The sequence below is a fragment of the Clostridium sp. FP2 genome, from assembly GCF_011065955.2.
In the GTDB taxonomy this organism is placed as follows: Bacteria; Bacillota; Clostridia; order Clostridiales; family Clostridiaceae; genus Clostridium_AD; species Clostridium_AD tagluense.
Window position 1 is genome coordinate 1,326,446 of the sequence record NZ_JAAMNI020000001.1, and the last position, 115,343, is coordinate 1,441,788.

The following is a 115,343-nucleotide window of genomic DNA, read 5'->3' on the forward strand; positions in this document are numbered from 1 at the left end:
GGAAGGTTTGAAGTTCCTATAGTACCAGTTAAACGACCAGAAACTATAACAAATAGTAATGATAAGAATAATGATAAAATAGAAGCAAATATAGCCATTGCTATATTACCACCAGATACCACGAAACCACTTATGAAACATACTACTACTCCACCAAATAACATTAGGGTTCCAACAGATGAGCCACTACCACTATTTGAATCCTTAGCATTCATAGTTTCTTTTATGGAAGATATTATAGTAGGTATAAGTTTTATAGCACCTATTAAACCACCAGAAAGCATCATACCAGCACCGATATATTTTACATAACTACCAGCGATATGTTTAACTTGCATAGCGTTTATAGCAACACTCGGATTATTCCATACAGTTGCACCATCTCTTCCAAGGGTTGAGAAGTAACCTATTAAAGGCATAATACCGAAGTTAGATAATAAAGAACCAGCAAACATAGCTACAGAAACCTCTAAACCAACTATGAATCCTATACCTAATAATAGAGGGTTAACTTCAACTTCAAATTTCCACTTGTAGAAAGTTTCGTTTACATAACTTATAACGTTATTAGCTACATTCAAAAATGAACTGGTTACAACAGTTATAATACCACCTATTCCGAAACCTATTCCCATGAACTTCATTGATTCTCCAGCACCTTCTGAAGCGACAAGTGTTTCAGATATAGCCATTGACTCAGGGTACATTAATTTACCGTGTTCTTCAATCATTAAGTAATTGTAAACAAGAGAAGCTCCTCCAATACCGAATAAAACTCCACCTACACCAACAACAAAACCTTCTAAGAAAGTAACTTTAGCACCTATTAAAAGAATTGCTGGTAAAACGAATATTATACCACTAGCAACAGATTCTCCACCGCTTGCCATACCTTGAACTAAGTTTTTGCCAAGGATACCTTTTTGTTTAGCAAATGCAGCTATAAATGCGGAACCTATTATAGAACCTGGTATACCAGCGGCAACTGTAAGCCCTGATTTCATACCTGAATAGGCAGTTGATGCTGAAAATATTACAGCTAAAATAATACCGATTATTAGTACGGCAACGTTTCCACCAGATTTAGAACCACTTGAAACGTAGGGAACGTAGTCTTTACCAGCTACGCCACCATATGCATTTTTTGATAACTTATTATCCATAAGTCATACCTCCTTTTGTATTTTATAATTACAATTATAACACGATTTAGACATAAAACGATTTTTCTCAATTTTGCGAATAAAGGAATTTACCTATTTAGTAATTTGCAATAGTTCCAATAAATATACAATTTATTACCTATACATTTTTAGAATTATTCAGCGTTTCAAATAAAGCAGGATTTAAATTTGAAACCCTCGGAGATGTCATAGGCTATCTTCGCAATAAAAAATGGGTTAATATTATATATTTACCTTAGAACATAATGTTGTTATTGATCCATTCTTAGTTATAGGATTTAAAAAGAAAAGAGTACAAATGATTTTTAATGAATATAAAAATGTTACTCCTAAGAATTGAAGATATTCAGAAGGGGATTTAAGGAAAAAAGAAGAGGTCTATGAAAGATTTATGGACATAAAATAAAGGCCAGCTATTGCTGACCTTTTTATCTATTTTTTACTCTGTGTAATTTGAAAGTGTATCAGTAGCTGTCTGTAATGCGGATTGCACAGCATTAAGAGTATTCTGAATTTGTTGTCTGTTTTCTTCCTTTTCTACTGTGCTTATGGCTTCAGTAAGACTAGTTCTTGAAGTTTGAAGTTTGTGATATACATCTTCAACGTGTTGTCTTGCATTCTTTTCCATGATAATTCCTCCTTTAATCTTTAATAATACGCTTATAGTATTTGAACTTAACTTAAAAAAATACTTGAATATTAAAATTTATATAGTCTATAAAATTAAGCTGGAATTAAGGTTAGCTAAATAATAACTTAAACTCCGACAGTTAATATAAGTACATAAGGTAATTGAGAGGAAAAATTAAAATGAAAAAAATATTTAAATCTTTAATAGCGGGAATATTAATGGGGTTTAATGATAAGAAAGTACAAGCTAAATAATAACTTAAGGGATAGAAAGATTAGAGCGGGGGTATGGAAGTATGAGTAATTATATTGTAGAGACTAAGGACTTAATAAAAAGCTTTAAGAATTTTAAAGCGGTAAATGGTATAGATTTAAAAGTTAAAGAAGGAACGATTTATGGATTCTTAGGACCAAATGGAGCAGGGAAATCTACTACTATAAGAATGTTATTAGGACTTATTAAAGCAACTTCCGGTGAAGTAATGGTTTTTGGGAAAAATATTAAAGGTAAGCGGGAGGAAATTTTAAGAGATATTGGTGCTTTAGTTGAAACGCCTTCTTATTATGAATATTTAACCTCTTATGAAAACTTAGAAATAACTAGAGTGGTTTTAAAGCTTAATAAAACAGAGATTGATAGGGTGCTAGCTCTTGTGGGTTTATCTGAAGTTAGAAATAAGAAAGTAAAGGAATTTTCATTAGGTATGAAGCAGAGATTAGGAATAGCACAGGCTTTAATGGGAAATCCAAAGCTCATAATAATATTTGGCTTCAAGTTTTAGATAGCTCTAATAAAGAGGTTTATAAGATCAATAAGCCAAAGGAGATTCCAATGGAGTATTTGGCAGGGGAGCTTGTAGACTATACTCTTAATGGATGGAAAATGCCAAAACCTTCTACTATTTATTCGCAGGTATTTAATAAGAATGGACAAAGGTACAGTTTAATTGTAGGATTTCCAGTAGGGAAAATGTATAGACTTCCACTTTCATTAACGCAGGAGAGTATTATATTTTATATTGCACTTATAATTTTAACGTTTATTTTAACTATATTAGTTGGTTATTTATTTAGCAGAAAGCTAGCAACTCCTATAGCAGATATTATAGATAATATTAAAAATCTATCACAGGGTAAATTTAATGTTAAAAACGTTAAAAGAATAGGGGTTTACAATGAGGTAAATAAAAACATTAATAAATTGGCTGTGAATTTAGAAGAAAATCAGAAGGAGCGAACAAATCTTGAGAACGCAAAGGAAGCGTGGATTGCAAATATTGCACATGATTTAAAGACTCCACTATCATCAGTTAATGGATATGCCCAGCTTTTATTAAGTGAGGATTATCAGTTAGATGATGGTGATGTTAAAAGATATGGAGAAATCATTATAAACAAAACAGAGTATATTCAAGAATTAATTAACGATCTTGCGCTAATATATAAATTCAAAAATAAAGTAATTCCACTTAAGATAGAAAGAGAAAACATAATTGAGGTTGTACGAGAAACAGTAATTGATATTTTGAATAATCCACTTTATTGTGATAGAAATATTAATATTGATTATGATTTAGAGAAAATATATGTAAATTGCGATAAAAAATATATAAAAAGAGCATTAAATAACTTTCTATTTAATGCATTAGTTCATAATCCTAAAGACACTATAGTTGATATAAATATAAGTGAAAAATCAGGGGTGATAATAGAAATTAAGGATAATGGAAATGGAATTACGCAGGAAGATTTAAAATCTCTGTTTCATAGATATTATAGAGCTACAAACACAGGTGAAAGCCACAAGGGATCTGGTCTTGGAATGGCTATAAGCAAAGAAATTATTGAAATTCATAGCGGCGAGATAGAGGTATTTAGCAAGGTTTCAGAAGGAACAAAGATAATAATAAGGTTATAAAAAATATTTTGAAAATATACTTGTAAAATATAGAAAGTATGCTATAATTTACTTTAATGTGAGAGTGTATCTAGGGTTCCGGTTTGAAAAAATGTCTGGTCCGAGCGATACAGGATGATATCTACACTTTTAGGGAAAAAGCCTGAAGGACGAGTCTCAATCTAGAGATTTGTTTTTGGGGCTTTATTTTTTTTAAAAAAAAGGAGATGTTAAAAAATGAGCATAATAAAAGTTGATAATCTTTATAAAACTTTTAAAGTATGTCATTTAATGAGGTGAGAATATGATAAATAAAAAATCAATTGAAGAGGTTGGAAAAAGCAAATATAAGGAGTTTACTATACCTTTATATGATAGTTATTGTTTTTCTAATATTTTTGGAAGTATAAAACACTTATTTGATATTCCTTCAAATAAAAAATTACCTAAGGATACTCTAGGAAATTCAAAGGATTCAATCAGTAAGATAGTTTTCTTTCTTGTGGATGCTTTTGGCTGGTGTTTTTATGAGAAATACAAGAAGTCTTCTAGCTTCCTACGCGAAATAGAAAAAGGCGGGATTGTTTCAAAGTTAACTTCGCAGTTTCCGTCTACTACAACAGCTCATGTAACCACGGCTTTAAGTGGAGAACCCGTATATGAACACGGTCTCTATGAGTGGTTCTATTATGAGCCAGAAGCCGATGATATTATAACAGCCTTCTTATTTAAAGAAGCAAGAAAAAAGGGTATAGAAACTTTAAAGAATAGAAATATAGAGCCTAAAAGCTTTTTACCTGAAAAAAGTTTTTTTAAAAATTTATTAGAAAATGGAATTAAAAGCACTGTTTATCAGCCATGCTTTATAAATGATAGTACTTATTCGAGTATAATGTGTAAAGATGCAACAGTGAAAGGGTATCATGAATATGAAGATTTATTTGAATCGCTATCAGTGGATTTAACAAAAAATAATGACAAAGAGTACTATTACGTAAACTTTCATTTATAGGAGTCCATGGTGGGGCAAGTAAAAATGAGATGGAGATACCACTGTTATTTTATAGATTTTAGCAGTCACGGTTACTGGTCATTTTATGATAGAATGCTAAAAATTACTTGATTAATGTACTTAAAGTATGGTAGAATAACTTTGTAAAATTGAATATGTAAAAATAGGTTTAATAGGTATTTAATATCTGTTAATTAAAAGGGAAGTGGGTTTTAATCCCACGCGGTCCCGCCGCTGTAATAGAGGAGTTCTTGCATTATGCCACTGGGAAACTGGGAAGGTTGCAGGAATGTTGATACTTAAGCCAGAAGACCTGCCTATTCTAATATACTGAGAACTCTACGAGCGATAGGGGTGGTAAATGTTTGAAAAATACTTTTTTGAATTTACAGCTTTTTAACTATTGTTAAAAGGCTATTTTTTTGCGAAAAATAATTTGATTTATAGGAGGTAAAAATGAAGATAGCTATTGGAGTATGTGAAAAAATAAATGGAATATGTACAACCATGGGATGTTTTAAAGCTTTAAACAATAAAGAGAAACATTTCAGTATGTATGGAAATGAAAAATTAGAGCTTATGTCCTTTTTCACCTGTGATGCTTGCTCAAATAATTCTGCTGAAAATTTGATGAATATTGCTGGGAAATTAGAGAAGGAAGGGGTTAAAAAACTTCACCTTGGTGTTTGTATTGTTAAATGCGAAACGCAAAGAACTAAGGAAATAAAGGAGATATTTGAGAAATATCATATAGAAGTAGTAGAAGGTACTCATTAAATCATCATCTGCGGTGATGTAATATTAATAAATGTATCATAGTATATAAGAGATACACAAAGGAGAGAAAATTCAAATGAAAAAGATAATAAGTATAATTTTAGCAGGGTTTATGGTATTTGGAACAACTGGATGTGGAAATAAAGATGCAGCAACTGCAGCAAAAGCAGAAACTAAAGTAGAAAATAGTAGCAAACAGTCCTCACATTATCCTGTTACAATTACAACATATAATTATGCTAAAAAGCCTGTTAAAATTACTTTTAAAAAATCACCAGAGAAGGTTGTTGCAGTATATCAGAATTCAATAGAAACATTACTGGCATTAGGATTGCAGGATAAAATAATTGCAGCATCCGGCTTAGATCATGACGTTAAAGATGAATATAAAAGTGCTTTTAGCAAAGTAAAGTATTATGAAAAAAAACTAATAAAAGAAGAGGTCATTGGATTGCAACCTGATTTCATATTGGGCTGGTATTCTCTATTTGGTGAAAAAAATCTTGGGGATGTAGGGTTTTGGCATGAAAGAGGTGTAAATACATATATGGCGCAAAATAGTAGTGTTGTTAAACCAGATAGTTTGCAAAATGAATATGATGATATTTTAAACATGGGTAAAATTTTCAATGTAGAAGATAAAGCAAGTGAGATAGTTAACAATATGAAAAAGGAAATTGAAAGAACAAAGGCTTTGGTTAAAGGAAAACAAGCTGTTAAAGCAGTAATTTTGGAAGTGGAAAAAGACGGCGTATATAGGATTTATGGAGAAGATAGTATTGGTGGCGATATTGCAAAAGGCGTTGGAGCAAATTTAGTAGCAAATAAAGATGGTAAAATAGGAAATGAAGATTTGATAAAGCTTAATCCTGAGGTAATTTTCACTGTTTATTACGGCAAAGAAATTGATAAAGAAGCTGCATTAAAAAGCATTATGAATAATGCCGGACTTTCAAGCATTTCAGCAATAAAGTCAAAACGGGTTCATCCTATAATGCTAGGTGAAGTTTATGCTAGTGGTATTAGAACCTTAGATGGTATAAAAACAATTGCTAAAGGATTATATCCTGAATTATATGGAAACAAGTAAAAATGAAAAGAATTTATAAAAGTAATACACAAAGTGCTTTGCTCAATGGAACACCTATTTATATAGGTGTTTCCGTTGTGCTTGTAATTATCTTGATTTTTTCTATTTTAGTAACTGTAACAATGGGTTCTGTCCATATTTCTATAAAAGATGTATATGAAATCATAGGGTACAAGCTACTTAATATTGGTGATGGGAAGATTTTGGGAAGTGGGCCTGCTTATGATATTGTTTGGTTTATAAGGCTTCCAAGAATTGTTTTAGCAGTTTCTGTAGGTATAGGTCTTTCAGTATCCGGAGTCATTATGCAGGCAATTGTGAAAAACCCCTTAGCAGATCCATATATATTAGGAATTTCTTCAGGAGCATCCCTAGGGGCTACCTTAGCGATTTTGCTTGGTGTTGGTGTTTTTTTTGGAAGCAATTATGTAGGGATCTGTGCTTTTTTAGGAGCATTTGCAATATCAATACTTGTATTAACCCTTGCAAATGTAAATGGAAGAGCTAATTCCACAAAGCTTTTGCTTTCGGGTATGGCATTAAGTAGTGTTTGCTCAGCATTTTCAAGCTTTATTGTGTACCTTGCTAATGATAAAGATGGTATGCAGAGTATAATATATTGGCTTATGGGAAGCCTTGCAGGTGCAAACTGGCAAAATATAAGAATAATTCTTCCCGTTGTAATAGTAGCTACATTATTTTTTATTACTCAATATAGAACTCTTAATTTGATGTTACTTGGTGATGAAGTTTCTATAACTTTAGGTACAGACCTTCAAAAATATAGACAAGTTTATCTCATAATCACATCCGTTGTAATTGGATTCATAGTATATGCATCAGGGGTGATTGGATTTGTGGGACTTATCATCCCTCATCTTGTACGAATGATATTCGGAACAGATCATAAGAGGATTATTCTACTATCCGCATTAGTAGGAGCTATATTTTTAGTTTGGGCAGATGTTTTATCTAGAATTATAATACCAGGAAGTGAACTTCCAATAGGAATATTAATTTCTATGATAGGTGCTCCAAGTTTTATATATCTTATGGTAAGTAAATCCTATGGATTTGGAGGGGATGCTTAATGGAGCTAAAGACAATAGACGTAGAAGCTTATTTAGGTGGGAGCCATATTTTGAAAGGCTTAAGTATTCATGCAAAGGAAAAAGAATTTGTAGGAATTATAGGACCGAATGGCAGTGGTAAAAGTACGCTTTTAAAATGTGTGTACCGAATCTTGCAGCCGTCTACAGGAGCCGTATTTTTAGATGATAAAAATATTAAGGGTTTTTCTATGAAAGAAAGTGCAAAAAAAATGGCTGTGGTGTCTCAACATAATAATTATAATTTTGATTTTACTGTTTCCGACATGGTTCTAATGGGAAGAGCACCACATAAAAAGTTTATAGAAAAAGATAATGCACAGGATTATAAAATCATGAAAGAATCTTTAGAAAAAGTAGGTATGACAGATTATTCTAAACGAAGCTTTTCAAGCCTATCAGGTGGAGAAAAGCAAAGAATAATTCTTGCAAGGGCTTTAGCACAAAAAACGGAATGTCTTATTCTAGATGAACCTACAAATCATCTAGATATAAAGTATCAACTTCAGTTTATGGCTATTATAAAAGAGCTGGGGGTCACAGTTATATCTGCTATTCATGATTTAAATATTGCTGCCTTATATTGTGATAAAATTTATGCAATGAAAGCAGGTAAAATTCTTAAGTTTGGAACTCCAAAGGAGGTTCTAACGGAAGAATTAATAAAATCTTTGTACGAGGTTGATGCTAAAGTTATGGAAGATGAAGAAAATGGGTTTTTAAATATAATTTATAAACCCTATCATGTAAAATAATAGGATGTAAGACATTATGTAGACCAGCAAATTAATTTGCTGGTCTGTATTGTTTTAGTATTACATTTTATAATATGTTATTATGTGAGTAATTGCTAAAATATTAAGATAAAGGAGAGTTTGGAAAATGAAAATACTATTTGTTGAGGATGATAAAATAATTGCATCGGGACTTTGCTACTCTCTGACGCAGGAGGGATATTTTGTAACCCACTGCTTGAATGTGGAGTCAGCAAAAACTACGATAGGTGATAATAGCTTTGATCTTGCAATACTTGATTTATCCCTTCCAGATGGAAGTGGCTACGATATTTGTAAAATAATTAAGGCAAAAGAAGATATGCCAGTAATATTTTTAACGGCAATAGATGATGAGGTAAATGTAGTTATGGGTCTTGATATGGGGGCAGATGATTATATAACAAAGCCATTTCGTATAAGAGAATTTCTATCCCGGATTAAATCTGTACTCCGTAGATATGACAAGACAGAATTCACAAAAACACTGTTTGAATTTAGTGGTATAAAAATAGACACAACGAAGGCAAAAGTGTATAAAGGAGAGCAGGAAGTTATATTAACATCTCTTGAATACCGACTACTTCTAATCTTTGCAAATAATCAGAGGCAAGTTCTTAATCGTAATCAGCTTTTAGAAGGGCTATGGGATTTTGCAGGGGACTTTGTAAATGACAATACTTTAACTGTATATATTAAACGTTTGCGTGAAAAGATTGAGGATGACAGCAAAAATCCAACAATCATAAAAACAATTCGTGGAATTGGATATAAGGGTGGCGACTAATATGTTACGAAACAAAGAAATAAAAATATATTTAACTCTTTTGGTTTCAATTTCACTAATGGGATCTGTTGCCTGCTTTTTCGTTAATATAATTGCAGGAATTATAGTACTTTCAGCTTTACTTTTAGTGATTGTTATATCTTTCATTTTTACTAAGTGGAGATATAAGCAATTAGACCAATTATCTGAGTATCTAAGGAGAATTACAAGTGGCGAGTATTCCCTTGATATTAGAGATAATGATGAGGGCGAGCTTAGTATACTTAAAAGTGAAATATATAAAGTAACAGTAAGCCTACATGAACAGGCTGAGCTATTAAAGAAAGACAAGCTTTTTCTTGCGGATTCAATTTCTGATATTTCCCATCAACTTAAAACTCCAATAACTTCAATGTTTGTTATGACAGAACTTATATGTGATGAAAGCCTACCCCAGGATAAACGCCAGGAATTCACCCAAAATATTCGGTCACAACTTGAAAGACTTAAGTGGCTTGTTGCGTCACTACTAAAGTTATCTAAGCTTGATGCAGGTACAATTGAGTTAAAAAAAGAGAATGTAAATGTGCGAGAGCTTATCAGTAGGGCTACTCAGCATCTGCTAATTCCTATGGAAATCAAAGAGCAAATCCTTGAAATTAGCGGTGATGATAATGCTAAATTTATTGGTGATTTTAATTGGTCATCTGAGGCTACTTCAAATATCATAAAAAATTGTATTGAGCATACACCTTGTGGTGGGAAGATAGTTATTGATTTTTGCGAAACAACAATATATACAATGATTAAAATAGTTGATAGCGGTGGAGGCATCAATAAGGAGGATTTGCCATATATATTTAATAGATTTTATAAGGGCAAAAATGCAGACAATAACAGTATAGGTATTGGGCTTGCCATGACAAAAAGTATTTTGCAAAAACAAGGTGCCATAATTGAAGTTACCAGTGAAAAAGGTAAAGGAACACAGTTTACTATAAAGATTTATAAAAGTGTTGTGTGACAAAATAGTCACACAAATAGTCACTGCAAAGTCATATTAGGGAGATATACTAAGGTTATAAACTAATAGAGGAGTGAGCAGAAATGGAGATATTAAGAGTAGAAAATCTGTCTAAAATATACGGCAGGGGTGAATCAGCCGTAAAGGCTCTAGATAATGTTTCGTTTTCAGTGAATAAAGGGGAATTTGTTGCAATTATTGGACCATCAGGGTCAGGCAAATCAACACTTTTGCATATATTAGGTGGCGTGGACACCCCAACTACTGGCAAGGTTTTTGTAGAGAATATTGACATTTATGCTCTTGACGAAACAAAGCTTGCTATATTTAGACGCAGGCAAATCGGTCTTATATATCAATTTTATAATTTAATACCAGTTTTGAATGTGGAAGAAAACATTACCCTGCCGCTATTACTGGATGGCCAAAAGATAAAAGAAGGGCAACTAGATGAGATAATAAGCACACTGGGCCTTGTAGATAGATTAAACCATTTGCCTAATCAGCTTTCAGGGGGCCAACAGCAACGTGTATCAATAGGAAGAGCACTTATTAGTAAACCGGCGCTTGTACTTGCAGATGAGCCTACGGGGAACCTTGATAGGAAAAACAGTGGGGAAATAATAGAACTTTTAAAGTTGTCAAATAAAAAATACCATCAGACTTTAATAATAATCACTCATGATGAACGCATTGCTTTGCAGGCGGACCGAATAATTTCAATTGAAGACGGTCATATTGAAAGGGATGAGGTGATTCGTAGATGAATATTATAAATTCTTTGACCCTTCGTCATATGAAACTAAATAAAAAACGTACTATTGTTACTATTATTGGTGTTATATTATCAGTTTCAATGATAACAGCCATACCTACCTCTGTGATGTCTTTCATTAGTATGATGCAGCGAAATACCATAGAGGATACAGGGGATTGGCATGTACGGTATAATAATTTAAGCAGTAAAAACATTAATGTAGTGATGAATGATAAAAATACGGGGAGAGTAGCACTAAGCAGGAATATAGGATATGCAAAGCTTGAAGGCTCTAAAAATAAGAATAAGCCCTATATTTTTATAGAAGAATATGATGAGCAGGGCATGGAAAGCTTTAATTTAAATTTAGTTAAGGGCCATTTCCCTAAAAACTCAAATGAAATAGTTATATCTTCTCATATTTCAGAAAATGCTGGAGTGGCATATAAGGTTGGTGACATTCTTAAATTGGATGTTGGAAAGCGTTATGAAGATGGAAATAAGGTAGCCCTTGGACAAGATTACAGCTTTGAAAAGCAAAGCAAAGATAAAAAAGGTGAAAAATTCATTACAAAATCTAAAAAAGAATATACTGTAACAGGAATTATAAGTAGACCCAATTTTGAACCCTACTGGTCACCGGGCTATACAGTGATATCTTATCTTGATAAAAAGCAGCTTACTCCTAATGATACTGTTAATATGTTGGTAGTTTGGAAAAATGTTAGCAAAAAGGTAAATACAGAGGCAAATGAGCTTTCGGAAAGAGTAGGTGTTTCTAGTGATAGTAAAATCTATAATAGTGAGCTTTTAAGGTACTATGGAATTATTAATGATGATGTACTCTTAACGCTATATGCTCTTGCAGGTATAATGATAACTATTATAATTATAGGTTCCGTAGCGCTTATATATAATTCCTTTGCAATTTCAATCTCGGAGCGTAGCCGTCATTTAGGAATGATTGCAAGTGTAGGCGCAACAAAAAAGCAAAAAAGTAAATCTGTATTTTTTGAAGGTTTTGTTGTTGGTGTTATTGGTATCCCTATAGGTGTATTTTTGGGTACGGTAGCAATGGGTATAACCTTTAAGCTTGTGCAGCCACTAATAGAAGGCTTCAGAGCAGGCCTTAAACTAAAGCTTGTAATATCTCCAGGCGCAATAGTAGTTGCTATATTACTTTCTATTATTACTATTTTAATATCAGCTTACATTCCCGCAAAACGTGCCTCGAAGATATCCCCTGTTGATGCACTTCGTCAATCACGAGACATAAAGCTCACCAGTAGAACTCTAAAAACATCTAAACTGACAAGACTTATATTTGGATTTGAAGCAGAACTTGGGCTTAAAAACTTAAAGCGCAATAGTCGTAGATATAAATCTACCGTATTTTCCCTGGTTATTAGTATTGTCTTGTTTTTATCAGTTTCATCCCTATCCTTGCTGTCTCAAAAATCAGCAGAAAGTGCAGTTAATAATACGACCTATGATATTAATTTGTATGTAACATCCTCCGCCACATCACAAGAGAAAAAGGATTTTTATAAGGCAATATCAAAAATGAAATATATGGATGAAAGTATTATCCAAGAAACTGTGAATGAGATTGTAGTAGATGTTAAAAGTAGTTTAATTCCAGATGAAATTAAAGCAATTATTTCACCAAATAATAAAAAAGAAAAGGCTAAAACCTATGAAACACATTTTCAGATAAAATCTATTGATGAGGCAGCACTTAAAAGATATGCTAAAGAAACCGGAACTGATCTTACTGGTTTAAAAGATATTGTAAATCCATCTGGCATACTCATTAACAATGTGTCTATGAAAGTAAATAATAAATATCTGCGTATGAATCGCTTTAATATTAAGCCAGGAGAAAAATTGAAACTTACGTATCCTGTTAATAAGTCTAATAAATATAGTGTTTTGCTAGAAGTAGCAGCCATTGCAGATAAGACGCCTATTGGTGAGACCATGTTAACTAACATAAAAGAACCTATGATTATAGTATCAGAGCAGGTATATGCTAGTATAAAAGGGAAGCTTCCAAAAATATCTGAGAGTAACAATTTGGATATGCTTATTAAAAGTTCTAATCATTTAAAGCTTGTGGAAAGCATCAAGGAATATCAAAATAAGACCTCAATTGCAAGGGTAGATATTATTGATTTTGCAATGCAAAATAAACAAGGAAGGCAAATGTGGATTTTTATCCAGGTGTTTTTATACGGATTTATAGCAATTGTTACTGCTATTTGCGTAGCCAATATTTTTAATACCATAGCAACTAGCATATCCCTACGTAGACGGGAATTTGCAATGCTTAAATCTGTTGGAATGACACCAAAGAGTTTCAATAAAATGATTAATTACGAAAGTTGCTTTTATGGAATGAAGGGATTGCTCTACGGACTTCCCATTAGTTTTGGAATGATGTATTTGATTTACAGGGTTTTGAGCCACTCATTCGATGCTGAATTTGCTGTTCCATGGGGTAGTGTTATTGTGACTATAATTGCTGTATTTGCAACTGTCCGTTCAACGATGCTATATGCAACTTCAAAGATTAAGAAAGAAAATATTATTGATGTATTGAAAACAGAAAATATATAGTAAATACGTCCTGGTTTGGCATTTTGTAATATTATTACCATTAATCAAAGGCAAGCTAGGCATATTATCATATATCTGTTATAATAGAGAAAAATATCTGAATTTTCTGAAAAAATACAGACAAAATACAGTCTAATGCTGAAACACTTTTATTCAATGAAAAGAAAAAGCAAATATTTAGACGATTAACAGTATAAAAGCCAGTATTTACAGCAAGAGGGGGATTATTATGAAAATTCAATTCTACGGAGCAGCAAAAACTGTTACAGGTTCATGCCATATTTTACAGATAAATGGAAAGACTGTTTTGCTTGATTGTGGTTTATATCAGGGCAGAGGTGAAAAGGAATTTAAAAATGATAAATTTGATTTTAATCCTGAAGCGATAGATTATCTTATTTTATCACACGCTCATATAGATCATAGTGGAAGAATACCGCTACTTTATAAGATGGGCTTTAAGGGAAAAATTTTCTCCACTGAAGCAACAATGGATTTATGCAGCATTATGCTTCCAGACAGTGGGCACATTCATGAATCTGAGGCTGAGTGGAAAAATAGAAAAAGAGCACGTCAGGGTTTAAAACCTATAGAACCGCTATATACATCTAAATTGGCTGAGCTGTCTCTTTCTCTTTTTAGAGCATTTCCCTATAATGAGATGATAGAGGTTTTTGATGGATTAAAGATAAGATTTAGAGATGCGGGGCATCTGTTGGGTTCTGCTATTATTGAATTGTATATGACGGAAAAATATCAAGAAGAAGTAAAACTAGTGTATAGTGGTGATTTGGGCAATATAAATAAGCCAATTATAAAAGATCCAACCATCATAAATTATGCGGATTACTTGATAATAGAGACAACTTACGGAAATAGGGTCCATCCTGAGATCAAAGAAAATTTAAAGGAGTTATTAAAAATAATTAAAGAGACCTTTGCAAGAGGCGGAAATGTTATCATCCCTTCATTTGCAGTGGGTAGGACGCAGGAGATTTTATATGAATTAAATAAATATGTAGAAAATGAAGATTTGAAGGATATTAAAGTTTATATCGATAGTCCTTTGGCTATTCAAGCAACAAGGATATTTGAAAGTCATAATGAGGATTATGATGAAGAGGCCAAAAAACTTGTAACTAAGGGAGAGTATCCATTTAGATTTGATGGCTTGAGATTCTCAATTTCTGCAAATGATTCATCAGAGATAAATAAAATTCAAAGTGGGGTAATAGTTATTTCTGCAAGTGGTATGTGTGAAGCAGGTAGAATAAAACATCACCTTAAGCACAATTTGTGGAGAAAAGAATCATCAATTGTTTTTGTAGGATATCAAGCAGTAGGTACATTGGGACGAAGTATACTAGAGGGTGCAAAAGAAGTTAAGATATTCGGAGAACCTATTGCTGTTAAAGCTCATATTTATAACCTAGAGGGATTATCAGGGCATGCTGATAAAAATGGGTTATTAAATTGGATAGATAGCTTTATGGAAAAACCAAAGGAAATTTTGCTTGTTCATGGAGATGCAGAAGCACAAGAGAGCTTTCAACAGTTATTGGACTCTAAGGGCTACAACTCTAGAATAGTTGAAAGTGGAGAGGAATTCTATATCAACAAGAAAGTTGATAAAAATGATGAAAATCTAAGGGATAGATTGATAAAACAGATTAAATCAATAAATAATATTGAAAGGTTAGAAAAGGGGGAATTGCTTGGTATTATAGAAGAGTTTATTTACGACGAAGAGGAATCTAAATAAAATTTCTTCCAATATTTTATATTTCATTTCACTTTTGCAAATGTAATTTATAGTACCATAATTGTTTAAATATATAAAATTAAAAATATGTAATTATTCCTTTTATAGAAAAAGGTAGGGGTAACCCTATCTTTTTTTATTTTTTACAAAAAAATATGTCAATTAATCTATTGATAGGAGACTTTCTTTCTTAAATGTCATTAGGAGAATAAGGATAACTTAACCATACTAAGATATAAAATGTTTAAATTTATTCCGAGTAATAGTAATTTATGGTACAAAATGGTATGATATTATGGAGTTGTAAATAGTATTGTTAAATTGAAATCATATTTTGATAAAAAATGGAAACTATTAAAACTGAAATTAAGAAATATATTATGACTTTTATATAAAATATTGGAAGGACGTGACCTTAGAATGAGAGTTAAACGAATTAATCACTCAGTACAGTTGAAATAATCTGTAAGCAGATTGTACTGAGGTTAGACTTATTTGCTGGCAGTCTCGACTGTACTAATTTTTGATAATATATTAAAAATTAGGGGGAGTAGAGTTATGAAACATTATTTAGAAATTTTAAAAAAGAAGAAATTATTGGTTGTCATTTATATATTATTGGGAATAGTAGTGGCTTTTTTGAATGCTTTTAGTGCTAGCTATTTTCAAAAGGTATTAGATGATTGTGGAGATAAGTCCCTTTCTATAACCACAGTATGTATTTATGGGTTTGTTTTAGTATTGATATGTTGCCTTAATTATTTCCATGAATATCCAAGTTGCGAATTGTCCCAAAGTATATACTTGGATTTTAAGTTAAAAGCATTGAGAAAAATGAGTACCATAGACTATAGGTACTATCAATTATTAGGGACAGGCAATTTAATTCAAAAGATAGAAAATGGAGCTAATGCAGGTAAAAGTATATTATTTGATTTTTACTTTAGATTATTTAGTGAATTGGTTCCAAGTATAGTTTTCAGTTTGATTTTCATTGCCAATATTGACAAGAATATTATGATTTATATTGCATTTGGTTATGTACTTGTCTTTGTGGTAACCAATATTTTGCTGAAATATTTATATGAAATTAAAGCACATATTTTAAATAATGAGGAAATTTTTAATAAATATGTAGTTCGTGGCTTTATGGAGTTAATTGTATTTAGAACTAATAAAAGATTTGAGCATGAGATATACAAAACAACTAAATCATCTGAAGAAATTGTAAAATCAAAAATCAAAATGAAGATGATTCATGAAGCATTCTTTGCTATTTTTGCATTGTTTATAATACTAATAAAAGTGATTATTATATATATTAGTTGGGAAAACAATTCATTGTCAGTAGGTGATCTAGTTGCGTTACTCATCTTGATTGATAAAGCATATTCACCCATTGCTATATTTAATGTATTGTTCGTACAATATAAATTAGATATGAGCGCATTTAGAAGATATACAGATTTATTGGATATGCCAGATGATGTTAGATTAAATTCTGGAAAGATAGTAAATTCCATAGAAGGAAATATCCATTTTAGGAATGTATGTTTTTCTTATGAGGATAAAAACATCTTTAAGGATCTATCCTTTGATATTCCTGCTGGAAGCTCAGTTGCATTCGTGGGAGAAAGTGGTTCAGGAAAATCAACAATTGTTAAGCAAATCATGGGTCTAATTAAGCCAGATGCAGGGAGTATTTATGTTGATAGAAATGATTTGTCAGAGCTTAACTTAAATAAATTTTATAATTATATTTCTTATACTTCACAGGAATCTCCTGTTTTTGATGGAACCCTGCGAGAAAATATTGTTTTCGATAAGGATATTTCCGATGAGGCAATTATTGAAGTATTAGAACGTGTTGGACTTACACCATTTTATTCTGCTCTACCAAAAGGACTACATACAGAAGTTGGCGAAAGCGGTGTTATGCTTTCGGGTGGAGAACGCCAAAGATTGGCATTAGCAAGAGTGTTCTTTGGAGATGCAAAAATTGTTATATTGGATGAAGCTACTTCAGCTATGGATAATATTACAGAAGAATTGGTAATGGAAAATGTCATGCAATTTTTAAAAAACAAAACAATTATAACTATTGCTCATCGTCTTGGTACAATAAAAAATGTTGACAAAATCTATGCATTTAAAGAGGGACAAATTGTTGGTGAAGGTGGATTTAAAGAACTTTTAGACAGTAACCAATATTTTGGGAACTTATGGAACGCAACAATGGAAAAGTAGAGAAAGAATTTGGTTAGGGCATTAGCTTGGATATTTGCTAATGCCTTTTTTATTTTATTTGAATTTATTCAAAGTACTTTGGTGTAATAAATACATTTCTAATAGGTTCCATCTTTTATATCTTAACATTATACAGTATTTCTATGATTCTATTATATATAAATTCTTGAAAATTAGTAATTTCTGACAATTAAAGTCTACAATAACATAATTGCCACAATTTTGCCTAACTTTTGCGGAGATTTTCACTAGGATAACAAGGTATACTTTAATCTTAAGAGATAAAGAAAACTTACTTATGAAGGAGTAGACTAAAATGATTAAAAAGAAAATGTTAGCAATTGGAATGGGTTGTTTAATAAGTATGGCAAGTATTATACCTGCTTTTGCATCAGAAAATGTTGTAAAAGACACTGAAGTAAAACAATTTAAAGGTGAAAGAGAACGAGACAATACACCTGAAAGACGTTTGAGGCTTCAAGAAACGGCAACAAAATTAGGGTTGAATATCGAAGGATTATCATTAAGTGGATTAACAACAAAAATGGAAGAATATTACAACGCTAAGCTTGGAGTAGATACATCAAGTGTATCAAAAGAATTTGATACAGTTAAGCAAGAAAAAAGAAGCGAAAAACTTAGAGAAAAAATAAGCGAAAAACTTGGAGAAGAAGCTACAAAATTAGGTATTGATATTAGCGGACTTAACAATACAGAGGCAGCTGCTAAAATAAATGACGCAAAAGCAACTGAACAGGCAGAATAGACTGAGAAAAAAGCAACAAAGCCTTATAATAATTAATCTAGTGAATATATAAGGTTGAAGTAGGGAGCGTTTATTATGACGCTTCCTTATTTATTGTTGCGGAATAAATTTTAAAAAGTGTATCAGAATAATTTAAGCATAGATAAGTATTAAAAAAACTAGTCACTATCTTAGTTTTTTTAAGATGCATAAATAGAGGCACAATGGTATAATCATAATAACTAGAGAGTAGAGTAAAGGCGGCGCTGCTATGGAAACAAAGATTATATATATTGCTGATGATGAAAAAAAAATACAGGACCTAATAAAGATGTTTTTAAAAAAAGAAGGCTATGATGTTGAGGTTTTTTCTGATGGAAGCACACTACTTGAAGCTTTTAATAAAAAACCAGCAGATATGCTAATTATAGATATAATGATGCCAGGGCTTGATGGTTTAACGTTATGTTCAGAGATTAGAAATGAAAGTAATGTTCCAATTATAATAATATCAGCTAAGGATAGTGAAGGCGATAAGATAGCAGGACTAACCCTTGGAAGTGACGACTATATGACAAAACCATTTAGTCCAGTAGAGCTTGTATTAAGGGTGAATAGTATATTCCGGCGCATGGAATTTCAAAATATTAAAAGTACAGAACAAGATATTATAAATGTCTCAGATGTTACTATTTATCCAGAAGGAAGATCTGCTTCTTGCAATGGTAAAGACCTTAAGTTAACACCTATTGAATTTAGTCTCATTTTATATCTTGCTAAAAGGGTGAATAAGGGAGTAAGCAGAGAAGAACTTCTTAATAGAGTATGGGGATATGAAAGCGAAGTAGATACGAGAGCAACTGATGACATGATAAAAAGAGTTAGAAAGAAGTTGATAAATTTAGGTTCTTCATTGAAAATTGAAACTTTATGGGGATTTGGATTTATGGTATCAAATAAGGAGTAATAGGAGAGGTGCTATTAATGAAAACTTCTAAAAATACTATAAGAAAGCAGATTTTCTTTTCACATATAACTGTAATAACTATCTCTCTATTACTAACTTTTGTGAGTTTTAATTTGTATCTGAATTTTTATGTAGAAAAACAGACAAGTAAGCAGCTTATAGAAGTAGCTAAATATATCGAAAAATCAATGCTTGAAGCTTCAATGGATTGGAATGATATTCAGAAATTTAAGACGTCTAGTAATACTGATAAAAATTTATCCATAATTAATAAGGATTTAAAAAGTACAGAATCTTTCTTGGCTGTTAACTATGCAATAATAGGAGCGAACATGGATTTGATATATCCAGAGAAAAGAAATGATGAAGAGTATACGTTCGTGCAAAATAATATAATGTCTATAATAAGTAAAAAAAAGGGGCTCTTATCAGAGGATAGTAAAAAGACTGTATTTTATTTCAATGCTTCAGAAAGAAAGTATGCAGCTATAGTACATCACTTAAAATTATCAAATAAAACTAAAAATGTTAATTTAGTAGTGTACTCAGATCTCTTTAAAAGCAAGGGATTTATAAAAATTGTAAACGATATTCTTTTGTTAATACTTATTATAATGATAATAAGTTCAGTGATAACATCAAAGAATGTATCTAAAAAAATATCTAGGATTATTTTACTATTAAGTAATTATGCAAAAAAAATTGGTGAAAGACAATACTCTACTGAATTTATAGAATATGATAAGAATTATGAAATTGCTAAATTTGCAGAAACAATGCAATCTATGACCAAAAAATTATATACTTATGACCGTACAATGAAAGGATTTATGCAAAATGCCTCTCATGAGCTACGCACCCCGCTAATGTCCATACAAGGATATGCAGAAGGTATAAAGTATGGAGTTGTTGATGAACAAGATAAAGCCATTGATATTATAATAGAAGAAAGTAAAAGACTATCTAATTTAGTGGAAGAGTTATTATACCTATCAAAAATAGAAGTTATGCAGTGTGAACTGAATCTTGAAGAAATAAATGTAGAATATATTATAAAAAGCAGTATTGAGAGAATTAATGGAATAGCTATAAAGAACAAAAAAACAATTGAATTTACTACCAATGATAATAACACAATCATTATAGGGGATGAAGAAAAACTTACAAGGGCAATTATAAATATACTTGGAAATTGTTTGAGATATTGCAGCGAAAATATAGAGGTTATATTGAAAAATGAAGGATCAAAAGCAATTATAATAATAGAGGACGATGGTCCAGGTTTTGAAGAAAAAGATTTAGATAATATATTTGAAAGATTCTTCAAAGGTAAAGGTGGAAACTATGGTCTTGGGCTCGCTATAACTAAAAGTATTATAGAAAAGCATGGTGGAAATATTGTAGCTGAAAATAGAATTAGAGGGGGAGCACGTTTTATAATAACAATTCATGGACAGTAATAATAGTATAATTAAATAAATGATTTGTGTTGTATGGTAAAATATCACCAAGGAGGAGAATGTGCTTCACTTTCAAAAAATGGTTTGCCAGATTATAAGATAATTAATAATAGTTTAAACTGCATAAAAAAAGTATTGTTATGTTGTGAAATATCAAGAGATATAGTAGCTCTTGATATTTTTTTGCTTTTTATATAAATAAGTTTTCCGTAGATTATGCTTATTTTCTTCACTTTAGGATCGCATTAACATAATAAAATTTTTGTCTTCGATGGTTATCCGGGTTGAAATCACTGTAGAAATACTCTGTATGTTTTATGAGTTCTATCTTGAAATTTGCTAAAAGTTCTTTGATATCATTTAAGTCAGCGTAGAAATGAGGTACACCTTTTTCAAATCCATCTCGGCTTATAAGAGTATTTTTGTCTAATTTGTTAGATCTATTCTCAATAAATTCTGTACTTTCTTTTGAGCAAAATGACAAATATACCTCACCATTTGGTTTGAGCACCCTTTCAATTTCTGCAATTGTTTTTTTTATGCCAATTGAATCGGTATGAGAAATAACATGATAAGCAAAGATACAGTCAAAGGATTGATTGGAGTAATTGAGAGATAGCATATCACCAACCTCTGCATTTATAAGCTGATTTTCTTTTGCAGCCCATGTTTTTAAGTATTGAACACCATAATCAGAAATATCCATTGCTGTTACGTTAAACCCTTGTTTTGAAAAATAAATGGCATGGCGACCAAGTCCAGTTCCTAAATCTAAAAGATCAACATAACCTGATTCCCTCCATTTATTTGCTAAGTAAATGCAATTATCTACAGGCTTAAGATGTGGCGATTGGTCAATAGTCCCCCAATTATATCCTTTAAGGTTGACAATTTGCTCACTTTTGTTATCCGTTTTGTAATCCATTTCAACATCTCCTTTTACTGTTAGTAGAAAAGTGATACGTGGAAATAGATTAAGATGAACCCCTTTCTTACGTGCTGCTGATGGTGATATCCCATGAATCTCTTTGAAAGCGCGCGTAAATGACTCTGGAGATTCATAACCATATTTCAAGGCTACATCGATGACCTTTATAGAATTTGTTTGAAGTTCAATAGCAGCCAATGTCATACGCCTTCTGCGAATATATTCATATATTGAGATATTCATAAATATAGAAAATGTACGCTGGAAACTAACTGTAGATTGACACATTATATTTGCAACTTTAGCTAAATCAATGTTGCTATCTAAGTGATCTTCAATATAGTCAAATGCTTCGTTAATTCGTTCATACCAATTCAAACGTATCCCCCCTCTCTAAAAACATTATAGTAGATGAATAAATAAAATTCCTTGCACTTTTGGTTTCACTCCTGCAAGGTTATTGCTCGAAATATAAATAATTGACAGTTCGCGTTATTTTACGCTGTCGTCTTAACTAATGGTAATTATAGCATGTTTATATATATATATAATCACTATTTTTGTAAAATATAGCAATCATTCTTATTTTTCAATACCGTATTATTCAATTTTCAAAGAGCATTGTTCGTACTTTCAATTTCAATAGTTACGTCGTCTAATTTTCAAAGTTTAAAACAACCTATCCTATTAATAAACACCTCGTATTTTATATTTCTTTATAAAGAAAATGATAAAAACTCCTAATGGCATATCTAAGAAACCTCTTAACATTGCTCTTTTATTTTCAAAAAAAATCGGGAATCTATATTTAGCATAACTACATATAATTTGTTCTAATTAGAATTAGAAAGTCATATATAATACATTTCCCCCTACAATACAGTAACTGCAGTCATTTACAACATATCAAAAAATATCAAGAAAAGTAAATCACTAGATGATATACTATATTCAAAGGTTGGTGATGGATTATGTCTGACTATTTTAATGAGCTCCAAAAGACATTAGATTATATAGAAGAACATATTAAGGAAGATATTACACTTGAACAATTATCAGCGTTATGTTTTTATTCTACGCATCATTATCATCGAGTATTTCAATCAGTTATAGGAATTCCTGTAGCGGATTATATAAAGAAAAGAAAATTATCTGTGGCAGCTGGGGAAATTATAGGAACAGATAAGAAGATAATTGATATTGCATTGGACTTTGGATTCAACTGTCATGAAACCTTTTCTAGGGCATTCAAGAGAATATTTGATATTACGCCTAATGATTATAGGAAGCTTAATACGCATGCTATCCCAACGGATTTTTGGAAAGTAAGTTTTGCCAGTAGCGATTTGCAAAAACGATATATGCAGGCAGTGGAAACATTGTGCGAAAGACTGAAGATGGACAGCAATGTCATAGCTGTGATTTTAGAAGGAAGTCTATCCTATGATCAGGTATGGGAGAAATCAGATATTGATATGGAGATTATTGTTAATGACAATAGTAAACCTACTCCTTGGATTTGTCTCATAGAAGATGATATATACATAAATGGAAATGTAAAGACCAGAAGCGAATTTAGACAGAGTGTAGCAAGGGTAAGAAGGGGTTCAGGCGCACATTCATACTTTTCATTAGGAACTATGGTCTACTGCAAGGACGAATCTGTAAGAGAGATTTTCGAAAGCGTCAATGCGGATGATGAAATAGGTGAAAGGGATAGATCTTATGCTTTAATGGAAAGAACGGAATGGGTTCTTTGGAGACTATATAAGGCAGAAAAATGGCTGAAAGTTAAAAGTGATGTAAGGTATTCCTATTTATGGATAACCGAAGCGTTAACATATATAGCAGCCATAGAGGTGCTGTTAAATAATAGTATTCCGTCAAGAGAGGTTATATTACAAGCATTAAAGTATAATAGTCCAATTATTGAAAAATTATATGTGGGGCTTATGGATGAGAAAAAAAACAGCATAAATATATCTCAATCTATTGACATGATTTATGAGTATTTAAGACAACGTATGGATATTATATGCAAGCCTATTTTGGACTATTTTAATAAGGCAAATGAGATGAAACCACTTTCTACAATAGTACAGGATTTTAATAATACTTTGGAGAGTCATATAATCTGTGAAATTTGTGAATGGCTCTGCGAGGAGGGGGTACTACTTAAAGATATTTCACAAACCTATTTAACCAATAAAAGTAGTAGCATTGTGTCGAACCAGCCTATTTCAAGGTTGATAGTGATATGGATGTATTAATCTAGAAAAGTTTAGTCAGTTGAAGAAATAGTAACTTATTAGTTCTTTCAGATAATTTAGTAAGCTTCATAGATAGAGGAGGGGTTTTTAGTGCTAGTAAAAAAAAATATAGAGATAAAGGGTGCAAGACAAAATAATCTTAAGAATATTGATGTAAATATTCCACGAGATAAGATTACAGTGATTACAGGTGTAAGCGGATCAGGTAAGTCATCCCTTGCTTTTGATATTATTTACGGAGAGGGTCAAAGGAGGTTTCTTGACTCATTACCTACTTTTTCACGAAGTAGAATACCACAACTGAAGAAACCAGAAGTAGATTTTGTTTTTGGTTTATCTCCAGTTATAGCTATAGAACAAAAAAGAGGCCTTGTTAATCCAAGATCTACAGTAGGGACTATGACAGATATTTACGATTATATGAGATTATTATATGCCACCGTTGGTACAGCTAAGTGTCCGTATTGTGATGAAAAATATCAGATTAAGACATCAGGACAAATAGTTGAATCTGTATTATCTCTACCAAAGGGGACAAAGATTGAATTTTTGACACCAGTACATAAGCTATATGGAGAGGATTATGCATATCTTTTTGATGACATAAGACAGAAGGGGTATAATAATCTGATTATAGATGGGAATAGAGTGGATATAAGCCAAGAAATAGAGATCGATGAATATTGTGAGCATGATATTAAAATAGTCATTGATAGATTTGAAATAAAGGGTAATATTGAAAAAAATATAACTAATTCTTTAGAAACTTCACTAGAGGTTATTGGAGAACATGTCCTTATAGCGGAGATTCTTTCAGAAGATGCACCACAAGAGATAAAAGATAGATTCTACAGCAGCTTTGGTTGTCCCAAACATCATATTACTATGGCTAATATAGAATCACAGTATTTTGCATTTAATAACATGGCTAGTTCCTGTAGAACCTGTGGGGGCATAGGAGCTACGAAAAAAGCAGATCAAAGGCTTATGGTGCTCAATCATGAAAAGAGTATAAATGAAGGAGCTTTTGATCCAAGTGTATATAACCCTAAGGGGGAAATTACATATAAGCATATTATAATGTACAACCTTTCAAAGCATTATTGTTTCAGTCTTGATACACCTTTTAGAAATTTATCTAATGAAATTAAAGATATATTGTTTTATGGAACAAAAGGTGAAAAAATTATGATGGAAGCACCGCCAAATATAAAGAATAGAAATTGGCTTGTTGGTAGAACAATTCAATTTACTGGATATATAAATCAAATTGAACATTGGTATAGGGAAGAAACTAGAAAAGATAAGGTAAATGAAGTAGCTTTTGAATGGTTCAAAAAGAAGATGGTGGAGTATACATGTCCAGATTGTGGTGGCAAGAAGTTAAAAAGACAACGCTTCGATATTCTCATTGAAGATAAGAATATACATGAATTATGCTGGATGCAATTAACGGAACTATATGATTTTATGGAAAAACTAACATTCTTAGAGGATAAAAGGTATATAGCAGAACCTATAGTGAATGAGATAAAAAAGAGGGTTTCATTGCTAATAGAAATTGGACTAGATTATCTTGCACTTGGAAGAAGAGCGGATACTATATCAGGTGGAGAAGCGCAGAGAATAAGGCTTGCCTCACAGATTAGTTCAGGGCTTATGGGAATGATATATATACTTGATGAGCCAAGTGTAGGACTTCATGCTAGAGACAGTAAAAAAGTTATAAAAATATTGAAGTATCTTAGAGATATCGGCAATACTGTCATAGTAGTTGAACATGACATGGAAACAATAGAAAATGCAGATAACATAGTGGAGATTGGACCAGGACCTGGAATACACGGTGGAGAAATCGTTGAAACAGGAAACATAGATAAGATTAAGAAATCTAAACATTCTTTAACAGGAAAGTATCTATCAGGGAAAGAAATGATAGTTGTTCCAAAAGAAAGACGTAAGCATAATGGTAATAAGTTAACCGTTTTAGGTGCTAGAGAGAATAACTTAAAAGATATAGATGTAGATATTCCCTTAGGTATTTTTGTATGCATATCAGGGGTGTCTGGGTCAGGGAAAAGTACTCTTGTCAATGATATCATTTATAAGAAGCTGAGGAGTTTAAAAGACCCAAGGATTATTCCGGGCGAGCATCGGAAACTTACAGGACATGAGCATATAAATGATGTTATAAATATAGACCAATCTCCAATAGGAAAGAATAGTAGGTCTAATCCCGCAACATATATAGGCCTGTTTGATAGTATAAGGATGTTGTTCACAAAAACTGAGGAAGCTATAGCTTTGGGATATGTAAATTCCAACTTTAGTTTTAATAGTAAGAACAGCGGAAGATGTGAACATTGCAAGGGAGACGGAAGAATAGTAACAAAGCTTCAGTTTATGCCTGATGTAGAAATCGTATGTCCAATATGCAAGGGACAAAGATATAAAAAAGAGATACTGGACGTTAGATATAAGGGGAAGAATATATATGAGATTCTTGATATGAGCGTTGAAGAAGCATTAGAGTTCTTTAGGGATAAGAAAAATATACATTATAAATTAGATATTCTTAATCAATTAGGAATGGGATACATCAAATTAGGTCAGTCCTCTTCAACCTTATCAGGAGGAGAGGCACAGAGAATAAAGCTCGCGTCAGAACTTGGGAAGATAAAGAGTGGCTCAAATAACCTATATATATTAGATGAGCCCACTACAGGACTTCACATTTCAGATATAAAAAAACTATTGAATTGTTTAAATTTATTTGTGGACATGGGACATTCCTTACTTGTTATTGAACATAATCTAGAAGTGCTAAAAACAGCTGATCACATAATTGATCTTGGTCCTGAGGGCGGTAAAAATGGAGGTTATGTGGTAGCACAAGGAACACCAGAAGAAGTGATGGAAGTAAAAGAATCTGTCACTGGGGAGTGGTTGAAGAAGGTTTTGTAAGTTTATAAAAAAGTTAACCCTGGGAGGAATTAAGCAATGATTAATATTATAAAAGCTGAAGTTGAAGATTCTAAAATTATAACTGAAATTAAGAAATTAGCATATAATGATGAGACCCGTAGGTTTGGACCTGGAAGAGATGGTGGTCCTCCTGGATATGAATCCCAAGAAGAAACAGAGCGTTTGATTAAAGATTATTTATTCTATAAGATTATGATTGGTAATAATATAATTGGTTTCTTTTGGTTGCATGGGGAGGACAATAAAATTTATGAATTAGAAGACCTATGTATTCATCCCGAATATCATAATAAAGGATATGGTTTTAAGACATTGAAGTTAATTGAAGAATTACATCCACAGATAAAAAAATGGGTGTTAGGAACGCCTTATTATAGTGTAAGAAATCAACACTTATATGAAAAAGTTGGTTATAAAAAAACTGGACAAACCGAAGATGGTTTTTTATTCTTTTATGAAAAGTTAATTGATTGAACTATTTGTCAAGACACATTTTTCTTATAAGCTAAAGAAAGTATCATTCATGTTAATATTATTAATAATATTAACATGAATGATACTTAAAGTGTGGTTTAACAACATTTCATAAGGAAAGACACCTGCTGCTATAAGTTGGTGTCTTTCCTTCTATAATAAAAGTCTTTACTATTAAAATAAAAAGATATACAATAATATTGGAAACCGGTTTCCAATATACTGAGAATTTATGGAGATTAAGTTTATGGATATGAAAGATATTGCTAAGTTAGCAGGAGTTTCAAAAGCTACGGTTTCAAGAGTAATTAATAATTCACAAAATGTAAGTCCAGAATTGAGGGTAAGGGTAGAAAAAGTTTTAAAAGAAACGGGGTATACCCCTAATTTATTAGCACAGGAGTTAGTAACTAAGAAAACAAAATTAATAGGAGTTATATTACCTAGAATTGGTATTGATACATTTTCGCATATAACTGAAGGTATTACCGAAAAGTTGAATCAAGAAGGATATAACATTTTGCTTGCTAATTCAATGGGAAGTGAGAATGATGAATTCAAATATTTTGATATTTTTCAAAAGAAACATTTAGATGGAATTATATTTTTCCACACTGAGATTACAGAGAAACACATAAGAGTGATTAATGAAATTAATATTCCAGTTGTAATAATGGGCCAACAAAATAGTGAAATAGATGTTCCTTATGTAACATATGATGATTTTAATGCAGCTAAGGCAATAGTATCACATTTAATTAGTCAAGGTCATGAAAAAATTGCATACATCGGATTATCAGAAACTAAAGTAGCAATAGGAAGTTTTAGAAAACAAGGATATATGGCTGCATTAAAAGAGAACAACATTGATGTACCGGATGAATATTTATCAATAGGAGATTTTGAAATATCATCAGGATATGAAGCAATGAAAAGTATAATTAATAATTCCAAAACAGTTCCTACTGCAGTATTTGCAGCAATAGATCGTTTAGCCTTTGGAGCAATACAGTATTTAAAAGAAAAAGGATACTGTATTCCAGAGGATATATCAGTGGTTGGCATAGATGATATGGATATTTCTTCCGTATTTGAACCGACTTTAACAACAATGCATTTTGATTATTATGATTCTGGAATTAAGGCAGCAAAACTAATATTAGAAAAATTACAGAATGAAAAGATAGAAAATAAAAATATTGTTATGGGATATGAATTAAAAGTTAGAAACAGTACAAAAAAATATAAAAAGAAGTAGAATTTTTTTGCATAATTAGAAACCGATTTTTAGTTGTAAAAAATTTTTAGGAGGACAAGAATATGAAGAACATGTATGATAAAGCTCGCGAATCAGTAAAGTATATAGAGAGTAAAATGAACTTAAAGCCTAAAATAGCAGTTATTCTAGGTTCAGGACTGGGTGATTTGGCCGATGCTATAGAAAACAAAGAATATATTAACTATAAGGATATACCAAATTTTCCACAGTCAACAGTGGTGGGACATGAAGGAAGATTAGTTTTAGGGGAAATAAAAGGCGTAGCTGTACTTGCAATGCAGGGCAGATTTCATTATTTCGAAGGTTATACAATGAAAGAAGTTGCATACCCTGTGTTTGTGATGAAGCTTTTGGGTATTGAAAAGCTTATAGTAACTAATGCCTGTGGAGGTATAAATACAAGCTTTAGTCCTGGAACATTAATGATTATTACTGATTTTATTAATTTAGTTTCTGATAACCCATTGATTGGAATTAATGATGAAAGATTTGGACCAAGATTTCCAGATATGTCAGAACCCTATAAACTTGAACTAATAGATAAAGCAAAGAAAGTTGCAGATGAAATAGGTGTTGAATATAGAGAAGGCATTTATGCAGGGTTTATGGGACCTTATTATGAAACAGCTGCAGAGATAAGAGCAATTGGAGGGCAAGGGGCAGATGCTGTTGGAATGTCTACGGTTCCTGAAACAATAGCTGCAAATTATTTAGGAATAGAGGTACTTGGAATATCTTGCATTACAAATATGGCTACAGGTATACAAAAACAAAAACACTCTCATGCAAGAGTGATAGAAATAGCTAAAAAAGCATCAGTGGATTTCTGTAGGTGGGTAGCTAAAATAATAGAGGATATTGGTTAAAATAAAACTACTCATCTACTTTAGTAGATGAGTAGTTTTATTTAGATTCCAGGCTGAATGGATTTAGTTGGATATAATGTTGTACCCCACACTGAGAAAGTTCTCTCTTTTACTAATGGAATATTTTTAACATCTACGATAGTTCTCCACCATTCCCATGAAAGGCCCGTACATTCTTTTATTTTCACCGAAATATTTTTTGCATTTCCTTTCAAATATATTTCAGTATTAAAATGAGCCGTTCTATCTTTATTATTTCCAGACCATGATTTATGGTCAATTATTTCATTTCCCTGTTTATCATAATTAACTTCATCCCAGGTTACTTGAAATTGAACAACATATGCGCCACTATGATCAAGTACTATTTTACCATTAGTATATTCTGTTGCAGTGGTTTCTATGTATTCTGTTTTATTGTTTATACATGCTATACTATTGTCTTTTAAAAATGTACTTGTGTATGAAATAGGATATCCAGGATTTTGAGGACTGTATACTGAATTATTTTTAATAATATTTGTTATTTCATTAAAATCTTTAGTAACTATTTTATTATGTTCTTGTGCTCCACCACCTAGAACGGTAGCTGTAAATGAACTTTGATCTAGTATATCTTGATATTCTGCATTACTACTTATATTTTGATTATCTATTAATGCCTTAAATGCTGCTTTAACATTTGCACTCTTAGAGTTTGTTTCAAGTTTTACATAAATTGTTCTACCATACGCAACATTTGAAACATATGCAGGAGGATTATCATTATTTACTCCTTTTAAAGCTAATTTATCAAAAGTTACGCTGTCACCAAATAAATCTGATGGACGATTAGGTGCATCTACACTTACTGTATAAAAAATTTGTTTGTATGAAAGTATCATAACCTTTTTTTCGCCTTTTAATATAGAATCAAAATCTATATTTAATGACTTACTTAAAGTTTTAAAATTGCAACCAAACATTGTAGATAGCTGTGATTTACTATACACCATAGTGTCGGAATAATTTATTCTTGTAGGGATAGTATATCTAGATGAATATTTTGAATTCCATGTTTCTAGTAAAGAGTTTATTGAAGAATTAATTGCAGAATATGTTGGTGAATCAATAATTTTTTTACCATCGTCACTCATGCCAGGTAAATCAACACTTATAGTAATAGGCTTTCTTTCACATGAAATTACATCAGGTCTATTTTCTATAAGATTTTTATTTGCAAGTTGCAGCGCACCAGGATAAGTTCTGTCATTTATTGAGTCTATAATTGAAATATCTGCAGTGGAATCTGAAATGCTTTTCTTTTCTCTTTTTACTACAATATATTTATTTGGATTTTCAAAACCCTCCGCTGGTACAAAACTTTCAATATTTTCTCCATTATATGATAATATATTGTTTGGATTATAAGATAGTCCATAAATGTTTTCATCTATATTATCACTATTATTTTTAATTGGATTATTTTCTGTGCTTAATTTTATAGCTTGTACATTATTAAGACTACTAGCTTTTACGTTATAATTGCATATTGACCCACTTATAACCATACTAATTAGTAATACATGCGCTACTGATGTCAAAGCTTTCTTAGTAATTTTCATTTTATATTTGCCCCCTTTAATATTTATGAAATTCAAGTAATTTTATTTTTATAAATCAAAAACTGCCTCTTTTATAATATAAAAATATATCAAATTTATTGATTTTATAAATATTTTCATATGAAAAATCTCCTTTCATTAATAAAATAAGCTATCATTTTTACTTTGACAGTTTTTAAATTTCAAAATAACATTTAAAAAAACGATATACTAATTTATGAAATATATACACTATTATACAATATTAAATAGAATTAAACAATATTAAACAATATAATCCACGAAAGTGATAAAATGTATAAAAATCTTAAGTTTATTCCAAGTAATACTCATATATGGTGCATGATGAAGTTTTTAGGTATTGATAGTAACTACTCAGTGGATTTCTCTAGGTGGGTAGCTAAAATAGTAGAAAATATTGGTTAAATTTAAAAGCTACAGACATAAAGTTTATGTCTGTAGCTCATTTGCCTAAGTCTATAAAATATATAGTAATACCAATCAAATTTGAATATATTCTAATATTTAATTGTTTTATAGACTATATTTAGGTGGAGTTATAGAGTGCTATCTCCTTCTTGCCAGTCTATAGCACATAATCCACCTGTTTTTAACGCTTTAAGTACGCGCAATGTTTCATCAACACTTCTTCCTACATTTAAATCATGAATAACAGAATATTTAACAATCCCATTAGGATCTATTATAAATAATCCTCTCAAAGAAATTCCCTCTTCTTCAATTAATATACCATAATTTTTTGAAGTTTCTTTTGTTAAATCAGAGGCCATAGGGAAAGCGATTTTTCCCAATCCACCATCACTTAAGTTTTGATTTATCCAAGTTTTATGTGCATGTTGACTATCACAACTTACTGCTAATAATTCTGTACCCTCCTTCTTAAATTCATCATATTTCTTACTAAAAGCAGTTATTTCTGTAGGGCATATAAATGTAAAATCTAAAGGGTAAAAGAACATAACAAGCCACTTTCCTTTATAATCTTCCAATTTTACTTCTACAAAATCGCTTCCATCACCTTTTACGGCGTTCATTTTAAAATAAGGAGCTGATTTTCCAACTAATCTTTCCATATTGATACCTCCTAAATTAATAATATTTATAAGTTTCTATTAAATAAGTGACATAATTTCAATGTAAAATATTGTTTAATACCAATGATTATAATTTCCTATAGACTCATAAATTATTTTCTATCAAACCAATAATTAGCAAAGTGATTTTTTATGATTTTTACTTATAAATAATATGAGACTTATGTAATCTAATCATGATATGATATTTAATATCAATTAATAATAAATATCTTTTAATAGATTGTACTACCTAAATATCATCATGTCAATACTATATTCAAATTATAATTCTATAAATCAACTTGAAAAGATAAAAATAGTTTGGAGCGTAGGTTATAAATGAAAGTTTAAAACAAGGATAGGGAGCGGTAATAGTTGTTGTTTAAAGCCCATTTTAAATATATAATAAACTGAGGCAGGTGATTTTAATGTATTCTTATAATGATATGGCTTTAGAAGAATTGAATAAATGGAAGATAGAAATGAAAAAAAAATCCACAATAGTTGAAAAGGTATCAAAGGGTATTCAAAATAAATTTAATGGAATATTACCCGAAAAATATCATGAAATAATAACTTCAGCTATAAAAAATATGATTAAAGTAGTTTTAGTTGGGTCTAAATATATTACGAAGGAGCCCTCTATAAATCTATCTCTTCAAGAAAGAGAAGAATTAGTTGCACAAAAAATCAAGACCTATAAAACTACTGCTATGATAGAGGGTGCAGGAACAGGGGCAGGTGGATTCCTTTTGGCACTTGCGGACTTACCTTTACTTTTAAGTATAAAAATTAAATTTCTTTATGACATTGCTGCAATTTATGGATTTGACGTTAATGATTATAAAGAAAGAATTTATATATTATATGTATTTCAGCTCGCTTTTTCTAGTAAGAGTAATGTAAATGAAGTATTTGATAGAATGGAAAATTTTGAAGAATATTATAGTACATTGCCCAAAGATATTAATTCCTTTGATTGGAGAGCATTTCAGCAAGAGTATAGAGATTATATTGATTTAGCAAAACTATTACAGCTGGTTCCTGGAATAGGGGCCTTTGTAGGAGCTTATGTTAATACTAAATTTATTGATAAACTTAGCGAAACGGCTGTTCAAGCTTATCGTATGAGGATATTATAACTCTAAAGTATGCTGAAAATATCATAATAAAATAGCCCTCAGCACTAAGTAGAGAGTGTATATTACAATATTTGTGCGGAAAGCCCACTCCTTCAGGTGTGGGATGGATAGCATAGATTGTGTATAATATATTTCTAAAATACATAAACTATGCTATTATAAATTCATGAAAAATAAATATAGAACAACTGAAACAACTGTATCTTTGATTAATGATAATTTTATATTTTGTCCAAGATATAAAAGAAAAAAATTTAATATCTAATATTGAAGAGAGATTTAAACATTAGGCGAGATGTGTATGTGAAGAGAGGTGAATATTGTGTCAAGTTATATTTTGACATTAAAATTAGAAACAGAAATATATCAAGAAGATATATTAGATAAAAGATTAGAAATAGGTAGAAATATTTATAATAGTTGTCTAGGCGAATTATATAAAAGATATAACTATATGAAAGAATCTAAGGAGTATAGAAAAGTAGTTAAAATGAAAAAAGGCAAAGAACGTAATAAAGAATTTAACAAATTAAATAAGAATAATGGTTTGAAAGAATATTCACTTCATAAGTATGTTAAGCTTATACAGAAACATTTTAAAGATAATATAGATAGCTTCACTACACAAAAAATAGCGACAAGATGTTTTAATGCTTTTGGGCAATTAATGCTTCATAAATGTAATAAAGTTTATTTTAAAAAATATGGTGAACTGAGTAGTGTTGAGGGCAAATCAAATAAAACTGGACTTAGATTTGTAGATAATAAATTAATATGGAATGGACTTTCGATAGATATAATTATAAATAAAAACGATGAATATGCACATATATCATTATTAAATAAAATTAAATATTGTAGAGTAGTTAGAAAGTTCATTCGAGGCAAATATAAATATTTTATTCAACTAATTTTAGAAGGAATTCCACCTGAAAAATATAATAAAGAAACGGGAAAGGTTAGGCATAAAATAGGAGAAGGAAATGTAGGTATTGATATTGGAACTAGAACTATTGCTTTTAGTAGTAAAAACGAAGTAAAATTATTAGAATTATGTCCAGAAGTTGAAAATATTGAACATGAAAAAATGATATTGCAAAGAAAATTAGATAGACAACGTAGGACTAATAATCCTAATAACTTTAATGAAAATGGAACTATTAAAAAAGCTATTAAATTAATATGGATTAAGTCTAATAAATATATTAAAACTCAAAATGAATTAAGAGAAATACAAAGAAAACAAGCTTGTATAAGAAAGCAAAGTCATGAGAAATTAGCTAATCAAATTATCAGTTTAGGCGATAGAATATTAGTAGAAACTATGAGCTATAGTGGGCTACAAAAGAGAGCTAAGAATACAACAATAAATGATAAGACAGGTAAAATAAATAAGAAAAAGAGATTTGGTAAAAGTCTCGCAAGTAAAGCACCTAGCATGTTTTTAACTATATTAGATAATAAATTAGAATGGTATGGTAAAGAGCTTTTAAAAATAAACACTACTAAAATAAAAGCTTCACAATACAACCATTTTGATGATAAGTATAATAAAAAAGAATTATCGGAAAGGTGGAACAATTTCGAAGGATTTAAAATACAAAGGGATTGTTATAGTGCATTTCTTATAATGAATATTAAGGATAATTTAGAAGAAATAGATAGAGATTTATGTTTTAAGGAGTTTGATAATTTTAAAGTGCTACACGATAAGGAAATAGTAACAATACAAAATAGCAACAATAAAGCAATAAGTAGTATGGGATTATAAATTAAGGCTAAAGAGGTTTTGATATGAGCCATATGCTATCGTTAATTCATTCATTGGAATGATTGATAGTGAAAGTTTTAGAGAAATTAATTAGTTCTTATATGTTGTAATTTATTTGATTTTTAAATAAATGAGAGTATAGGAGAAGTTAAGCTATCTAAGAACACCTTGCCTTTAGGCAGGGGAGTATCAGGCAAAGAATAACCAGCTACAATTTGCATAATATATGCTCTTTGTTATTTGCTGCGAGTATTACAAAAATGTAAGGGAAACGTAATGAAGTTAGATGGTTGCACCTCTTCTTTAAATATATAATAGGCACATAAGGTAACAAAAAGAGGAGAATAAAATTATGAAAAAATTAAATGCATTTCAATTAAAGATTATCGCACTTATAGTAATGCTAATGGACCATTTATATTTTGCATTTCCAAGAGTATTTCCATTATGGTTTCATCCATTATCAAGGTTTGTAGCACCATTATTTGTATTCTTAATGGTAGAAGGATTATTCCACACAAAAAATAAATTGAAGTATAACCTTAGATTATTCGGATGGGCTATATTTATGGAAATTGGGAATTTTATAATAAATAAAGGGTTAGTGTCAAAAGAAGTTGTAGTTAACAATAATATATTTATGACACTGGCCCTAGGACTTACAATACTTAATTTGTTTGAATTTAGCAAAAATAAGGAAGGCGCTAAAAAGGTAGGAATAATAGTGTTTTCAATAGTTCTTATTCCATTGGGAGTGTTTACAGAGGGTGGGATGGTTTTGATACCATTTGCATTAATAACATATTTCTTTAGAGAAAATAAGAAAAAAGCTATTATAGGATATTTTGTATTATTTTTAGCTTTGGCTCTTATGAGTTATGCGCCATATGATACATTTCAAGAGACAATAGAAATGTTAATGTTTAATTCAGATTTCTTATTTATAACAGCAGTTCCATTTATGCTTTCATATAACGGAGAAAGAGGGGTTAACAATAAATTTAGTAAATATTTATTTTATGTTTTTTATCCATTACATTTATGGATATTAGCCATAATGGAATTTGCATTAAAGTAATGGAATGAATTGTATCACCTGGCTAAATTACATTAAATATTTATTAGTGTAGTAAGGAGTTGAATAAATTATTCAGCTCCTTATTTTAGTTTGTATTAGAGCAAAATTTGAGGGGATAGACTGAAATGTTTTTGAATATTTTAAGGATTTATAGAATTTTATTTAAGATAAACAAATATTGACAAATTTAAAAAGGTAGCTATAATAAGGGTAAGATGGGTTTTTATGATATACAGCTTAGTTCATTATATATTTTATGTAAAACATAAAGCTGTAAATTAAAGTTATTTTCAATTTTTATAAGAATTTAAAAATCATTGGAGGCAAATATGAAAAAAATATTATTATATTGTTTGATCATTCTGTCATTATTGGTTTTATTAGTGGGATGTTCAAAGAAAGTGAATGATAGTAATAAACCTGAAATGTTTAAGAGTGATAAACTTGGGTTTTCAATTGTTTTCCCAAAAACTTGGAAGGATAAATATAGGATTGAAGAAAATGATATGGGGATAACTGTGTATTTTAAACCAAAGGAAAAAGTAGAGGATGGCTACGGTAAATTATTTGCTTTTATTAATAAGAATTCAGCTAATTTCTATGAAGATAGTCTTGATACAATTTGTGACCAACGATATTTTGAAGCAAAAGGTGCTACTTATGTTATAGGGGGACCAACAGATCTAAATTTTCCTGAAAAGCAACCAGAATTTAATAGCTTTTTAAAGATGAAGGGAGAACTAAAAGAAGTACTAAAGACATTAAAAATAATAGATAAGTAACGGGTTTTATACTAGAAAAGATATATCATCACGTTGTAATAAAGTTAAACTATAATAAGTAGATGAAAGGAAGATAAATATGAATAAACAAAAGATTATGAATGTATGGGACAAGGTTGCAACTAGATTTGGTAAAATTGGACCTGGTTATTGGCAGAGATTTGGCAATAGATTAGTTGAACTTTCAAGTATTAACAAAGGTAAAAAAATATTAGATATTGGAGTGGGTAGGGGAGCTTCATTATTTTCTGCAATAAATAAAATAGGAAAAGAAGGATATGCTGTAGGTATAGATGCTTCAGAAGTTATGGTAAGTGAAACACATAAGGATATTGAGAAGCAAAAAATAGATAATGCCAAAGTAATAAAGATGAATGCACAAATATTAGAATTTGATGATAATTTTTTTGACAATGTTATTTGTGGGTTTGGAATCGGGTATCTTTTATATAGTGATAGTAAATTAACAGAAATACTAAGAGTACTTAAAAAAGATGGACAAGTAGGATTTAGTATATGGGCGATACAAGAAGACCAAAAGTGGCTAACAGAGATAGTTAACAAATATTTACATGCAAATTCATCAAATCAAAATTACAAATCAGGTATTCCCAAATTTGATACAGCGAAGGATGTGAGAAAAATATTAGAAAATACAGGTTTAAGAAATATTAAGGTTTATAAGGAAAATGCAGATGTGATTTATACAACTAAAGAACAATGGTGGGAAGAAATGTGGTCTAATGCAGTAAGAGCAGTTTTTGAGGCAGTAGAAGAGCTAGGTGATGATAAATTTAAAGAGTTTAAAGTAGAGGTATTTAATGGACTTGAAATGTATAAAAATATAGATGGGTTGCATTTTAATATGCCAGTGATATATGCATTTGGAGAAAAATAAAATACAACTCAAGGTTATAATTAGATAATGATAATAAAGATGGTTATTTAATTATTACTCAGCTTTTCAAGTAAATATTCCCCTTTAAATACTCCTATTAAAAAGATTAACACCATAACAAATAGCATTAAAAAGAGGAATGGTTTACTGCAAGATAGCATGTTTGAACCTAAATAGCAGGAAAGTACTAATGCAGGAATTCTTCCAAAAGTTGAGTATACTAGGAATTTTTTTAGAGACATTTTTGAAATACCACAGGCGAAAATTAATGAGTCCCTTGGTATGCCTGGTAAAAAATAAATTAGAAACACAATAAGATTTAATTTTTTTGAGTTCAAGGCTGCTTCAATATTTTTCAATTTTGTTTCAGAAATAAATTTGTTAACAAGAGGTCGTCCGTACTTTTTTGAAAGTAAAAATAGTAATATAGATCCAAGAGTTATTCCGATAAGAGAAAGAATAGTTGCTCCAAGGGTGCCATATATCCATCCACCAGTAGCTTGAATTACTTCGCCAGGAATAAAAAAGATTGTTACTTGAAGAAATTGAGAAAGTATAAAAATAAATATTCCATAGTATCCAAAGGAAGTTATGAAATTTTTAAATTCTTCAGGGCTTTTTAATACAAATAAATATTGTCTATATTTACAACCTAATATTAAGGTGATTAAAATTAATGTGGATATTAAAATTAAATTTCTGTGTTTTTTTATAAATTGGTTAAGCTTCATATGTGTACCTCCGTATTTTAAATATCAAATCTAGTGCATGCTTTAATTTGTTGTCCAATGATTATTATAAGAGTTTTATAAGATTTGAACAAGCGATTAATATAACATTTACATTACATTATTGAAATGTTAGAAGATTTTAACCACTTTGTACATAATAAAACCTAAAATACAACTTAATGTATTTAAAATAATATCATCAATATCTAAAACACCCACATTTAGAATAAACTGACCCAGTTCAATACTCCTATACTTTAATCATAATTTTATAAGTGTATCTTTATTTAATTATACAGAATGTTAACATGAATTTCAATATTTATAATAATAAGGAGAAAATGGTTATAGTTATTTTCTATATTGATATTATAATATTTTACAATTAAAATAGAAATTAATTACTGACTTAGAGGACAAGTTAATAAAGTAATAAAGCAAGAGAAATGAGAAAAAGAAAAAATACAAAAGTGAGAGAAATTAAGGGGGGGGATTATAGAAATATGAGTAGCGAAATATTTAGTTCATTTCCTAAAATAGTCACCAAAAGCTTAGTATTAAGGGAAATAACAGAGCAAGATGCAGAAAGTATATATCAACTTTTAAGTAATCCTGAAGTGATTAAGTACGATACATTTGAACTTTTTACAGATATAAAACAAGCAGAGGACTTGATTGAATCTTTTAATGATGCATTTAGGCAAAAAAGAGCCATATTTTGGGGAATTTCTTTGGGGAATCTGTCTGAAATTATTGGGTTTTGTAAGTGTGAAATCGAAAATCCTAAAATAAGAGCAGATTTGGGATATGATTTAAGACCTGAATATTGGAATAGGGGAATTATGACCGAAGCACTTGATGCAGTAATTGATTTCACATTTAATAAGGCTGATGTTAATAGAATAGAAGCATCAGTATCAAATGAAAATAATGCATCAATTAGAGTACTTGAAAAATTAGGTTTTATAAAAGAGGGAGTTTTGAGAAAGAGAAGCTATTGGGGTGGTAGTTATCATGATATGGTAATGCTTTCTATATTAAGAAACGAGTATTGATATATAGTTAAAATTTATCTTATTTTATTTTCATATGAGTAAAAATACGGGGGGTAATTCAGTGATAGAAATAGAAAAGATAGTAAATGAAGAAATAAAATTCAATTTACATAAAGAGTACATTAACACCTTAGCAGAGCCAATAGATGGGTTTTGGGAAAATGTAATGATTGGTAGATCAGAATGCTATGAAATTATTTATGATGAGAAAGTAGCAGGACATTTTTTTGTGAATTCAAGCAAAACTTTAGTACAGTTTCATGTTTTGAAAGGGTACTATACATGTGCAGCAGAAATTTTTGAATATGTTATTAAAAGTGATATAGTAGAAAATGCTGCTGTTTCCACTAAAGAACCAGAATTTTTGTCTTTGTGTCTTGATTATCAAAAAAGTGTAGCGGCAGATATGTATCTTTTTAATGATAATAAAAAAATTAAATATGAATTAGATGGTTTTAGAAACCTGTCTTTTAGATTAGCAAAAACAGTTGACATTGCAACTATAAAAAATAAATGTGAAGTTGCATTTGAAGGTTATCATGAAGACCTAATAAAAAATGATCAGTTATTTGTACTATATGAGGAGGATAGTTTGCTCGGCATAGGTGAATTTAGAATATCGAAATCAAATGGACAATTTGGAGATATAGGAATGATTGTAGCAGAGGAATACCGCAGAAAAGGAGTAGGAACCTATATTATCACGAAGCTGAAAGAACACTGTTATAGCAAAAAATTGAAGCCTATGGCAGGTTGTGACATCACAAATACAATATCTAAGAAAACATTAGAAAAATCAGGATTTATTAGTAATCATAGAATTATAATTGTAAGTTTTAATTAGATGTTTTTGAAAAGTTGTAATGAAGTAATGAAAATTGCAAAAAAAATTGAAAAGGGGAATTATTTATGAATAATATTATTAGTATAGAAAATCAACATATATTGAAATGCTCGGAACTTTATATAAAAGTCTTTAACTCTGAACCTTGGAATGATAAATGGACATTAGAAACTGCTCATAAAAGACTAAATGATATTTATATTTCGACCAATTTTGAAGGTGTTTTATATGTTGAAGACGAGCAATAAAAGGTGCTATTTTCGGAAACTATGAACAATTTTATGATGGAATCCATTACAATTTGAGAGAAATGTTTATTTCTAATGAGTTGCAGGGACAAGGGATAGGTAGTAAACTACTCAATGAATTGGAAAAGCGATTAAAAGGAATTGGTGTAACTACTATTATTCTATTTACTTCAAAAGAAAACAAAACAAGTAAGTTTTATTTAAAAAATAATTTTACTGAATGGGATAGTATGGCTATGATGGGTAAGGATCTATAAACATTATTGATTTAAAACATAAAATCCATAAAATGTTTCTTGTTAAATATATTGACAATAAATATAAAATAATGTAATATAAAGTTATAAGTTATTTTAATGGAGGTAAAACTATATGAGAAAGCTAATTCTTAACGTTGTAAGATAATACAATTTAATATTTTATCTAAAAGATGTTTTGCTTGTTTATAATGCAAGTTTATTTATTGTATCTTTTGTAATTTTAATACTGCCTGCATAGGTGCATACATTTAAATGTGTGTAGTTTATTTGGAGAGGCGTTGAAAGTTATTTAGGGCTTAATAAGCATAGTTAAAAATCTGATTATATCAGGTTTATTGGTGTTGCATTTTTTTAGATGAATATAATGTTAAGGAATAGTTTCAGCGTTTATACCTTTTATGAATAATCTTCTTAAAATAATATAGAATTATGTTCTATTTTTAAGTTGTATATTTGTATTTTGTTATGATTATAAATGCCGTACTTACTGTGCGGCTTTTTTTATACCTTTAAATTATCACATAAATATTGTTAAGATGCAGTATGTGTTTTTGTGATAGGGCTCGTAGGAGAGTATTGCCTATTTAATTTGAGGTATTGCAGCATAACAAAAATCCTGAGGTTGTAATGAAATTTAATTTCGTTACAACCTTATTTTTTTGCAAAGAAGTTATTAGTAATAATAGGTTTTAAAGTGAGATAGTGTTTGGAGCAACATATGATTTTATTCTTACTTTTAACTACGGTAGGAGGTGTGTTCATGCCAGTGATTTAAATATATGAGATAAAAGATAACAATTAAATTTTAGGAGGAAATAATTAATGAAAAATATATTTGAAATAGAATGCAGGGATATAGTTTTAAGAGAGATGGGAATTGACAATTTAGATGCACTATATAATCTTACGCTGCAACCAGAAATAACTGATTTCTTACCAGATTGGAAAGCTACAAAAGAGCAACGAAGGGATTGGCTAATAAATTTTCACATGAAAAATAACAGAGAGTTTTTTCAGGCTGTTCCAAGTATTGATAAAGAAGGTTTAATACTTGGAATTATCTTAAAGGAAACAAATGAGTTTATTGGTTGGTGTGGTTCTTGTATTAAAGATGAACTTCCACCTCCCAATAGAGAGATATTTTATGCGATTTCAAAGGATTATAGAGGTAAGGGTTATACCTCGCAGGCATCACAAGCTTTAATAAAATACTTATTTGAAAGAACTAATATTGAGGAACTTAATGCAATAGCACTGCTGCATAATATACCTTCAAATAAAGTAATACAAAAATGTGGATTCAATCAGATAGGTACCATAGAGGTTGATAATGAGGAATTCAACTATTACAAGCTTATGAAGAAAACACTGTAGTTATTTTAGAAATTATAAGTTGAAATTTGATAAATAAATACTTTTATAAAAGTGAAAAAGGAGAGAATAGCATGGTAACAATGACAAATGCTTCTACAACTACAAAGGAATTTAATGCTCAACTTAATGAGTTAATTATGCATGCATTCGATTTTAGTTTTGACAAATGGCATGCTAAAAATGTTTGGAATGACGACTATGAGATTTATTCAATAATTGAAGATGGTGTTATGCTAGCCAATATATCGGTGACTAAAATGAAGATGGTTATAAATGGTGAGAAACGTGATTATTTACAGTTTGGATCAGTAGCAACAAGAGAAGAACATAGGGGTAAAGGGTTATCTAAAAAACTTATGGAACATATTTTTAGTATATACCCAGATACACCTTGCTTTCTACATGGTGGAGATAGTGTTGTGGGGTTCTATCCAAAATTCGGGTTTAAACCTATTACTTATAAGCAGCCATATATTGAATATAAGCTAAATAATAGTGGTGAAATGATAAAGCTAAATATAACTAATCCAAAGGTTGATAAGTATTTAAAAGAACGTACTCAATACTCAAAGGTTTTTGATTGCATAAATCAATATTCTATTAACTGGTTTCATTTGATTTACGGTCACCAAAATAATATCTATGAAATACCTCTGCTTGACATAATGCTTGTAGCGCATCAACGAGATAACAAACTTACAATTTATGATATTGTTGCTTCAAGACCTGTAAGTTTTGAACAAATTGCGCCATATCTTTACTTTGAGGGAGTAGATATTATTCAATTTGGTTTTAATCCTGACTGGTTGGGAATTGATTATAACATGAGAGAATACAAAATAGATGATGAAAATCCGTTTTTAAAGGGTGATTTTGGATTAGAGCAGGAATACATGATACCCAGAATGATAACAACATAAGGTGTGTTGAAAACAATTAATTAGGTACATGAAAATAAGTAAGAGATTAAGCGTAAATCTAATAAAGATATTTTGAGGGGGAAATTATAATGATTTATTATCAAAACAATGAGATTGTAATAAGAGATATCTGTTCAAGTGATGTAATTAACCTATTTTCATGGCAAATTGATAAAGAGCTAAACAAACATGATCCAAGACCAATACCTAATAGCAGCAAAGGCTTAATTGAAGAATGTATAGATTATTGTCATAGATTTGATACTGAAATAATGAGTGAAAATATTGAGGATATAGAATATAGATATTTTATAATTACAGATTATGAAGATAATGCTATAGGTTTTGTTAATTTTTTTGGTATAGATAAGCTTAAAAAGCAAGGAGAAATGGGAATTTCTATAGGTGATAAAAGGTATTGGCATAAAGGAATTGCTTATACTGCAATAAAAACAGCAACTGATTATATATTCAATAATATGGACATAGATAGGATATATATTGAAACTGGTGAAGGTAATAAACCAGCTTTGAGATTATTTGAGAAATTGGATTTTAAAAAATGTGGTGAATATATTGAAGATGAAGATTTCAAGTTTATTGTAATGGAGAAGGTCAGTAGTAGGTTTTAAAGAGTGTCTTATATTCTAACTTAACAATAAAAGGTGCGATAATTTATATGAGTTCGCACCTTTTTTTATGTATTTAAAAATCAGTCATACACAATGGCTTCTCATCAGAGGAGAAAAGTACATTTAAAGTATTTAAATAGCCTTCATCAGATAACCGTACACGTCCATATTTATACAAAGATTTTAAGTCAACAGCACAAGTGATCAATGAAGAAAAATCAGCAATGTCTATAGTCAACTCCACATCGTAATCATCATTTTGAACTAGTAAAGAATTACCATTATTAAAATGGAATACATAACTACCACCGTTCTCGGGAATGAAACTATCTAGTATAGAAAGTTTTAGTTTGCAGTTTATATTATTAAAGTTATGATCCTTTAAATCTTCAAAAAGCTTAGGAATATCAATAACTCTATACATTATACCAGTTCCTTGGGTACTACATTCATGGTGCAAAGACACCAAAATCCTATCAGAATTATTTCTTGGATCATTCAAAGCAAATCTAAAGTTTTCATCTTGGGTGTTTATTATTACATATCTTATTTGGTCACTTTGTGAATTTAAGAAAGTCATGAGCTCCAGGAAAACCTCAGAATTCTCAAATAGCATTTGAGATACAAAAATATCATTTACAACGAAAGAACCCGTTTCTCCCTTTCGAAAGTGAAAAACCAAATAGCCTAAAATTGTATTACCTACTTTGTATCCTACAATTTTTGTGGATTCAAAGTTAAAAAGGCTATTAAATTCTTTTGGTGATTTTTCAATTAGACCATTAGTTTTATTTGCAATGCTGTTATAAAATTTGCACATTTCTTCAGCATCATCTTTACTTAAGAACTTAATATTTTTCTTGGAATTTCCTTTTGGAAGATTACAAGGCTTAATTTTAAACTGATTAATGCTTGTACCAAAACCAAATCCCATTTTTTTATAAAAGTCAGGTCTAAAAGGATACAGTAAAACCATGGATGCTCCTCTTTCTTTATAATGATAAATAAAGAATTTAATAATTTCTAAAGCAACCTTCTCTTTTTTGTGAAGTAAATCTACAGCAACGGAGCCAACTCCACCAGCAAAGATTTTCTGATTAAGTAAATTCATTTTGAACATTCATTATTTCAGCATGTTTTTCAAGTGGGAGAGAAATTGCAGGGAAGGAATTAGCACGTATTTTAGCTAAGTCAGTTATTTGGGCATTGTCTAGTTTCTTTATGGAATACATGTATGGATACCTCCTTGATTTGTAAAACATAAGTTTATTATCTATGAAATATAAGCAAAAGTAAATATATATACGATATGTAGTTTATTGTTAAAAGATTACTGTATAATTAAAGGGGCCTATAGTTGTTGAATATGAAGTTATAGCTAGGTGCGAACAAAGTCATAATATTATTGTCAATATAGTAGTTACCATAATAAAAAGCGCAGTTCCATTCTTTAACAAAGCAAAAAAGTCTTGACCGTGACGTAAGGTTACTGTTTATAATAAAGTTGGGTGATGAAAATGAATTCTAAAAAAGGTAAATTTTATACTGCAGGTAAATTTGCTGAAAAAGCAGGGGTTACACTTAGAACAATAAGATATTATGATAAAAAGGATTTGCTTAAGCCTACTGAATACAGTGAATCAGGCTATAGACTTTATAGTAATCAGGATTTCGCGGTGCTTCAAAAAATATTAACTCTTAAATTTATGGGATTTTCATTAGAAGAGATAAAAGTGGTAATGAAAGAGGAGTCAGATAAGGCCGACTTTAAGCATTCTCTTAATATACAAAGGCATGCCATAGAAAGAAAAATGGAGCATATGTCACACATTTTAGAAGCAATTAATGAAACAGAACAAATGTTGGATAGCGAAGATACATTGGATTGGGATAAATTTATTTTGATTATTAAAGCTATCAATTTAGAAAAAATATCTGCTGAGCAGTTTAAGAATGCAGCAAATCTAAAAGACCGTATTAATCTTCATGAGAAATACAGCACAAATAAGCAGGGATGGCACAGATGGATGTTTGAGAGAATTCCTATTTTTAAAGGTGCAAAAATCCTAGAACTGGGCTGTGGTGATGGAAGCTTCTGGCTCAGGAATAAGGACAGACTTCCAGAGCAGTGTGAAATTACTCTTACAGATATTTCTGGAGGTATGATAGAGGACGCAAGAAATAACTTAGCAGATTTGGATAAAAACTTTACATTTAAAGTTATGGATGCACAAAATATTACCTTTGGAGATTCGGAGTTTGATATTATCATTGCAAATCATATGATTTATTATGTACAAAATAGGGAAAAGGTTTTTTCGGAGGTTGATAGAGTTTTAAAATCTAATGGAGTTTTTTATGCTGGCACCAATGGTAAAAAGCATATGGAGGAACTTTTTAATATGGTAGAAAACTTTAGAGAAAAAGTAACTTTTTCTTACATTAGAAAAAACCATAAATTCAAGCTTGAGGATGGGAAAACACAATTAGAGGAATGGTTTTATCCTGTGCAGCTTTATTGCTATAAAGATTCTTTAGAAGTAACAGAAGTGGGGCCCTTGATGGACTATGTTCTTTCAGCACCAGGGAATTTAAATGAAATTTTAAATGAAAAAGATTTTAAAGAGTTAGAAGGATTATTTAGAAATATCATAGAAAAAGAAGACTATATGTTTATTACGAAGGATTCAGGAGTTCTTGAAGCTAAGAAAAGATAATACAAAAAAATATTTAGGAGGCAATTATGGAGAATATTGAAATTAATAAACAACTAATAAAAGAGCAATATAAAGATGATAAAAATTTAAATTTAAGGTTAAATTTACACAGTTATAATATTAATAAGGTGGATTGGAATGATTGGTGCTTTAATCAAATGGATTTTCAAAGCAAAGCGAAAATACTAGAACTCGGTTGTGGACCTGGAGGTTTGTGGGAAAGAAATAAATATAAATTAAATAAAGACTGGAATATTACTTTATCTGATTTTTCTAAGGGCATGCTTGAATGTGCTAAAAACACGTTGGCAGAGGTAGATTATGACTTCAAATATAAAGAAATCGATATACAAGATATTCCCTATGAAGAGGGCAGTTTTGATGTGGTAATTGCAAGACATATGCTTTATCATGTTCCAGATATAGAAAAGGCTTTATCTGAAATAAAAAGAGTTCTTGCTGCTGGTGGAACTTTTTATGCAACTACCAATGGACGTGGAGCAATGGTTGAACTTTATGAACTTATAGAAAAATTTGACCCTGAAATAGGCCTTAATAACTTAGGAATGGGTGATAGGTTTGAATTTGAAGGTGGTAGGCTCTTACTGGAGAAATACTTTAGTGAAGTTGAAATGCAGGTCTTTGAAGGAAAAATTGTGGTACCTCAGGCTGAACCTATAGTTTCATATGTAGCTTCAACGATGAGGGGTAGAGCTATACTTGTAGGACCCAAAAAGCAAGAATTCACGAAGTATGTGGAGGATTATATTAAAGAAAATGGGAACTTGTCAATAACTACAAAATCTTGTATATTTAAAGTGAAAAAATAGGTTTTTAGAAGTGAGAAACTGTTTCCAGTATATTGCTTCGTTTATCTCATATTGAATTTATAGTTCTAGCAATTATGAAAGGAAATGATAATTTGTATGGTTAAAAAGTTTTTAGGTAGAAAATATATTATATTTATTTCTATTATTATATTTTTAGTTTGTTTTTCATATTTTGAGAATAATAATATAGTAATCTCTAAATATAATGTAAAAAGTAGCAAGCTTCCAAAAGCCTTTAATAACTTTAAGATAGTCCAAATTTCAGATTTACATAACAAGATCTTTTATAAAGACAATAATACTCTTGTGAAAAAAATAAAATCACAAAAGCCTGACATTATAGTTATTACAGGTGATTTGGTGGATAAACAAAAATATAATGAGGAAAATGCTTTGTTTTTTATTGATAAAATAAATTCTATAGCACCCATATACTATGTTAATGGAAACCATGAAGGGTGGTCTGGAAGATTTGAATCTCTAGAAAAAAAACTTAAAGAAAAAGGAGTAATAGTTTTAAGAAATGAATCACTATATTATGAAAAAAATAAACAAAAAATTCTTATTTTAGGGGTTGATGATCCTGCATTTAATACAACTAGTCATTCCGAAGATTATATGAATGCAGATATAATGAAAAAGGAATTATTTGATGTTAATAATGAAAAAAGATTTAGAATACTTCTTTCGCACAGACCTGAACTTTTTGAGCTTTATGTTCATAATAATATAGATTTGGCATTTACAGGACATGCTCATGGTGGACAAGTTATTTTACCTTTTTTAGGTGGAATTATTGCACCAAATCAAGGCTTTTGGCCAAAATATTATAAAGGCATGTATAAAAAAAACAATACTGTTATGGTGGTAAGCCGAGGTCTTGGCAATAGCATTGTTCCTCAGAGGATATTTAATAGACCTGAAATTGTATCAGTTACACTAAAATTAGGTGAGAATTAAAAGAACAATTTTAAAATACAGTTAGATTTTATAGCTGGGAAGAATTATACTCTATAATAAATAAACTGTTATTACAAAGCGATGTAATAGCAGTTTATTTTATTTCTTAGGAGATTATAAGAATTAAAACTGGATACTGCTACATATTCAAGTGTACTTTAAAACTTTTCTTACTTCTTGAAGTGGAGTTTTTAGATGTAATATAAAATTTGTTTATAGAAATACTAGTGCATAGTAATTAAATACTATATACATATTATAGCATTATATACAAATTAATGTTATAATTTGTATACAAATAAACTATGAATTAGTAAATACTTGAATATTATTGCAAATTAATAATGGGGGGGTAATTGTGATGCAGAGGTTATGGATACTTGGTTCATCTGGGTCAGGAAAAACTACTTTGGCTAATGTTATTGGAAATAAACTGGATGTACCAGTTTATTATAACGATAGAATTTTTTGGATGGAGAGTTGGCAGGAACGCCCAATAAATGAACAGATTGAAATAACTAAATGCATAACAGAAAAGGATAAGTGGATATATGAGGGGAACAGGATTAATGATTGCAAAAAAGATGGTAGGTATAGTCAATGCGACACTATTATTTTCTTGAAAATAAATAGAGTAATATGCATGTATAGATTTTTGAGAAGATATTTTAAACATAGGGGTACTGTACGTCCTTATATTTCTGAGGGGTGTATAGAAAAAATTGATATTAACATTGTAAAATATATTATGTTTGATTATCCGAGTAAGAACAATGAAAGGCAAAAACTGTTTAATGAAGCTATTAAAGATGATAAAAACGTAATTATTCTAAGTGGTGGAAAAAGCGTAAAGAAATGGTTAGAGACCTTATAAAAGTAACTTTTTAAGCCATAATATTGCAATGTAATATTGTGAAATTTATTACATGATTTACAAGGAAATATAAAAATAATCTGTGTAGATTACTGGTAAGGAGATATTTTATGAAATTTAACTATTGCCCTATATGTGCGAAAGAACTTGGGGAAAAGATTATTGGTGATGAAGGGTTAGTAAAATATTGTCTTGCTGGTTTCATTTCTTTTGTTAAGACAAAGCCATTTGTGGATTCTAATGAAGTTGATGATATTATGTGGTGCGAAATTGAGGAAGTTAATAGATATATTGCTAGGGTAGATAATATGTCTGGTATTCATTTTGATAATTCAATGCGATTATTAAATTTATAATTAAAGTATTGTATAAAATAAGCAATTCAGGTGAGGTTAAAACTATGCTAAATAATGTAAAAATTTTAGGCGTACCATTTTCCAAAATGAATATGAAAGAAACAGTAAATATTATAGCTAGTAAGATTGATTGTAATAATCAATCAAATTTTAATATTATTACGGGAAATCCAGAAATAGTATTGCAAGCGCAAAAAGATTCCCAGCTTCAAACTATTTTTAATGAGGCAGATTTAATCACACCAGACGGTGAAGGAATAGTTTTAGCTTCGAAGTGGAAGGGCCAGCCATTATTTGAAAGAGTTACTGGAGTTGATTTGTTACTAGAAGTTTTGAAAATGGGAAATAAGCGAGGTTGGTCCTTTTATTTTTTAGGTGCAGATGAAGAGGTCAATAAGAAAGCAACGGAAAATATATTAGAGGAATATCCAAATATAATTCTATCTGGCAGACATCATGGCTACTTTGATAATGTGCAAGAGGAAGAAATTCTTGTAGATATTGAGAGTAAAAGACCCAATATATTAATAGTTGCCCTAGGTGCACCAAGGGCTGAAAAATGGATTTATAATTATAAACACAGACTACCAGTCAAGGTTGCCTTTGGAGTAGGTGGAAGCTTAGATATAATTTCAGGAAAAACAGCGCGTGCTCCCCAAAAATGGCAACAACTAAAACTGGAATGGTTATATAGGTTAATAATTCAGCCTTCCCGCTTACGTAGGCAAATGGTGTTGCCAATATTTGCTTACAAATCCTTAATGGAGGCGCTTAAGAAAAAACGTAAGAGGGTATAGGGAACTTTCTCTAACAAAATGAAGAATTGGAAGATTCGATGACTTTATTCTATGATTTTAAGGGGAATAACAATTGGAATTGTTATGTGATCTCAAGCAATACGAGGGGGAATAATTTATGTATGCCTATGCACTTGTAGGTTATCTAGACAATGAAACTGAATCATGTTTTAAAAAGTTATGGAAAGATTTAAGTGAAAATAATATTACACAATATGGTGTAGAAACAAAAGGTAGGAGGCCACATATTACTATTGCAGATTATGATAATTTAGATAGTGATAGATTTGTGAAATTAATTAGTGAATACTATGAGGACAAGTCAAGAGTAGCTATATCTCTAAATATATTAGGTACCTTTATTAATACTGGAACCTTGTTTCTTGCTCCAACCTTATCAACTGAATTACTTCATTTTCATAATCGTCATCATGACTATTTTAAAGAATTCAATGTAAATGAAAATTCATTTTATCTTCCAGGCAATTGGAGTCCACATTGCACAATTGCCAGTAGATTAGATGAGGATAATATGATAAAAGCATTTAAGTATTGTAAAATTAATTTAAATAAAATTCATGGTAAATTGAATGAGATTGCCCTCATAGAAGTTGAATTTAATGAGGAGGGAATAGCAATAAAAGATACAGTTGTTTTTTCAAAAGAGCTCAAATAATTTGTCAAAATCAATTAGATTATTATTATATATGAAGTTAGGTCAGATATGTAAAAAAGGTTGAATCAAAGTTTATTTATATAATTGGTATACGGGGGAGTGATATTTATGAAAAAGTCAAAACCATTAGTAAAAGGAGATAAAGTTGCAGTTATAAGTATGTCGAGTGGTATGCTTGGTGAAGATTTTGCAAAACATGAATTAGATTTAGGACTAAAGAGAATAAAAGAGTTTGGGTTAGTACCTGTTGTAATGCCAAGCGCATTAAGAGGAATAGAGTATTTAAAAAATCATCCAGAAGCCAGAGCACAGGATTTAAAAGATGCTTTTTATGATACATCCATAAAAGGGATTATCTGTGCAATTGGAGGAGATGATACATATAAAACATTACCATATTTATTAGATGATAATGTTTTTATTAAGGCTGTTCATAATAATCCTAAATTATTTACAGGCTTTTCAGATACGACAATTAATCATTTGATGTTTTATAAACTTGGAATAGGTACTTTTTATGGGCCTACTTTCGTTTGCGATTTAGCTGAATTAGATAAAGAAATGTTGCCATATACAAGAAAAACATTTTTGAAGTATTTTGAAAGTCATAAAGAAGATTGCATAGAATCAAGTAATGTATGGTATGAGGAACGTACAGATTTTTCTAGGGATGCAGTAGGAACAAGCAGAGTAGAACACTTGGAAGAACGAGGATATGAAGTTCTACAAGGAAAAGGGAAATTTAGTGGAAGACTTTTGGGTGGTTGTCTTGAAAGTTTATATGCTATATTAACCAATACACGATATGACGATGAAAAAGCTATATGTGAGAAGTACAGGTTGTTTCCAACATTAAATGAATGGAAAAATAAAATATTGTTCATTGAAACTTGTGAAGAAAAACCAAAACCAGAAGTATTTGAAAAGGAATTAATTGCTTTAAAAGATACAGGTATATTTGATGTTATCAACGGAATTATTGTTGGAAAGCCTCAAGATGAACAATATTACGAGGAATATAAAGAAATTTATTATAAGATTATAGAAAATAAAGATTTACCAATTATGTATAATGTGAATTTTGGTCATGCACAGCCAAGATGTATCATTCCATATGGAATTGAGGCAGAGGTTGATTTAGATATAAAGGTTATTACGTTAAAGGAATCTATATTTGCATGATTTCATTATATGAGCGTAATTTGAATTTGGTTTAAGTCGCCATATTCTTGAAGTTCGTCATAAACAACTGTAAGAATTACTAATGAAATCAATTAAACTGGACAGGTTATGTCTATAATGGGAGTGCTGAAAAAAATTAAAATCTAATTGACTAATAGGTAAATATAATACGTTAAACTTGTAAAATGTAGTAAATTAAAGAATATTTATATAGAAGAAAGGTGTGAGTGTAATGGATTGTGGATTTGAAAATGGAGATAGCTGGTTCCGATATCGGGCTGCAGCAATAATTATTGAAGATGGATGTGTTCTTTTCGCAAAAAATCAATTGAATTCTTACTATTATTCTATAGGTGGTGGAGTACATTTAGGAGAAAGAGCAGAAGATGCAGTTAAGCGAGAAGTATTTGAAGAAACGGGAATTGCATATGAAGTTGACAGATTAGCGTTTATTCATGAGAATTTTTTTGATGGCTTGAAGAGCCATGAAATTGCATTTTATTTTATAATGAAATCAAGAGGTACAAAAGAGTTGGATAGCAACAGCTATTCACAAGGTGTACGTGAATATATGCATTGGTTACCAATTGATAAGTTAAAAGATTATGTTGCATATCCAAGCTTTTTTGCAGATAAGCTACTTAATTTGAGGGATAGTGTTGAGCATATTGTCACCTGCGAATAATGGGAAGTCAAAAAAAGTGTAAAAATTGATAGGTGTAGGGCATATCAGCGATATGTGAAGACATTTCTCAGTTAAAGAGTTATGTCAAACTTGTAATAAAGTATGAAGCAAAGAAAGACTATAAATGATGAATTGAGGGAAAGTATGAAAAAGATTTTTATAAATGAAGACTTAAATGGGAAGGAACTCAATGAGTTATTATTATTTGTTGGTAGGAAATGCAATAAACTGTCTTTATCAAGGGACCATTTGGGTAAACTTACACAAGAAGAATTTAATCAAATGCAGTTAGAAGATAAATCATTAATTCTTGCAGAGCATAAACAAAGCCGGCTCGACTATAATGAAAACATTAATGGGTATAGAGACCTAATAGATGATTACTGTGACACAGAAATGGATGCGGAAGAATATTTAAATCATCATTTTGAAGAAGAACTAGCATATTTTACTTCATTAGGATATGAAGCGTTCCAATTAGAAGGTGAGGAGTTCCAAGATGAAAAATATGAGGATTTTAATGCAAAGACAGCGGATTTTTTATACACTAAGTTTACACGAGTGACGCCTGTATCTAGAGGACCCGCATTTTAAATGTGTTATTTTATAATAGGTGATACATTTAGAAAAATAATGTCAAATATGAGTAAGTTATTTGTATATCCTCATCAAATTGAAGGTACTGAATTTGAAGACTTAACCTTTTACAAGGAAGAAAGAATAATATTAGCAATTTGTGCTCACGAACATTTTGCATATATGAATTTAGAAGATGAGGAATACGAAGAATTAGCAAAATTAAACATTTTACATGAAGTGAAAGAATAACAAACTTCTACGATGTGTGAAAGAAAAATTGTATTCTTAGTTCGAAATCTTCTTATATTATGTTCTTATTAATATGAAGAAGGGGGTACAACCTTACCATTGGACAGGATACTATCCAAAGGAATATGGATATTCCTATGAGTGCCGCTCAAAAAGGGCAAATGAATTATGGCAAATTTTTAAATAAGAGTGTGACAAAGCAAATATACTATATAAGATGAAGGATATTATAGAGGGTTATAAAAGACCATATGAGGTAGAGCAATTAAGTTTGTTTTAATTGCGATACTTTAAAAGGGGACAGGCATATGAAAAATATGGTTTTGAATTTGCTTACGAACATAGTGAAGAATGCGATGGAACTGTATATGACTTTATAAGGATGAGCTATAAAAATCCAAAAGTAAATCTAGGAGGGGAACACAATGAGTTTTGATAATTACGCTAAAACTTGGGACACTGATGAAAGAATTGATAGAGCAAAGATAATTGCCAATGAAATAAGCAAAGCCATTGCTATTGATAAAAATTATTCTGCTATGGAGTTTGGGTGTGGAACTGGTCTTGTAAGCTTTAACCTTTATGATAAATTTAAAAACATTACGCTTGTTGATTCATCAAAAGGAATGATAGATATACTGGAATCCAAAATTGATGAATATAAAGTAAATAACATGCTACCTTATCATTTAGATATATTAAGCGAAAATTCAATAGATATGAAATTTGATGTTATCTATAATTCTATGGTATTGCACCATATTCAGGATACTGAGGCTATAATAAAGATTTTTTATGAATTACTCAATAAAGATGGTTATTTATGTATAGTAGATTTGGATAAAGAAGATGGTAGCTTTCATAAGAATTATCCGGATTATGATGGTCATAATGGTTTTAAGCAAGAGGATTTGAAAAACATTTTAATTAGTGCTGGTTTTAAAGATATACAAGCAAATACCTTTTTTTATGGTGAAAAGATTATAGAAGACCAAAAGGTTAATTATTCTTTATTTCTTATGAAAGCAAGAAAATATTAACTATAATAAATTTAAGGAGAAGTAAAATGAAAATTAATACTGTCTTAGCTAATAACGAAAATTCTAATATCATTAAAAATTTATACCCATTATATTTGCATGATTTGTCAGAACATTATGAAAATCTACCTAATGAATATGGGATATACGAAGAGGAGCCTATCAAAACATTAGCAGAACAATATGAAGTTCAAAATATTTGGTTTGAGAGGCCCAATGTACTGTTTCCCTATATTATTATGGTAGATGATAAACCAGCAGGATTTATTCTTATAGCTACAGCACCATATGTTTCTAAAACAACTGATTATTATGTTAATGAATTCTTTTTATTAAGACCATATAGAGGTAAAAACATAGGACAAATTGCTGCAAAACAAGTATTTGATAAATTTCAAGGGAGATGGGAACTATATACAAATCATTTACCAAAGAATTTAAAAGGTCAGAAATTCTGGAGAAAAACTGTAAGCAGTTATACAAATAATAATTATGATGAATCTACAGGACAAACTGTCCATGGGGAAAAATTAATATTTAGATTTAATAATAAGGAATTAAGATAGAGTAAAGGTATCTTAATAAAGCATTTATAGTTATTTATAGAAGTATCAGGGCGATGATTATAGCTTTAATGAAGAGTGGTATTCAGTATATAAAGCAAAAATAAAGCATAATACCATGATCATAAAAGTAAGAAATAAATTAAGAAAGGTAGAGGAGTTGGAATGATAAGAAATTTTAAAGTTGAAGATACAGAAAAACTTATCCAATTTATAAAAAAAGAAAATATCGTTGATGGAGACAATATACTTAGCGATATTGAAAGTGATGATAAAAAGCTAATAGTATATGATGAAGCTGGTATACGTGGTTTTGCATATATGAGCGTATGTAACAAAGAAACTAAAAGATACGACGTTAATTTATATGTAGAAGCTCCATCAAGAAGAAAAGGAATTGGTACAGCTTTATATAATGAAATGTCAAAGTATTTACAAGAAATAAAGCCAAATATTCTAGTGACAGAGTTTAGTGTGGACAAAGATAAGGAAGCTTCATTCTATAAAAGGCTAGGTTATAAAAAATGGTTTGGCTGCAATGAACTATATTATAGAGGAATAATTCAGCCTAATGTAGATATAGAGTTTGAACCTTATGAAGATAAGTACTATGATCAATATGTAAAGCTTGTGAAAGATTGCTTCTATGAGTTAAGAAAAGAAAATGATATACAACCATATTCAATTCCAGCTAGTAAGCAAGATAGAGAAAATAGATTAAAAAGCAAGGATTCTATATATGTTTTATTTGAGAATGAACAGCTAGTTGCATCTATCTTTGTAGAAGATGGAAACTTGGACTTCATAATGGTTACCCCATCTTATCAAGGAAAAGGATATGGAAAGAAAGCTACTCAGTTTGGTATAAATAAGGCTTTAAGCCAAGGTGCAAAGCTTATTCAGCTTGGTGCTTTAGAATGGAATACTAAAGCAATTGCCTTATATGAATCAATAGGTTTTGAAATAGTACAAACTGTTCATTTTTATAGACAGTTTGGTGAAAAATAATATTATTCAAAATTATAATGCCAGATACATCTCTAATATGGTGAATCTAAATATTAGAGGAAAGTTATATAAACAGATTTAAATGTCGTACCCGTAAAATATAGTGTCTCATTAGTAAAACCATTGCATTTAATATTTATGAGAAGGGGAATTATATATGGTAAAAGATTTGGTAAGTATCAAGAATTTAACGAAAAACCATTAAGCGGAAATTCAATAGATATGAAATTTGATGTTATCTATAATTCTATGGTATTGCACCTGAGGCTATAATAAAGACTTTTTATGAATTACTTAATAAAGATGGTTATTTATGTATAGTAGATTTGGATAAAGAAGATGGTAGCTTTCATAAGAATTATCCGGATTATGATGGTCATAATGGTTTTAATCAAGATGCTTTGAAAAATATTTTAATTAGTGCTGGTTTTAAAGATATACAAGCAAATACATTTTTTTATGGTGAAAAAATTATAGAAGGCCAAAAGATTAATTATTCTTTGTTCCTTATGAAAGCAAGAAAATATTAACTATAATAAAGTTAAGGAGGACTAAAATGAAAATTACTACTGTCTTAGCTAATAATGAAACTTCAAATATTATTAAAAATATATATCCATTATATTTGCACGATTTATCAGAACATTGCGGGGACCTGCCTAATGAATATGGAATATACGAAGAGGAGCCTATGAAAACATTAGCAGATCAATATGAAGTTCAAAAGATATGGTTTGAGAAGGCCAATGTACTGTTTCCATATATTATTAGGGTGGATGATAAACCAGCAGGATTTATTCTTATAGCTACCAAGCCATATGCACCGAAAACAAGTGATTATTATGTTAATGAATTCTTTTTATTAAGACCTTATAGAGGTAAAAATATAGGAGAAATTGCTGCAAAACAAGTATTTGATAAATTTCAAGGGAGATGGGAACTATATACAAACCATTTACCAAAGAATTTAAAAGGGCAGAAATTCTGGAGAAAAACTGTAAGCAGTTATACAAATAATAATTATGATGAATCTACAGGACAAACTGTCCATGAGGAAAAATTAATATTTAGATTTAATAATAAGGAATTAAGATAGAGTAAAGGTATCTTAATAAAGCATTTATAGTTATTTATAGAAGTATCAGGGTGATGATTATAGCTTTAATGAAGATGGTATACGCGGCTTTGCATATATTAGCGTATGTAACAAAGAAACTAAAAGATATGACGTTAATTTATATGTAGAAGCTCCATCAAGAAGAAAAGGAAATGGTACAGCTTTATATAATGAAATGTCAAAGTATTTACAAGAAATAAAGCCAAATCTTCTAGTGACAGAGTTTAGTGTGGACAAAGACAAGGAAACTTCATTCTACAAAAGGCTAGGTTATAAAAAATGGTTTGGCTACAATGAACTATATTATAGAGGAATAATTCAGCCTAATGTAGATATAGAGTTTGAACCTTATGAAGATAAATACTATGATCAATACGTAACGCTTGTGAAAGATTGCTTTTATGAGCTAAGAAAAGAAAATGATATACAACCATATGTTATTCCTGCTAGTAAGCAAGATAGAGAAAATAGATTAAAAAGCAAGGATTCTATATATGTTTTATTTGAGAATGAACAGCTAGTTGCATCTATCTTTGTAGAAGATGGAAACTTAGACTTCATAATGGTTACCCCATCTTATCAAGGAAAAGGATATGGAAAGAAAGCTACTCAGTTTGGTATCAATAAGGCATTAAGCTAAGGTGCAAAGCTTATTCAGCTTGGTGCTTTAGAATGGAATACTAAAGCACTTTCTTTATATGAATCACTAGGTTTTGAAATAGTACAAACTGTTCATTTTTATAGACAGTTTGGTGAAAAATAATATTATTCAAAATTATAATGCCAGATACATCTCTAATATGGTGAATCTAAATATTAGAGGAAAGTTATATCAACAGATTTAAATGTCGTACCCGTAAAATATAGTGTCTCATTAGTAAAACCATTGCATTTAATATTTGTGAGAAGGGGAATTATATATGGTAAAAGATTTGGTAAGTATCAAGAATTTAACGAAAAACCAGATAATAGCACTATTAGATTTTGCAGATGAAATAAAGGAGAAGCATAAAAGAGGGGAAGATTATAAGCTATTGCAAAATAAGACTGTAATAACATCATTTCCATCAACAAGTTTAAGAACAAGAATTTCATTTGAAACAGGGATATTTCAATTAGGAGCAAATTCAATAAATATGGAAATTGATTTTAATGGGAAGGAACTTTTACAAGACAAAGTTGGTTATTTAAATTGTTGGATAGACTATTTGGTTATTAGAAATCCAAATCAAAATGTTATAGAAGAAATTGCAAAGCAAGCAGATTTTTCAGTCATTAATGCTATGTCGAAACAAAGTCACCCTTGTGAGATTTTAAGTGATTTGCAGGGAATTAGAGAGCTAAGAAAAAATTTAAATAATTTAAAGTTTGTTTTTGTTGGAGAAGGAGCGAATATTTGCAATACTTGGTTTGAAGTTGCAGGTAAATTAGACTTAAATTTAACGCAGATATGTCCGAAAGGTTATGAAGTCAATCAGAAGTTATATCAATATGCTAAAACCAATTCTAAAGGGGAAATACTAGTAACAAATGATATTAGTGAAGGGTTGAACTCTGCTGATATTATATTGACGGATGGTTGGCCAATAAATAAGGAGAATGAGGTGGAATTTAAAAAATTTCTACCGTACCAGATTAATTTAGAGAAAATAAAAATCGCAAATAAAGATTGTATTGTAAGTCCATGTCCACCATTTACCAGGGGAAACGAGATACTCGAAGAGGTAATAAAATCTAATTACTTTATCGGTTATAAAGCAAAAGAAAATTTACTACATATGCAAAAATCAATACTTGTAAGCTTAAAAAGAAAAAAATAATTTTTGCATAATGTTATTAATATAATTAAATAAATATTTCATGTCGTATCCTTCATAAATTACGTACTAATTATAATCATAAAATAGTTTAAATATAGACTACATAGATTCTATGTAGTCTATATAGTCTATGTATAAAATAAGTAAAATCAATCGGTGTAGCACATGATACAGGAGATATTATAGGGAGCGAAGCTAAAATATGCATAATCTTATATCTGCTTTTCCGTTATATAACTTTTTAAAATACTGTAATACCAATTCATTGGAAAAAAATATTCTTGATTGTGGTGCTGGTGGTTCTAATCCACCGCTTTCTTTATTTTATGAGTTTGGATACAAAACTTATGGAATTGAAATATCTAAAGAACAATTAGAAAAAACAAATATATTCTGTGCTGAACATAATAAAGATTTAAATATTATACAGGGTGACATGAAAAAAATTCCTTTTAATAATGAGTCTTTTAGTTTTCTATTTTCATATAATACCTCTGTTCATATGAAAAAAGAGGACTTTTCACTTGCTTTATCAGAGTTTTACCGTGTATTAAAATATGGTGGGCTATGTTATGTGAATTTCTTAAGTGAAGAGTGTAATTCATATGGAGGCATACAAGTAGGTGAAGGTGAGTTCATACAAATTGAAGACAATGAAGAAGTGTTTTACTGCCATTACAAGGAAAATGAAATTGAGCAATGCTTTAAAAAATTTGAAGTTATCTATAAGGAAAATCGATTAATTAAAAGAAAAATAGATGATAAGGAATATACTTCTGCACATTTTGATTATATATTAATGAAAAAGTAATAAACAATCATAATGAATAATATTCGTATAAAGTGTTGGAGTAGTATTTTATAATGAAAAAAAATTTATATAAGGGTGGTAAAACATATTGTTGAACTTACGAAGTGCCAAAGTAGATGAATATGAAAATTTAACCAATATTGCTATAAGATCAGAATCATACTGGGATTATGACTCTGATTATATAGAAGAGTTTAAATCTGTGTATAAGGTAACTGAAGAGTTTATAAATAATAATTCAACTTTTGTTATAGAAAAGGATGAGAATATAATTGGATTTTATGGTGTTTTAGTTGAAAATAATGAAACCTCTTTAGAATATCTATTTATTGAACCTGAGTATATAAATAAAGGATATGGAAAATTATTATGGAATCATATGGTGGAAAACTGTGATAAAAAGGGCGTAAAATACCGCTATTTATTTATACACTGGAAAAATAATTTACATAGAAATTTTTTCTATTGAGGATTAAAAAAAATTAAAAAGTAGAGAGGGCAAAAAAATGCTTGAGATTAAACTAGCTGGAATAAACAATTTAGATACTATAGTGGAATTATTAAATAAAGTAACGTTACATCTACATGAAAATGGAATTAATCAGTGGACATATCCTTGTAATAGCAGTGAAATACAAATGGACATAGAAAAAGGGAACATATATGTACTATTAATTGATGATTTAATAGTTGGTACATTTTCGTTAAAAGATATAAAAGACTTTGACTTTTTCTCAATGGAGCCAAATAGCAAGTATCTTTATAGAATAGCAATATTGCCAGAATATCAAGGAAAAAAATTAGGAATGGAAATTGTAAATTATGCATGTGGTTATTCAAGAAATTTAAAGAGTGCACTATATTTAGATTGCTTTGCAGGAAATAAAAAATTACGTAACTTTTATTCAGATGCAGGTTTTGATTTTATGGGAGATTTCCCAGAAGAAGATTATATGGTTAGCGTGTTCAAATATAAAAATTAAGAAGCAGAAACTATTCTCTTTATTACCAATATATGAAAGGTACATTTAACCTTTCATATATTGGTAGTTGATTTTTCTTTTTCATAAGCTTTAAGATCTTGATTTAGTTTTTGCTTGGTACCGTATGATCCAGCAATATCACATCCTTTTATGTAAGCATGGTTTTCACCACCTGCTGAAATAACTTTTGTTAGATAGTTACATGATGCTTTTGATGTATTGGTATCTAATATTCTTCTTTTGCCAAAATGTTTCTTTAAATTCTACAAAATGTTCAGGAGATATACTAAAATCAGAAAATAAAATTTCTAATGCTTATTGACATTATGTGGAATAGTGTTATTATAATACATAGGAAGACGATGCATAGAAACAATAGGTATAAATCGTAGCAGCTAATAATATATAAGTGAGGCGAAAACATGTCAATAAATAATGAACTTTTAAAAGGAAGTACGGTAACTCTTATTTTGAAATTAATTAATAAAAAACCCATGTACGGCTATGAGATGATAAAAGAAATGGAAGAGAAATCAAATGGGGTATTTACATTAAAAGAAGGGACACTTTATCCAATTCTACATACTTTAGAGGCAAAAAGATTAGTAGAGGCATATTGGGAGGAAGGCTGCGGAAAGCGCAAAAGGAAATACTACAAGATAACTGAGGAAGGGAGATTATCTTTAAAGGAAAAAGAAGAAGAATGGGTAACTTTTAGTTCTGCCGTTGATAAAATGTTAGGGGAGGCTATATTATGGGGGTAGGAGATAATTCTAAAATCAATGAATATGTAGATTATGTTTGTTCTTATGTGAAATATAAAGAAGCTCATAAAGAAATAAAAGAGGAGTTATCATCGCACATTGAAGATATCGTAGATGAGTACACTGAAAGTGGAATGTCACAAGAAGAGGCAGGAAGTAAGGCTATTTCGCGAATGGGAGATAGCGATATCGTAGGTAAACAGCTAAACATAGCACACAAAGGAACACCAGATTGGATTACATTAATTTTAACTATAGTACTTGTAAATACAGGGGTTGTATTGATGTATCTTATGCAATACAAAAGTGCATATAGAAGTAGTGATTATTTATTTAAGCACAGCGTGCTATATGCTGCTATTGGTACTATAGGTATAGTATTATTATATTTCTTTGATTACAGAAAACTTCAAAAGTATTCTAATTATATTTTTATAGGAATGTGTTTATTATTTATCTTATCATTTTTTATAGGTCAAACTATAAATGGAGCCATTTTTATTAGTGTAGGAAGCTTTACATTTAATATTAAAGCAATTAGTTTATATGTATTTGTAATTGCACTAGCAGGTATATTTAATAACTATGACTGGAACAAAAAAATAAATTTAATTAAAGCTACAGGGTATTTGGGTATTCCAATGTTTTTTATGTTATCTGCCAGTGGATTAAGTTACTGTGGAATTTATTTTATTGCATTTATAGTTTTAGCGCTTAAATCTAATATGAAAAAAAGATATGCAATATATATTGTTGCATTAAATACTATTTATTTTCTATATTTTGCTTTATCATCACGATATAGATGGGAAAGAATTTTTGCTTTTTTAAACCCATTCTTTGATCCAAAAGGAATGGGATACTTAGGTGTACAGATGTACAATATAACTCATACCTCTGGAATTTTTGGACATGGGTTTTCTGCAAATGAAAACCTATTACAAGTACCTGGGCTGCAATCAGACTTTGTATTTAATTATATAGTACACACTTTTGGGTGGTTTGGAGCTGCGGTTATTATTACTATTATTATTTCTTTCATATATAGAATGCTACATATTTCAAAATTTGTTAGAGATAATTATGGTAGATTACTTATAAGTGGACTAATTAGTATATTCATAGTTCAATTTGCAACAAATATATTAATGAATTTAAATCTATTTCCTATTATTGGAATTGCACTTCCGTTTATAAGCTATGGAGGTTCTTTATGCCTTATCAATATGCTATCTGTAGGTATTATTATGAGTGTGTATAGGCGGAGAAGTTTATCTAATTAATGAAGGTGAATTATTAGCAATAGAGTTAAAACTAACATAGTTTTAACTCTATTTTTTTATGGCGATTTTACCCACAAAAAAATAATTTCCAGTTAAGGTTGTCAAATTCAAATTTCAAACGCTTTTATATAGTGTAGATCAAATAAGCCGGCAAGTTTACTACAAAGATTCAGAGTGGTTTATAAAAGAATAAAAGGAGGATATTTTTATGATGAATTTATTAATAGTAGCATCAATGTTAATTATGGTTACAGGAATTAAGAAAGAGGAGGCTCACGCATTTCAACCGGTGAGCCACTATATACTAATGAAAAAAACAACAGAGAGACTGAAAAAGGACAGTATTATAAGAAAGGCTCTAGAAACATATCCTAAGATAGCAGCATGGGGTGCAAATGGACCAGATCTAGGATTAATGCAACCAGGAGAAATCTTTGGTTATTCTCCATGGTCATCTGCATATCATTATTTTAAAGTAGGATCTTTAACAGCAAGGCAGCTTCAGAATGCATTAAAAAGTGGAGATTTAAAAAAGATTGCTTTTGCAGCAGGTTGGGCAACACATGTTGGTGGTGATTTAGGCTGTCATGGAATTTTTGTCAATCCTGAATGTGGCGTTTATCTTGATAAGCCTGAAGGAAGACCTTTGCATATAGCATTAGAAAGAGCAGCAGAACCTTATCTTTGGGTTAATATGGGAGAATATTTGGCAGAGGATTATAAAAATGGAGTAGCAGATCTTTTTGCAGATGCAAGTGAAATTCCTTTTGATGTGATGATTCAATCATCTAGAGAAATTCATGGCGATGCACCAAGTGAAACAGAAGCCAGAAACTGGGCAACAGTGTTAAACTTAGGATTAAAAACAGGGGTAGGCTATAAATATTCAGAGTATGACGAAGCTGTAAAATTCTTATCAAGTAATAATAGAATATCAAGATTAGAAAATGCATTTTATTCTGCCCTCGAACGTTGTATAGAAATGCTTACATCTGCTGAAGAAGGAATATTTGATGTATTTAAGGATAGATGGAATTTAGATGTTGGAAGAAGTGATTCTCCAATAAGTAATCTAACTGTTAATATTACAACAGGCAAGAACCGTTTAACTGATTTTGGTACGGGAACTGATGATTATGTATACTTTGGCATGGAACTTAAAGATGGTACAAAAAAAGAATGGAGTTTAGATAACGGAAAGAATTACGGAATAACAGTAAATGACTTTGAATCAGGTAATACAGATAAATTCTATTTATATATGGATAAATTGAGAAAGGATGTAGCACCTAATTCAATTAAAAAGATCTATCTTAGAAAAGAGAAATTTGAACCTAGCTTAGGACATGACTGGTACCCAGAACACATGATAGTGTTTGTAAATGGACAAACAGCCTTTGACATGGACATTAAAGAATGGATTAATGATGAACACACTACTTACGAGAGAGAAGTTGATTTTAGTAGTATTGTGGGAATTCCAGATGATGAAAACCCAGCGCCAGTTATTAATGTACTAAAGGCAGTTTAACGAAATTGTTTCTCTATATAAAAAGGACATGCATAATACAAGGGTGCATGTCCCTTGTATATATAATTACAGTCTAACAAGGGGGCTAGAAAATGAACCTATGCATAAGTATATTTGTTTTATTCTTAAGTTATTTACTACGCAGGTATTTTGAAAATGTTTTTCATGTTATTAAAATTGAGGGGAGTTCTATGTTTCCTACCTTCAACCATGGAAACTTAGTAATAGTAAAAAAGCGCAGTAACTACACGGATGGAGATATAATAGTTTTTAAAATGAAGAACTTATTTTTAATCAAACGAATTATTATTACTGAAGGAGAAATAATTGAACTGAAAAAAGGTTTCGTATATAGAAATCATAATATTATATTTGAGCCCTACGCTTATAATCAGAAAACATATGGAGATAAAGGCATTCAAATAGTTAAAAAAAATCATGTGTTTGTTATGGGTGATAATAGAAATAATAGTTTAGACAGTCGTAGTAATAAAGTAGGACAAGTTAAGGTAGAGCAAATTATTGGTAGGGTTTGTTTTGTTAGGTCACATTATTTTAGAAAAAAATTTATGTAAATGAAAATGACAAAAAGTTTTTTGAAAAATAAGAGGCATAAAAAGAGTAAGTGAAAAGAGATATAAATATCTTTTTTATAAATACTCGCTTTTTTTTACCTATAACACGAACATAAGTTCGCACATGTGTTATAATTAGTAAGGGGGATAAAATGAATTTTATAATAGAAAATTTTATAAATAAAGATAAGGAAAATGAAGCTCTTTTTATTAAATTTAAATTATATAATGATGAAAAAGCTTTAGAGGAACTAGATATGAAATTTAAGGTGTATATGTTTCAATTAAGATTTCTTAGTTATGTAAATAAAAGCATGATTTTTTATTCAATAAAATATAAAGAAAAGAAAGTCAAGAATGATAACCGAGAAATATTAAATTTAAATGTTAAAAGTGAGGGGTTTGAAGAGGAGAGAATAAGTAGGATTTCAGCTGAGGAATTAGACCTTACAGAGGAAATTTCAAGACCTGGTGAAGAAGTAGATTTCAAAAAAACAATAGAGAGTCCAAGTCTTTTAAATGCACTTGAGAAACTTCCAGATAGGCAGAAAGAAATAATATATAAGTTGATGGTGCTTAATAAATCACAAAATGAGCTTATAAATGAGCTTGGAATAAGCCGCCAGTCAATAAATAAAAGTAAGAATTTAGCTTTAAATAAGCTTAAAAATGAACTTATGGAGGTGCGTTAATGGGTGATTTTTACACTATGGTTACCAATATAGGATTTCCAATTGCAGTTACAGGATTTTTGCTTATTAGAGTAGAAAAAAAACTTGATGAATTAAACAATACTCTTATAAAAATGATGGAGCTGATCGCTAAAAATGATTAGGAGGAATATAGATGAGTGATAGAGAATTTCAGGAATTATTTATTTTGGCACATAATGGAGACGCTTGTGCAGTGGATAAAATATTAAATAAATTCAAACCCTGTATTATAAAAAATAGTATTATAAACGGTAAATTTGATGAGGATTGTTTTCAGGAGTTAAATTTGAATTTAATAAAATGTATTTATAAATTCACATCTAACTCCATTGATGTAAATTTGAAAAGTTATTTGATTTCTTAAGCCTCAAATATTTGGCGCTGCCCATGAAGTGATTATTTTTGAAGTTTTCATTGAAGGAATATAGAGTTGGAAAAACAGATGTTTTTTTGTGAATATAGAAAATATAAAGTCTTACAATATTATAATTTTGAGAAACTAAGAATTCCCCAACCGTTTAAAAACAAATGCTAACCTTAAATCCAATAGGAACAATACTTTAAGTTAGTAATTATATAGAATTTCTGATTTTTTTAAACGGCTGGTAAAATCTCCTTGAAATATTGAAATTTTTTTAGGATATAAGATAAGACAGAATAATAAAGCATGTTATTAATAAATATATTTATAATGAGAATAAAGAATTGAAGATTTTAAAATTTGATAATATTATAGATAACTATAATTCTAGTGCTTATTACGAACCAACGCCTAAAATTGTTAGAAGTTATTACAATTCATCTTTTAATTAATAGAGTAGCATTTGTTGGAAATCGAATTATCTCTCTCATCATAATTTTTTGATATATTTTTTAAAAATTGTTTGTAATTCTTATTATATTTAAACTAAGAAGGTATAGTGAAAATCAAAAATACTATTCCTAAAAATAACTTGACTTACAAATCTATATGATTTAAAATCTAATTACCGGTGGTAACTACCACTGGTAATTAGATTTTTTTGGAGGTCTTATTCATGAAAAAGGGAATTACAAAGGAGCAAGCAATTGATGCTGCGCTTGAGTTAATGAGAAATAGAGATGATATCAGAAGTGTTAATTTACGGGAAATAGCTCGTAACCTAGGATGTGCCCATACAAATCTTTATAACTATTTCGGCTCTTTTGATGATTTGCTATGGGAAGCACATATAGAAGTTTTAAAAAAATTTTCCGAGAACCTTGAGAAGCATATCTCAGTAGTAGATAATTATGATCAAAAATTGCTATGTTTTTTCAATGAATTTGTAGATTTCTATATTAATAATAAAGGTTGGTTTCGTCTTGCATGGGTAGAAATTATTGGTGGAGAAAGACCTAAGGTTGATGAAATAGCAACAGTAAAAGTTGTAGATGGTCTTGTAGAGAATATTGAAACTATATGGAAAAATTTATATAATTATACTCCTAAAAGGGATAAGATTAGAAATGTACTGCATATTGTACACGCCTATATGCAGGGAGAAGTTTCTATTTATATTGCAAGGCGTTCTCTCATATCTGATGAGAGTGAATTTAAAATCTATGTTGCGAATACAGCAAAATCTATGTTTGAACTATTATTGTCAAAGGAGGAGTAATTTTCTATGGATAATTACGAGGAAAATCTAAAACAAGAGAATATTTATTTGAATGAAACATTGTCTGTCATTGCACAACAGTTAGAATATGAAGAAAATAAAATTTTAAGCAACAAGCAAAAGCTTATTGCAGCAAGACGTGATATGTATGAAAATACCTGTCATTCAGCAGATGATTTTGATAAGAATTCCGAAACTGTTCAATATCTTAATCCATTGGCTATTCAGACTTTTGATTATCAGGCAAGGGAAGAACGGATAGAAAAGTTTAAAAAACTATTAATATCACCTTATTTTGCTAGAATAGATTTTTATGAGAAGCGATATGGAAAGGAAAGTATATATATTGGTATTGCAAGCCTGACAAATGATGAAACCTATGAAACATATATTTATGATTGGAGAGCACCAATATCAAGTATCTTTTATCAATATGAAATTGGTGAGGTGAGTTATCAAGCACCTTGTGGGAAAGTAACTGGAGAAGTTAGCTTGAAAAGGCAATATGAAATTAAAAATAGAAAACTAGAATATTTTTTTGACTCCAGTGTAAATATAATGGATGATATTTTAAAAAAAGTCTTATCTTGCAATACTTCTCCTAAAATGAAATCCATAGTAGAAACAATTCAAAGGGAACAAGATATGATTATCCGAGATATTGAAAATGACCTTGTCATAGTGCAAGGAGTTGCAGGAAGTGGAAAAACATCGGTTGCTTTGCATAGAGTAGCTTTTTTGATGTATCAAGGGCTTACCTCGAAACTTAGCATGAATAATATTGTGATTATATCACCTAATAGTCTGTTTGATAAGTATATATCTAATGTGCTCCCAGAGCTTGGGGAAAAAAATGTCTCAACCCTTACATTTGAGAATATTTTTGCAGATGTTTTTGAAGGTAGAATAGAAATAAAAAGTAGAAATTCACTGTTAGAAAAAATTATAACTGCGGGTAGCATGGCAGAAAAGAAACTACTTAAATCTGGTATGGAATTTAAACTCTCCAAGAATTTTATTTTGATATTGGATGCTTATTTAAACTACTTTGAGCATAGGATGATTGAAATTACTGATGTTTATTATAATGGTGAATATATTGCTGATAGGCATTTGTTAAAAGCAGAGTTAATCCATTACAATAAGGTGAATATGCCACTAGAAAAAAGGTTATCAATTATAGAAACTCGTATTATGAAAAAATTGCAAGAATTAAGAAAAACTCGTCTACCTAAACTTGAAAAGTTTGCAAGTAATTATCAGGAGCATAGATTTGAAATTAGGCCATTTGCACGATTATTATCTGTAAAACAAAGTGCAACGCTTCAAAGAATAATCTATAAATTTACTCGATTAGATGTAGTAGAGTTATATAAGAAACTTTTTAAAAATAAGGAACTGTTTTATCGTATATCAAAAGGAATAGAACTGCCCTCTAACATTGAGCAAATTTTGGACTATACAAATTGCAATTTGCAAGATAGAAGTTTATGCTATGAAGACGGGATTGCTTTATTGTATTTAAAACTCAAAATGTCTGGAAGAAGCAGTTATAAAGATATAAAACAAGTAGTAGTGGATGAAACACAAGATTACTACCCCTTGCATTTTGAAGTATTAAAACATTTATATGTTAATGCTAAATACACCATAATGGGTGATATTAATCAAACCATGGAAAAAAATGCTGACTTAACAATATATGATGACATAAAAACTATTCTCAGTAAGAAAAAGACTACAACAGTTTTTATGACTAAGAGCTTCAGATGTTCCTATGAAATTAATACATTTAGTTCCCAATTTATTGATTCCAATGTAGAAATTGAAAGCTTTGATAGGCACGAGGATGTTCCTGAAATTCATAAGAACTCCTGTAATAGTGAAATGGAATTTGAAATCATTAAGGGAGTCGCACGATATCAAAAGGAGGGATATGAATCCATAGCTATTATATGTAAAAGCATGTGTGAAGCTAAATGTATTTTTGAAAGTATAGGAAAAAGCATTGGGGCTACATTGTTAAATGAGGGCGCAGATGATACCAGCATAGGGGTGGTTATAGTTCCTATTTATATGGCAAAAGGTCTCGAATTTGATGGAGTTATAATCTACCAGACAAATAATGAAAACTATAAAACCGAGGATGATAAAAAGCTATTGTATATCGCAAGCACAAGAGCTTTACACAAATTATCCCTTTATTATACAGGGCATATAAGCAAATTGATAAAATCTTCAAAGCTTTAGTCTAGGAGTTGTGTTTAGTACACAACTCTTTTTTTAATGTGAAAGCAAGCTATTGTGGTTTAAGAACGAGCATATATGGTATATAATAAGTATATAGATGAAAAAATAACTGTAAACTGAAAAAGAGGTGTAAGAATGAAAAGAATACCCTATGGCATAAGTGACTATAAAACTTTAATAGAAAAAAATTATGTTTTCGTAGATAAAACTAAATATATAGAAAAGCTTGAAAATTATCCTGCTCCTTATATATTTTTCCTAAGACCTAGGAGATTTGGGAAAAGTCTTTTTACTTCAATGCTATCCGCTTATTTTGATATAAGTCAGAGAGACAACTTTGAAAGACTATTCCGTGATACGTATATAGCTCAAAATCCTACTAAGGAGAGAAATGGATATTACATATTAAATTTTAATTTCTCCAGCCTAAACACTGATACTAAAGAATCTCTAAAGGAATCTTTTTTAAAAAATATTAGAGAATCTTTTGATCGGTTCATTAAAAACTATAATTTAAATGTTGAGTATAGAAAAGATTATGATGATGCAGCCAGTATGCTAAATAATTTTTTTACTACAGTAAAATATGGAATAGATAAACCTATTTATGTAATAATAGATGAATATGATCATTTTGCAAATGAACTTTTGAGTTTTCAACCTGAATTGTTTAAAGATAGCATAAGTAAAACAGGATTTGTGAGGAAATTTTATGAAGCATTAAAGATAGGTACAGAAAAAGTAGTTGGAAGAATATTTGCAACAGGAGTATCTCCTATTACTTTAGATAGTATGACTAGTGGGTTTAATATAGCGGATGATTTAACAAGACATGTGAATTTCAATGAAATGATGGGTTTTACAGAGCAGGAGGTAAGAGGTTTAATTAAAACAACTTTTAATGAAGCAATGTCTTTTGAAGAAACGGGAGAATTAATGGAAATTTTAAAAAAGAATTATAATGGTTACCTGTTTTCAGAGGATGCAACAACTAGACTTTTTAATAGTGATATGATTCTCTACTATCTTAAAGCCTTTATTGAAACCGGGAAAGGTCCAACTAATTTAATAGATAAAAATATAGCTAGTGATTATAGCAAAGTTGGCAATTTATTCAAGTTGCAAAATCAATCAAATAATATGGAGGTATTAAAAGATATAGTCAGTGGCAAGGAAGTATTTTCAAGAATAACTGAAGAGTTTAGTCTGGAAAAGAGATATAATAAAGATGATTTTAGGTCACTCTTATTTTATTTGGGAATGCTTACTATAAAAAAGCAAGTCATGGGTAGGGTAATACTTAAGGTACCTAATGAAGCTATAAAGGGATTATATTATGATTTTTTTGTTAGTAGCTTAAATGAGTTAACTGAATATAGTCTAGATACTGCTGATATAGAGAATTCTATATTCGACATTGCATTAAATGGAGATAATTCTTCATTTGTAAGTACAATTGAAAGAACCTTAAATAAATTATCAAACAGAGATTTCATTGCCTTCGATGAAAAATACATCAAAATAATAATGATAGCTTATTTAAATCTAGCTAAAGCGTATCTTATAAAATCAGAATATGAGGTAGAGGATGGTTATATAGATATAGCACTTTTGAATAATCATATAATAAAGCCAAAATATTATGGAATAATTGAACTTAAATATATAGCAAAAAAAGAATACGATAAACATGGTGAAGCTTTAGTAAATCGAAGAAAAGAAGAGGCAATAGTACAAATCAATAAATATAAAAATTCTGAGGAACTTTTAAATTATAAAAATCTTAAAAAGTGGGTTTTAGTATTTGTTTGTGATAAGTGTGTGGTTAATTTAGAAATGGAATAGTGTTGTTTGCTATTTTTTATAATATGGAAAAGTGAAATTTATTTTATAGGAATATAAGAGGAGCGTTAAATGAAAAATTCAGAAGCATTAAAAAAAGATTTAGACAGAATTGATGGAAAAAGCTATAGGCTTTATAAGGATTTAGAGGGCGAATACGATTTCGAAAATTATACACTTAGCATAGATCATGTTCAAGGTGACCCTTTTGCATCACCATCAAGAATTAGAGTAATAGTAAATCAGAATATTGCTAAATTTCCAAAGGAACTTTTTGATAATAAAAATAAAAATATTGCAGTAGCAGACTATTTAACAAGAGAATTTTATTCAAGTATAAATAAATGCTGCGTAAAAGTTTTTGGGTCCGGAAAGAGTGGACTAGTAGCTATAAGCAGATGTCCACAGGAGATATTAAATAGAACTTCAATAATTATAGATGAGGATAAAATAGAAGCAAGATTTTATGTTGGGTTTCCGGCAAGAGGGAGAAGTGTTTTATCAAGAGAGCTTGAGAAGATTTTGTATAATGTTATACCAAGCATTGTAGAAAAAACCTTAATATATAAAAATATTAATAGCGAAAAATTAGTAAATAGAGTAAAGCTAGTAGAAGATCAAGAATATATAAGAATGGAACTCCAAAATAGAGGACTAGTAGCATTTGTAGCTAATGGATCAATGCTTCCTAGAGAAAGTGGCATATCTACAAAAGCATTAAGAGGAGGCATTGTATTTGTTTCACCAAAGGAATTAGAAGTAGAATTTAATACAGAGAGCCAGGGCATAATTTGCGGAATGGGTATTAAAAAAGGTATAACGCTTATAGTAGGTGGAGGATATCACGGTAAATCCACATTATTAAAAGCATTGGAACTTGGAGTTTATAATCATATTGAAGGTGATGGTAGAGAGTTTGTTATAACAGATGGATCAGCTTTAAAAGTAAGGGCTGAAGATAGCAGGTGTGTAACTAAAACGGATATATCACTATTTATAAGTAACTTGCCTAATGGGAAAGATACAGTAGAATTCTGCACAGAAAACGCAAGTGGAAGTACATCACAAGCGGCGAGTATTATAGAGGGCATAGAAAGTAGCGCTAAGGTACTTTTAATAGATGAGGATACTTCAGCTACTAATTTTATGATGAGAGATGAATTAATGCAAAAATTAGTTTGCAAGGAAAAGGAACCAATTACACCATTTATTGAAATAGTAAGGCCTTTATATAAGCAAAAAGGTATTTCAACAATAATAGTAGTAGGGAGCTCGGGAGATTTCTTTGATGTAGCAGATTCTGTTGTGCAATTGGATAATTATGAGGCTGTAGATGTAACAGAAAAGGCTAAAAAGCTAAGTAAAGGTCATATTATAAAAAGAATTAATGATAGAAATTTAAAAATAGATATTGAATTTAATAGACAAGTTAAAGCTGGAACTATTAGGTCAGGAGAAAAGGGCATTAAAATCAAAACAATAGGACTAGATACATTAAGTATAAATAGAGAAGACATAGATTTAAGGGCCGTGGAACAAATAGTTGATACTGAGCAAATAAATGCTATAGGGTCAATTATGAAATGGGCAGAGGCAAGTATTATGAATAAGAACTTAAACTTTGAAAATATGGTGGACAATATAATTTGTGAAATAGAGAAAAATGGGTTAATATCCATAGAGCGGATAAAAGGTGGAAGTGGAAGTTTAGCTATGCCAAGAAAGCAAGAAATAATGGCTGCATACAATAGATACAGAAACTTAAAAGTATAAAATAGGTATAAAGTAATGAGGGTTAATAATGATTAACCCTCACTGTTAATTTCAGGCATTGTTTTAATCTTTCGTATACGTTACATAAAACATTTTAGACATGCATCTTTTTTATCTCCTAAAGTGGTTAAGAATCCTTCTGTGCTTATATATCCCAAGCTATCTACACAAACAAAGTCACGTATTGACTCTAAGGTCATATTAGAACCTATAAGTTCTTTTTTACTGGAAGTATCAATTCCTAAGTGACAGGGATATTTTATTATAGGTGAAGCTAGTCTATAATGAATTTCTTTTGCACCTGCTTCCTTAAGCAGGGAGACAATTTTTTTACAGGTTGTGCCCCTTACCATGGAATCATCTATAACTACCACTTTTTTACCTCTAATATTTTCTTTGATAATATTTAACTTCAAAGATACTGCTTCTTCTCTTTTAGCTTGAGAGGGTTTTATAAAGCTTCGTCCTATAAAATTATTTTTTGCAAAGCCTAGAGTATAAGGTATTGAGGAAGCTTTAGAATATCCTAAAGCAGCAGAGGTGCCAGAGTCAGGTACTCCTATTACAATATCAGCATCAGCGGGACATTCTTTAAATAAAAGCTCACCAGCTTTGAATCTAGAGTTATAAACACTAACTCCATCAATTTTACTATCTATTCTGGCAAAGTATATATATTCAAAAGCGCAGGTGCTACATATAGCATTTTTTATAAAACTTATTGTTTCTATTCCGCTATTATCAATCCTAATTATCTCTCCAGGAGCAACATCTCTTAAAAATTCGTAACCAAGAATATCTAAAACACAACTTTCAGAGGATACTATATAACTATCCCTAAGCTTTCCTATGCATAAAGGTCTTATGCCATGGCAGTCTCGCATAGCAAATAACTTGTCCTTTGTAAGCAGAACAATAGCATATCCACCTTCAATATTTTTTGATATAGTTTCTAAGGTGTTTTCTATAGAAGAATTATAATGCTTTTCAATAAGTTTTAAAATAACCTCAGAATCCGTAGAAGTATTAAATTTCAATCCATAGTCTTCAAGATGCTTTTTTAGGTTAACTGCATTTGTAAGATTACCATTATGTGCTAGCGCTATTTGACCAAAGGAAGATTCATCTAAAATAGGCTGAGCATTCACAGCAGTACTCTCACCAAAGGTAGAATATCGTACATGACCAATGGCTGAAAATCCATTTATATTATTGAGGTTATTCTTGGAAAATACTTCATTTACAAGCCCCATGTCCTTATGACAAATGAGGGTACGACTATCTGAATATGTTAAGCCACAGCTTTCCTGCCCACGATGTTGAAGTGAATTAAGTGCAGAATAAAGTATAGAAGACAAATTGATTTCTTCATTAGAAAATACACCTACTATTCCACATTCCTCTTTATATTTATCAGCATCATTAATTTGCATTTTATCACTTCCTTTTAATACCTAACTTGCATTTGTTGCATCTATACAAATTCCATTATCTTATCAGCATATTGTTTTGTTACAGTATAAGGGTCCTCAGCTTGCATTATGGTAGACATAATTGCGGCGCCACCTGCACCTGATTGCATAACCTTAAGAATATTTTCGGGTTTTATTCCACCTAAGGCAATTACAGGAATAGTGACATTCTGCTTAATAGTTTTAATAAGATCTATGCCTTTAGGCGGAAGACCTTTTTTACAATCTGTTTGGAATATATGACCTAATAATAAATAATCAGCACCGTGTTTTTTGGCTTCCACTGCTTCGTATAGGCTGTGAACGGAAACTCCAATAATACCCTTAAAGGATAACTTTGTTTCAATAAATTTTTCAAAGCTTAAGTGGAAGCCATAAGCTTCCACTTCTTTTGCTACTTTTAAATTACTATTTATTATTAGCTTTACATCTCTGCTACCTATAACTTTCTTGACTTTTTTAGCCATGGTTAAAAGCTCAGCAGAAGATAAATCTTTTTCACGAAGAATAATAGCAGATATACCACCATTTATAGCTTCATCAATAATATTATAAAAATCCTTATTATTAGCTAGATTTCTATTGGTTATTAGGTATAGCATATTAGTTGTCTTCTCTTAAAATGTTGATATCTTTTCCTTGCATTATTTTATTCATATTTCTCACAGCACACATTTTCCCACACATAGTACAGCTATTCTCATGTTCAGGAGTAGATTCTTTTCTATATCTTCTAGCTTTTTCTGGGTCAATTGAAAGCTGGAAGGTTTTTTCCCAATCAAGTTCTTGTCTTGCTTTAGCCATTTCATTATCCCAGTCGCGAGCACCTGGAATATTTTTAGCTATGTCACCAGCGTGAGCAGCTATTTTTGCAGCAATGATACCTTCTTTAACATCTTCAAGCATTGGTAATCTTAGATGCTCAGCTGGAGTTACGTAACATAAGAAATCAGCTCCACAACTTGCAGCTAATGCTCCGCCGATGGCACTTGTTATGTGGTCGTAGCCTGGTGCTATATCTGTAACTATAGGTCCGAGCACATAAAAGGGAGCACCGTGACAAAGTTTCTTTTCAAGGAGCATATTTGCTTTAATTTCATTTAATGCCATATGACCTGGTCCTTCTATAATAACTTGTACATTTCTAGCCCAAGCTCTTAGGGCAAGTTCTCCCAGTGTCATTAATTCTTTGATTTGACAAGCATCAGTAGAATCATTTAGACAGCCTGGTCTGCATGCATCTCCTAGACTTAAGGTTAAATCATATTTTTCACATATATCTAATAACTCATCGAAATATTCGTAAAAAGGATTTTCCTTATTGTTAAGTTCCATCCATGCATAAAGAAGGGAACCACCTCTTGAAACAATGTTCATAAGGCGTTTATTTCTTTTAAATACATTAGCAGTTTCACGGTTTATACCTGCGTGAATAGTTACAAAATCAACACCATCCTTTGCATGCTTTTCTACAACATCTAAAAATTCCTTTGCAGTAATGTCCTTTAATTCTTTATCATAAAAACCTACAGCATCATATATTGGAACAGTACCAATCATAGCAGAGGAGCATGTAACAAGTCTTTGTCTAAATTCTTTGGTTTTTCCAAAGGAGCTTAAGTCCATTATAGCCTCAGCTTTCATGTCTAAAGCTAGTTGTACTTTTTTCATTTCTTCATCAATATCATAGCAATCCTTTGATATACCTAAATTTACATTTATTTTTGTTTTTAAGCCTTCTCCAACGCCTTCTGGGTCTAGGGATTTGTGATTCTTATTGGCAGGTATAACAATTTTACCTTGTGACATAAGCTTTTTTAAAAGTTCTAAATCCATATTTTCCTTTTTAGCCACTATTTCCATTTCCTTTGTAGTAAAGCCTTTTTTTGCAGCATCCATTTGAGTTGTATATATCATTTTAAAATCTCCTTTATTATTTAGTTTTTTTTAATACTCAGTATATTTTATGCACCTTTTAATGATGAATTTAAAGTGCCATCCAATCCTTAAAAATAGGTTGATAGGTTTTAGCAAGTATAGCCTTCTTAACTTCGTCTACAGTTCGATCATCACTTATTTCAAATTGACTCTCACCAGAGGAGGATGATGATGTATGGCCTCCAACTTCTGTAGATACACCAGCAGACATTTTAGTTATTCCCAGGGGAATTAAATTATCTCTAAAGCTCTGGGTTTCTCTTGTAGAAAGTGTTATACCTACACGAGGAAGAAAGATTCTAAAAGCAAGAATTATTTGAAGTAAATTTTTATCTTCTACAAAACATAGATCATTAAAACTTCCTACATGAGGTCTTATTCTAGGGGTGGAAATACTAACTTCCATCTCCGCATATTTATTTTGAAGATATTCTGCATGTAGTGCTGCAAAAAAAGATTCTTTTCTCCAATCAGCAAGACCTAGCAGTGCGCCAATATTAATGCTTCTAATTTTGGCTTTGCAGCCTCTTTCAGGTGCATCTAATCTAAACTTGTAATCTTTCTTTGGGCCTTTGATATGGACTTTGTCATAAATACACTCATCATAAGTTTCTTGAAATAGGGTTAGACCATCCACACCAGCCTCAACGACTTTTACATATTCATCTGTAGTTAAGGGATATATTTCTATTGAAATTGAATCAAAGTATTTCTTTAAAATTTTCACGGCATCAACTATATAAGATACAGGAGCTTCAGTGCTACTTTCACCGGTTAGTACAAGAATGTGTTTAAGCCCCGAAGACGCAATAGCCTTTGCTTCTTGTTCAATTTCTTTCATAGTTAAGGTTTTTCTTTTTATTTTATTTTCCACATTATAGCTACAGTAGGCACATTTATTAACACAATAATTTGATATATATAAGGGGGTAAATAGCAAAATTGTTTTTCCAAAATGCTGCAGTGATAATTGATGAGCCTTTTGTGCTATCTTTTCCATATGTTTTTCGGCAGTTGGCGAAAGTAGTGCTAAAAAGTCCTGTTTTGAAATCTTATCTTTGTTAAGAATATTTAAAATATCTTCATCTTTTATTTGTTTAAAAAAATCCTCAAAGTCAATATTCTTATGCTCAGTATAACAATCATAAAAACTCATTATTTATCACCTTCATGTAAGAAGCCAGTTAGAGGAGAAGATGCTACAGCTAAACTATTTTTGGAGCCAAGCTTTGCAATATACGCAAGTCTTCCAGCTTTTACTGCAAGTGAAAAGGCTTCAGCCATTTGCACTGGATTATTTGAGGTTGCTATAGCAGTATTAACAAGTACTGCAGCAGCTCCCATTTCCATTGCTTCAGCTGCCTGTGAGGGTCTTCCTATACCGGCATCAACGATTATCGGAAGAGATATTTCGTCTATTAGTATTTGTATTAATTCCTTAGTTCTTATTCCACGGTTAGTTCCTATTGGAGAACCAAGAGGCATCACCGCAGCGGCGCCGGCTTCAACTAATCTTTTTGCACTCATTAAATCAGGACTCATATAGGGAAGTACTACAAAGCCTTCTCTTGAAAGAATTTCAGTTGCGTTTATGGTTTCATAGTTATCAGGTAATAGATATCTGTTATCTGATATAACTTCAATTTTAATCCAGTTACCACAGCCCATGGCTTTTGCAAGGTGAGCTATTCTAACTGCTTCTTCTGCATTTCTAGCGCCAGAAGTATTAGGTAACAATATACAATTTTTAGGTATGTACTCTAAAATATTTTCTTCTTTCGATGATAAGTTAACTCTTCTAATTGCCATAGTAACTATTTCAGTACCACAAATTTCAATAACTTTGGGTACCATAGCATTATTACTGAACTTACCTGTACCTATTAATAGTCTGCTTTTAAGCTCTACACCAGCGATTATTAGATTGTCCATAATATACACTCCCTTTATATAAAATAAATTTAAACATCATTTTCCCCTAAAATAAGTCTAAGTACCATGTTAGCTTGGTGATTTGCTACTATATTTACTCTAGGTGCAAAAGGCGTGTAGCCTAGATCAATATCAGAGAATTCATCACCAGCTAGATAAAAATTATTTCGTATTTTTCTTGTTTTTATTGAGTTACTTGAAAAATATCCTGCCATACCAGAGCCAGCCACTATAGGTTTATCAGGCATTTTAAGCAAAGTAGTATTAACTAATGTAGCTTTACTTTGAGAATTATCAAAGGCTTCAACTATGATATCTACATCCTTAAATAATTGTTCTATATTAGTTTCATCCACAAATATATTTGTGCTTTCAAGCTCTATATCAGGATTAATATCATTCAATACTTCTTTTAAGGCTTCAGTTTTATACATTCCAATATGCCTTAAAAAGTATTGCTGCCTATTTAAATTGCTTTTATCCACTTTATCAAAATCAATAAGTACAAGTTTGCCTATACCTATTCTTGTTAAAGATACTGCCACATTTGAACCTAGACCACCAAGTCCAGCAATACCAACTACAGCATTTTTAAGTTTTTCAGAAATATTATCCACGGGTATCATGTTGATATTATCCATTTTAACCACCTCCCACAAAGCTTACTACTTCAATGATATCTGCCTTATAAAGTTTATGGTTTTCATAGTTTTCTTTTGGTATGATTTCATAATTTACTTCTATAACTACTTTTTCGGAAGATAGATTTAAATGAGTAAGTAGGGTAGTTATAGTTATGCCATTTTCAAAGATCATTTCAGTGCCATTTATAATCATGATTTACCTCCTAAAAAGAATATTATGGAAATAAAAAATACAAGCCCATAGAGAGCTTGCAATAAAAATACAAATCCGCTCCCTACGTTGGAATTACCCAAATCAGGTTATGAGGGTCAGAGATAACATCTCTTTCTCAGCTTATGAAGGCACATTTTTCATGTGACAAGTAAGCTCCCCTTGCTTTAGGCATTTCCATAAAATAACTAGTGGTAATCACTTGTTATTTTATGGAAATGACTAATTATTAAATTTTAAATATAAACTAAAAAAAGCTTTACCATATGGTAAAGCTTTTTACAAGGAAATACTATAAAGACTAATTATAATAATCATCGCAAATAACTTTCCTACGGTAGTTTTAGCTACATCAGGTTCAGAGAGTTAGGTTAATATAAACCTTCTCAGCCAAATTGGCACCCCTAGTTAATTATATTTATTTTTCATGTGAACAATAACCAAAATATTACTTTGTGTTCATTATAGTACTGAAATATTATTCTGTAAAGGTTTTTTTGTAGCTTATTATTTTACAGATGCCACGTGGGTGGCACCTTTGTTTTATTTCATATGTTAGTTAGTTTTCTTCGATTACATCATTTATTTTTGTTAAAGGAAGTTTAATTGTAAAAATAGTTCCCTTGCCAACTTCAGTTTTCACATCAAGCTCACCTTTGTGTTTGTTTACAATTATGTCGTGAGATATACTAAGGCCTAAACCAGTTCCTTTTCCTACGTCCTTTGTAGTGAAAAAAGGATTGAAAATTTTATTTAATAAATCTTTTTTTATTCCTGGTCCATTATCTTCAATAGAAGTATATATATAATTATCATCGCAAGTAGTTTTAATAGTAATATTGCCCTTTTGCTCTTTGTTATACTCTTTAATTGCTTGTATTGAGTTAATTATCAGATTTAATATTACTTGTTCAATTTGGCCCCTATTACAATATATATCTGGGGAGTCGCCATATATTTTTTCTATGGTTATGGAATATTTCCATTCATTTTTTATTACAAGAAGTGTTTCATCAACAATATCATTAACATTATAGTAATTATATTCATCTTCATTATCGGTTCTTGCAAAATTTCTTAGACTTTTAACAATTTTACTTACTTTCTGAATCCCATCTCTGGAATCATTCATTAGATCATCAATATCCTCAAGTATAAAATCGATATTTAATAAGCTTTCACTTTCTTTAACCTTATTTATATCATTTGTCAATTCTTCATTATGTGAATTTTTAGCTATATTATCTATTAAATCACGATATTCAACTAAAATAATTTTCAACGACTTAAGAAATTTACTTAGTGTTTCATGATTACTGGATATATAACCTAATGGATTATTTATTTCATGGGCAACACCTGCTGCAAGTTCACCTATGGCAGAGAGCTTTTCTTTTTGAATTAGTTGAAATTGCATTTCTTTTAATTTAAGTGTTGTGCTTTTTAATGAATTATTTTTTGCCTCAAGCATTTTAAAAGCATCCTTAAGAGCTAATTGGTTACTCTTTAATTTTATAGCAGCTTTTAATCTTGCTGCAAATTCTATAGCTTCAATAGGCTTATTAATAAACTCATTAGCACCTAGTTCAAAACTCTTCCTTAGGTATTCCTTATCAGTTAATGAAGTGAACATTATTATTATTATATCCCTATATTTAGGATTTGATCTTAAATGCTCTAATACTTCCAGACCAGTCATATTAGGCATAATAATATCCAACATAATAATATCAATTTCTTCAGAGTCTACTATTTTAAGAGCATTACTACCGGAAGTACACCCTTCAATTTCACAATTTATTTTATTCTCTTCAAAAGCTTTTTTTGCCTGTTCAATATTAAATTTTGAATCATCAACAATTAATATTTTCATAGTACCCTCCTATGATTATTTAAAATTTATCGCAATTAATAGTAAATATAATTTTTTTTTCGATTTTACTGTGAATAATTTTACCTTTTAAAATAGAACTTAATCCATTTAAAAAGTACGTTACAAGATTAATTTCTGTATTATCATATTCTTCTTTTTTACTTAAATCTAATATTATACTTATTGAGGATTCATTTAATAAGTTAACTGAAAATTCTTCTTCTTTAAAATTTCTTAATACATGACTAAATAATTCTTTTGATATATAAACTAATAAACTATAATTGCCATGGTATTTAAGTTCATCTATACATGTAATTTTATTGTTTTCGCTTAAAGTTTTATTAAGATCTTCAGTTAGTTGTGTTAAATTATAAGCTTGATATTTAGATGGTAATGTATTAAGGTAACCAAAATATATGTCGTATATAATTTTAATATAGTGTTCTATTTCATTAAAAGTAATATTAAGTTTTGCATTGTCAGTTATAATAAGGTTAATTATCTTGAACATTATATTATTGATATTTTTTATATTTTCAATGTCAATTTTATTATTTAGAACTGTATCAGTATTTGTTTTTAAAATACGGTTATATGCATGACTTTTGTCTTCTAAAAAGGTCTTTAATTGATCGCTAGCCTTTTTTAGATTATAATACTCTATGCCCTCTATTATTGCAGGGAGAAAATCTTCATCTACACTCCATGGTTTAGTTATAAATTTAAATACACCAACTCCATTTACTGTGGCAAGTATTTGTGCGAGCTGTGAATATCCAGATAAAACTATTCTTATAGTATCAGGATATTTTTCTTTTATGATTTTTAAAAGTTTTAATCCGTCCATTACAGGCATTCTCATATCTGTAACAATAACACTGATAGTGTTATTTTCCATAAATTCTAAAGCTTTTTCAGCACTAGTGGCAAAATAACTTTTAAAATTTTCAGTTATAACTGCTCTTTTAATTGAGCTTAATACTTTTAATTCATCATCTACAAAAAGTACATTGTTATACTCCATTCATGTCCACCTCATTTTTAATATGCTCAATAAATTCTTCAAACTCTGATTTTTCAATATTCAAACAACTAAAAGCATTATCATCTAAAATTGAGTAATTTTCTAAATTTAACAATTTGAGTGAATAGTAATCAGCAATATGAATAGTGCAAGTTAGTTCAAGATTTATCTTACTGGCATTTAAAGGGTTATGATGGTATAAGGCTGATTCTACAATAGAATCAGGGATACCCCACCAGTTTAAAAGATATGCACCAATTTCTTCATGAGATACGCCTAAGCGTTCCTTCTCAGCTTGACTAAATGGTATCTTCCTTTTAGTAATATCATTAAGTACATTCTCGTATTCTATAGGGAAATTTTTAAAGAGAATAATTTTTCCTATATCGTGCATAAGACCTGCTGATGCATCTTTATCTAGTAATTTTTTTTTGAGTAAATTTTTGTATATTTTAACCATGATTTGATTTGTCAAACTAGAATGGGCCCAAAGTGATTCTTTTTCTTTTAAGTTGGTAGGAATTAAATTGAAAATTTCTGACGTCAGAATTATATTTTTAATGTTTACCAAGCCTAAATTCATAATTGCTTTCTTAACTGCTCCTGTTTTTGCTCCAAAATAGGCACAATTAGCTACCTGTAGTATTTTACTTGAAATAGCAGGATCCTCTTGTATAGTTGATGAAATCTCTTCTATATCAGCATCTCTAGCTATAAGCTTATTCAAATTCATATATAATCCAGGCAAAGTAGGTAAGGTATCAAAGGAGTTTACAATATCTAATAAATTTTCATTTTTTAATAGTTCATGGGTCTTAAACATTTCATCGATAGCTATTTTAAACTTCTCATCCTCCCAAGGTTTTAAAAAATAGGCTCTTGCCAAGTTATTTTTTATAGCTCTAAATATCAAATTCTCTTCAGCATAACCACTTAATATTACCCTAATAGTTGAAGGATACAGTAACATGACTTTACTTAAAAGTTCATATCCATCCATCTCAGGCATTTTTAGATCTGAAACAATTAGAACTATAATATTTTTACTTAATATATCTAAAGCTTCTGCGCCACTTTCAGCGTAAAACACGGTATAATCGCTACCTAGAAACATTCGCCTAATAGCTTTTAAAATAGGTTTCTCATCATCTACAAATAAGATAGATTTATCCATATAATCACCTCTTGTTAGAATATTTGATATTTAGTACTTATATTAATTATCGGAATGTTTATATAATTCTTTAATTTTAAATTTTCAATCTATTTCTACAAAATGAGAAAATTTAGTTTCACTTGTCACGGGGGTGGCACATTTGCTATGATTACTTAATTGAGAGATTTTGTATGTTTCATGTGTATTACTATATGAGAGGTGTTTAAAGATGATAGATAAATTGGTTAATCGACTAAAAGAAAGAGATGACAGCGCTGTAGACGAGCTATATGATATGTACTTTGACAGAATATATTATTACATAAAAAGAATTTTGGGCCCGTTTGGAACAAAAGAGGATATTGAAGAATGTGTAAGTGATGTATTTTTAGCTTTATGGAAAGAAATTCATAAATTTGATAAGGAACGTGGTTCCTTTGATACCTATGTAAATGTAAAGACAAGGACAGTAGCACTTAATTTAAGAAGAAAACTTCAAAAACATACACAAAAGCATTTAAATGAGTCCACTTACCATATGGATACACCAGAGAAAGTATCAGTTAGCGTTGAAGAGGAAGTATTTGATAAAATCGCTGAAAATGATTTTTTAGAGGTGATTGATAAATTCAAGGAACCGGATAAGACATATTTTCACCTTAGATATTTCATGAATTATGAAATAAAACAAATAGCTAAGGAATTTAATACTACAGTTAGTTCTGTAGACAATAGGTTATATAGGTGCAGACTTTTGTTAAAGAAAATTAGATGTAAGGAGGTAGTGTGATATGAATGAAAAGGAGATATTTAATATAGTAGACAATATTTCTGAGGAAAATTTGAGTATGATAATGGGTAAAGCAGATATAAATATAATTATAGAAAATTCTGTTGGGAGTTATAAGGCTAAAGAAATAATTCGAGCAAAACTTCATGGAAAAATTAAGCAGGACAAAGAAGTGCGAGCTGTATCACAAGAAAATATTATTAATAATAAAGAAATAGTAAAGTTAGAGGATACTGAATCTCTCCTAAAAAGAGAATCTAAAAAAGGAAAAAGAGTAAAGGAAAATAAAGTCATTAATAACATAATAAAATCAGTAGTAGCAGCAATGTTCGTATTTGTAGTATCAGTTAATATCTTTCCGGATTTAGCACTAGCTTTAGTTAAAATACCAGGCTTAAACAAATTAATAGAAATAGTGACCTTTGATAAGGGATTTAAGAATGTAATTGATAATGGCAATATTCAATATGTAAATACTATTATAGAAGATAAGGGTGTGAAATTTACTGTAAACACAATAGCAGGGGATGATTTAAAGTTATGGATTGGCTATGAGCTTGAAGGTGAGGGTTCAATATTAGGGGAGATAAAATTTAAAAATAAAGCTGATGGTAAAGATCTTCCATGGATGGCTATATCACAAGATGAAAGCAAAAACTATATAGAAGTTAATATGGATAGTTTAGTTAAAGACTTCGAAATGAAAATAGATGTTTATAAAAATGATGTATCTTTTCATACACCACTTTCGCAGTTAGATGAAAAAGCTATAAGTGATGTGAAACAGCTTTTTGAAAAAAGTAAAATTACAACATTAAGTGTACCCATATCTTTAAATAATAAAATTTACAATAAAGACCTAAGGGTTTTGAATATACGAGGAAAAGAATTTAAAAGTGAAATCGGTATATTTAAGATTGAGAAATTGGAACTTTCTAAATCAAGGAGTAGAATTTATTTCAAATTGTTAAGTGAGGAAAATGAATTATTGGAGGTATTAGTGCCGAGGCTTGTTGATGGAGAGGGTAAGGATTATTCAAAAAGTTATAATGGTCTCACATGTAGTTCTGGAAATAATATGATTTGTGTAGAATTATCAGGTGGAATAAAGAGTGTAAAGGGATTGAGCTTTAAGTGTAATGGATTTAAATATATAAATAAGAAGGATAAGAATATTACTATAGATTTAAAAAATAAACAGATAGAGTATAATGTACCAAGAGGTTTTGATATGAAGGTGGTAGATTAAGGTGATAAAAGCTGTGAATTTAATATTCACAGCTTTTATTACAAAGTATATATAGTGTTATTTAATTATGAGAATTGTTAGTGAATCCATCAATACAAGTTACAAGCTCTCCTATTTCGGGTTTACTTAGTTGTGCATCTGCACCAACAGAGTTACCCTTATGTTTTAAATCACTAGTAATCAATGAAGAGAATAATATAACTGGCAATGTTTTAAGGATAATATGTTCTTTAATTTTTCTTGTTAGTGTATGGCCATCCATTTGAGGCATTTCAATATCAGTTATAAGTACGTTACAGTCTTCCATGAAATTTTCTTTTTTAAGTTCAACTAAATCAAGTAAATAATCTAAAGCTTGCTTTCCATCATCAAATATCTTTAAGTTATTAAATCCAGCCTTAAGAAGAGTATCTTTTAATAATCTTCTAATTAATGGAGAATCATCAGCCAGGACTAGTTTAACATTAGATCTATCTTTATAAGCTATGTCAATAATTTTATCCTCACTAATTCCTGTAGAAGGACTGATATCAGTAACTATTTTTTCGAAATCTAGAAGTAGTATTATTTTATTGCCTAAAACAATATTTCCTATAACTAGTGAATTAACAGATATGTCATCGGGCTTGGTTATTTGTTCCCATTTAATACGATGAACACCTACAATATTATCAATACTAAAGGCAACTTGAATTTTATTGAATTCGCATAGAATAATTTTTGCTTCGATTTCACTTTTATGCTGTTTTTCTAAAACATATTTTAAATCTATTAAGGTTATTATTTTATCTCTATACAGTGTAAGTCCTGCTACGGCAGGATGTGAATCAGGTAGTTTTGTTAAGTTATTTGCATGTATTACCTCTTTAACTTTTATAATATTAATTGCATAATGCTTATTATTTATGACAAATTCTAGTATTTCAACTTCACCAGTTCCAGATTCTAAGAGTATATTATTATTATTCATACTTTCCCTCACTTTCGAATGGTTATAAACATAGGATTTAATAAAAAAAATTTTTAATTGAATTATTTCGTAATTTTTTTTAAAGATATATATATTATATATGTCGAACAAAAACTTCACAACTTTACTTTTAAATATATGAATTATGATTTATTGGGTAAGTAGAATTTAAAAATAATAAAACAGAATATAAAAGTGAAATTTTTAAGTTAAATATGGTAAACTGTATAGTATGCAATAAAATATTAACGGCATTAGTAGAGGGTGAAGTTAAATGATATTAAATGGCGGATGGATAGAAACTACAGAAGGCATGCACACATTTATATTGTGGGGCGAGAACGGGCAGACTAAGTGTACAAGAAAAGGTAGAACACCAAAAGATGCACTTCCACTATATGAAGAAATGGCTTCAGTCCAAGAGTTGCGTAACAAACTAAATAATTCAGCACTAGAGATTAAATGTGGAAAATATAAATATGATGCAATAAAAAATAAGCTTCTTAAAAGGGAAATTAGAGGCATCACATTTAGTGATTTAGATTCATTTCATATAATTTTAAATATAGATAGAAACTGCGCGGATGGAATAGAATTGTCACAGGAATTAAAGTTTTGGATTACCGTTGCAAAATTTACAGCTGAGTTAATTATAAAGCATAAATATTTGCCTTCTTTAAGCATAGATAGGGTTCTTAAAAAAGTAAATTCTAGGTGGAGATGGCATACAAGTGATTCAGAGTATATTGATAAAAAAAAGGCACTATGTAGCAATATGCCCACAGAGTGTAAGGCTTATTTTCCTTTAGATAGTGAGGAATTTAAATATACAAATACAACTAAGCTTGTGAGTGATTTTATAGATTCTATGATTGATAGTATGGTGAGATTTAGTTGTAGCGAAATAAACACAGAGCATGATTACTTAAGAGAAGGTTTTATTAGCCTAGGAAGTACTTGGATACATTCTCTTTTTTCAAGATTTCCTGAAATACCTATTGATACAAGTGATCAGATTAAAATGCTAAATGAGTATAAAAAATGGATAGAACCATTAAAAATTAAAAAAAATAACTTTAAGTTCCGTACTTGTTTCAAAGTTATGCCACCAACTCGGGGTGAGGAGTGGACAATTGAATATTTGCTTCAAGCAAAAGATGATCTTAGTCTTATGCTACCAGCAAAAATGATTTTTGAAGAATCTTTAGATACCATAACCTATTTAAATAAAAAATTCAATAATCCCCAAGAACGACTTCTAGAGGATCTGGCAGTTGCATCAAAAGTATTTATTCCAATTGAAAGGAGTCTTTATGATGCAGTACCTGTAGAGTGCAAGATATCTACGGAGGAAGCATATTCATTTTTAAGAGAATCAGCCTACTTTTTAAAGGAAAAAGGCTTTGGGATTATTGCACCGTCTCGGTGGAAAAAGCCTTCAAAACTTTCAGTTAAATTAAAGGATAAAAATCATAGTACAAATACTAATTTAGCAACAAAGAGTACATTTAATATGGATACTATTCTTGAATATGATTGGAAGCTAGCCCTAGATGGAAATGCCATAAGTGAGAAAGAATTTGATAGGATTTCAAATTTAAAGGTTCCATTTATTCAGTTAAGAGGTGAGTGGGTACAAATTGATATACATCAAATTAAAACACTTTCCAAGATGAAAATGAACAAAAGTTTAAATGGAAAAATTCCTGTTGGAGAATTATTAAGACTTAATTTAAGTGATGAGGAAATAATTCCTGGAATTAGTGTTGATAATATAGACAATCAAGAAGCTGTGGGGCATTTTTTTGAAAAATTATTTAATCTTAACAGTATAGAGGAAGTTGATATTCCAAAGGGATTTAGTGGTACTCTAAGGGAATATCAAAAAAGAGGTTTTTACTGGTTAACTTTTTTGAGAGATCATGGTATAGGTGCTTGCCTTGCAGATGATATGGGCCTTGGAAAAACGGTACAAAGCATATGTCTTTTGCTTTATGAGCGGGAAAATAAGTTAACGGATAAGCCTACTTTGATAATATGTCCTACTTCTGTTGTGGGAAATTGGGAAAGGGAAATTGAAAAGTTTGCACCTGGACTTAAAACTGCAATCCATCACGGGAATAGTAGGTGGTCTTATGAAACTTTTAGCAAGGAAATACACAAAAATGAAGTTGTCATTACAACCTATGCGCTAATAGTAAGGGATAAGAATTTATTTCAAAAGGAAGAATGGGCAGGTATTATATTAGATGAAGCACAAAATATTAAGAATAGCGCATCCAAACAAACTCAGCATATAAAAGCCCTTAAAGCAGAATATAAGGTGGCATTAACAGGAACGCCAGTTGAAAATAGACTTTCAGATTTATGGTCTATTATGGACTTTTTAAATAGTGGTTATTTGTACAATTGGTCAACCTTTAGACGTGAATTTGCAGTTCCTATTGAGAGGCAGGGGGATCCTGAAAAAAGTAGTAAACTAAGGAAAATAATTTCCCCTTTTGTACTACGTAGACTTAAAACTGATGCAAATATTATTAAAGATTTACCGGAAAAAATTGAAACTAAGGAATATGCACCACTAACAAAGGAACAGGCTACATTATATCAAGCAGTAGTAAATGATTGTTTAAATAAAATTGATAGCTCTGAAGGTATACAGAGGCGAGGCTTAATTATTGCATCTCTAACAAAGTTTAAGCAAATTTGCAACCATCCTGTACAGTTTTTAAAGGACAATGGTGAAATTGAAGGTCGCTCTGGAAAACTTGAAAGGCTACTGGAAATGCTAGAAGTTGTTATAGAAGAAGGCGATAGGTCACTGGTATTTACGCAGTTTGCAGAAATGGGACACATTTTGCAATTAGAAGTGGAGAAAAAACTCCATGTAAAGACATTATTTTTACATGGAGGGACTAGTAGAAAGAAAAGAGAAGAATTGATAAATATTTTTCAAGATGACACAGCGGAACCTATGGTGTTTGTATTATCTTTAAAGGCTGGAGGCCTTGGGTTAAATCTTACAAAAGCTAATCATGTTTTTCATTTCGATAGATGGTGGAATCCTGCTGTAGAAAATCAAGCAACAGATAGAGCCTTTAGAATAGGCCAAGTTAAGAATGTTCATGTGCATAAATTCATATGTATGGGAACCTTAGAGGAAAAAATAGATGAGATGCTAGAACGGAAACAGGCACTTGCTGAAAGTATAGTTTCCACAAATGAGAACTGGATATCAGAAATGAACAATGATGAACTTAGAGAACTATTTATATTAGATCATGACAACATAGTTGATAGTTAACAATTGACAGATAGCAGATAAAGTGGATTAATAATGCATACCTAGATATGGTAAGGAGAGGTAGCCCTATGACCGGAAGAATAAGAAACGAATTTGGGATTAATTGGTGGTCTAAAAAGTGGAATAATGCAATTTCAAGCTTTACTATAAGTTCTAGAATTGATAAAGGGCGTGAATACGCAAGGGCTGGCAATGTACTAAGTATGGAAGTTTTAAAGGGCGAAATAATTGCAGAAGTTCAGGGTGGTAGACTAACACCATATACAGTAAATATGGAGATTGATATTTTCTCAAAAGAGCAGTGGAAAAACATTATGAATATTATGGCGCAAAAGGCTATATTTTGTGCCATGATTTTAAATGGAGAAATGCCTGAAAATATAGAGGAAGCTTTTAAAGAAGCGGGAGTTTCGCTTTTTCCTAAAAAACAAATACATTTAATAACTCATTGTTCATGCCCTGATGCTGCAAATCCATGTAAACATATAGCTGCTGTTCATTATCTGCTTGGGCTTGAATTTGATAAAGACCCCTTTGTGATTTTAAAACTGAGAGGCATGGATAAAGAAGAATTCTTAAAAGCCTTGAGAATTTTAAGAAGTGGGAATGAAAGTGATGTAATTAAAACAAAAGTAAAAAAACAGCTTAAGTCAAAAAAAACTATTGTGGATTTAAAAAGAGAATTTGAGAATTCAAATGGAATAGATGAAGAGGTATTAAATATGTCTTTTTCTTATGTATCACCTGAAGTTGTGCATGGTGTTATAAAAACATTGGGTATTCCAGACTTTTGCACTAGTGAAGATGAATTTGGATATAAAATGAGGAAGGCCTATAGTAATGCTGAAGAGGAGACTAGAAAATATATAGATGGAAAGTGAAAAACTTAGATATAAATAAGTCTTCAAATATATCTGAATATTTTTAAAATTCGCATTGTAATATAAGTAATTATGGTATATAATTACTTTGTTGGCAACAACTAATATTAAGAAGGAGGTCGTGACCATGCTTACAAATAAGAGATTTACATTAGAAAGTATGAACTTTGCAGTAAAATTTAATGAACTATATAAACACGATCTTGGTACAAATTTTTAATATTAATTAATTTTGTTATTTATATTAATTATCTAAGCCGAGGAATATGTATTTACGGCTTTTTTTATTAGTCTTTAAGAGAACTTTTATTTAAAAATACAAGTACTCTTAACATCTAATTATATCTTTAAAAAGCCGTAGAATATATATATATTCTACGGCTTTTTAATTTTTATAGTAATAAATTTTGCTGTATTAAAAAGAAGGAGTGGTTTGAAAATGATTAAAACACACAATTACAGAAAATTTAGGGGCTGGAATTTTAATTTTCACACTTGAGTTTTTGAAAAATGTACTAAAACTATATTAAAAGGTGGAAAATGCACAAGTAGTAATATCCACTGTAATGGGTCACAAGGAGGGGATTTATATTAAGAAACTTTTAAGTCTAACCAAGGGAAATAGATTATTATACTTTGCAGCAATACTCTCTATAGCAGCAGCTACATTTATAGCTATGCTAGAGCCTATGATTATAAAAGTAACAATAGATTCAGTAATAGGAAATAAACCACTGGATGTCCCGAAAGCTATAGAAAAGCTGGTAATGATGGTAGGTGGAACAAGGGTGCTTTTTAGAAATTTATGGATATGTTCTTTGAGTCTTGTAACATTGACCTGTGTACGCGGTGTTTTCCTATTTTTGAGAGGGAAACTTTCCGCGCAGGCAGCTGAAAACATTGCTAGGAATATGAGAGTTAAGCTTTATGATCATATTCAGAATTTGCCTTATGAATACCATGTAAAAGCGGAATCTGGAGACTTAATTCAAAGATGTACTTCAGATGTGGACACCGTTAGAAAATTCTTTGCGACGCAAATGGTGGAAATAGGAAGAGCATTTTTTATAGTAACCTTTGCAATTATAATGATGTTGTCACTTAATAAAAAAATGACGGTTATAGCAATGGTTATAGTACCAATTATATTTATATTTTCATATGTATTTTTTTATAAAATTAAAAATACCTTTGAAAAAGCTGATGCACAAGAGGGTGCTTTAACATCAGTGCTTCAAGAGAATCTAAGTGGAGTTAGAGTTGTAAAAGCTTTTGGAAGACAAAACTTTGAAATCGAAAAATATGAAAAAGAAAATATGAAATATAGGGATTTGAATTTTAAATTAGTAAAACTGCTTTCAACTTATTGGTCTACATCAGATGTCCTTTGTATGACTCAAATTGGTCTGGTTTTAATATCAGGCATATATTTTGCAGTTAATGGAGAAATAAGTTTGGGTACTTTGGTTGTATTTAACACTTATGAAGGAATGTTGTTATGGCCTGTAAGACAACTGGGTAGAATACTTTCCGATATGGGAAAGATGTCAGTTTCTCTTGAGAGGATAACAAATATTCTTGATGTGCCAGTGGAGCAGGAATATGGGAAAGCACTAAAGCCCCAGGTTAAAGGAGAAATAAGCTTTGAAAATGTAAACTTTGAATACGAGCAAGACAATGAAATTTTAAAAGATATAAGTTTTACAGTAAAGAGAGGCGAAACAGTGGCTATTGTTGGACCAACAGGTTCAGGTAAATCCTCCCTGGTGCATCTTTTATTAAGACTTTATGACTATGATAGTGGTTCGATAAAAATTGATGGAGTAGAGCTTAAAGATATTGAAAGAAAGCATATGAGAAATAATGTTGGAATAGTGCTTCAAGAACCCTTCCTCTATGCAAGAACTATAAAGGAAAACATCAAAATGGCAAAGATAGATTCAAAAGATGCAGAAATCCACAATGCAGCAAACGTAGCTGCTGTGCATAATGTTATAACTTCCTTTGAAAAGGGGTATGACACCATCGTTGGAGAAAAGGGTGTTACCTTATCAGGAGGACAAAGACAAAGAGTTGCAATAGCAAGAACACTTATAAAAGATATGCCCATATTGATATTTGATGATTCATTAAGTGCGGTGGATGCTGAAACGGATAGAGTTATAAGGGGAGAACTTAAAAAGAAAAGTAAAGGCAGTACTACCTTCATAATCTCTCATAGAATTTCAACAGTTATGGCTGCAGATAAAATTATAGTTTTAAACCATGGAAAGATTGAAAGCATAGGAACCCATGCAATGCTTATTAAAAAAGATGGTATCTATAAAAGAATATGGGAAATACAGACATCATTAGATGCTTTAGATGATGAAAAGCAGGTATGCAATGAGTAAAAGGGAAGTGATATTATGTCTAAAATAGATGAAAATAAATTAGTAGAAAATAAATCAGCGCAAAAGATAGATATAGGTATATGGAGAAGACTCTTTAAGTATCTTACAGAATTTAAAAAGGGACTTGTATTTTTGGCTTTTTTAATGGTAGGCGTAGCAGGTATAGACGTGGTAATGCCACTCCTCACAAGGTATGCCATTGATAATTTTATAATGAAGAAAACTACAAATGGGCTTACCACCTTTGCAATAGTTTACTTTTGTATAATTGTTTTTCAAGCATTAAATGTAAGACTATTTATAATAAATGCAGGTAAGATTGAGACACACTTGGCTTATCATATAAGAAAGCTGGGTTTTAAAAGGCTTCAACAGTTATCTTTTTCATATTATGATAACTCCTCAGTGGGATGGCTTATGGCAAGAATGACCTCGGATGTAGCAAGGCTTAGTGAAATAATATCCTGGGGACTCATTGATATGGTATGGGCACTAGTTATGATGACTGGATTTATAGGAGTAATGCTTTATAATAATGTACGTTTGACGCTTATATGTATGAGTGTTGTACCACCATTATTTTTAATAGGAATGTTTTTTCAAAAGAAAATCTTGAAATCTTATAGAAAAGTGAGAAAATTAAATTCACAATTAACTGCAGATTTTAGTGAGGAGATATCTGGGGCTAAAACTACTAAAACTATTGTTCGTGAAGAGGAAAATCTAAGTGAATTTGTGGAAGATGCAGGTAATATGAGGAATTCTGCTGTAAAAGCAGCTATGTTTTCTGCTCTATTTCTTCCAATTGTTATATCCATGGGAAGCCTTGGAGCAGGTTTTGTTTTGTGGATAGGAGGGAAAAGTGTTATATCAGGACCACTATCCTATGGTACTTTTGTAATGTTTATTGCTTATACAATACAGTTTTTTGACCCTGTAAGTCAGCTGGCAGGAACTATTGCAGAACTTCAGAATGCTCAAGCATCTGCAGAAAGAATAATAACATTAATAGAAACTGAGCCGGATATATGGGACACGAAAGATGTAATTGAAAAATACGGAGATTTATTCAATCCCAAAATAGAAAACTTTGAACCAATACATGGAGATATTGAATTTAAAGATGTATGTTTTTCCTATGAAAACGGAGAAAAAGTGTTTCAAAACTTTAACCTAAAAGTGAAAAAAGGTGACACTATAGCACTAGTTGGAGAAACAGGTTCTGGAAAAAGTACCCTAGTTAATTTACTTTGTAGATTTTATGAGCCAAGTAGTGGAGAAATATTAATTGATGGAATAGATTATAGAGAAAGATCACTATTGTGGCTTCAATCCAATATTGGCTATGTGCTTCAAAGCCCACATCTATTTAGTGGGAATATTAGAGATAATATTATGTATGGAAAGCTAGATGCCACATTGGATCAAATTGAAAATGCAGCAAAGCTTGTAAATGCTCATAGTTTTATAAGTAAACTAGAAAAAGGCTACGATTCAGAAGTTGGTGAAGGTGGCGGCAATCTGTCCACAGGAGAGAAACAGCTTATCTCCTTTGCTAGAGCTATCGTAGCAGACCCAGCGTTATTTGTTCTTGATGAAGCTACCTCTTCTATAGATACTGAGACAGAAAGAATGATACAAAATGCCATAGAAAAAGTTCTCTCAGATAGAACTAGCTTTGTGGTTGCTCATAGACTTTCGACTATCGTGTCTGCAGATAAAATTCTTGTTATAAGACATGGAAAGATAACAGAATCAGGAACTCACAGAGAACTGCTAAGAAAAAAAGGCTATTATTATACCCTATATACAAATCAATTGCTTGAGGATAAGGAAATGGAAAGCAAAGCTGTGGTTTCCTAGGGAAGTGATGGTAGAATTCAAATGGCAAGTTCGTAATTAAATTAGAGCTAAAACTTATTTTAAATTAATAAAATAAGTTTTAGCTCTTTTTATCTTTAATATCCCAAGGGTGTCTGGATTTTAGTTAATTCATCTTTAGGCATTTGTAATACAACATTTTTACCATCCCATTTAAGGTCTAAACAATAAAGATCTCCCTTGAAAAATACTTTATTAATCCATGAATGCTGTAGATTAACCACAGATATATGAACATTAGGATTTTTAATATCATCAATTATAAATTTTTCGTTATTAAGGTTTTCTTTAAAGGGTACAAAGATTAATGAGTTCGAATTCAAAGTAAGAGCACCAAAGGTTGGACCATTAAACTTTTTAAGATTACATATTACAGTGATTGCTTTAGTGATTTTTTTATTAGAATTAAATTCACCATTTTTCTTATCATAGAATTGCGCAATGAATTTTCGGTTTTCTTTATGAAGTAACTTAGGAGTAATGAAAGAAATAGGGATAAGCAAAAATGAAAGTAATATAGAAATTAGTAGATAGCGATGCTGGAGGTAGCAATGCTGAATGTAGCAATATGAAATCCAAAGTATTTCTTGGATAATAAATAATTTAAACCATAAATGCTTGAAGTAGTTATTAAGAAAAGGTTCGATTTTATTTTGTGAGATTCTGATATTCATGTGAAATCATCCTTTCTCTTATAAATAATATTTCTTTCGCAATGGCAAATATTTAAACTGAGGGGCTAAATTAATGCCAGCCTATTCTAGGCGAAGCTTACATTAACTCTTTCCTAATATCTACGGATTTTAAACTATCTAATGGACTAAAATCATCTATAGGATTTTTTTCTAATTGTAATACTTTTAGGTGGGTCATATTACTTAAAGGTCTTATATCTTTGATTTTATTTGCTCCTAAGTGCAAATTTGTTAAACTGGATAACTTATTTAGACTGCTAATATCTTCAATTTCATTAATTGATAATCTTAATGTCTTTATATTGGGAAGAGTAGATAGGGGGTATACATCTTTTATCTTATTGTCAATAGCATCTAAATACTCTAATTTAGTTAGTTTGCTTAATGGACTTATATTTGTTAATTCTTTAATTGAAGATATATCTAAATATTCTAAATTTAATAACTTGCTTAATGGTGATATATCTGCTAATTCTAGATTTGATGATAAATCTAGATGTTTTAATTTTGATAACTTGCTTAAGGGTGATATATCGGTAATATCATTTCTTGCAAGTGATACAGTTTCTAAATTTTTAAAATATTCTATTCCATTTAAATCGGTGATTTTATATTGTATAGCTGAACGGAATGAATCGGATATTTTTCCGGAACTAGCTTGTAACTTTTTTATATTTTCTAAGTCTTTCTTAAAAATATGTCCCTTAGGCTTATGGATAGTCATTCTCACTAGCTTTTCAAAATTTTTATTTTCAAATTTTAGTACATTATTGTTTAGGTATGTTTTGTACTGAAAAATCGAGAATAATCCTACAATAATAAGAAAAACTAAAACAATTTTAATATATGTTTTGCTTAGTAAATTGGATTTAATCACATGGATCTACCCCCTTAGATATTTACTGTTAATGAAATATATTACTTTTATTAACATGCCTAATTATAACATAAATAATTACATAAATAAGTCTAAAAAAATAGGAAAGTAGGTTGTAACCCACGTGGTAAGTTTAAAAGATAGTTGACAATACACATATAATGTAATAAAATAACATTAGATAGATTTTGTTAAAATAAAAGAATGAGGTGCTTTATGAGCGTGTTAGTATCAAAATAGATTAAATTTTATAATTAAATAAATCTTTGAAAAAGGGTATAGTATACCTTTATTTGTCATGGGTTTATTTGGTAAAATCTATTAAGATACAATTCCACAAAGTACCGTTATAGTAAGAAGAGATAGATTGATCTATCTTTTATGAAGTTACGTATTTTTAGCTGTGGTAGTATCCACGGCTTTTTTTATTTTGCAGATAAATAAAAGTGTTTGCAAAATTAATTAACCATTCTAAAGAGAGAGTGGTAATGAAATCTATCTAGGGAGTAGTATCTTCATAGAACAAAAAGGTTGATATGAGGAGAGATAAAAATGAATATAAATACTTTTAATAAATTGCAATATAATGAGTTAAAGGAAATAGTAAAGTCTTATTGTGTGAGTGGACTCGGAAAAAATCTAATAGATAGGCTAGAGCCAAGCACCAGTTTAAAAGTTGTGGAGAGTAGGCTGAGCGAAACTAGCGAGGGAAGGGCATTGTTAGATACGGCTCTGCACATTCCATTAGAAGGAATATTTAATATAAAAAATATTATTGATAATATAGAAAAAGGGGCAATATTAGAGCCGGAAGAGTTAACAAAACTTTGTAACTTTTTAAGAGGCTGTAGAAAAATTAAAGATTTTATGAAGGGAAAAGAGTTTTATGCCCCTACTTTAAGCAGTTATGGGGATTCAATTACAGAATTTAAATCCATAGAGGAAGAAATTGAATTTTCTATAAGAGGTAGCTTAGTAGATTCAAATGCCAGTAAGGAGCTTAAAAAAATCAGAAGATATATAGAAAATGCAGAAAGTAAAATACAAGAACAGTTAGACAAGTTTTTAAAAAACAGTACGAACAAAACTTATATACAAGAATTTTTTGTAAGCAAGAGAAATGGTAGATATACAATTCCTATAAAGGCAGCCTTTAAAAATCATGTGCAAGGGACAATTGTAGAAACTTCATCTAAAGGATCTACGGTATTTATAGAGCCTAGTGTTATATCAAAAAATACAGCAGAGTTGGTAGTATTAAAATCTGAGGAGGCCATGGAAGAATATAAAATATTATCGCATTTAACTGGATTAGTATTTGATAACTCAAAGGAAATTAAAATCAATATAGAAGTAATCGCAGTGTATGATATGATTTTTGCTAAGGCTAAATATAGTAGAGCCATAGAGGGAATAAAGCCTAAAATTAATGATTATGGATATATAAACATTGTTGGCGGCAAGCACCCACTATTAAAAGGAAATATAGTACCACTAGACTTTAACATTGGCACAAATTATAGGGCATTAATAATAACAGGACCTAATGCTGGTGGTAAAACTGTGGTGCTAAAAACTGTTGGTCTCTTAACAATAGCTGTACAATCAGGGCTTCATATTGCAGCTAAAGATGGTACTGAAATATCTGTATTTGAAAAGATATTTGTAGATATTGGAGATGATCAAAGCATAGAAAATTCCTTAAGCACATTTTCTTCACACGTAAAAAATTTAGCAGAGATAATTAATAGTAGCAATAGATCTTCTTTAATATTATGTGATGAGATAGGAAGTGGAACTGAGCCCAATGAAGGGGCTGGTCTTGCTATTGCAATACTAGAAGAGCTTTATCATAAAGGGTGCATAATAATGGCCACCACTCATTATGGGGAAATTAAAAACTTTTCTAAAAGGCATAGCGACTTTGAAAATGCAGCAATGCAGTTTGAAAACAATACATTGGAGCCACTGTACAAGCTAATTATAGGTAAATCAGGAGAGAGTAATGCGCTTTGGATTTCTAAGAAAATGGGCATAAGGGATTCTATTCTTGAAAAAGCAAAAAAGTATGCAGAGGATAAGAATTACAATTTAGATTTAGTAAGAGATAGTAAGGTGAAAAAGAAAAAAGATGAAGAAGACATTATTAACAGCAAAACTTATGATTATAAAATAGGTGATAGGGTGCTGCTTATGGAGTATATGGACTTTGCCATAGTTTATAAACCAATGGATAGCTTTAATAATATAACAGTGTTATATAAAGATGACTTCCTAGAGGTTAATGAAAAAAGATTAAAATTAGAGCTAAAGGCTGAGGATTTGTACCCAGAGGATTATGATTTTAATATATTATTTATGGATTATGAAAAGCGAAAATTAGAAAGAGACCTTGAGAGAGGATCTAAGAAGGCGTTGAAAAAGATTCAAAAGGAAATAAGCAGTAGTAGGGTAAACTAAAAAAAGTAGGGTGTCATCCACAGGGCAAGTTGCAGATGGATGGCACCCTACTTTTTTATTCTGAATTTTATCCAAGTTCTAATGTGCATCCTGTGTTATATTCAAAAGTTTCTTTGATTTTGAAGAAGATATCCTCATCTATATTCTCACACTTTAAAATAACTTTTAAAGCAGCACCATTAAAGGCAGGATTCTTTTTTAAGTTCACCTTATTTTCATCGCATAGCTGCACTGCTAAATTTATAATAGCGTTTTGATTAACAGAAGTTGCTATGTTTATATTCCAGGCTATTTCTTTTGATAGAGCTTCAAATTTATGAAGATATTTTCTACCAATAATTGGTGAAATAAAAGTAAGTTCTATAAATTTACCAATATGGTTATGCTTTATACTTTTTTTATAAGGTTTAAATTCTTCATACATAAAAGCATCATCAATAAGCTGAAAAGCTACATTTTGCTCTAAAGGAGCTTTGTTGTGTTCATTGAATATAGCATCACTCTCAGTTGACATAGAATTTGATAAGGCATTACTTTCACTTTGAATTACCAAATTTACACCAGTGAGGTTCTTGAATTCCTCTAATTCGGTAGAGATTTCAAAAGATGATTTTAGTGCTACTACTATCTTATTTTCATTAAGATGACAGGAAATTTTTTTTATATCAGCATTTTTTAATAAGCTTTTTATAAGATTATCAGAAGACTGTAAATTCATTTGCTCATTTATTTCAAATTTCCATCCTGTTTTTTCTTCAAGTTCTTTAATAGTTTTATGGATAGAGTTATCTACTGATTTAGGAAAGTCAAAATATAAAATTGCTACTCTTTCTTCTTGATTTAAACCTAGTTTTTTATATTTAAAGGCACTTAAACACTCCAAAGCTAGGGCAGTTATTTCGTTGGCCTTTAATGTTTTAGGCTCTAAATCCAACCTTACGTCTTCGGAAGTTCTAGCTTTAAATAAGAAAAGCCGTCTTAAATCACTTTCAAAATAAGGGGAATCTAAAAGTTGAAATCTAAAGTTGTCAACTTCTGAGACTTTAAGAACTTTTGAACCACCCCATATGAAAGTTAATTCCTCGATAGTAAAAAATTTATCCCTATATTTTTCGTAAACAAAACTCCATAGTAATTTAATATTTTCTTTATTTAGAGGTTCCTTTGACTTCATCACAAAAGGAATTTGTTTGATTAACTGTTTTCTTGGAATTTTAATTTCTATGTCAAAGCATTCTCCAGATTTAGGCGCGAAAAGTTTTCCTCTAATATCTTTTGCAGCTTCATTTGCAAAGGTATTAATAACTTCACTATCACCATGGACTAAAAACACATTATCAGGAGCTAGTTTTGCTATGAGAGCTTGGATTTCACTTTTATCTCCATGAGCGGATAGGCCTACTCTTTCCACTCTGCATTTCACGGGAATGATTTTACCATTTATTTCGAGAGTTCTATCCTCTTTGTTAGTTTCTAATAAATTTAAAAGTTTTCTTCCGGGAGATTCTTCATCTTGATAGCCTGTTATAACTATATAGCCATTGTCCATAGCAGCAATTTTTTCAGCATAGAACTGGCTAGGACCTCCTGTAAGCATACCAGAACTAGATATTATAATGCAGCTTTCTTTAGAATCAAGCAGGGTTTCTCTTTGCTTTTTATTTTTTACTGGTATAATATTATCATCATAAAAAGGCTCCACGCCTCTTAAAACCTTTTTGCCTAAAGTGTTTTTAAGGTAAAGGGGATTGAACTTGTAAACTCTATTAATGTCTTTTACCATACCATCTATGTAGATATTAACTTTTTTTAATTTCTTAGAATTCATAGCTTTTTTAAGTATAAGTATAACTTCCTGCGCACGACCTAAGGCAAAAGCTGGAATTATCATTTTTCCGCTGTTGCGAGTACAATCATTAACAATATCTATAAGGCGATCTTCCTCAATTTCTCTATTTGAATGTAGTTTATCCGCATAAGTGCATTCGAAAATACCAATATCAGGTCTTAGTCTAGGGATTTTTGCACCTTCTACTGACTTTTGAGAAAATAATGAAAAATCACCGCTATAAAATAATGAGCCTTCACTACCTTGCAAATATATACAGCTTGCGCCTGCTATATGGCCAGCATTATAGAAGGTGAGCTTTAAATTATCAAGAATTTCAAAGGGCACTTCATAATTTACAGTAAAGATTCTATTTAACATATTTTCTACATCTACCTCGGCATATAGTGGAATTTCAGCATCTCTGTTATTCATTATTTTAAGACTATCATATAGCAATACTCTCACTAAATCTTTAGTCATATTATTCATATATATCCTGGCACTAGGATATTCTTTGCTTATCATAGGCAAACTGCCGATATGGTCCAAATGGGCGTGACTAATTATAATAGCATCTACTCCACCCATTTCTTGTATTGTTCTGAAATCAGGTAAGGGATCTTTAGAAGCACTTTGACGTATGCCAGAATCCATTAATATATTTTTATTGTCAATTTCAAATAAAATGCAACTAGCACCGATTTCATAGGCTCCACCTAAAAAAGATAGTTTCATATTAAGTCACTTCCTCTTGTATAGATAATTATTTATTTTTGAAAATTTCTACTAATATTTTTTATAAGATAACATATATCGTGTCCAAAGGCTATTAAAACTGCCCTCTGTTAATATTATCCTGCGCATTTTGCATTGTCAAGTAGTTAAATATTTTATCAATGGTGTCACCTGTGTAATAAAAATGCTGCTGAAAGATATTAACATCTTTCAGCAGCATTTAGTGGTTATTCTAGACTATAGGATATTACTTATTAGCTTTTACAAATAATAGTTTATATGTTTGAATCAGAATTAGAGGCATAAGTGATAGTCCGTATACTATAGCACGTTGGTTTATTGTTAGTGCAGCTACCTCAAAAACTCCCATAAGTGGCTTGAAACTTAAAACAAATTCTAAAAGTAAATACCCGAGTATGGTGGCAATCCACAAATATTTATTTGAGAAAACTCCTATTCTAAATATGGATTCCTGTGACCTAGAGTTAAATCCATGGAGCAGTCTTGAAAAACACAGTGTTGCAAATGCCATTGTGCTGGAGGTGGTGGTATCGCCGGTTGATAATCCTATATGGAATGCTGTCATTGTACCTAGTGCAATAATTAATCCTTCAATTAATACTTCTATTGAAAAGGATTTATTTAATATAGGTGAGTTTATATCTCTAGGTTTTTCATTCATTATATTTTTATTATGAGGTTCAAGTCCTATTGCAATGGCTGGAAGACTATCTGTAACCAGGTTGATAAATAGAAGATGAACTGGTGCAAAAGGCATTGGGAGCGCTGCAAGTGAAGTATAAAGAACTGAAATCACAGCTGCGGTATTTCCAGATAATAAAAACTTAATTGAATTTTTTATGTTTGAGTATATACTTCTTCCATTGGAAATTGCCTTTACAATGGTTGAAAAATTATCATCCATAAGTACTATAGAAGCAGCATCTTTAGCAACCTCAGTACCTGTTATTCCCATAGCGATACCAATATCTGCTTGTTTTAGTGCAGGGGCATCATTTACGCCATCACCGGTCATTGCGACGATATTTCCTCTTTCCTGCCATGCTCTTACTATTCTTATCTTGTGCTCAGGGGATACTCTTGCATATACAGAAATATGTTCTACTTTAGTTTTAAGCTCTTCATCGCTTAAGGAGTCAATTTCGTAGCCTTCTATAGCAACAGATTCATTAGTTAATATACCAATTTGCTTCGCTATGGCAGAGGCGGTTATCTTATGATCTCCAGTTATCATTACTGGCTTAATTCCAGACCTTATACAGTCTGCAACTGCTGTAGCAGATTCTATTCTTGGAGGGTCCATCATGGAAATTAGACCTACAAATATTAAGTCATTTTCATCGTCGGTACCTATTGTTTTTCCATTTTCTATTTCTTTATAAGCAAAGGCTAAAACTCTGAGTCCACTTTCGGAAAACTCCTTATTTATTCTTTCAATCTCTTTTTTATCATTCTCGGTTAGTTTTTTAACTCCACTTGATGTAACAATACTTATAGATCGTAATAAAAGTACATCAAGCGCACCCTTGGTTATCATAAAGGTTTTGTCTTCAAGTTTATTTGATGTACTCATTAGCTTTCTATCAGAATCAAAGGGTACTTCAGAAACTCTTGGATAGTCTTTTCTGATATCTAGCTCGTCTAAATTATATACTTCACCTAGGTTTACAAGTGCAACCTCAGTGGGATCTCCAATCTCTTTGTCTTTAACAGTTATAGCATCATTACATAATAGTGCCATTAGTACAAGATTCTTTTCCAAAAGCTTATCATGGTCAAGTTCATCATGAGACAGTACTTTTTCATCAACATATATTTTTTGTACAGTCATTTTATTCTGTGTTAGCGTTCCAGTTTTGTCTGAGCATATTACTGAAATACTCCCTAGGCTTTCAACTGCATGAAGTTTTCTTACAACAGCATTTTCACGAGACATCTTTTGTGTTCCAATGGCAAGAACTATTGTTACTATTGAACTTAATGCTTCAGGTATTGCAGCAACAGCAAGAGATACAGCAAACATGAAGGAATCAATAATTGCATAGCCTCTGAATACATTAAGAATAAAAATAAGGGCTGATATTGCAAGTATAACAAAGGCAAGCTTTTTACCGAAATTGTCCAAGTTAACTTGTAATGGAGTCTTCTTTTCCTTTGCAGTATCTAAAAGGTTAGCTATTTTACCTAGCTCTGTTTCCATTCCAATAGATGTAACTAAAATTAAAGCTCTTCCATAGGTTACAAAGCTTCCGGAAAACACCATATTTTTTTTATCACCGATTGCTACATTATCTTCATTTATTATATCAGTTGTCTTTAAAACACTTTCAGACTCACCTGTTAATGAACTTTCATTTATCTGAAGACTGTAGTTTTCAATTATTCGTCCATCGGCACTTACATAGTCGCCTGCATCTAAATATAAGATATCGGAGGTCAACAATTCTCTTGAAGGGATTTCTAGTTTTTCTCCATTTCTTAAAACCTTGGCTGTAGGAGAGGACAGGGCCTTAAGACTTTTTAAAGATTGTTCTGCTTTAACATGCTGAACAGTTCCAAGAATAGCATTTATAACAACAACTACAATTATAACAAGTGTACTCTCAAACTTACCAAGGAAGGCTGATATAAGAGCGGCACCTAAAAGTATTACTACTAAAAAGTCCTTAAACTGTTCTAGGAATACCTGTAGGTTACTTTTTCTAGCGCCTTCAGTTAATTCATTAAAGCCCTGCTTTTCTCTTCGTTTTTTTATTTCAAGATCATTTAGTCCTTTGTCACTAACTCCCAGAGTTCTCATCGCCTCTTCTGATGTTTGTTTATAAAACATGTTCATTAATATTCCCCCTCGTAATGGTTATTTTTATGGTGTCAATTCCTTTAGTATAGATAAAACTTATTGATTATAATAACAGGGTAAAATAAAAAGGCTCTACAGTTGGCATAAATACCAACCGTAGAGTCTTACTAAACTTTAGAAGTTATCAAAGCCGGGATTTAATCCGTGGTGACGACTTTGATTCTGCTTAAAAAAGCAGGAAGTTACTCCCTCTACATATATTATTTTGAAATCCGTACATAATCTCTATATTTAATATATTAATGTGTTTTGATATATTTGTCAATGAATATAGATTTTATTTATTAAATAAAATCTTGACTTAATCTTTCAATAACACGGTTTTCACCCATAACTTGCATTACTTCATATAAATCCTGAGTTTGTGTTCTGTTAGTTAAAGCAACTCTAATAACGGTTGCAACATCAGAAATTAAACCTTTATATAATTCGGGATTCTTTTTATAAACTCTTCCGTTTTTTGCATATCCAAGTTTTTCAGAAAGTTCTTTAACACGTGAAAACCAAGTATCCGCATCATCACAATGATTATATATAGATATATAGTCCCTAAGGATTATTTTCACGTCTTCCATTGTTATTTGTTCAGGGAAATTAGTGCCAGCACTAATACTATTTTTATAAAAATCATCGAAGAAATATTCAATATGTTCTTTTACATCTAGCCATTTTACAAAATCTTTTCTTGGCTTTTCATTTTCTCTTTCAATATTAAATATTTGTTTTGCATAATCCTCATGTTTGATAAGTATATCGGAAGTTGCAGTATCGTTTTCTTTAGCCCAAGCAAGGTATAAGTCATAAACTGTACCTGCGCTCATAGTAGCTATAATATTTTTACTCATATCGTTAAGTTTTAAAATATCAAATAGTGCACCGCTTTTGCTCATATTTTCAAGGGAAATAGTAAAACTCGTACAAGGCTCATCTGCATGGTCTGTTCTCCAGTCTTGAAAATTAGAGTTAACCAAGTTTATAAGATACTCAGTTACAGATATAAGAGGATATCCCTCTGCTTTATAAAAATCTACGCGAATTTCAGGGTCTTTTCTTTTACTAAGCTTACGTTTTGATGTTCCGTCCATTTTCATTATGACAGGTATATGAGCATAGTTTGGAGCAGCGCAGCCTAACACTTCAAATAATTGCAAATGTATAGGAAGAGAAGAAAGCCATTCTTCACCACGTATTACATGGGTTGTTCTCATTAAATAATCATCTACAGCATGAGCAAAATGGTAGGTTGGAAGTCCATTGGTTTTAAGTATTACAATATCTTGATCATTTTCTGGCATACTTATACTTCCTTTAATTAAATCATTACAAATTACTCTTTTATTTGGGTCCCCAGGGGATTTAAGTCTTATAACAAAAGGTTTGCCCTTTGATAAATTTTCATTAATTTCATGGAAACTAGCATTTCTGTGGATAGCCCATTTTCCATGATATCCTGTATTGATTTTTTGCTCTTGCTGAATTTCCCTTGTGGCATTTAATTCTTCTTCTGTGCAAAAGCAGGGATAAGCTAAACCTTTTTTTATCAAATCTTTTACGAAGGTATGATATATTTCCATTCTGTCACTTTGTTTATAAGGTCCATAAGCACCTTTTTCACTATTAGAATCCACAACTCCTTCATCAAAATAAATTCCAAAATCGCGTAAGGTGTTAGTGCTATCTTCAATGGCACCAACTACCTCTCTTTTTTTATCAGTGTCTTCTACTCTAAAATAGAATATTCCTTCACTTTGATGAGCCACTCTCTCAGATATAAGCGCCGCGAATACCCCTCCAAGATGCTGAAAACCAGTTGGGCTAGGTGCATATCTTGTAACCATAGCACCTTGTTTAAGGTTTCTTTCTGGGTAGAGATTAGAATAGTATTCTGGAGTTTTGTCAATGCTAGGAAGCAGTAAATCTGCTAATTTTAAACAATCCATTTTAATCATCCTTTCTTGTTAATATTATTTAATCGCAAAAAAAACCTCTCATCCTATACTATATAGGACGAAAGGTAAACTTCCGCGGTACCACCTAAATTGATGTAAAGGCATCTTGCAATACCTAAATCCACTTATTAACAGTATAAATCATACTGTACTTTTATAACGGAAAGCTACCGTTGGACTTACTCAAATGTTTCAGTCCAATGCTCCAGGGCTTCTTTCTGTAGTTTCAAATACCAAATTTCCACCATCATTGGTTCTCTTTAAATTGAAATATACTTACTTTTCTCTTTCATTGCATTTATGTTTAAATTTTATTATTCAATTACAATTATACATTCATTATTTATAATGTCAACATACAAGATTTTATGATGGAGCTTTTTTCATAGAATCCTTTAAAGTGGGCTTTAAGAATTTATATGTAGTTTTGTTAAATACTTGATGTTTGTATTAATATTCTGTATATTTAAATAAGCAAATAATGGTTTTATATTATTTAATTAGTCTGAAAGTAGAATCATAATATGCGAAATGGAGGGTTTATGGAAATTTCAATTAATATAATAAAGGCTGTGAATAATAATAAGTATGTAAATATGAAAGATTACAAAGAACTTGTGCGGAAAGGCCACTCTCTTTAGGTGTGGTATGGATAGCACTACTAAAATATACCATTAGACATGGTTATGTTAGTACGATATAATATACTTAGGTTTTGAAACGAGCCATATACTATCGTTAATGTGTCAATTGTGATGCTTGATAGTGAAATTCTTGAAGAAAATAATTAGTTTTTATATGTTGTAATTTATAGTTTTTATTATAAATGAGAGTATAAAAGAAGTTATTTAGTATTCAAGAACCCCATTCATTTATGTGTGGGAGTTTCAGTTGGACTTATGTGTTAACACATGAAAGAGTAACTTGTGGTCCATATTTTCATTCAAACTAAGGAATAAGTGCACCACGTGGCAAGATGGCGACATACTAGTGAGAATATTTTGCGCTTTTTATGAATTTCATATTGACAATATATTGATAATGTAATAATATATAACATATACAGTGAGTGTACCTAACAAAATGTTAGCGGTACAGGGACTTTCCTACACGTAGATAACTCTACGGAGTCACTTCCAAAGTGATTTCGTGGAGTTTTTTTGTTTTATAATTAAGTAGTAACAATTAACAATTGCTATCTACTTCAGAGAGAATATAGGGGGGATTGAGGTATGAATTTTAGTATTAGACCAGTAAAAATTGAAGATGCAGTATTTATAAATGAGTTGCGCCGCCAGGATGGAGTTCGAGAAAACATAATGGGTATAACTAGTGAAAGAGTTACAAGAACTGAGGGCTTCATAAAGGGACTTACAGATAATGACCATATGCTAGTAGCAGAGGTAGAAGAAGATGGGGTTAAAAGGGTAGTTGGAGTTGCATCTCTGTCAGTAAATAAATCAAATAGAGTAAGACATTCCGCAAGCATTGGATTAATGGTTAGGAAAGAATATCATAGAATGGGAATAGGTAGAGCTCTAATGAACAATTTAATTGATATAGGCGATAATTGGTTGATGCTTATTAGAATTGAATTGGGCGTTTTTACGGATAATGAAAAGGCAATAAATCTATATAAATCTCTAGGGTTTGCAATAGAAGGCACAAAAAAATACGCAATAATCAGAAATGGTAAATATGATGATGAGTATCTAATGGCAAGATATAATATATAGAATTATAGTTAACTTTAATTTCTTTGAAAAGTACAGTTTAAGGGGGAGTATAATGAAAAGTATATTAGAATATTATGAAAACTATGATGAGGAAGTGAGACTTGTTAAGGATAATGCACATAAAATAGAGTTTATTACAACTATGCATTACTTAGATAAGATTGTTAAACCAGGTGCAAGGATTCTAGAAGTTGGTGCAGGAACAGGAAGATATTCATTTTGTCTTGCAGAAAAAGGCCATAGTGTTACTGCGTTAGATATAACGCCAAAGCATATTGAGATTATGAAAGAGAAAGCAAACCATAAAGACTTAGATATAAATATTGTACTTGGAGATGCTAAGAATTTAAGTGGTTTTAAAGATAATAGTTACGATGTAGTTTTATGTCTTGGACCACTTTATCATTTTAGTGTGGAAGAAGAAAAAATACAATGTTTAGATGAATGCTTAAGGGTATTAAAAAGTGGTGGAATTTTAGCAGTTGCTTATATCAATAGATTTTCAACTTTTGTTAATATGATAAATAGAAAAAAAGAAAATATTAATGATGAGGGCTTGAACAATATTGTAAAAACAGGATTAGAATATGGTGATGAAAGAGACTGCTTTTACTATTCCAAATATTATGATATAGAAAATTTAATGGATAGTTTTAATATAACAAAGATTAGTCATATTGGAACTGATGGATTGGTGGGTCTGTTTAGTGATAAATTAAACGAATTTAACGGAGCGGAATTTGAAAAGTGGATGGAATATCACTTAATGACATGTAGTGATAGCAGTTTAATTGGATATAGTCAACATGGATTATATATATGTGAAAAAATATAAGTTTAGAGGTGTACCTGTTAATAATAGGCTACACGAGATATAACAATTGATAATTGTTATGTACTATTAAGGAATACAGGAGGGAAATAACTATGTATACAGGTAAAAAAATCAGATTAAGAGAGTATAAAAAAGAAGATGTGAAACAAGCTCAAAATTTTATAAATGATCCTGAGGTAAAGAGACTCTTACACCCAGGAATTCCTTATTTATTTACCTTTGAAGATGAACAAAAATGGTTTGAAGGGATGTCAGGTACGAAGGAAAAATACAGTTTTGCAATAGAGACATTAGAGGATAACAAATATATAGGTGGTTGCGGGATAAACGATATAGATTGGAAAAACAGCGTGATAGTTGTAGGTATATTCATCGGGGATAAAGATTATTGGAGTAAGGGCTATGGCACTGATGCAATGAAGGTTTTAATTAGGTTTATTTTTGAGCAAATGAATATACACAAAATTAAATTGAACGTATATTCCTTTAATGAACGTGCAATTAGATGCTATGAAAAATGTGGATTTAAACAAGAAGGCAGACTAAGAAAAGAAATATTCAGAGATGGAAAGTATTATGATGAAATTGTTATGGGACTTTTAAGCGAAGAATATTTTTAATAAAAGGGTATTTTTGTTTTGAGGATAATTCATCACAGTAGGTGATGAATTAATAGGCATCAGCAGCAAGACCTAAGGATTAATGAGGAAGTGAGATGATAATAATATGGGAGCCTTAATTCTGCTCAGTGATTTTACTGAAAATGATAACGTGAATTTGAAACGAAAAATGCAAGAAATATTTTTAGATAAGAAATATACAATAAGCTATATACCTTCAATGTCGGATATAAAACTAAAATACTTTGAACAAGCAAAAATGGAATTAAGTAAATATGGGAATTTTCAATTTGATTATTTTGATATCGATGACTTTTGTAATATTGAAAAAATAGAAAAGATATTTGAATCAGAAATAATATATCTATCAGGTGGAAATACCTATTACTTTTTAAATAACTTAAAAAAGAGGTATCTAATAACTAGACTTAGAAAGTATGTTGAGAATGGAGGACATATTATAGGATTAAGTGCAGGGGCAATACTTATGTCAAAAGACATATCCTCCGCAAAATTTGGTGATAAGGATATAGTTGGACTATCGGATTTGTCATCTTTAGCTTTAGTTGATTTTGATTTTATGCCACATTGGAATCAAGATAGTAATTATTTAGAAGATTTAAAAGAACATTCTAAAAATACTGGTAATACAGTTTATGCATGTAATGACGGCGATGGAATCATTGTAATGGATAATAAAGTACACTTTTATGGGGATATAAAAATGATAAAACAGGGTGAAATAATGAAAGCTTACGAAAAAGACCATATAATAATTTAAATAAAGCATTTGAAAAAGAACAGACTAGCCAAGTTGACTAGTCTGTTCTTTTTCAAATGACTTAAACATAGATTTTTTAAATACCTGCAGGAGCAAGTCTAGATTTAATAAGTTTAGCCTTGTTTTTCTTATAAATTTGATGCATTTCTAGTATTTCTAAAGAGGTATAAGTATATTTAATGAATATAGCAGCTGTAATAAAAGATATTACATCAGATATGGGATAGGCAAGCCATGCTCCAAAGACTCCCATGTCTAAACCCACTACAAGCGCATATACTAGTGGAATAAATACTACTATTTGCCTGTAAATAGATAACTTGAAAGATGCTTTAACTCTATTTATAGCTTGGCAATATGAGATTGACAGATAATATATTCCAAGGCAAGGGAATACAGCTATAACCATTCTAAAAGCCTTTGCTGTTCCTACTATAATAGCATTATCACTTATAAATATGCCTATAAGTGATTCTGCAAAAATCATAAATATTGCCCACAATATAGTTGAACTTACAGACACTGCAATTATAGCTGTTTTAACAACTTCTTTTAATCTGGTATAATTTCCAGCACCATAATTATAAGCAGCTATAGGTTGCATAGCTGAGCTTATACCCATTACTGTCATAAATAAAAACATTGAAACCCTTGTAGTTAAACCAACTGTTACAATTGCTAAATCTCCGCCATAGGAGGATAGCAAATTGTTTAATATAGCAGCTACCACTGCATCTGAGATTTCTATTATAAATGTTGAAAACCCAACATATACTATTCCAAGTGATACTGCTTTATTAAGAGTTAGTTTAATAGAAAAATTTAACTCCTTCTTTATTTTCATAAATACAGTTAGAACATATATAAAACCTATTATCTGAGATATTACTGTAGCTATAGCAGCTCCTTTTACTCCATAGGAAAATACGTTTATTAGAAGATAATCTATAATTACATTACAAATTGCTCCAATACAGGTACTAAATAAAACTATTTTAGTGTTACCAAAGGCAGTTATAATATAAGATGCAATTATTGTAAAGGATTGAAATAGCACACCAATTAATATTATACTCACATAATCTTTTGCAAGAGGGAATATCTTTTCCGAAGCACCTAAATTCATTAAAATTTTATCCTGAAAAATAAAAATACTAGTACCAATTATAGATACCATTATAAGCATTAGAACTATAGCATTAGGTATTATAGTTCTAAGATTTTCAAAATCTTCGTCTCCACAGCTTCTTGCCACTGAGGTAGAAGCACCAACAGCTATAAGCATAGATATAGCTAAAAATAATCTTTGAATTGGAAAGGCTATAGTTAAAGCACCAATAGCATCAGCTCCTATTGCTTTACCTAAAAACATAGAATCCACCATGTTGTACATTTCTGCTACCATTAAAGAAATTATTGCTGGTACAGAAAATTTTAACAATAGTTTTCCTATTTTCTCCTCGCCAAATGATCTATTACTTTCTGCCACGTTACCCATTGTCATGAAATTCACGTCTCCTTAAAAATTTTTGTTTCCATAGTATTATTCTACGCTATTAAGAATATATTAGCATTCACAGGGTTGCTAGATAAGAAGTACAAAATTGCTAACATGTAACTTTCTATAATACCTAAATAACAAAAAAACACCTTAAAATAGGTGTTTTTGTACTTTTTGAAGAACTATTAGTGTGGAACCATAGCCTTCTATCTTTATTATATTATTATAAACTGCTGTTTTTTTAGCATAGGATAGAGAAACGTTAGGAGTGGAAATCTTAGTTAAAATTTTCCATTCGTCATAACCAAGCCTTTTTGGCTTACCCATACGTAACCAGATATCATAAGCTGACCCGAAATTTTCACCAATTTCATATTTAATAACTTTATAGTCATTAACTAAATTTTTAATGGATAAGGATATCTTCCTCTCAGTAATATTTTTACTACCCTTACCTTTGGACAAATCTTCCAACTTGATTAGACTATTAAGTTCATCACTGTAACTGTAAAGTAGGACCTGGATATCCTCATCTTGCCTTGTGATAATGTATCCATCACCCTGGTCTATAACTTCGTTTCCTAATTTCGATAATAAATAGTAAGCATAGTAGGAAACTTTTCTTATTCCATTTAAAGTAAGGAGACCTGGTGAACCAAAAAATAATTCATTATTTAAAATTGAATTTTCATCTACAGTATCAAAAGCTTTTAGAGTAAGTAAGCTATTATTATTGTTGGTAATAAAATTATGAATAATGTATGGAAGCATGTAGGAGGAATCATAAATAGTATTTATAGTTTCTGGAACATTAAAAGGATCTTCTATTAGATTCTGCAATTCATATTTTTCGAAAATTTCCCTTGTAATATCTATGTACTCTACAGATAAATCACTTGATGCTTGGAATTTCCATAGTTTAACTACCTCAATGCCATATATATCAGCAAAATACATTATAAAGCTTTCTAAGAGTTTTATAAAAGAGCTTTTATCTTCAAAAGTTTGATTCAAAATTATTAAGGGAACCAGGGATATATCCATTAAAAATTCTAATAGTTTTTCAACTTCATTCCAATTTAAAAATTTTACATTTTCATTAAAATATACTTTCATCCCTTTTCCAAATAAGTTCTGAACTATACCATTTTCAAAGCCTATAGCTTCTTGAATAGATCTCAGATATCCTTGTTCCCCTGCTTTAACAAGTTCCTCTGCTTGCCCCAAATTTATTTTTTCCTTCCATCTATGTTCTAGGGTTGTACTTGGTAGCAGAGAGTCCGTTTGGATTTTTATAATTTTGTTAGTATAGTTGAATCTATCATAATCTTCTAAATAATAAGCTATATATTTCAGTGTTTGAGATAAATCATGTGTATCCATTTTTTTGAAACTATCAAATTCTTCCTCTGGTACATGATATTTTTTTCTGAATTGTAGTGGAGTACAATTATAATGATCTTTAAAGCTCTTATTGTAATATCTAGCATGAGAAAAACCAACATCCAGAGAAATATCTGAGATAGTTTTATCTGTATCTAATAGTAATTTAATAGATTCATCAACCCGTACAATATTTACGAGTTCACCAAAATTTGTTCCAGCCATTTCTTTTATTTGATGAGATAAATAATAAGAACTTAAATATTCTTGGCTTGCTATATCCTGTAAACTAATTTTATTCATATAGTTATTATAGATGTACTTTCTAATCCTATGATACCTTTGAAATTGTATTACATTTTCTTTTAAGTCTTTTTCATCATAATTAAGATAGTGAAATTTGTTTATTAAATGGAATAATAACTTTACTAAAACAGCCTCTATTTGATCATCAAAGTTTTCACTTTTTTGTATTATTTCGCAAGCTAGAATAGATAAGTATTTCCTAAGAACATCATACTTTGCTTCTTGTTGTGCGCCTTCTTCACTAGAGTTTGTATAAAAATAAATATTTTTCATATCATCATAATACTTTTCGAAAAATAAAGGGTCCAGGTGAAAAATTAAAACCTTATTATTTACATCTGAATAAATTCTATGGGCTTCATCACAATTTACAATCTCAATTTCACGCTCGTATACTTCATAATTTCCTGACTCTATAAGTACATTAACGCTGCCCTCAAGTACAAAAATTATTTCTATAGAATTATGCCAATGTATTGGATAGTCCGTTACACTTTCTAGAGAGATGTTTAAAGGTAAATCATTTGTATAACTTATATATTCTTTTCTCATTTAATCTCCTTTAGTGCCTTTGGTGCCACCCACGTGGCAAGTGGCAAGTTTGATATATATATATTATACATCATGGATTAAAAAGTGCCACCCATATTGTAAGTGGAAAGTTTGAAGTAAAAATTTTAAATAGTGAGGGTTAACAATTTCTTTTAAAATTGTTAACCCTCACTGACTTTTTTAATTAAGAGCTGGTAAGTCTTTTACGTATTCATAAAAATCTTCGTATTCACCTGAATAGTCAGTTATTATTTCTTCACCAGTCCTATGTAGTAAATTATTTGTTATTAAATATGTCTTTAGTCCAAGTTTTTTAGCTATTAAGTCTTCTTGAACATCATTTCCTACCATTAAACAGTCATAAGGCTTTTTTTCTATATCTTTTAAGATCTCTTCATAATACTTTAATTGTGGCTTGCAATAATGATTTTTCTCAAAGGTTGAGACATATGAAAAATCTTCTGGCTGAAAACCTGCCCAATGTATTCTATGATGAATAGCTTTTTCAGGAAATAGGGGATTAGTGGCAAGTGCAACAGTATAACCCTTTGATTTTAATATTTTAACACTTTCTTTTATACACTGAATATCTTGTGCATATTCTTTGATTTTTAAAAAACTTGTATCATAAAAATCATCAAATCGTTTTTGCAGCGCTGGAAGCTCCATATTCATTCTAGTAGTAAAGTCAGCCATGAATATTTCTTCATTAGTTTTATATTCTGTGTTTTCTACCATGATTTTGGTAGAACTCCATATATTCTTAGCTAGTTCACTAGGTGATATTATATCAGCAAAATTCTTT

Annotated in this window: 108 protein-coding genes, 1 pseudogene, 3 riboswitches and 1 other annotated feature (2 of these 113 running past the window's edge); of the genes and pseudogenes, 81 read left to right on the top strand and 28 right to left on the bottom strand. The window is 30.4% G+C overall.

The window, feature by feature from the left end:
• Positions 1–1,163, bottom strand: the 5' portion of a protein-coding gene (locus tag G9F71_RS06150; protein WP_164949934.1) for an OPT family oligopeptide transporter. Its footprint begins 754 nt before the window's first position; only the first 1,163 of its 1,917 coding nucleotides appear in the window; the start codon lies at positions 1,161–1,163; the stop codon falls past the left edge of the window.
• 460 nt (positions 1,164–1,623) lie between these two features.
• Positions 1,624–1,812, bottom strand: a complete 189-nt coding sequence (locus G9F71_RS06155) for an EscE/YscE/SsaE family type III secretion system needle protein co-chaperone (protein ID WP_125002086.1) — start codon at positions 1,810–1,812, stop codon at positions 1,624–1,626.
• Positions 1,813–2,110: 298 nt separating this feature from the next.
• Here G9F71_RS06155 and G9F71_RS06160 point away from each other — a divergent pair, with 298 nt between their 5' ends.
• From G9F71_RS06160 to G9F71_RS06240, 17 genes are all read left to right on the top strand, one after another.
• On the top strand, positions 2,111–2,596 hold the full coding sequence (locus G9F71_RS06160) for an ABC transporter ATP-binding protein (RefSeq protein WP_164949933.1): 486 nt from the start codon (positions 2,111–2,113) through the stop codon (positions 2,594–2,596).
• A gap of 50 nt (positions 2,597–2,646) precedes the next feature.
• Complete coding sequence (locus tag G9F71_RS06165) at positions 2,647–3,732, top strand: sensor histidine kinase (RefSeq protein ID WP_164949932.1); 1,086 nt, start codon at positions 2,647–2,649, stop codon at positions 3,730–3,732.
• A 283-nt stretch (positions 3,733–4,015) separates the two neighbouring features.
• Complete coding sequence (locus G9F71_RS06170) at positions 4,016–4,723, top strand: alkaline phosphatase family protein (RefSeq protein ID WP_164949931.1); 708 nt, start codon at positions 4,016–4,018, stop codon at positions 4,721–4,723.
• 157 nt (positions 4,724–4,880) lie between these two features.
• A riboswitch (cobalamin riboswitch) is annotated at positions 4,881–5,059 on the top strand.
• 120 nt (positions 5,060–5,179) lie between these two features.
• The gene (locus G9F71_RS06175; protein ID WP_125002104.1) at positions 5,180–5,500 is read left to right on the top strand and encodes a CGGC domain-containing protein; all 321 of its coding nucleotides are present in this window, start codon (positions 5,180–5,182) and stop codon (positions 5,498–5,500) included.
• A gap of 76 nt (positions 5,501–5,576) precedes the next feature.
• On the top strand, positions 5,577–6,590 hold the full coding sequence (locus G9F71_RS06180; RefSeq protein ID WP_202017937.1) for an ABC transporter substrate-binding protein: 1,014 nt from the start codon (positions 5,577–5,579) through the stop codon (positions 6,588–6,590).
• Positions 6,591–6,592: 2 nt separating this feature from the next.
• Complete coding sequence (locus G9F71_RS06185) at positions 6,593–7,681, top strand: FecCD family ABC transporter permease (RefSeq protein WP_187353480.1); 1,089 nt, start codon at positions 6,593–6,595, stop codon at positions 7,679–7,681.
• Positions 7,681–8,454, top strand: coding sequence for an ABC transporter ATP-binding protein (locus tag G9F71_RS06190; RefSeq protein ID WP_164949930.1), 774 nt, complete (start codon positions 7,681–7,683; stop codon positions 8,452–8,454). The genes G9F71_RS06185 and G9F71_RS06190 overlap by 1 nt, the downstream gene beginning before the upstream one ends.
• A gap of 127 nt (positions 8,455–8,581) precedes the next feature.
• On the top strand, positions 8,582–9,259 hold the full coding sequence (locus G9F71_RS06195; RefSeq protein ID WP_164949929.1) for a response regulator transcription factor: 678 nt from the start codon (positions 8,582–8,584) through the stop codon (positions 9,257–9,259).
• A gap of 1 nt (position 9,260) precedes the next feature.
• The gene (locus tag G9F71_RS06200) at positions 9,261–10,262 is read left to right on the top strand and encodes a sensor histidine kinase (RefSeq protein WP_164949928.1); all 1,002 of its coding nucleotides are present in this window, start codon (positions 9,261–9,263) and stop codon (positions 10,260–10,262) included.
• 83 nt (positions 10,263–10,345) lie between these two features.
• Positions 10,346–11,029 (top strand): ABC transporter ATP-binding protein, encoded by a 684-nt coding sequence (locus tag G9F71_RS06205; protein WP_164949927.1) that lies wholly within the window; start codon positions 10,346–10,348, stop codon positions 11,027–11,029.
• The gene (locus tag G9F71_RS06210; protein ID WP_164949926.1) at positions 11,026–13,638 is read left to right on the top strand and encodes an ABC transporter permease; all 2,613 of its coding nucleotides are present in this window, start codon (positions 11,026–11,028) and stop codon (positions 13,636–13,638) included. Before G9F71_RS06205 ends, G9F71_RS06210 begins: the two co-directional genes overlap by 4 nt.
• Before the next feature lie 229 nt (positions 13,639–13,867).
• Positions 13,868–15,400 carry an MBL fold metallo-hydrolase RNA specificity domain-containing protein gene (locus G9F71_RS06215; protein WP_164949925.1) on the top strand — a complete coding sequence of 511 codons (1,533 nt, stop codon included), beginning with the start codon at positions 13,868–13,870 and terminating at the stop codon, positions 15,398–15,400.
• 558 nt (positions 15,401–15,958) lie between these two features.
• Positions 15,959–17,647 (top strand): ABC transporter ATP-binding protein, encoded by a 1,689-nt coding sequence (locus G9F71_RS06220; RefSeq protein ID WP_164949924.1) that lies wholly within the window; start codon positions 15,959–15,961, stop codon positions 17,645–17,647.
• Between the two features lie 316 nt (positions 17,648–17,963).
• Positions 17,964–18,413: a hypothetical protein gene (locus tag G9F71_RS06225; protein WP_164949923.1), complete on the top strand. Its 450-nt coding sequence runs from the start codon at positions 17,964–17,966 to the stop codon at positions 18,411–18,413.
• 250 nt (positions 18,414–18,663) lie between these two features.
• Positions 18,664–19,359, top strand: a complete 696-nt coding sequence (locus G9F71_RS06230) for a response regulator transcription factor (protein ID WP_164949922.1) — start codon at positions 18,664–18,666, stop codon at positions 19,357–19,359.
• Between the two features lie 17 nt (positions 19,360–19,376).
• Positions 19,377–20,819, top strand: coding sequence for a sensor histidine kinase (locus tag G9F71_RS06235; protein ID WP_164949921.1), 1,443 nt, complete (start codon positions 19,377–19,379; stop codon positions 20,817–20,819).
• A gap of 33 nt (positions 20,820–20,852) precedes the next feature.
• Positions 20,853–21,017 carry a hypothetical protein gene (locus G9F71_RS06240; RefSeq protein ID WP_224626219.1) on the top strand — a complete coding sequence of 55 codons (165 nt, stop codon included), beginning with the start codon at positions 20,853–20,855 and terminating at the stop codon, positions 21,015–21,017.
• 31 nt (positions 21,018–21,048) lie between these two features.
• Here the strand turns inward: G9F71_RS06240 and G9F71_RS06245 are convergent, their stop codons facing one another.
• Positions 21,049–22,125, bottom strand: coding sequence for a methyltransferase domain-containing protein (locus G9F71_RS06245; RefSeq protein WP_164949920.1), 1,077 nt, complete (start codon positions 22,123–22,125; stop codon positions 21,049–21,051).
• A 593-nt stretch (positions 22,126–22,718) separates the two neighbouring features.
• Between G9F71_RS06245 and G9F71_RS06250 the strand changes: the two genes are divergently transcribed.
• The 5 genes from G9F71_RS06250 (at position 22,719) to G9F71_RS06270 (ending at position 29,621) form a co-directional block, all read left to right on the top strand.
• Positions 22,719–24,017, top strand: coding sequence for a helix-turn-helix transcriptional regulator (locus G9F71_RS06250; protein WP_164949919.1), 1,299 nt, complete (start codon positions 22,719–22,721; stop codon positions 24,015–24,017).
• A gap of 90 nt (positions 24,018–24,107) precedes the next feature.
• Positions 24,108–26,981 (top strand): excinuclease ABC subunit UvrA, encoded by a 2,874-nt coding sequence (uvrA, locus tag G9F71_RS06255; RefSeq protein ID WP_164949918.1) that lies wholly within the window; start codon positions 24,108–24,110, stop codon positions 26,979–26,981.
• A 36-nt stretch (positions 26,982–27,017) separates the two neighbouring features.
• The gene (locus tag G9F71_RS06260) at positions 27,018–27,476 is read left to right on the top strand and encodes a GNAT family N-acetyltransferase (protein WP_164949917.1); all 459 of its coding nucleotides are present in this window, start codon (positions 27,018–27,020) and stop codon (positions 27,474–27,476) included.
• Between the two features lie 247 nt (positions 27,477–27,723).
• Positions 27,724–28,734 carry a LacI family DNA-binding transcriptional regulator gene (locus G9F71_RS06265; protein ID WP_164949916.1) on the top strand — a complete coding sequence of 337 codons (1,011 nt, stop codon included), beginning with the start codon at positions 27,724–27,726 and terminating at the stop codon, positions 28,732–28,734.
• 71 nt (positions 28,735–28,805) lie between these two features.
• Positions 28,806–29,621 carry a purine-nucleoside phosphorylase gene (locus tag G9F71_RS06270; protein ID WP_164950104.1) on the top strand — a complete coding sequence of 272 codons (816 nt, stop codon included), beginning with the start codon at positions 28,806–28,808 and terminating at the stop codon, positions 29,619–29,621.
• A 41-nt stretch (positions 29,622–29,662) separates the two neighbouring features.
• Here the strand turns inward: G9F71_RS06270 and G9F71_RS06275 are convergent, their stop codons facing one another.
• Positions 29,663–31,225 (bottom strand): thiol-activated cytolysin family protein, encoded by a 1,563-nt coding sequence (locus G9F71_RS06275; protein ID WP_164949915.1) that lies wholly within the window; start codon positions 31,223–31,225, stop codon positions 29,663–29,665.
• Between the two features lie 294 nt (positions 31,226–31,519).
• Here G9F71_RS06275 and G9F71_RS27205 point away from each other — a divergent pair, with 294 nt between their 5' ends.
• Positions 31,520–31,651, top strand: coding sequence for a hypothetical protein (locus G9F71_RS27205; RefSeq protein WP_263488162.1), 132 nt, complete (start codon positions 31,520–31,522; stop codon positions 31,649–31,651).
• A 131-nt stretch (positions 31,652–31,782) separates the two neighbouring features.
• Here the strand turns inward: G9F71_RS27205 and G9F71_RS06280 are convergent, their stop codons facing one another.
• Complete coding sequence (locus G9F71_RS06280) at positions 31,783–32,319, bottom strand: peroxiredoxin (protein WP_164946608.1); 537 nt, start codon at positions 32,317–32,319, stop codon at positions 31,783–31,785.
• Between the two features lie 431 nt (positions 32,320–32,750).
• On the opposite strand from G9F71_RS06280, the gene G9F71_RS06285 reads away from it, so the two are divergent.
• The 6 genes and pseudogenes from G9F71_RS06285 to G9F71_RS06310 all read left to right on the top strand — a co-directional run bounded on the left by G9F71_RS06285 (position 32,751) and on the right by G9F71_RS06310 (position 37,993).
• The gene (locus tag G9F71_RS06285; RefSeq protein WP_164949914.1) at positions 32,751–33,464 is read left to right on the top strand and encodes an EcsC family protein; all 714 of its coding nucleotides are present in this window, start codon (positions 32,751–32,753) and stop codon (positions 33,462–33,464) included.
• 166 nt (positions 33,465–33,630) lie between these two features.
• Positions 33,631–33,748: pseudogene (locus tag G9F71_RS06290) on the top strand (IS200/IS605 family transposase); the annotation flags it as partial.
• Between the two features lie 38 nt (positions 33,749–33,786).
• Positions 33,787–35,235 (top strand): transposase, encoded by a 1,449-nt coding sequence (locus G9F71_RS06295; RefSeq protein ID WP_224626222.1) that lies wholly within the window; start codon positions 33,787–33,789, stop codon positions 35,233–35,235.
• A gap of 352 nt (positions 35,236–35,587) precedes the next feature.
• Positions 35,588–36,313 carry a TraX family protein gene (locus G9F71_RS06300; RefSeq protein ID WP_164946605.1) on the top strand — a complete coding sequence of 242 codons (726 nt, stop codon included), beginning with the start codon at positions 35,588–35,590 and terminating at the stop codon, positions 36,311–36,313.
• 329 nt (positions 36,314–36,642) lie between these two features.
• Complete coding sequence (locus tag G9F71_RS06305) at positions 36,643–37,095, top strand: hypothetical protein (protein ID WP_164951186.1); 453 nt, start codon at positions 36,643–36,645, stop codon at positions 37,093–37,095.
• 79 nt (positions 37,096–37,174) lie between these two features.
• Positions 37,175–37,993: a class I SAM-dependent methyltransferase gene (locus G9F71_RS06310; protein WP_164951187.1), complete on the top strand. Its 819-nt coding sequence runs from the start codon at positions 37,175–37,177 to the stop codon at positions 37,991–37,993.
• A 47-nt stretch (positions 37,994–38,040) separates the two neighbouring features.
• On the opposite strand, the gene G9F71_RS06315 is transcribed toward G9F71_RS06310, so the two are convergent.
• Both G9F71_RS06315 and G9F71_RS27730 read right to left on the bottom strand, forming a co-directional pair.
• A complete protein-coding gene (locus G9F71_RS06315) occupies positions 38,041–38,724 on the bottom strand; it encodes a TVP38/TMEM64 family protein (protein ID WP_164946603.1) in 684 nt (227 codons plus the stop codon).
• Between the two features lie 129 nt (positions 38,725–38,853).
• Positions 38,854–38,970 carry a VanZ family protein gene (locus G9F71_RS27730; protein WP_224617810.1) on the bottom strand — a complete coding sequence of 39 codons (117 nt, stop codon included), beginning with the start codon at positions 38,968–38,970 and terminating at the stop codon, positions 38,854–38,856.
• A 257-nt stretch (positions 38,971–39,227) separates the two neighbouring features.
• On the opposite strand from G9F71_RS27730, the gene G9F71_RS06325 reads away from it, so the two are divergent.
• The 7 genes from G9F71_RS06325 to G9F71_RS06355 all read left to right on the top strand — a co-directional run bounded on the left by G9F71_RS06325 (position 39,228) and on the right by G9F71_RS06355 (position 44,057).
• On the top strand, positions 39,228–39,779 hold the full coding sequence (locus tag G9F71_RS06325; protein ID WP_164951188.1) for a GNAT family N-acetyltransferase: 552 nt from the start codon (positions 39,228–39,230) through the stop codon (positions 39,777–39,779).
• Between the two features lie 61 nt (positions 39,780–39,840).
• Entirely contained in the window at positions 39,841–40,623 is a 783-nt protein-coding gene (locus G9F71_RS06330) for a GNAT family N-acetyltransferase (protein WP_164951189.1), read from the top strand.
• A 65-nt stretch (positions 40,624–40,688) separates the two neighbouring features.
• On the top strand, positions 40,689–40,871 hold the full coding sequence (locus tag G9F71_RS06335; protein ID WP_224626225.1) for a hypothetical protein: 183 nt from the start codon (positions 40,689–40,691) through the stop codon (positions 40,869–40,871).
• Positions 40,872–40,933: 62 nt separating this feature from the next.
• Positions 40,934–41,128 carry a GNAT family N-acetyltransferase gene (locus tag G9F71_RS06340; RefSeq protein ID WP_263488252.1) on the top strand — a complete coding sequence of 65 codons (195 nt, stop codon included), beginning with the start codon at positions 40,934–40,936 and terminating at the stop codon, positions 41,126–41,128.
• Between the two features lie 825 nt (positions 41,129–41,953).
• Complete coding sequence (locus G9F71_RS06345; protein WP_164951190.1) at positions 41,954–42,505, top strand: GNAT family N-acetyltransferase; 552 nt, start codon at positions 41,954–41,956, stop codon at positions 42,503–42,505.
• A 71-nt stretch (positions 42,506–42,576) separates the two neighbouring features.
• Positions 42,577–43,425, top strand: coding sequence for a GNAT family N-acetyltransferase (locus G9F71_RS06350; RefSeq protein ID WP_164951191.1), 849 nt, complete (start codon positions 42,577–42,579; stop codon positions 43,423–43,425).
• An 89-nt stretch (positions 43,426–43,514) separates the two neighbouring features.
• Complete coding sequence (locus tag G9F71_RS06355; protein WP_164951192.1) at positions 43,515–44,057, top strand: GNAT family N-acetyltransferase; 543 nt, start codon at positions 43,515–43,517, stop codon at positions 44,055–44,057.
• Between the two features lie 73 nt (positions 44,058–44,130).
• Here the strand turns inward: G9F71_RS06355 and eis are convergent, their stop codons facing one another.
• Both eis and G9F71_RS27210 read right to left on the bottom strand, forming a co-directional pair.
• Positions 44,131–45,168, bottom strand: a complete 1,038-nt coding sequence (gene eis, locus G9F71_RS06360; RefSeq protein ID WP_164951193.1) for an enhanced intracellular survival protein Eis — start codon at positions 45,166–45,168, stop codon at positions 44,131–44,133.
• A complete protein-coding gene (locus tag G9F71_RS27210) occupies positions 45,155–45,289 on the bottom strand; it encodes a hypothetical protein (RefSeq protein ID WP_263488166.1) in 135 nt (44 codons plus the stop codon). The genes eis and G9F71_RS27210 overlap by 14 nt, the downstream gene beginning before the upstream one ends.
• 285 nt (positions 45,290–45,574) lie before the next feature.
• Between G9F71_RS27210 and G9F71_RS06365 the strand changes: the two genes are divergently transcribed.
• From G9F71_RS06365 to G9F71_RS06530, 34 genes are all read left to right on the top strand, one after another.
• Positions 45,575–46,774 (top strand): MerR family transcriptional regulator, encoded by a 1,200-nt coding sequence (locus tag G9F71_RS06365; RefSeq protein WP_164951194.1) that lies wholly within the window; start codon positions 45,575–45,577, stop codon positions 46,772–46,774.
• A 26-nt stretch (positions 46,775–46,800) separates the two neighbouring features.
• Positions 46,801–47,604, top strand: coding sequence for a class I SAM-dependent methyltransferase (locus G9F71_RS06370; protein ID WP_164951195.1), 804 nt, complete (start codon positions 46,801–46,803; stop codon positions 47,602–47,604).
• Positions 47,605–47,700: 96 nt separating this feature from the next.
• Positions 47,701–48,564 carry a metallophosphoesterase gene (locus G9F71_RS06375; RefSeq protein ID WP_164951196.1) on the top strand — a complete coding sequence of 288 codons (864 nt, stop codon included), beginning with the start codon at positions 47,701–47,703 and terminating at the stop codon, positions 48,562–48,564.
• A 358-nt stretch (positions 48,565–48,922) separates the two neighbouring features.
• On the top strand, positions 48,923–49,438 hold the full coding sequence (locus G9F71_RS06380) for a hypothetical protein (protein WP_164951197.1): 516 nt from the start codon (positions 48,923–48,925) through the stop codon (positions 49,436–49,438).
• Between the two features lie 110 nt (positions 49,439–49,548).
• Complete coding sequence (locus G9F71_RS06385) at positions 49,549–49,794, top strand: hypothetical protein (RefSeq protein ID WP_164951198.1); 246 nt, start codon at positions 49,549–49,551, stop codon at positions 49,792–49,794.
• A gap of 44 nt (positions 49,795–49,838) precedes the next feature.
• On the top strand, positions 49,839–50,591 hold the full coding sequence (locus tag G9F71_RS06390; RefSeq protein ID WP_164951199.1) for a WecB/TagA/CpsF family glycosyltransferase: 753 nt from the start codon (positions 49,839–49,841) through the stop codon (positions 50,589–50,591).
• 118 nt (positions 50,592–50,709) lie between these two features.
• A complete protein-coding gene (locus tag G9F71_RS06395) occupies positions 50,710–51,267 on the top strand; it encodes a 2'-5' RNA ligase family protein (protein ID WP_164951200.1) in 558 nt (185 codons plus the stop codon).
• A gap of 108 nt (positions 51,268–51,375) precedes the next feature.
• Positions 51,376–52,449 carry a S66 peptidase family protein gene (locus tag G9F71_RS06400; protein WP_164951201.1) on the top strand — a complete coding sequence of 358 codons (1,074 nt, stop codon included), beginning with the start codon at positions 51,376–51,378 and terminating at the stop codon, positions 52,447–52,449.
• Positions 52,450–52,681: 232 nt separating this feature from the next.
• Complete coding sequence (locus G9F71_RS06405; protein WP_164951202.1) at positions 52,682–53,134, top strand: NUDIX hydrolase; 453 nt, start codon at positions 52,682–52,684, stop codon at positions 53,132–53,134.
• 102 nt (positions 53,135–53,236) lie between these two features.
• Complete coding sequence (locus G9F71_RS06410; RefSeq protein ID WP_207712069.1) at positions 53,237–53,728, top strand: hypothetical protein; 492 nt, start codon at positions 53,237–53,239, stop codon at positions 53,726–53,728.
• Positions 53,729–53,776: 48 nt separating this feature from the next.
• On the top strand, positions 53,777–53,962 hold the full coding sequence (locus G9F71_RS06415; protein ID WP_164951204.1) for a hypothetical protein: 186 nt from the start codon (positions 53,777–53,779) through the stop codon (positions 53,960–53,962).
• 280 nt (positions 53,963–54,242) lie between these two features.
• Positions 54,243–54,398, top strand: a complete 156-nt coding sequence (locus tag G9F71_RS06425; RefSeq protein WP_164951205.1) for a hypothetical protein — start codon at positions 54,243–54,245, stop codon at positions 54,396–54,398.
• Positions 54,388–55,002 carry a class I SAM-dependent DNA methyltransferase gene (locus tag G9F71_RS06430; RefSeq protein WP_164951206.1) on the top strand — a complete coding sequence of 205 codons (615 nt, stop codon included), beginning with the start codon at positions 54,388–54,390 and terminating at the stop codon, positions 55,000–55,002. The genes G9F71_RS06425 and G9F71_RS06430 overlap by 11 nt, the downstream gene beginning before the upstream one ends.
• A 26-nt stretch (positions 55,003–55,028) precedes the next feature.
• Positions 55,029–55,568 carry a GNAT family N-acetyltransferase gene (locus G9F71_RS06435; protein WP_164951207.1) on the top strand — a complete coding sequence of 180 codons (540 nt, stop codon included), beginning with the start codon at positions 55,029–55,031 and terminating at the stop codon, positions 55,566–55,568.
• A gap of 162 nt (positions 55,569–55,730) precedes the next feature.
• Positions 55,731–56,573: a GNAT family N-acetyltransferase gene (locus G9F71_RS06440; protein ID WP_164951208.1), complete on the top strand. Its 843-nt coding sequence runs from the start codon at positions 55,731–55,733 to the stop codon at positions 56,571–56,573.
• Positions 56,574–56,711: 138 nt separating this feature from the next.
• Entirely contained in the window at positions 56,712–56,846 is a 135-nt protein-coding gene (locus tag G9F71_RS27215) for a hypothetical protein (protein ID WP_263488170.1), read from the top strand.
• 53 nt (positions 56,847–56,899) lie between these two features.
• A complete protein-coding gene (locus G9F71_RS06445; protein WP_187353496.1) occupies positions 56,900–57,103 on the top strand; it encodes a hypothetical protein in 204 nt (67 codons plus the stop codon).
• Positions 57,104–57,129: 26 nt separating this feature from the next.
• The gene (locus tag G9F71_RS06450) at positions 57,130–57,669 is read left to right on the top strand and encodes a GNAT family N-acetyltransferase (protein ID WP_164951209.1); all 540 of its coding nucleotides are present in this window, start codon (positions 57,130–57,132) and stop codon (positions 57,667–57,669) included.
• 79 nt (positions 57,670–57,748) lie between these two features.
• Positions 57,749–58,330: a GNAT family N-acetyltransferase gene (locus G9F71_RS06455; RefSeq protein WP_164951410.1), complete on the top strand. Its 582-nt coding sequence runs from the start codon at positions 57,749–57,751 to the stop codon at positions 58,328–58,330.
• Between the two features lie 280 nt (positions 58,331–58,610).
• Positions 58,611–59,510, top strand: a complete 900-nt coding sequence (locus G9F71_RS06460; RefSeq protein ID WP_164951210.1) for an ornithine carbamoyltransferase — start codon at positions 58,611–58,613, stop codon at positions 59,508–59,510.
• A 202-nt stretch (positions 59,511–59,712) separates the two neighbouring features.
• Positions 59,713–60,321, top strand: a complete 609-nt coding sequence (locus tag G9F71_RS06465; RefSeq protein WP_164951211.1) for a class I SAM-dependent methyltransferase — start codon at positions 59,713–59,715, stop codon at positions 60,319–60,321.
• A gap of 88 nt (positions 60,322–60,409) precedes the next feature.
• A complete protein-coding gene (locus G9F71_RS06470) occupies positions 60,410–60,790 on the top strand; it encodes a GNAT family N-acetyltransferase (protein WP_164951212.1) in 381 nt (126 codons plus the stop codon).
• Between the two features lie 37 nt (positions 60,791–60,827).
• Positions 60,828–61,304, top strand: a complete 477-nt coding sequence (locus G9F71_RS06475; protein WP_164951213.1) for a GNAT family N-acetyltransferase — start codon at positions 60,828–60,830, stop codon at positions 61,302–61,304.
• 422 nt (positions 61,305–61,726) lie between these two features.
• Entirely contained in the window at positions 61,727–62,068 is a 342-nt protein-coding gene (locus G9F71_RS06480; RefSeq protein WP_164951214.1) for a PadR family transcriptional regulator, read from the top strand.
• Positions 62,059–63,351: an FtsW/RodA/SpoVE family cell cycle protein gene (locus tag G9F71_RS06485; protein WP_164951215.1), complete on the top strand. Its 1,293-nt coding sequence runs from the start codon at positions 62,059–62,061 to the stop codon at positions 63,349–63,351. Before G9F71_RS06480 ends, G9F71_RS06485 begins: the two co-directional genes overlap by 10 nt.
• A 208-nt stretch (positions 63,352–63,559) precedes the next feature.
• Positions 63,560–64,882, top strand: a complete 1,323-nt coding sequence (locus G9F71_RS06490; protein ID WP_164951216.1) for a PLAT/LH2 domain-containing protein — start codon at positions 63,560–63,562, stop codon at positions 64,880–64,882.
• Between the two features lie 92 nt (positions 64,883–64,974).
• Entirely contained in the window at positions 64,975–65,457 is a 483-nt protein-coding gene (gene lepB / locus G9F71_RS06495) for a signal peptidase I (RefSeq protein WP_164951217.1), read from the top strand.
• 152 nt (positions 65,458–65,609) lie between these two features.
• Complete coding sequence (locus G9F71_RS06500; RefSeq protein WP_164951218.1) at positions 65,610–66,149, top strand: sigma-70 family RNA polymerase sigma factor; 540 nt, start codon at positions 65,610–65,612, stop codon at positions 66,147–66,149.
• On the top strand, positions 66,149–66,292 hold the full coding sequence (locus G9F71_RS06505) for a YvrJ family protein (RefSeq protein ID WP_164947518.1): 144 nt from the start codon (positions 66,149–66,151) through the stop codon (positions 66,290–66,292). The genes G9F71_RS06500 and G9F71_RS06505 overlap by 1 nt, the downstream gene beginning before the upstream one ends.
• Before the next feature lie 11 nt (positions 66,293–66,303).
• A complete protein-coding gene (locus G9F71_RS06510; RefSeq protein WP_164947519.1) occupies positions 66,304–66,534 on the top strand; it encodes a helix-turn-helix domain-containing protein in 231 nt (76 codons plus the stop codon).
• Between the two features lie 673 nt (positions 66,535–67,207).
• Positions 67,208–67,810, top strand: a complete 603-nt coding sequence (locus G9F71_RS06515; RefSeq protein ID WP_164951219.1) for a TetR/AcrR family transcriptional regulator — start codon at positions 67,208–67,210, stop codon at positions 67,808–67,810.
• 6 nt (positions 67,811–67,816) lie between these two features.
• Positions 67,817–70,060, top strand: a complete 2,244-nt coding sequence (locus G9F71_RS06520; protein ID WP_164951220.1) for a HelD family protein — start codon at positions 67,817–67,819, stop codon at positions 70,058–70,060.
• A 135-nt stretch (positions 70,061–70,195) separates the two neighbouring features.
• Positions 70,196–71,905: an ATP-binding protein gene (locus G9F71_RS06525; protein WP_164945401.1), complete on the top strand. Its 1,710-nt coding sequence runs from the start codon at positions 70,196–70,198 to the stop codon at positions 71,903–71,905.
• A 69-nt stretch (positions 71,906–71,974) separates the two neighbouring features.
• The gene (locus tag G9F71_RS06530) at positions 71,975–73,675 is read left to right on the top strand and encodes an ABC-ATPase domain-containing protein (RefSeq protein WP_164945402.1); all 1,701 of its coding nucleotides are present in this window, start codon (positions 71,975–71,977) and stop codon (positions 73,673–73,675) included.
• 80 nt (positions 73,676–73,755) lie between these two features.
• Here G9F71_RS06530 and purF read toward each other — a convergent pair whose 3' ends face one another.
• The 10 genes from purF to G9F71_RS06580 all read right to left on the bottom strand — a co-directional run bounded on the left by purF (position 73,756) and on the right by G9F71_RS06580 (position 83,946).
• Positions 73,756–75,108, bottom strand: coding sequence for an amidophosphoribosyltransferase (gene purF / locus G9F71_RS06535; RefSeq protein WP_164951221.1), 1,353 nt, complete (start codon positions 75,106–75,108; stop codon positions 73,756–73,758).
• A 41-nt stretch (positions 75,109–75,149) separates the two neighbouring features.
• Positions 75,150–75,749: a thiamine phosphate synthase gene (gene thiE, locus G9F71_RS06540; RefSeq protein ID WP_164951222.1), complete on the bottom strand. Its 600-nt coding sequence runs from the start codon at positions 75,747–75,749 to the stop codon at positions 75,150–75,152.
• Position 75,750: 1 nt separating this feature from the next.
• Positions 75,751–77,064 (bottom strand): phosphomethylpyrimidine synthase ThiC, encoded by a 1,314-nt coding sequence (thiC, locus tag G9F71_RS06545; RefSeq protein ID WP_164951223.1) that lies wholly within the window; start codon positions 77,062–77,064, stop codon positions 75,751–75,753.
• A 70-nt stretch (positions 77,065–77,134) separates the two neighbouring features.
• Entirely contained in the window at positions 77,135–78,241 is a 1,107-nt protein-coding gene (gene thiH / locus G9F71_RS06550; protein WP_164951224.1) for a 2-iminoacetate synthase ThiH, read from the bottom strand.
• A complete protein-coding gene (locus tag G9F71_RS06555) occupies positions 78,241–79,017 on the bottom strand; it encodes a thiazole synthase (RefSeq protein WP_164951225.1) in 777 nt (258 codons plus the stop codon). Before G9F71_RS06555 ends, thiH begins: the two co-directional genes overlap by 1 nt.
• 29 nt (positions 79,018–79,046) lie before the next feature.
• Positions 79,047–79,658 (bottom strand): sulfur carrier protein ThiS adenylyltransferase ThiF, encoded by a 612-nt coding sequence (gene thiF, locus G9F71_RS06560; protein WP_164945408.1) that lies wholly within the window; start codon positions 79,656–79,658, stop codon positions 79,047–79,049.
• A 1-nt stretch (position 79,659) separates the two neighbouring features.
• Complete coding sequence (thiS, locus tag G9F71_RS06565) at positions 79,660–79,854, bottom strand: sulfur carrier protein ThiS (protein WP_125003440.1); 195 nt, start codon at positions 79,852–79,854, stop codon at positions 79,660–79,662.
• A gap of 60 nt (positions 79,855–79,914) precedes the next feature.
• A riboswitch (TPP riboswitch) is annotated at positions 79,915–80,045 on the bottom strand.
• Positions 80,046–80,184: 139 nt separating this feature from the next.
• A riboswitch (TPP riboswitch) is annotated at positions 80,185–80,288 on the bottom strand.
• Positions 80,289–80,431: 143 nt separating this feature from the next.
• Positions 80,432–81,745, bottom strand: coding sequence for an ATP-binding protein (locus tag G9F71_RS06570; protein WP_164951226.1), 1,314 nt, complete (start codon positions 81,743–81,745; stop codon positions 80,432–80,434).
• Between the two features lie 19 nt (positions 81,746–81,764).
• Positions 81,765–82,772 (bottom strand): response regulator, encoded by a 1,008-nt coding sequence (locus G9F71_RS06575; RefSeq protein WP_164951227.1) that lies wholly within the window; start codon positions 82,770–82,772, stop codon positions 81,765–81,767.
• Positions 82,762–83,946, bottom strand: a complete 1,185-nt coding sequence (locus G9F71_RS06580) for a response regulator (protein WP_164951228.1) — start codon at positions 83,944–83,946, stop codon at positions 82,762–82,764. Before G9F71_RS06580 ends, G9F71_RS06575 begins: the two co-directional genes overlap by 11 nt.
• Positions 83,947–84,157: 211 nt before the next feature.
• Here G9F71_RS06580 and G9F71_RS06585 point away from each other — a divergent pair, with 211 nt between their 5' ends.
• Both G9F71_RS06585 and G9F71_RS06590 read left to right on the top strand, forming a co-directional pair.
• Positions 84,158–84,718 (top strand): sigma-70 family RNA polymerase sigma factor, encoded by a 561-nt coding sequence (locus G9F71_RS06585; RefSeq protein ID WP_164951229.1) that lies wholly within the window; start codon positions 84,158–84,160, stop codon positions 84,716–84,718.
• A gap of 1 nt (position 84,719) precedes the next feature.
• Positions 84,720–85,967: a DUF4179 domain-containing protein gene (locus G9F71_RS06590; RefSeq protein ID WP_164951230.1), complete on the top strand. Its 1,248-nt coding sequence runs from the start codon at positions 84,720–84,722 to the stop codon at positions 85,965–85,967.
• A gap of 61 nt (positions 85,968–86,028) precedes the next feature.
• On the opposite strand, the gene G9F71_RS06595 is transcribed toward G9F71_RS06590, so the two are convergent.
• Positions 86,029–86,937 carry a chemotaxis protein gene (locus tag G9F71_RS06595; protein WP_164951231.1) on the bottom strand — a complete coding sequence of 303 codons (909 nt, stop codon included), beginning with the start codon at positions 86,935–86,937 and terminating at the stop codon, positions 86,029–86,031.
• 274 nt (positions 86,938–87,211) lie between these two features.
• On the opposite strand from G9F71_RS06595, the gene G9F71_RS06600 reads away from it, so the two are divergent.
• The 4 genes from G9F71_RS06600 (at position 87,212) to G9F71_RS06615 (ending at position 95,378) form a co-directional block, all read left to right on the top strand.
• Positions 87,212–90,241: a DEAD/DEAH box helicase gene (locus tag G9F71_RS06600; RefSeq protein ID WP_164951232.1), complete on the top strand. Its 3,030-nt coding sequence runs from the start codon at positions 87,212–87,214 to the stop codon at positions 90,239–90,241.
• A gap of 68 nt (positions 90,242–90,309) precedes the next feature.
• Positions 90,310–91,122: an SWIM zinc finger family protein gene (locus G9F71_RS06605; protein ID WP_164951233.1), complete on the top strand. Its 813-nt coding sequence runs from the start codon at positions 90,310–90,312 to the stop codon at positions 91,120–91,122.
• 533 nt (positions 91,123–91,655) lie between these two features.
• Positions 91,656–93,515, top strand: a complete 1,860-nt coding sequence (locus G9F71_RS06610; protein ID WP_224626231.1) for an ABC transporter ATP-binding protein — start codon at positions 91,656–91,658, stop codon at positions 93,513–93,515.
• 15 nt (positions 93,516–93,530) lie between these two features.
• Positions 93,531–95,378, top strand: coding sequence for an ABC transporter ATP-binding protein (locus tag G9F71_RS06615; RefSeq protein WP_164951234.1), 1,848 nt, complete (start codon positions 93,531–93,533; stop codon positions 95,376–95,378).
• A 95-nt stretch (positions 95,379–95,473) separates the two neighbouring features.
• On the opposite strand, the gene G9F71_RS06620 is transcribed toward G9F71_RS06615, so the two are convergent.
• The gene (locus tag G9F71_RS06620) at positions 95,474–96,070 is read right to left on the bottom strand and encodes a hypothetical protein (protein WP_164951235.1); all 597 of its coding nucleotides are present in this window, start codon (positions 96,068–96,070) and stop codon (positions 95,474–95,476) included.
• 97 nt (positions 96,071–96,167) lie between these two features.
• Positions 96,168–96,968, bottom strand: a complete 801-nt coding sequence (locus G9F71_RS06625; RefSeq protein WP_164951236.1) for a leucine-rich repeat domain-containing protein — start codon at positions 96,966–96,968, stop codon at positions 96,168–96,170.
• Between the two features lie 552 nt (positions 96,969–97,520).
• On the opposite strand from G9F71_RS06625, the gene G9F71_RS06630 reads away from it, so the two are divergent.
• Positions 97,521–99,428 (top strand): endonuclease MutS2, encoded by a 1,908-nt coding sequence (locus G9F71_RS06630; RefSeq protein WP_164951237.1) that lies wholly within the window; start codon positions 97,521–97,523, stop codon positions 99,426–99,428.
• Positions 99,429–99,495: 67 nt separating this feature from the next.
• On the opposite strand, the gene G9F71_RS06635 is transcribed toward G9F71_RS06630, so the two are convergent.
• From G9F71_RS06635 to gltX, 3 genes are all read right to left on the bottom strand, one after another.
• On the bottom strand, positions 99,496–101,994 hold the full coding sequence (locus tag G9F71_RS06635; protein ID WP_164951238.1) for an MBL fold metallo-hydrolase: 2,499 nt from the start codon (positions 101,992–101,994) through the stop codon (positions 99,496–99,498).
• 247 nt (positions 101,995–102,241) lie between these two features.
• Positions 102,242–104,851: a cation-translocating P-type ATPase gene (locus G9F71_RS06640; protein WP_164951239.1), complete on the bottom strand. Its 2,610-nt coding sequence runs from the start codon at positions 104,849–104,851 to the stop codon at positions 102,242–102,244.
• Between the two features lie 308 nt (positions 104,852–105,159).
• The gene (gltX, locus tag G9F71_RS06645; protein ID WP_164951240.1) at positions 105,160–106,815 is read right to left on the bottom strand and encodes a glutamate--tRNA ligase; all 1,656 of its coding nucleotides are present in this window, start codon (positions 106,813–106,815) and stop codon (positions 105,160–105,162) included.
• A 60-nt stretch (positions 106,816–106,875) separates the two neighbouring features.
• Positions 106,876–107,126: a binding site (T-box leader), on the bottom strand.
• Positions 107,127–108,056: 930 nt separating this feature from the next.
• Here gltX and G9F71_RS06650 point away from each other — a divergent pair.
• From G9F71_RS06650 to G9F71_RS06665, 4 genes are all read left to right on the top strand, one after another.
• Positions 108,057–108,560 (top strand): GNAT family N-acetyltransferase, encoded by a 504-nt coding sequence (locus G9F71_RS06650; protein WP_164951241.1) that lies wholly within the window; start codon positions 108,057–108,059, stop codon positions 108,558–108,560.
• A gap of 52 nt (positions 108,561–108,612) precedes the next feature.
• Entirely contained in the window at positions 108,613–109,395 is a 783-nt protein-coding gene (locus G9F71_RS06655) for a class I SAM-dependent methyltransferase (protein ID WP_164951242.1), read from the top strand.
• 92 nt (positions 109,396–109,487) lie between these two features.
• Positions 109,488–110,015, top strand: coding sequence for a GNAT family N-acetyltransferase (locus tag G9F71_RS06660; RefSeq protein WP_164951243.1), 528 nt, complete (start codon positions 109,488–109,490; stop codon positions 110,013–110,015).
• Between the two features lie 106 nt (positions 110,016–110,121).
• Positions 110,122–110,796, top strand: coding sequence for a Type 1 glutamine amidotransferase-like domain-containing protein (locus G9F71_RS06665; protein WP_164951244.1), 675 nt, complete (start codon positions 110,122–110,124; stop codon positions 110,794–110,796).
• 76 nt (positions 110,797–110,872) lie between these two features.
• Here the strand turns inward: G9F71_RS06665 and G9F71_RS06670 are convergent, their stop codons facing one another.
• The 3 genes from G9F71_RS06670 to G9F71_RS06680 form a co-directional block, all read right to left on the bottom strand.
• Positions 110,873–112,300 carry an MATE family efflux transporter gene (locus tag G9F71_RS06670; protein ID WP_224626233.1) on the bottom strand — a complete coding sequence of 476 codons (1,428 nt, stop codon included), beginning with the start codon at positions 112,298–112,300 and terminating at the stop codon, positions 110,873–110,875.
• A gap of 147 nt (positions 112,301–112,447) precedes the next feature.
• The gene (locus G9F71_RS06675) at positions 112,448–114,538 is read right to left on the bottom strand and encodes a helix-turn-helix domain-containing protein (RefSeq protein ID WP_164951245.1); all 2,091 of its coding nucleotides are present in this window, start codon (positions 114,536–114,538) and stop codon (positions 112,448–112,450) included.
• Positions 114,539–114,718: 180 nt separating this feature from the next.
• On the bottom strand, positions 114,719–115,343 hold the 3' portion of the coding sequence (locus G9F71_RS06680; RefSeq protein ID WP_164951246.1) for an HAD family hydrolase. The gene runs 86 nt beyond the window's last position; 625 of the gene's 711 nt are visible here — the last part of the coding sequence; the start codon falls outside the window, past its right edge; it ends in the stop codon at positions 114,719–114,721.

Coding starts and splice junctions, on each gene's coding strand:
- G9F71_RS06350 (WP_164951191.1), top strand. CDS start 42,577: ATGGTAACAATGACAAATGCTTCTACAACTACAAAGGAATTTAATGCT.
- thiF (WP_164945408.1), bottom strand. CDS start 79,658: ATGGATAATATCAACATGATACCCGTGGATAATATTTCTGAAAAACTT.
- G9F71_RS06635 (WP_164951238.1), bottom strand. CDS start 101,994: ATGAAACTATCTTTTTTAGGTGGAGCCTATGAAATCGGTGCTAGTTGC.
- G9F71_RS06210 (WP_164949926.1), top strand. CDS start 11,026: ATGAATATTATAAATTCTTTGACCCTTCGTCATATGAAACTAAATAAA.
- G9F71_RS06325 (WP_164951188.1), top strand. CDS start 39,228: ATGAGTAGCGAAATATTTAGTTCATTTCCTAAAATAGTCACCAAAAGC.
- G9F71_RS06270 (WP_164950104.1), top strand. CDS start 28,806: ATGTATGATAAAGCTCGCGAATCAGTAAAGTATATAGAGAGTAAAATG.
- G9F71_RS06515 (WP_164951219.1), top strand. CDS start 67,208: ATGAAAAAGGGAATTACAAAGGAGCAAGCAATTGATGCTGCGCTTGAG.
- G9F71_RS06260 (WP_164949917.1), top strand. CDS start 27,018: ATGATTAATATTATAAAAGCTGAAGTTGAAGATTCTAAAATTATAACT.
- G9F71_RS06570 (WP_164951226.1), bottom strand. CDS start 81,745: ATGAAAATATTAATTGTTGATGATTCAAAATTTAATATTGAACAGGCA.
- G9F71_RS06160 (WP_164949933.1), top strand. CDS start 2,111: ATGAGTAATTATATTGTAGAGACTAAGGACTTAATAAAAAGCTTTAAG.
- G9F71_RS06430 (WP_164951206.1), top strand. CDS start 54,388: ATGAGTTTTGATAATTACGCTAAAACTTGGGACACTGATGAAAGAATT.
- G9F71_RS06280 (WP_164946608.1), bottom strand. CDS start 32,319: ATGGAAAGATTAGTTGGAAAATCAGCTCCTTATTTTAAAATGAACGCC.
- G9F71_RS06480 (WP_164951214.1), top strand. CDS start 61,727: ATGTCAATAAATAATGAACTTTTAAAAGGAAGTACGGTAACTCTTATT.
- G9F71_RS06395 (WP_164951200.1), top strand. CDS start 50,710: ATGTATGCCTATGCACTTGTAGGTTATCTAGACAATGAAACTGAATCA.
- G9F71_RS06165 (WP_164949932.1), top strand. CDS start 2,647: ATGGAGTATTTGGCAGGGGAGCTTGTAGACTATACTCTTAATGGATGG.
- G9F71_RS06180 (WP_202017937.1), top strand. CDS start 5,577: ATGAAAAAGATAATAAGTATAATTTTAGCAGGGTTTATGGTATTTGGA.
- G9F71_RS06220 (WP_164949924.1), top strand. CDS start 15,959: ATGAAACATTATTTAGAAATTTTAAAAAAGAAGAAATTATTGGTTGTC.
- G9F71_RS06205 (WP_164949927.1), top strand. CDS start 10,346: ATGGAGATATTAAGAGTAGAAAATCTGTCTAAAATATACGGCAGGGGT.
- eis (WP_164951193.1), bottom strand. CDS start 45,168: ATGAATTTACTTAATCAGAAAATCTTTGCTGGTGGAGTTGGCTCCGTT.
- G9F71_RS06355 (WP_164951192.1), top strand. CDS start 43,515: ATGATTTATTATCAAAACAATGAGATTGTAATAAGAGATATCTGTTCA.
- G9F71_RS06410 (WP_207712069.1), top strand. CDS start 53,237: ATGAAGCAAAGAAAGACTATAAATGATGAATTGAGGGAAAGTATGAAA.
- G9F71_RS06265 (WP_164949916.1), top strand. CDS start 27,724: ATGGATATGAAAGATATTGCTAAGTTAGCAGGAGTTTCAAAAGCTACG.
- G9F71_RS06600 (WP_164951232.1), top strand. CDS start 87,212: ATGATATTAAATGGCGGATGGATAGAAACTACAGAAGGCATGCACACA.
- G9F71_RS06300 (WP_164946605.1), top strand. CDS start 35,588: ATGAAAAAATTAAATGCATTTCAATTAAAGATTATCGCACTTATAGTA.
- thiS (WP_125003440.1), bottom strand. CDS start 79,854: ATGATTATAAATGGCACTGAAATGATCTTTGAAAATGGCATAACTATA.
- G9F71_RS06650 (WP_164951241.1), top strand. CDS start 108,057: ATGAATTTTAGTATTAGACCAGTAAAAATTGAAGATGCAGTATTTATA.
- G9F71_RS06590 (WP_164951230.1), top strand. CDS start 84,720: ATGAATGAAAAGGAGATATTTAATATAGTAGACAATATTTCTGAGGAA.
- G9F71_RS06340 (WP_263488252.1), top strand. CDS start 40,934: ATGTTTATTTCTAATGAGTTGCAGGGACAAGGGATAGGTAGTAAACTA.
- G9F71_RS06640 (WP_164951239.1), bottom strand. CDS start 104,851: ATGAACATGTTTTATAAACAAACATCAGAAGAGGCGATGAGAACTCTG.
- G9F71_RS06370 (WP_164951195.1), top strand. CDS start 46,801: ATGGAGAATATTGAAATTAATAAACAACTAATAAAAGAGCAATATAAA.
- G9F71_RS06185 (WP_187353480.1), top strand. CDS start 6,593: ATGAAAAGAATTTATAAAAGTAATACACAAAGTGCTTTGCTCAATGGA.
- G9F71_RS06440 (WP_164951208.1), top strand. CDS start 55,731: ATGATAAGAAATTTTAAAGTTGAAGATACAGAAAAACTTATCCAATTT.
- G9F71_RS06195 (WP_164949929.1), top strand. CDS start 8,582: ATGAAAATACTATTTGTTGAGGATGATAAAATAATTGCATCGGGACTT.
- G9F71_RS06585 (WP_164951229.1), top strand. CDS start 84,158: ATGATAGATAAATTGGTTAATCGACTAAAAGAAAGAGATGACAGCGCT.
- G9F71_RS06415 (WP_164951204.1), top strand. CDS start 53,777: ATGAGTAAGTTATTTGTATATCCTCATCAAATTGAAGGTACTGAATTT.
- G9F71_RS06405 (WP_164951202.1), top strand. CDS start 52,682: ATGGATTGTGGATTTGAAAATGGAGATAGCTGGTTCCGATATCGGGCT.
- lepB (WP_164951217.1), top strand. CDS start 64,975: ATGAACCTATGCATAAGTATATTTGTTTTATTCTTAAGTTATTTACTA.
- G9F71_RS06240 (WP_224626219.1), top strand. CDS start 20,853: ATGGTAAAATATCACCAAGGAGGAGAATGTGCTTCACTTTCAAAAAAT.
- G9F71_RS06630 (WP_164951237.1), top strand. CDS start 97,521: ATGAATATAAATACTTTTAATAAATTGCAATATAATGAGTTAAAGGAA.
- G9F71_RS06200 (WP_164949928.1), top strand. CDS start 9,261: ATGTTACGAAACAAAGAAATAAAAATATATTTAACTCTTTTGGTTTCA.
- G9F71_RS06485 (WP_164951215.1), top strand. CDS start 62,059: ATGGGGGTAGGAGATAATTCTAAAATCAATGAATATGTAGATTATGTT.
- thiH (WP_164951224.1), bottom strand. CDS start 78,241: ATGAGTTTTTATGATTGTTATACTGAGCATAAGAATATTGACTTTGAG.
- gltX (WP_164951240.1), bottom strand. CDS start 106,815: ATGGATTGTTTAAAATTAGCAGATTTACTGCTTCCTAGCATTGACAAA.
- G9F71_RS06555 (WP_164951225.1), bottom strand. CDS start 79,017: ATGGACAATCTAATAATCGCTGGTGTAGAGCTTAAAAGCAGACTATTA.
- G9F71_RS06390 (WP_164951199.1), top strand. CDS start 49,839: ATGCTAAATAATGTAAAAATTTTAGGCGTACCATTTTCCAAAATGAAT.
- G9F71_RS27205 (WP_263488162.1), top strand. CDS start 31,520: ATGTATAAAAATCTTAAGTTTATTCCAAGTAATACTCATATATGGTGC.
- G9F71_RS06520 (WP_164951220.1), top strand. CDS start 67,817: ATGGATAATTACGAGGAAAATCTAAAACAAGAGAATATTTATTTGAAT.
- G9F71_RS06500 (WP_164951218.1), top strand. CDS start 65,610: ATGAATTTTATAATAGAAAATTTTATAAATAAAGATAAGGAAAATGAA.
- G9F71_RS06190 (WP_164949930.1), top strand. CDS start 7,681: ATGGAGCTAAAGACAATAGACGTAGAAGCTTATTTAGGTGGGAGCCAT.
- G9F71_RS06235 (WP_164949921.1), top strand. CDS start 19,377: ATGAAAACTTCTAAAAATACTATAAGAAAGCAGATTTTCTTTTCACAT.
- G9F71_RS06435 (WP_164951207.1), top strand. CDS start 55,029: ATGAAAATTAATACTGTCTTAGCTAATAACGAAAATTCTAATATCATT.
- G9F71_RS06665 (WP_164951244.1), top strand. CDS start 110,122: ATGGGAGCCTTAATTCTGCTCAGTGATTTTACTGAAAATGATAACGTG.
- G9F71_RS06230 (WP_164949922.1), top strand. CDS start 18,664: ATGGAAACAAAGATTATATATATTGCTGATGATGAAAAAAAAATACAG.
- G9F71_RS06365 (WP_164951194.1), top strand. CDS start 45,575: ATGAATTCTAAAAAAGGTAAATTTTATACTGCAGGTAAATTTGCTGAA.
- G9F71_RS06170 (WP_164949931.1), top strand. CDS start 4,016: ATGATAAATAAAAAATCAATTGAAGAGGTTGGAAAAAGCAAATATAAG.
- G9F71_RS06595 (WP_164951231.1), bottom strand. CDS start 86,937: ATGAATAATAATAATATACTCTTAGAATCTGGAACTGGTGAAGTTGAA.
- G9F71_RS06465 (WP_164951211.1), top strand. CDS start 59,713: ATGCATAATCTTATATCTGCTTTTCCGTTATATAACTTTTTAAAATAC.
- G9F71_RS06655 (WP_164951242.1), top strand. CDS start 108,613: ATGAAAAGTATATTAGAATATTATGAAAACTATGATGAGGAAGTGAGA.
- G9F71_RS06310 (WP_164951187.1), top strand. CDS start 37,175: ATGAATAAACAAAAGATTATGAATGTATGGGACAAGGTTGCAACTAGA.
- G9F71_RS06215 (WP_164949925.1), top strand. CDS start 13,868: ATGAAAATTCAATTCTACGGAGCAGCAAAAACTGTTACAGGTTCATGC.
- G9F71_RS06305 (WP_164951186.1), top strand. CDS start 36,643: ATGAAAAAAATATTATTATATTGTTTGATCATTCTGTCATTATTGGTT.
- G9F71_RS06660 (WP_164951243.1), top strand. CDS start 109,488: ATGTATACAGGTAAAAAAATCAGATTAAGAGAGTATAAAAAAGAAGAT.
- G9F71_RS06375 (WP_164951196.1), top strand. CDS start 47,701: ATGGTTAAAAAGTTTTTAGGTAGAAAATATATTATATTTATTTCTATT.
- G9F71_RS27215 (WP_263488170.1), top strand. CDS start 56,712: ATGAGAAGGGGAATTATATATGGTAAAAGATTTGGTAAGTATCAAGAA.
- G9F71_RS06250 (WP_164949919.1), top strand. CDS start 22,719: ATGTCTGACTATTTTAATGAGCTCCAAAAGACATTAGATTATATAGAA.
- G9F71_RS06275 (WP_164949915.1), bottom strand. CDS start 31,225: ATGAAAATTACTAAGAAAGCTTTGACATCAGTAGCGCATGTATTACTA.
- thiE (WP_164951222.1), bottom strand. CDS start 75,749: ATGCTATACCTAATAACCAATAGAAATCTAGCTAATAATAAGGATTTT.
- G9F71_RS06335 (WP_224626225.1), top strand. CDS start 40,689: ATGAATAATATTATTAGTATAGAAAATCAACATATATTGAAATGCTCG.
- G9F71_RS06525 (WP_164945401.1), top strand. CDS start 70,196: ATGAAAAGAATACCCTATGGCATAAGTGACTATAAAACTTTAATAGAA.
- G9F71_RS06155 (WP_125002086.1), bottom strand. CDS start 1,812: ATGGAAAAGAATGCAAGACAACACGTTGAAGATGTATATCACAAACTT.
- G9F71_RS06620 (WP_164951235.1), bottom strand. CDS start 96,070: ATGAATATCAGAATCTCACAAAATAAAATCGAACCTTTTCTTAATAAC.
- G9F71_RS06505 (WP_164947518.1), top strand. CDS start 66,149: ATGGGTGATTTTTACACTATGGTTACCAATATAGGATTTCCAATTGCA.
- purF (WP_164951221.1), bottom strand. CDS start 75,108: ATGCAAATTAATGATGCTGATAAATATAAAGAGGAATGTGGAATAGTA.
- G9F71_RS06400 (WP_164951201.1), top strand. CDS start 51,376: ATGAAAAAGTCAAAACCATTAGTAAAAGGAGATAAAGTTGCAGTTATA.
- G9F71_RS06675 (WP_164951245.1), bottom strand. CDS start 114,538: ATGAGAAAAGAATATATAAGTTATACAAATGATTTACCTTTAAACATC.
- thiC (WP_164951223.1), bottom strand. CDS start 77,064: ATGATATATACAACTCAAATGGATGCTGCAAAAAAAGGCTTTACTACA.
- G9F71_RS06605 (WP_164951233.1), top strand. CDS start 90,310: ATGACCGGAAGAATAAGAAACGAATTTGGGATTAATTGGTGGTCTAAA.
- G9F71_RS06670 (WP_224626233.1), bottom strand. CDS start 112,300: ATGACAATGGGTAACGTGGCAGAAAGTAATAGATCATTTGGCGAGGAG.
- G9F71_RS06475 (WP_164951213.1), top strand. CDS start 60,828: ATGCTTGAGATTAAACTAGCTGGAATAAACAATTTAGATACTATAGTG.
- G9F71_RS06385 (WP_164951198.1), top strand. CDS start 49,549: ATGAAATTTAACTATTGCCCTATATGTGCGAAAGAACTTGGGGAAAAG.
- G9F71_RS06315 (WP_164946603.1), bottom strand. CDS start 38,724: ATGAAGCTTAACCAATTTATAAAAAAACACAGAAATTTAATTTTAATA.
- G9F71_RS06175 (WP_125002104.1), top strand. CDS start 5,180: ATGAAGATAGCTATTGGAGTATGTGAAAAAATAAATGGAATATGTACA.
- G9F71_RS06615 (WP_164951234.1), top strand. CDS start 93,531: ATGTCTAAAATAGATGAAAATAAATTAGTAGAAAATAAATCAGCGCAA.
- G9F71_RS06450 (WP_164951209.1), top strand. CDS start 57,130: ATGAAAATTACTACTGTCTTAGCTAATAATGAAACTTCAAATATTATT.
- G9F71_RS06460 (WP_164951210.1), top strand. CDS start 58,611: ATGGTAAAAGATTTGGTAAGTATCAAGAATTTAACGAAAAACCAGATA.
- G9F71_RS06490 (WP_164951216.1), top strand. CDS start 63,560: ATGATGAATTTATTAATAGTAGCATCAATGTTAATTATGGTTACAGGA.
- G9F71_RS06575 (WP_164951227.1), bottom strand. CDS start 82,772: ATGGAGTATAACAATGTACTTTTTGTAGATGATGAATTAAAAGTATTA.
- G9F71_RS06225 (WP_164949923.1), top strand. CDS start 17,964: ATGATTAAAAAGAAAATGTTAGCAATTGGAATGGGTTGTTTAATAAGT.
- G9F71_RS06345 (WP_164951190.1), top strand. CDS start 41,954: ATGAAAAATATATTTGAAATAGAATGCAGGGATATAGTTTTAAGAGAG.
- G9F71_RS06285 (WP_164949914.1), top strand. CDS start 32,751: ATGTATTCTTATAATGATATGGCTTTAGAAGAATTGAATAAATGGAAG.
- G9F71_RS06510 (WP_164947519.1), top strand. CDS start 66,304: ATGAGTGATAGAGAATTTCAGGAATTATTTATTTTGGCACATAATGGA.
- G9F71_RS27210 (WP_263488166.1), bottom strand. CDS start 45,289: ATGTATTCCATAAAGAAACTAGACAATGCCCAAATAACTGACTTAGCT.
- G9F71_RS06530 (WP_164945402.1), top strand. CDS start 71,975: ATGAAAAATTCAGAAGCATTAAAAAAAGATTTAGACAGAATTGATGGA.
- G9F71_RS06580 (WP_164951228.1), bottom strand. CDS start 83,946: ATGGATAAATCTATCTTATTTGTAGATGATGAGAAACCTATTTTAAAA.